General features: G+C 71.9%; 99 protein-coding genes and 2 tRNA genes (1 of these 101 running past the window's edge). 64 read left to right on the top strand and 37 right to left on the bottom strand.

Annotation, left to right across the window (positions count from 1 at the left end; translation table 11 throughout):
- Both ACZ67M_RS13140 and ACZ67M_RS13135 read right to left on the bottom strand, forming a co-directional pair.
- Positions 1-135, bottom strand: partial view of a hypothetical protein gene (locus tag ACZ67M_RS13140; RefSeq protein ID WP_392099444.1) — the 5' portion only. It extends 702 nt beyond the left edge of the window; only the first 135 of its 837 coding nucleotides appear in the window; the start codon lies at positions 133-135; its stop codon lies beyond the left edge, outside the window.
- A gap of 27 nt (positions 136-162) precedes the next feature.
- The gene (locus tag ACZ67M_RS13135; protein ID WP_307014955.1) at positions 163-453 is read right to left on the bottom strand and encodes a hypothetical protein; all 291 of its coding nucleotides are present in this window, start codon (positions 451-453) and stop codon (positions 163-165) included.
- 306 nt (positions 454-759) lie between these two features.
- Between ACZ67M_RS13135 and ACZ67M_RS13130 the strand changes: the two genes are divergently transcribed.
- The 12 genes from ACZ67M_RS13130 (at position 760) to ACZ67M_RS13075 (ending at position 17,967) form a co-directional block, all read left to right on the top strand.
- Positions 760-2,979 (top strand): ABC transporter family substrate-binding protein, encoded by a 2,220-nt coding sequence (locus ACZ67M_RS13130; RefSeq protein WP_469850879.1) that lies wholly within the window; start codon positions 760-762, stop codon positions 2,977-2,979.
- A gap of 143 nt (positions 2,980-3,122) precedes the next feature.
- Positions 3,123-5,030: a translational GTPase TypA gene (gene typA, locus ACZ67M_RS13125; RefSeq protein WP_359882438.1), complete on the top strand. Its 1,908-nt coding sequence runs from the start codon at positions 3,123-3,125 to the stop codon at positions 5,028-5,030.
- Positions 5,031-5,892: 862 nt separating this feature from the next.
- Complete coding sequence (locus ACZ67M_RS13120; RefSeq protein ID WP_122616055.1) at positions 5,893-6,924, top strand: ABC transporter permease; 1,032 nt, start codon at positions 5,893-5,895, stop codon at positions 6,922-6,924.
- Positions 6,925-7,035: 111 nt separating this feature from the next.
- Positions 7,036-8,835 (top strand): ABC transporter substrate-binding protein, encoded by a 1,800-nt coding sequence (locus tag ACZ67M_RS13115; RefSeq protein WP_361352106.1) that lies wholly within the window; start codon positions 7,036-7,038, stop codon positions 8,833-8,835.
- A 111-nt stretch (positions 8,836-8,946) separates the two neighbouring features.
- The gene (locus tag ACZ67M_RS13110) at positions 8,947-9,924 is read left to right on the top strand and encodes an ABC transporter permease (protein WP_392010433.1); all 978 of its coding nucleotides are present in this window, start codon (positions 8,947-8,949) and stop codon (positions 9,922-9,924) included.
- Positions 9,925-9,934: 10 nt separating this feature from the next.
- On the top strand, positions 9,935-10,996 hold the full coding sequence (locus ACZ67M_RS13105; protein WP_361352100.1) for an ABC transporter ATP-binding protein: 1,062 nt from the start codon (positions 9,935-9,937) through the stop codon (positions 10,994-10,996).
- A 27-nt stretch (positions 10,997-11,023) separates the two neighbouring features.
- A complete protein-coding gene (locus ACZ67M_RS13100) occupies positions 11,024-12,169 on the top strand; it encodes an ABC transporter ATP-binding protein (protein WP_385800892.1) in 1,146 nt (381 codons plus the stop codon).
- 210 nt (positions 12,170-12,379) lie between these two features.
- A complete protein-coding gene (locus ACZ67M_RS13095) occupies positions 12,380-14,011 on the top strand; it encodes a peptide ABC transporter substrate-binding protein (protein WP_392010439.1) in 1,632 nt (543 codons plus the stop codon).
- Between the two features lie 9 nt (positions 14,012-14,020).
- The gene (locus tag ACZ67M_RS13090) at positions 14,021-14,944 is read left to right on the top strand and encodes an ABC transporter permease (RefSeq protein WP_114531421.1); all 924 of its coding nucleotides are present in this window, start codon (positions 14,021-14,023) and stop codon (positions 14,942-14,944) included.
- On the top strand, positions 14,937-15,917 hold the full coding sequence (locus ACZ67M_RS13085) for an ABC transporter permease (protein ID WP_361352094.1): 981 nt from the start codon (positions 14,937-14,939) through the stop codon (positions 15,915-15,917). Before ACZ67M_RS13090 ends, ACZ67M_RS13085 begins: the two co-directional genes overlap by 8 nt.
- A 9-nt stretch (positions 15,918-15,926) precedes the next feature.
- Positions 15,927-16,910, top strand: a complete 984-nt coding sequence (locus ACZ67M_RS13080) for an ABC transporter ATP-binding protein (RefSeq protein WP_122616062.1) — start codon at positions 15,927-15,929, stop codon at positions 16,908-16,910.
- Positions 16,903-17,967 carry an ABC transporter ATP-binding protein gene (locus tag ACZ67M_RS13075; protein WP_361352088.1) on the top strand — a complete coding sequence of 355 codons (1,065 nt, stop codon included), beginning with the start codon at positions 16,903-16,905 and terminating at the stop codon, positions 17,965-17,967. Before ACZ67M_RS13080 ends, ACZ67M_RS13075 begins: the two co-directional genes overlap by 8 nt.
- 130 nt (positions 17,968-18,097) lie before the next feature.
- Here the strand turns inward: ACZ67M_RS13075 and ACZ67M_RS13070 are convergent, their stop codons facing one another.
- Positions 18,098-20,221: a S9 family peptidase gene (locus ACZ67M_RS13070; RefSeq protein WP_469850875.1), complete on the bottom strand. Its 2,124-nt coding sequence runs from the start codon at positions 20,219-20,221 to the stop codon at positions 18,098-18,100.
- Between the two features lie 195 nt (positions 20,222-20,416).
- Between ACZ67M_RS13070 and ACZ67M_RS13065 the strand changes: the two genes are divergently transcribed.
- Entirely contained in the window at positions 20,417-20,611 is a 195-nt protein-coding gene (locus ACZ67M_RS13065; RefSeq protein ID WP_029393692.1) for a hypothetical protein, read from the top strand.
- On the opposite strand, the gene ACZ67M_RS13060 is transcribed toward ACZ67M_RS13065, so the two are convergent.
- Positions 20,601-20,795 carry a DUF397 domain-containing protein gene (locus tag ACZ67M_RS13060; RefSeq protein ID WP_469850874.1) on the bottom strand — a complete coding sequence of 65 codons (195 nt, stop codon included), beginning with the start codon at positions 20,793-20,795 and terminating at the stop codon, positions 20,601-20,603. The two genes, ACZ67M_RS13065 and ACZ67M_RS13060, sit on opposite strands and share 11 nt — an antisense overlap.
- A complete protein-coding gene (locus tag ACZ67M_RS13055) occupies positions 20,792-21,655 on the bottom strand; it encodes a helix-turn-helix domain-containing protein (RefSeq protein WP_352152905.1) in 864 nt (287 codons plus the stop codon). Before ACZ67M_RS13055 ends, ACZ67M_RS13060 begins: the two co-directional genes overlap by 4 nt.
- A 131-nt stretch (positions 21,656-21,786) precedes the next feature.
- Between ACZ67M_RS13055 and mshB the strand changes: the two genes are divergently transcribed.
- The 3 genes from mshB to ACZ67M_RS13040 all read left to right on the top strand — a co-directional run bounded on the left by mshB (position 21,787) and on the right by ACZ67M_RS13040 (position 25,518).
- Entirely contained in the window at positions 21,787-22,680 is an 894-nt protein-coding gene (gene mshB, locus ACZ67M_RS13050) for an N-acetyl-1-D-myo-inositol-2-amino-2-deoxy-alpha-D-glucopyranoside deacetylase (protein WP_469850872.1), read from the top strand.
- On the top strand, positions 22,677-23,099 hold the full coding sequence (locus ACZ67M_RS13045) for a DUF6113 family protein (protein WP_469850870.1): 423 nt from the start codon (positions 22,677-22,679) through the stop codon (positions 23,097-23,099). Before mshB ends, ACZ67M_RS13045 begins: the two co-directional genes overlap by 4 nt.
- A 157-nt stretch (positions 23,100-23,256) precedes the next feature.
- Positions 23,257-25,518 carry a hypothetical protein gene (locus ACZ67M_RS13040; RefSeq protein WP_469850869.1) on the top strand — a complete coding sequence of 754 codons (2,262 nt, stop codon included), beginning with the start codon at positions 23,257-23,259 and terminating at the stop codon, positions 25,516-25,518.
- Positions 25,519-25,643: 125 nt separating this feature from the next.
- On the opposite strand, the gene ACZ67M_RS13035 is transcribed toward ACZ67M_RS13040, so the two are convergent.
- Positions 25,644-26,444, bottom strand: coding sequence for a transglutaminase-like domain-containing protein (locus ACZ67M_RS13035; RefSeq protein ID WP_469851337.1), 801 nt, complete (start codon positions 26,442-26,444; stop codon positions 25,644-25,646).
- 50 nt (positions 26,445-26,494) lie between these two features.
- The gene (locus ACZ67M_RS13030; protein WP_469850867.1) at positions 26,495-27,505 is read right to left on the bottom strand and encodes a GNAT family N-acetyltransferase; all 1,011 of its coding nucleotides are present in this window, start codon (positions 27,503-27,505) and stop codon (positions 26,495-26,497) included.
- 140 nt (positions 27,506-27,645) lie between these two features.
- Between ACZ67M_RS13030 and fdxA the strand changes: the two genes are divergently transcribed.
- The gene (fdxA, locus tag ACZ67M_RS13025) at positions 27,646-27,966 is read left to right on the top strand and encodes a ferredoxin (protein ID WP_003973842.1); all 321 of its coding nucleotides are present in this window, start codon (positions 27,646-27,648) and stop codon (positions 27,964-27,966) included.
- 111 nt (positions 27,967-28,077) lie between these two features.
- On the top strand, positions 28,078-29,175 hold the full coding sequence (locus ACZ67M_RS13020; protein WP_453437676.1) for a bifunctional succinyldiaminopimelate transaminase/glutamate-prephenate aminotransferase: 1,098 nt from the start codon (positions 28,078-28,080) through the stop codon (positions 29,173-29,175).
- A gap of 214 nt (positions 29,176-29,389) precedes the next feature.
- On the opposite strand, the gene ACZ67M_RS13015 is transcribed toward ACZ67M_RS13020, so the two are convergent.
- Both ACZ67M_RS13015 and ACZ67M_RS13010 read right to left on the bottom strand, forming a co-directional pair.
- Positions 29,390-29,821, bottom strand: coding sequence for an ATP-binding protein (locus tag ACZ67M_RS13015; RefSeq protein WP_122616071.1), 432 nt, complete (start codon positions 29,819-29,821; stop codon positions 29,390-29,392).
- Between the two features lie 323 nt (positions 29,822-30,144).
- A complete protein-coding gene (locus ACZ67M_RS13010; RefSeq protein WP_469850866.1) occupies positions 30,145-31,125 on the bottom strand; it encodes a VldE C-terminal domain-containing protein in 981 nt (326 codons plus the stop codon).
- Positions 31,126-31,209: 84 nt separating this feature from the next.
- Here ACZ67M_RS13010 and dapE point away from each other — a divergent pair, with 84 nt between their 5' ends.
- Entirely contained in the window at positions 31,210-32,289 is a 1,080-nt protein-coding gene (gene dapE / locus ACZ67M_RS13005) for a succinyl-diaminopimelate desuccinylase (protein ID WP_469850864.1), read from the top strand.
- 118 nt (positions 32,290-32,407) lie between these two features.
- Positions 32,408-33,166: an LOG family protein gene (locus ACZ67M_RS13000; RefSeq protein WP_161331088.1), complete on the top strand. Its 759-nt coding sequence runs from the start codon at positions 32,408-32,410 to the stop codon at positions 33,164-33,166.
- A gap of 51 nt (positions 33,167-33,217) precedes the next feature.
- Here the strand turns inward: ACZ67M_RS13000 and folP are convergent, their stop codons facing one another.
- Complete coding sequence (gene folP, locus ACZ67M_RS12995) at positions 33,218-34,078, bottom strand: dihydropteroate synthase (RefSeq protein ID WP_361353589.1); 861 nt, start codon at positions 34,076-34,078, stop codon at positions 33,218-33,220.
- Positions 34,079-34,207: 129 nt separating this feature from the next.
- Between folP and ACZ67M_RS12990 the strand changes: the two genes are divergently transcribed.
- Entirely contained in the window at positions 34,208-34,561 is a 354-nt protein-coding gene (locus ACZ67M_RS12990; RefSeq protein ID WP_185832674.1) for a DivIVA domain-containing protein, read from the top strand.
- Positions 34,558-35,145 carry a DNA-3-methyladenine glycosylase I gene (locus tag ACZ67M_RS12985; protein ID WP_392010466.1) on the top strand — a complete coding sequence of 196 codons (588 nt, stop codon included), beginning with the start codon at positions 34,558-34,560 and terminating at the stop codon, positions 35,143-35,145. Before ACZ67M_RS12990 ends, ACZ67M_RS12985 begins: the two co-directional genes overlap by 4 nt.
- Positions 35,146-35,239: 94 nt before the next feature.
- On the opposite strand, the gene chcB is transcribed toward ACZ67M_RS12985, so the two are convergent.
- Entirely contained in the window at positions 35,240-36,043 is an 804-nt protein-coding gene (chcB, locus tag ACZ67M_RS12980) for a 2-cyclohexenylcarbonyl CoA isomerase (protein WP_385800919.1), read from the bottom strand.
- A 349-nt stretch (positions 36,044-36,392) separates the two neighbouring features.
- Between chcB and ACZ67M_RS12975 the strand changes: the two genes are divergently transcribed.
- The gene (locus tag ACZ67M_RS12975; RefSeq protein WP_003966491.1) at positions 36,393-36,560 is read left to right on the top strand and encodes a DUF3117 domain-containing protein; all 168 of its coding nucleotides are present in this window, start codon (positions 36,393-36,395) and stop codon (positions 36,558-36,560) included.
- A gap of 91 nt (positions 36,561-36,651) precedes the next feature.
- On the opposite strand, the gene ACZ67M_RS12970 is transcribed toward ACZ67M_RS12975, so the two are convergent.
- Entirely contained in the window at positions 36,652-37,350 is a 699-nt protein-coding gene (locus tag ACZ67M_RS12970; RefSeq protein ID WP_161331096.1) for a class I SAM-dependent methyltransferase, read from the bottom strand.
- 287 nt (positions 37,351-37,637) lie between these two features.
- Between ACZ67M_RS12970 and sigE the strand changes: the two genes are divergently transcribed.
- From sigE to ACZ67M_RS12945, 5 genes are all read left to right on the top strand, one after another.
- The gene (gene sigE, locus ACZ67M_RS12965) at positions 37,638-38,309 is read left to right on the top strand and encodes an RNA polymerase sigma factor SigE (protein WP_122616079.1); all 672 of its coding nucleotides are present in this window, start codon (positions 37,638-37,640) and stop codon (positions 38,307-38,309) included.
- Entirely contained in the window at positions 38,306-39,313 is a 1,008-nt protein-coding gene (locus tag ACZ67M_RS12960; protein ID WP_392099470.1) for an anti-sigma factor family protein, read from the top strand. The genes sigE and ACZ67M_RS12960 overlap by 4 nt, the downstream gene beginning before the upstream one ends.
- A gap of 94 nt (positions 39,314-39,407) precedes the next feature.
- Entirely contained in the window at positions 39,408-41,297 is a 1,890-nt protein-coding gene (locus ACZ67M_RS12955; protein WP_469850862.1) for a S1C family serine protease, read from the top strand.
- 121 nt (positions 41,298-41,418) lie between these two features.
- On the top strand, positions 41,419-41,883 hold the full coding sequence (locus tag ACZ67M_RS12950) for a sec-independent translocase (RefSeq protein WP_392010478.1): 465 nt from the start codon (positions 41,419-41,421) through the stop codon (positions 41,881-41,883).
- A gap of 217 nt (positions 41,884-42,100) precedes the next feature.
- Positions 42,101-42,772 carry a hypothetical protein gene (locus ACZ67M_RS12945; RefSeq protein ID WP_163015780.1) on the top strand — a complete coding sequence of 224 codons (672 nt, stop codon included), beginning with the start codon at positions 42,101-42,103 and terminating at the stop codon, positions 42,770-42,772.
- Between the two features lie 61 nt (positions 42,773-42,833).
- On the opposite strand, the gene ACZ67M_RS12940 is transcribed toward ACZ67M_RS12945, so the two are convergent.
- Genes ACZ67M_RS12940 through ACZ67M_RS12930 form a run of 3 tightly spaced genes read right to left on the bottom strand, consistent with a single transcriptional unit; the run spans position 42,834 to position 45,899 of the window.
- Positions 42,834-43,967 (bottom strand): Mrp/NBP35 family ATP-binding protein, encoded by a 1,134-nt coding sequence (locus ACZ67M_RS12940; protein WP_161331887.1) that lies wholly within the window; start codon positions 43,965-43,967, stop codon positions 42,834-42,836.
- A 44-nt stretch (positions 43,968-44,011) separates the two neighbouring features.
- Positions 44,012-44,608 (bottom strand): DUF1003 domain-containing protein, encoded by a 597-nt coding sequence (locus tag ACZ67M_RS12935; RefSeq protein ID WP_361352034.1) that lies wholly within the window; start codon positions 44,606-44,608, stop codon positions 44,012-44,014.
- The gene (locus ACZ67M_RS12930; RefSeq protein WP_361352031.1) at positions 44,592-45,899 is read right to left on the bottom strand and encodes a magnesium transporter MgtE N-terminal domain-containing protein; all 1,308 of its coding nucleotides are present in this window, start codon (positions 45,897-45,899) and stop codon (positions 44,592-44,594) included. Before ACZ67M_RS12930 ends, ACZ67M_RS12935 begins: the two co-directional genes overlap by 17 nt.
- A 273-nt stretch (positions 45,900-46,172) precedes the next feature.
- Here ACZ67M_RS12930 and ACZ67M_RS12925 point away from each other — a divergent pair, with 273 nt between their 5' ends.
- The gene (locus ACZ67M_RS12925; protein ID WP_361352028.1) at positions 46,173-46,913 is read left to right on the top strand and encodes a hypothetical protein; all 741 of its coding nucleotides are present in this window, start codon (positions 46,173-46,175) and stop codon (positions 46,911-46,913) included.
- Positions 46,914-47,084: 171 nt separating this feature from the next.
- Here the strand turns inward: ACZ67M_RS12925 and ACZ67M_RS12920 are convergent, their stop codons facing one another.
- Together ACZ67M_RS12920 and ACZ67M_RS12915 are read right to left on the bottom strand one after the other, a co-directional pair.
- A complete protein-coding gene (locus ACZ67M_RS12920; RefSeq protein WP_392099477.1) occupies positions 47,085-47,600 on the bottom strand; it encodes a hypothetical protein in 516 nt (171 codons plus the stop codon).
- A 33-nt stretch (positions 47,601-47,633) separates the two neighbouring features.
- Positions 47,634-48,749 (bottom strand): magnesium and cobalt transport protein CorA, encoded by a 1,116-nt coding sequence (locus tag ACZ67M_RS12915; protein ID WP_361352022.1) that lies wholly within the window; start codon positions 48,747-48,749, stop codon positions 47,634-47,636.
- Positions 48,750-49,271: 522 nt separating this feature from the next.
- Between ACZ67M_RS12915 and ACZ67M_RS12910 the strand changes: the two genes are divergently transcribed.
- Complete coding sequence (locus ACZ67M_RS12910; protein WP_122616090.1) at positions 49,272-49,868, top strand: suppressor of fused domain protein; 597 nt, start codon at positions 49,272-49,274, stop codon at positions 49,866-49,868.
- Between the two features lie 30 nt (positions 49,869-49,898).
- Here ACZ67M_RS12910 and ACZ67M_RS12905 read toward each other — a convergent pair whose 3' ends face one another.
- The gene (locus ACZ67M_RS12905) at positions 49,899-51,122 is read right to left on the bottom strand and encodes an MFS transporter (protein WP_392010488.1); all 1,224 of its coding nucleotides are present in this window, start codon (positions 51,120-51,122) and stop codon (positions 49,899-49,901) included.
- A gap of 171 nt (positions 51,123-51,293) precedes the next feature.
- On the opposite strand from ACZ67M_RS12905, the gene ACZ67M_RS12900 reads away from it, so the two are divergent.
- From ACZ67M_RS12900 to ACZ67M_RS12890, 3 genes are all read left to right on the top strand, one after another.
- The gene (locus tag ACZ67M_RS12900; protein WP_361352016.1) at positions 51,294-51,935 is read left to right on the top strand and encodes a DUF6758 family protein; all 642 of its coding nucleotides are present in this window, start codon (positions 51,294-51,296) and stop codon (positions 51,933-51,935) included.
- Positions 51,936-52,087: 152 nt separating this feature from the next.
- The gene (locus ACZ67M_RS12895) at positions 52,088-52,945 is read left to right on the top strand and encodes a PHP domain-containing protein (RefSeq protein WP_329472164.1); all 858 of its coding nucleotides are present in this window, start codon (positions 52,088-52,090) and stop codon (positions 52,943-52,945) included.
- A gap of 62 nt (positions 52,946-53,007) precedes the next feature.
- Positions 53,008-53,613 (top strand): MarC family protein, encoded by a 606-nt coding sequence (locus ACZ67M_RS12890; protein ID WP_122616094.1) that lies wholly within the window; start codon positions 53,008-53,010, stop codon positions 53,611-53,613.
- A gap of 85 nt (positions 53,614-53,698) precedes the next feature.
- Here the strand turns inward: ACZ67M_RS12890 and ACZ67M_RS12885 are convergent, their stop codons facing one another.
- Positions 53,699-53,851: a hypothetical protein gene (locus ACZ67M_RS12885; protein WP_087807363.1), complete on the bottom strand. Its 153-nt coding sequence runs from the start codon at positions 53,849-53,851 to the stop codon at positions 53,699-53,701.
- A 244-nt stretch (positions 53,852-54,095) separates the two neighbouring features.
- Between ACZ67M_RS12885 and ACZ67M_RS12880 the strand changes: the two genes are divergently transcribed.
- On the top strand, positions 54,096-54,989 hold the full coding sequence (locus ACZ67M_RS12880) for an NYN domain-containing protein (protein ID WP_361352010.1): 894 nt from the start codon (positions 54,096-54,098) through the stop codon (positions 54,987-54,989).
- Here ACZ67M_RS12880 and ACZ67M_RS12875 read toward each other — a convergent pair.
- A complete protein-coding gene (locus ACZ67M_RS12875) occupies positions 54,986-55,882 on the bottom strand; it encodes an alpha/beta fold hydrolase (RefSeq protein WP_361352007.1) in 897 nt (298 codons plus the stop codon). The genes ACZ67M_RS12880 and ACZ67M_RS12875 overlap by 4 nt on opposite strands.
- Positions 55,883-55,978: 96 nt before the next feature.
- Complete coding sequence (locus ACZ67M_RS12870) at positions 55,979-58,468, bottom strand: DEAD/DEAH box helicase (RefSeq protein ID WP_469850859.1); 2,490 nt, start codon at positions 58,466-58,468, stop codon at positions 55,979-55,981.
- A gap of 493 nt (positions 58,469-58,961) precedes the next feature.
- Between ACZ67M_RS12870 and ACZ67M_RS12865 the strand changes: the two genes are divergently transcribed.
- A complete protein-coding gene (locus tag ACZ67M_RS12865; protein ID WP_361352001.1) occupies positions 58,962-59,735 on the top strand; it encodes a ferritin-like domain-containing protein in 774 nt (257 codons plus the stop codon).
- Between the two features lie 40 nt (positions 59,736-59,775).
- Here ACZ67M_RS12865 and ACZ67M_RS12860 read toward each other — a convergent pair whose 3' ends face one another.
- From ACZ67M_RS12860 to ACZ67M_RS12845, 4 genes are all read right to left on the bottom strand, one after another.
- On the bottom strand, positions 59,776-60,045 hold the full coding sequence (locus ACZ67M_RS12860; protein WP_125492220.1) for a hypothetical protein: 270 nt from the start codon (positions 60,043-60,045) through the stop codon (positions 59,776-59,778).
- A gap of 209 nt (positions 60,046-60,254) precedes the next feature.
- Entirely contained in the window at positions 60,255-60,482 is a 228-nt protein-coding gene (locus tag ACZ67M_RS12855) for a DUF3107 domain-containing protein (RefSeq protein WP_361351997.1), read from the bottom strand.
- Between the two features lie 157 nt (positions 60,483-60,639).
- Positions 60,640-61,281: a TetR/AcrR family transcriptional regulator gene (locus tag ACZ67M_RS12850; protein ID WP_064731956.1), complete on the bottom strand. Its 642-nt coding sequence runs from the start codon at positions 61,279-61,281 to the stop codon at positions 60,640-60,642.
- 177 nt (positions 61,282-61,458) lie between these two features.
- Complete coding sequence (locus tag ACZ67M_RS12845; RefSeq protein WP_361351994.1) at positions 61,459-61,680, bottom strand: hypothetical protein; 222 nt, start codon at positions 61,678-61,680, stop codon at positions 61,459-61,461.
- A gap of 213 nt (positions 61,681-61,893) precedes the next feature.
- On the opposite strand from ACZ67M_RS12845, the gene ACZ67M_RS12840 reads away from it, so the two are divergent.
- The 7 genes from ACZ67M_RS12840 (at position 61,894) to moeZ (ending at position 70,838) form a co-directional block, all read left to right on the top strand.
- Positions 61,894-62,928 (top strand): alpha/beta fold hydrolase, encoded by a 1,035-nt coding sequence (locus ACZ67M_RS12840; RefSeq protein WP_361351991.1) that lies wholly within the window; start codon positions 61,894-61,896, stop codon positions 62,926-62,928.
- Positions 62,929-62,936: 8 nt separating this feature from the next.
- Positions 62,937-64,499 (top strand): DUF3152 domain-containing protein, encoded by a 1,563-nt coding sequence (locus tag ACZ67M_RS12835; protein WP_469850857.1) that lies wholly within the window; start codon positions 62,937-62,939, stop codon positions 64,497-64,499.
- A gap of 211 nt (positions 64,500-64,710) precedes the next feature.
- Positions 64,711-66,429: a DUF3492 domain-containing protein gene (locus tag ACZ67M_RS12830; RefSeq protein ID WP_361351986.1), complete on the top strand. Its 1,719-nt coding sequence runs from the start codon at positions 64,711-64,713 to the stop codon at positions 66,427-66,429.
- Positions 66,426-67,700, top strand: coding sequence for a hypothetical protein (locus ACZ67M_RS12825; protein WP_469850856.1), 1,275 nt, complete (start codon positions 66,426-66,428; stop codon positions 67,698-67,700). Before ACZ67M_RS12830 ends, ACZ67M_RS12825 begins: the two co-directional genes overlap by 4 nt.
- Positions 67,701-67,800: 100 nt before the next feature.
- Positions 67,801-68,859 carry an NAD-dependent epimerase/dehydratase family protein gene (locus tag ACZ67M_RS12820; protein WP_122616105.1) on the top strand — a complete coding sequence of 353 codons (1,059 nt, stop codon included), beginning with the start codon at positions 67,801-67,803 and terminating at the stop codon, positions 68,857-68,859.
- Positions 68,847-69,596 (top strand): spherulation-specific family 4 protein, encoded by a 750-nt coding sequence (locus ACZ67M_RS12815; RefSeq protein ID WP_469850854.1) that lies wholly within the window; start codon positions 68,847-68,849, stop codon positions 69,594-69,596. Before ACZ67M_RS12820 ends, ACZ67M_RS12815 begins: the two co-directional genes overlap by 13 nt.
- A gap of 63 nt (positions 69,597-69,659) precedes the next feature.
- The gene (gene moeZ, locus ACZ67M_RS12810) at positions 69,660-70,838 is read left to right on the top strand and encodes an adenylyltransferase/sulfurtransferase MoeZ (protein ID WP_161331531.1); all 1,179 of its coding nucleotides are present in this window, start codon (positions 69,660-69,662) and stop codon (positions 70,836-70,838) included.
- Between the two features lie 101 nt (positions 70,839-70,939).
- Here the strand turns inward: moeZ and ACZ67M_RS12805 are convergent, their stop codons facing one another.
- The 3 genes from ACZ67M_RS12805 to ACZ67M_RS12795 form a co-directional block, all read right to left on the bottom strand.
- The gene (locus ACZ67M_RS12805) at positions 70,940-72,481 is read right to left on the bottom strand and encodes an alpha/beta hydrolase (RefSeq protein ID WP_469850852.1); all 1,542 of its coding nucleotides are present in this window, start codon (positions 72,479-72,481) and stop codon (positions 70,940-70,942) included.
- 140 nt (positions 72,482-72,621) lie between these two features.
- Complete coding sequence (locus ACZ67M_RS12800) at positions 72,622-74,172, bottom strand: alpha/beta hydrolase (protein ID WP_392010516.1); 1,551 nt, start codon at positions 74,170-74,172, stop codon at positions 72,622-72,624.
- 101 nt (positions 74,173-74,273) lie between these two features.
- A complete protein-coding gene (locus ACZ67M_RS12795) occupies positions 74,274-77,078 on the bottom strand; it encodes a lysylphosphatidylglycerol synthase transmembrane domain-containing protein (protein ID WP_469850850.1) in 2,805 nt (934 codons plus the stop codon).
- Between the two features lie 185 nt (positions 77,079-77,263).
- On the opposite strand from ACZ67M_RS12795, the gene ACZ67M_RS12790 reads away from it, so the two are divergent.
- The 5 genes from ACZ67M_RS12790 (at position 77,264) to nudC (ending at position 87,383) form a co-directional block, all read left to right on the top strand.
- Complete coding sequence (locus ACZ67M_RS12790) at positions 77,264-77,650, top strand: MGMT family protein (RefSeq protein WP_275942212.1); 387 nt, start codon at positions 77,264-77,266, stop codon at positions 77,648-77,650.
- A 275-nt stretch (positions 77,651-77,925) separates the two neighbouring features.
- Positions 77,926-81,312 carry an ATP-dependent helicase gene (locus ACZ67M_RS12785; protein ID WP_469850848.1) on the top strand — a complete coding sequence of 1,129 codons (3,387 nt, stop codon included), beginning with the start codon at positions 77,926-77,928 and terminating at the stop codon, positions 81,310-81,312.
- 137 nt (positions 81,313-81,449) lie between these two features.
- A complete protein-coding gene (locus ACZ67M_RS12780; RefSeq protein WP_469850846.1) occupies positions 81,450-84,941 on the top strand; it encodes a UvrD-helicase domain-containing protein in 3,492 nt (1,163 codons plus the stop codon).
- 10 nt (positions 84,942-84,951) lie between these two features.
- Positions 84,952-86,364 carry a dipeptidase gene (locus ACZ67M_RS12775; RefSeq protein ID WP_361351962.1) on the top strand — a complete coding sequence of 471 codons (1,413 nt, stop codon included), beginning with the start codon at positions 84,952-84,954 and terminating at the stop codon, positions 86,362-86,364.
- 74 nt (positions 86,365-86,438) lie between these two features.
- Positions 86,439-87,383, top strand: coding sequence for an NAD(+) diphosphatase (gene nudC / locus ACZ67M_RS12770; RefSeq protein ID WP_361351959.1), 945 nt, complete (start codon positions 86,439-86,441; stop codon positions 87,381-87,383).
- A 114-nt stretch (positions 87,384-87,497) separates the two neighbouring features.
- Here the strand turns inward: nudC and ACZ67M_RS12765 are convergent, their stop codons facing one another.
- Positions 87,498-87,755, bottom strand: a complete 258-nt coding sequence (locus tag ACZ67M_RS12765; RefSeq protein ID WP_361351956.1) for a mycoredoxin — start codon at positions 87,753-87,755, stop codon at positions 87,498-87,500.
- A 187-nt stretch (positions 87,756-87,942) separates the two neighbouring features.
- Here ACZ67M_RS12765 and ACZ67M_RS12760 point away from each other — a divergent pair, with 187 nt between their 5' ends.
- The 4 genes from ACZ67M_RS12760 to ACZ67M_RS12745 all read left to right on the top strand — a co-directional run bounded on the left by ACZ67M_RS12760 (position 87,943) and on the right by ACZ67M_RS12745 (position 91,503).
- Positions 87,943-90,144 (top strand): ATP-dependent DNA helicase UvrD2, encoded by a 2,202-nt coding sequence (locus ACZ67M_RS12760; RefSeq protein WP_469850844.1) that lies wholly within the window; start codon positions 87,943-87,945, stop codon positions 90,142-90,144.
- 164 nt (positions 90,145-90,308) lie between these two features.
- A complete protein-coding gene (locus ACZ67M_RS12755) occupies positions 90,309-90,641 on the top strand; it encodes a hypothetical protein (protein ID WP_361351950.1) in 333 nt (110 codons plus the stop codon).
- A 173-nt stretch (positions 90,642-90,814) separates the two neighbouring features.
- On the top strand, positions 90,815-91,183 hold the full coding sequence (locus ACZ67M_RS12750) for a WhiB family transcriptional regulator (RefSeq protein ID WP_003973786.1): 369 nt from the start codon (positions 90,815-90,817) through the stop codon (positions 91,181-91,183).
- On the top strand, positions 91,180-91,503 hold the full coding sequence (locus ACZ67M_RS12745; protein ID WP_122616116.1) for a hypothetical protein: 324 nt from the start codon (positions 91,180-91,182) through the stop codon (positions 91,501-91,503). Before ACZ67M_RS12750 ends, ACZ67M_RS12745 begins: the two co-directional genes overlap by 4 nt.
- 108 nt (positions 91,504-91,611) lie before the next feature.
- Here ACZ67M_RS12745 and ACZ67M_RS12740 read toward each other — a convergent pair whose 3' ends face one another.
- Positions 91,612-93,027, bottom strand: coding sequence for an ABC1 kinase family protein (locus tag ACZ67M_RS12740; protein ID WP_469850841.1), 1,416 nt, complete (start codon positions 93,025-93,027; stop codon positions 91,612-91,614).
- Positions 93,020-94,234 carry a TOMM precursor leader peptide-binding protein gene (locus ACZ67M_RS12735; RefSeq protein ID WP_469850839.1) on the bottom strand — a complete coding sequence of 405 codons (1,215 nt, stop codon included), beginning with the start codon at positions 94,232-94,234 and terminating at the stop codon, positions 93,020-93,022. The genes ACZ67M_RS12740 and ACZ67M_RS12735 overlap by 8 nt, the downstream gene beginning before the upstream one ends.
- A 256-nt stretch (positions 94,235-94,490) precedes the next feature.
- Here ACZ67M_RS12735 and ACZ67M_RS12730 point away from each other — a divergent pair, with 256 nt between their 5' ends.
- The 4 genes from ACZ67M_RS12730 to ACZ67M_RS12715 all read left to right on the top strand — a co-directional run bounded on the left by ACZ67M_RS12730 (position 94,491) and on the right by ACZ67M_RS12715 (position 98,399).
- Complete coding sequence (locus ACZ67M_RS12730) at positions 94,491-95,087, top strand: M48 metallopeptidase family protein (protein WP_385798054.1); 597 nt, start codon at positions 94,491-94,493, stop codon at positions 95,085-95,087.
- 137 nt (positions 95,088-95,224) lie between these two features.
- Positions 95,225-96,934 carry a TerD family protein gene (locus tag ACZ67M_RS12725; RefSeq protein WP_469850838.1) on the top strand — a complete coding sequence of 570 codons (1,710 nt, stop codon included), beginning with the start codon at positions 95,225-95,227 and terminating at the stop codon, positions 96,932-96,934.
- Between the two features lie 13 nt (positions 96,935-96,947).
- Complete coding sequence (locus ACZ67M_RS12720; protein ID WP_114529063.1) at positions 96,948-97,628, top strand: AIM24 family protein; 681 nt, start codon at positions 96,948-96,950, stop codon at positions 97,626-97,628.
- A 15-nt stretch (positions 97,629-97,643) separates the two neighbouring features.
- Positions 97,644-98,399 carry an AIM24 family protein gene (locus tag ACZ67M_RS12715; protein ID WP_392010536.1) on the top strand — a complete coding sequence of 252 codons (756 nt, stop codon included), beginning with the start codon at positions 97,644-97,646 and terminating at the stop codon, positions 98,397-98,399.
- Positions 98,400-98,498: 99 nt separating this feature from the next.
- On the opposite strand, the gene ACZ67M_RS12710 is transcribed toward ACZ67M_RS12715, so the two are convergent.
- Positions 98,499-99,014, bottom strand: a complete 516-nt coding sequence (locus ACZ67M_RS12710; protein WP_385798060.1) for an NUDIX hydrolase — start codon at positions 99,012-99,014, stop codon at positions 98,499-98,501.
- Positions 99,011-100,480: a zinc-dependent metalloprotease gene (locus tag ACZ67M_RS12705; RefSeq protein ID WP_469850835.1), complete on the bottom strand. Its 1,470-nt coding sequence runs from the start codon at positions 100,478-100,480 to the stop codon at positions 99,011-99,013. Before ACZ67M_RS12705 ends, ACZ67M_RS12710 begins: the two co-directional genes overlap by 4 nt.
- A 192-nt stretch (positions 100,481-100,672) precedes the next feature.
- Here ACZ67M_RS12705 and ACZ67M_RS12700 point away from each other — a divergent pair, with 192 nt between their 5' ends.
- From ACZ67M_RS12700 to ACZ67M_RS12685, 4 genes are all read left to right on the top strand, one after another.
- A complete protein-coding gene (locus ACZ67M_RS12700; protein WP_307015027.1) occupies positions 100,673-101,794 on the top strand; it encodes an SDR family oxidoreductase in 1,122 nt (373 codons plus the stop codon).
- Positions 101,795-101,934: 140 nt separating this feature from the next.
- Positions 101,935-102,393, top strand: coding sequence for a molybdenum cofactor biosynthesis protein MoaE (locus ACZ67M_RS12695; protein WP_361351925.1), 459 nt, complete (start codon positions 101,935-101,937; stop codon positions 102,391-102,393).
- 150 nt (positions 102,394-102,543) lie between these two features.
- Positions 102,544-102,708 carry a hypothetical protein gene (locus tag ACZ67M_RS12690; protein ID WP_007444545.1) on the top strand — a complete coding sequence of 55 codons (165 nt, stop codon included), beginning with the start codon at positions 102,544-102,546 and terminating at the stop codon, positions 102,706-102,708.
- Between the two features lie 51 nt (positions 102,709-102,759).
- Positions 102,760-103,854 carry a YlbL family protein gene (locus ACZ67M_RS12685; protein WP_361351922.1) on the top strand — a complete coding sequence of 365 codons (1,095 nt, stop codon included), beginning with the start codon at positions 102,760-102,762 and terminating at the stop codon, positions 103,852-103,854.
- 21 nt (positions 103,855-103,875) lie between these two features.
- On the opposite strand, the gene ACZ67M_RS12680 is transcribed toward ACZ67M_RS12685, so the two are convergent.
- Complete coding sequence (locus ACZ67M_RS12680; RefSeq protein WP_361351919.1) at positions 103,876-104,418, bottom strand: PPA1309 family protein; 543 nt, start codon at positions 104,416-104,418, stop codon at positions 103,876-103,878.
- 164 nt (positions 104,419-104,582) lie between these two features.
- Here ACZ67M_RS12680 and ACZ67M_RS12675 point away from each other — a divergent pair, with 164 nt between their 5' ends.
- From ACZ67M_RS12675 to ACZ67M_RS12660, 4 genes are all read left to right on the top strand, one after another.
- A complete protein-coding gene (locus ACZ67M_RS12675; protein WP_361353585.1) occupies positions 104,583-107,552 on the top strand; it encodes a UPF0182 family membrane protein in 2,970 nt (989 codons plus the stop codon).
- Positions 107,553-107,636: 84 nt separating this feature from the next.
- A tRNA-Met gene (locus ACZ67M_RS12670) sits at positions 107,637-107,710 on the top strand.
- Between the two features lie 240 nt (positions 107,711-107,950).
- Complete coding sequence (locus ACZ67M_RS12665; protein WP_392234748.1) at positions 107,951-109,762, top strand: tetratricopeptide repeat protein; 1,812 nt, start codon at positions 107,951-107,953, stop codon at positions 109,760-109,762.
- Positions 109,763-109,839: 77 nt separating this feature from the next.
- Positions 109,840-109,913: transfer RNA gene (locus ACZ67M_RS12660), tRNA-Met, on the top strand.
- 137 nt (positions 109,914-110,050) lie between these two features.
- On the opposite strand, the gene ACZ67M_RS12655 is transcribed toward ACZ67M_RS12660, so the two are convergent.
- Entirely contained in the window at positions 110,051-110,467 is a 417-nt protein-coding gene (locus ACZ67M_RS12655) for a Fur family transcriptional regulator (RefSeq protein ID WP_125491922.1), read from the bottom strand.
- Positions 110,468-110,610: 143 nt separating this feature from the next.
- On the opposite strand from ACZ67M_RS12655, the gene ACZ67M_RS12650 reads away from it, so the two are divergent.
- Entirely contained in the window at positions 110,611-112,062 is a 1,452-nt protein-coding gene (locus ACZ67M_RS12650) for a catalase (protein WP_361351913.1), read from the top strand.
- Between the two features lie 105 nt (positions 112,063-112,167).
- Here ACZ67M_RS12650 and ACZ67M_RS12645 read toward each other — a convergent pair whose 3' ends face one another.
- Together ACZ67M_RS12645 and hisN are read right to left on the bottom strand one after the other, a co-directional pair.
- The gene (locus ACZ67M_RS12645; protein ID WP_361351910.1) at positions 112,168-112,575 is read right to left on the bottom strand and encodes a CBS domain-containing protein; all 408 of its coding nucleotides are present in this window, start codon (positions 112,573-112,575) and stop codon (positions 112,168-112,170) included.
- 133 nt (positions 112,576-112,708) lie between these two features.
- Entirely contained in the window at positions 112,709-113,509 is an 801-nt protein-coding gene (hisN, locus tag ACZ67M_RS12640) for a histidinol-phosphatase (protein WP_361351907.1), read from the bottom strand.
- Positions 113,510-113,556: the final 47 nt, after the last annotated feature.

Here is a 113,556-nt window from a genome sequence, read left to right as displayed (position 1 = left end):
GGCGGTGGCGGCCGGGGCCAGCCACCAGCGGTCGGTGCGCAGGTGCGGGGCGCGGATGTCGGCGCGCGTCGGCGTGTGGACGCCGCCGCTCCGGGGACGGGGGTCGGTGTCTGGAGGTTCGGTACCAGTGGCCACTGGGCGACTCCGGTCGTCGGGGCGGGTTCAGGGGGCGTGGCGGTCGCGGGCGCCCAGTCCCTCGTCGTCCGTGTCCGTCCACAGCGAGAGGTCGTACGGGTCGTCGGAGATGGTGACGAGGTCGGGCCGCTTCGGCGCGCCCGGCGATGCGGCGGCCTCCCGCAGCAGCGCGACGCTCTCGCGCAGGTGCTCGGCGTCGGTGCGGACCCGGCGCATCTCCAGGCCCCCGCTGCCGACCTGCTGTTCCAGGCGGCCCACCGAGCGGGACAGGTCGTCGAGGGTGTGCTGGATCCTTGTCAGTTCCTCGTGCACGGACATGACGTGACCTCACTTCCTTCGGCCCGGGCCAGAGGCCGGCCGTGGACGGCGACGTTCATGCGCCTGCGAGTGTTGCGCGTCACACCCGCCGGTGGGAAGGGATGTGCACCGATTGACCGAGGCGCGTGGACGCACTCCTGGGTCCGTTGCTCCACCCGGGTGACCTTACCCGCCGTCGCCGCCGTGTCGCCCTCTGTTGCCGAATCCTTTCCCCTTCAGTGGCCACAGACCGGCTGAATACAAATGATCAACTCCAAATACCGCTGGAGCGATCACCACGCCCGCGGCCTTCCGGAGGTAGCAGAGATGTCCCACGTCGGCGTCGGACCGCGCGCAGTGATGCGCTCGGTCGCCTTCCTCACCGCGGGCGCGCTCGCGGTCCCCGCGCTGGCCGCCTGCACCTCCGGGGAACCGAAGGGCAAGCCGCTCGCCGGGCAGGACACCGCTGCGGCGGCCCGCGCCCGGATCGCCGACGGCGCCACCCTGCGCTGGGCCGCGGACTCCGTGCCGGAGACCCTGAACGCCTTCCAGGCCGACGCCGACGCGACCACGACCCGCGTCGCGCAGGCCGTGCTGCCCTCGATGTACCGGATGGACGAGACCGGCCGCCCGGTCCGCAACCCCGACTATCTGGAGTCGGCCGAGGTCGTCGACACCGAGCCCAAACAGGTCGTCGTGTACAAGCTGAACCAGCAGGCGGTCTGGAGCGACGGCCGGGAGATCGGCGCCGCCGACTTCGCCGCCCAGTGGCGCGCCCTGTCCGGCAGGGACAGCGCGTACTGGACCGCCCGCAACGCCGGCTACGACCGCATCGAGAAGATCGAGCGCGGCGGCGACGACCTGGAGGTCAAGGTCACCTTCAGCCGCCCCTACGCCGACTGGAAGTCCCTGTTCACGCCGCTGTACCCGAAGGACGTCATGGGCACCCCCGACGCCTTCAACGACGGCGCGCGCCGCGAGCTGAAGACCACCGCCGGACCCTTCGCGGTCAAGAAGGTCGACACCAAGGAGGACGAGGTCGTCCTCACCGGCAACCCGCGCTGGTGGGGCGAGCCGGCCAAGCTGGAGCAGATCGTCCTGCGCGCCGTCCCCCGCGACAAGCGGGTCTCCCAGCTCGCGGCGGGCAAGCTCGACCTCGCGGAGATCGACCCGGAAACGGCCGAGGAGGTCGCCGTGGCCGCCGGCCCCCGCGACGCCGGCACCGGGACCCCGCTGATGGGCCCGCAGGGCAGCCCCTCCGCGAGCCGGCAGGGCAGGTCCGCCGCGCAGGCGCTGCGCTCCTGGGCGATCGCCAAGGGCTCCGACGAGGACGACGCCGAGGAGGAGACCCTCGCCCGCGAGGAGCGGGAGGAGGCGCTGGCCAAGCGGGAACGCAGGCAGCGGGCGCTGAGCGGCTTCGAGGTGCGCAAGTCCCTGGAGCCCGCCTACACCCAGCTCGCCCTCAACGGTGCCGACGGTCCCCTCGCCGACGAGCGGGTCCGCCGCGCCGTGGCCCGCGCCCTGGACCGGGGGAAGCTGGCCAAGGCGGTCCTGAAGCCGCTGGGACTGCCGGCCGAGCCGGTCGGCAGCCACGTCGCGCTGGCCGGGCAGCCCGCCTACGCCGACGGCAGCGGCGCGCTCGGCGAGCAGAACGCCAAGGAGGCCAGGGCCCTGCTCGCGGACGCGGGATGGGTGCCCGGCGGCCCGGTGAAGAAGCGCAAGGAGGGCGAGAAGGCGGCCGGCGCCGAGGGCGACAAGGACGGCGAGGGCAAGAAGACCGAGGACGCCGACGACGACGGGACGTACATCGTCGGCGAGGACGAGAAGAACGAGGGCGGCGCCAAGAACGAGGACGCCGGCACCGACCAGGAGAGCGGCGAGAAGCACAGCAGCGGCAAGAACACCGCGCAGGGCGGGGCCCCCGGCGCCTACGCCCCCAAGGGCACCGCCGCCCCGGCCGCCGCCGAGGCCCCCGTCGCCAAGGACGGCAAGGCGCTCACCCTGCGCTTCGTGCTCCCCTCCGGCCCCGGCTCCGACGCGCTGCGCACCGTCGCCGACCGCGTCTCGGACATGCTGGAGAAGATCGGCGTCGGCACCGACATCACCAAGGTGCCGGACGAGAGCTACTTCAAGGACCACATCGCCTCCGGCGAGTACGACCTGGCGCTCTACTCCTGGCCCGCCTCCGCCTACCCCGCCACCGACGCCCGCCCCATCTACGCCAAGCCCGTCCCGGCCGCCGACGGCTCCCTGAACGTCGCGCAGAACTACACCCGGGTCGGCACCGACCAGGTCGACCAGCTCTTCGACCGGGCCATGGGCACGCTGGACGAGGGGGAGGCGCGGGACCTGCTGCGCAAGGCCGACTCGCGGATCTGGGCGGCGGCCGGCTCCATCCCGCTCTACCAGCGCCCCCAGCTGGTCGCGGCCCGCAAGAACCTCGCCAACGCGGGCGCCTTCGGCTTCGAGACGCCGGTCTACCAGGACATGGGCTTCCTGAAGAAGGGCGCGAGCGGCTCCCGGCCCTCGGCCACGCCCTCGTCCTGAGGCGGCCCCCACCCCCTCCGGCAAGCCCCAGCCCCCGGAGCCCCGTACCATTGGGTGAGGCCGTGGCATGTACCGCCCGGCAGGCCCGCGTGACACGGACGTACGCGAGGGCCGTCCTCACACCCTCCGGGAGTACGCCTCATATGGCCACGCGCCACGACATCCGCAACGTCGCCATCGTCGCCCACGTCGACCACGGCAAGACCACCATCGTCGACGGCATGCTGAAGCAGGCCGGTGCCTTCGCCGCCCACCAGCTCGAGGGCGTCGACGACCGCATGATGGACTCGAACGACCTGGAGCGTGAGAAGGGCATCACGATCCTCGCCAAGAACACCGCGGTGAAGTACCACCCGAAGGACGGCGGGGACCCGATCACGATCAACATCATCGACACCCCCGGCCACGCCGACTTCGGCGGCGAGGTCGAGCGCGGTCTGTCGATGGTCGACGGCGTCGTCCTCCTCGTGGACGCCTCCGAGGGCCCGCTCCCGCAGACCCGCTTCGTGCTGCGCAAGGCGCTCAGCCAGCGGCTGCCGATCATCCTCTGCATCAACAAGACGGACCGCCCGGACGCCCGGATCGACGAGGTCGTCAACGAGACCTACGACCTCTTCCTGGACCTGGACGCGGACGAGGAGCAGATCGAGTTCCCGATCGTCTACGCGTGCGGCCGGGACGGCGTCGCCTCCCTGACCAAGCCCGAGGACGGCACGGTCCCGTCGGACTCCACCAGCCTGGAGCCCTTCTTCTCGACGATCCTGGACTACATCCCGGCCCCGGTCTACGACGAGGCCGCCCCGCTCCAGGCGCACGTCACCAACCTGGACGCGGACAACTTCCTCGGCCGCATCGCCCTGCTGCGCGTGCACCAGGGCGAGCTGAAGAAGGGGCAGACCGTCGCCTGGATGAAGCGCGACGGCTCCGTGTCCAACGTGCGGATCTCCGAGCTGATGATGACGGAGGCCCTCACCCGCAAGCCCGCCGAGAAGGCCGGCCCGGGCGACATCTGCGCGGTCGCCGGTATCCCCGACATCATGATCGGCGAGACCCTGGCCGACCAGGAGAACCCGGTCCCGCTGCCGCTGATCACGGTGGACGAGCCCGCGATCTCCATGGTCATCGGCACCAACACCTCCCCGCTGGTCGGCCGCGGCGCCACCGGCAAGGGCGCGGACAACAAGGCGGCCGTCAAGGACCGCAAGGTCACCGCCCGCCAGGTCAAGGACCGCCTGGACCGCGAGCTGATCGGCAACGTCTCGCTCCGCGTCCTGGACACCGAGCGCCCGGACGCCTGGGAGGTGCAGGGCCGCGGTGAGCTGGCGCTGGCCATCCTGGTCGAGCAGATGCGCCGCGAGGGCTTCGAGCTGACCATCGGCAAGCCGCAGGTCGTCACCAAGGAGGTCGACGGCAAGACGCACGAGCCCGTCGAGCGCATGACGATCGACGTGCCCGAGGAGCACATGGGCGCGGTCACGCAGCTCATGGGCGTGCGCAAGGGCCGTATGGACAACATGTCCAACCACGGTTCGGGCTGGGTCCGCATGGAGTTCGTGGTGCCCTCCCGCGGTCTGATCGGATTCCGGACGGAGTTCCTCACCCAGACCCGCGGCACGGGTATCGCCCACTCCATCCACGAGGGCCACGAGCCCTGGTTCGGCGCCCTGACGACCCGCAACAACGGCTCCCTGGTCGCCGACCGCTCCGGTGCCGTCACCGCGTTCGCGATGACCAACCTCCAGGAGCGCGGTGTGCTCTTCACCGACCCCGGCACCGAGGTGTACGAGGGCATGATCGTCGGCGAGAACTCCCGCGCCGACGACATGGACGTCAACATCACCAAGGAGAAGAAGCTCACCAACATGCGGTCGTCCTCGGCCGACTCGTTCGAGGCGATCGTCCCGCCGCGCAAGCTCTCCCTGGAGCAGTCCCTGGAGTTCTGCCGCGACGACGAGTGCGTCGAGGTGACCCCGGAGGCCGTCCGCATCCGCAAGGTGAACCTGGACGCCCGCGAGCGCGCCCGCGCCGCGAGCCGCGCCAAGCACGGCTGACCCTCCCGCAGCGAACGGCACCGGACACCACGGCTGACGTGGTGTCCGGTGCCGTTTCGCATGGCTGACGGGAACAGGTAGGGAAAACCCTCGATTTTGCCGCGGACCGGCGCCGGGCGGGCCCGCCGGCACTAACCTGCGCGGGAGCACCCGGGGCATCGCGCTCGAGGACGAGGTCCGAGTCCGACGCGAGACAGAGCTGGCTGTCAGCTTGCACCTCCCGAGGGTCACGCGCAATCAATTTCCGTCGCGCGGACGTCCGTTATACGGACAGTGACTCCCGCTAGATGTGTAACAAGTCCGTTTCGCAGCGATCTCGCACCAAACCCTTTGTCCGGATTTTGAAAGATCTGGCCCCTATCTGTGATCGAACCGAGACCTCGAACCTGTGGTTCGTTAGCCGGAGGATGGCAGATAGTTAGGCGCGTAGAGCTCGGATAAACGGGTCGTGCGCTGACGGGGCGCGGACTCGCGAGCGCGAGGCGCCACTCGGTCTCCGGCCACCCATGAATGGCCGGGATGTGTCGTGTGGTCCTCTTTGCGGTGAACCAGCGGATTCATGAGGAGGAACCCATGCGAGGTGCCACAAGCGCCATATGGGTCGCATCGTTCCCGATGGCAGGTGTAGGCCCCGCGGGTGCGTTCAGTGCCGCAACGGTTGACGCGGCGGCGGCGCGACGTCGCGAACTTCCTTGACGACGCGTTCCGTCGGTCGGTGACCCGACCGCGAGCCAGGGTTCTCCAGGGGCGCCGCCCCTCCGTCGTTGTTCCCCTCGCGCGCTGCGACACACGTACGCCGTGCGAAGGCCGTCGGACCCCCCGTGCAGTCCCGACGACCTCCAACCTGTGAAACGGACGAATCATGACGAGTCCAATCGAGATCGAGGGTGCTCAGGCCTCTCCCGTCCTGGACAAGGAGAGCGCACCCGAGGGTGACGCCCCCAAGCCCAAGGAGCCGGAGGGCCGCAGCCCCGGGCAGTTGATGTGGGCGCGCTTCAAGCGCGACCGCACGGGTGTGGTCTCGGCCTTCGTCGTCCTGTTCTTCTTCGTGGTCGCGGCGGCGGCGCCGCTGATCTCGATGGTGTACGGCAAGGACCCGTACACGCTGTACGGGCAGGAGAACCCCGACCTGCTGGACATGTTCACCATGCCCGCCGCGCCGTTCGGCGGCATCGACGGCGAGTTCTGGTTCGGCATCGAACCGGGCCTGGGCCGCGACGTGTTCACCCAGCTGCTGTACGGGATCCGGACCTCGCTCGCCACCGCGCTGGCCGCGACCCTCATCATGACCATCCTCGGCGTGCTGATCGGTCTGGCCGGCGGCTACTTCGGCGGGAAGATGGACTACTGGCTCGGCCGGATCACCGACTTCTTCATGGCCCTGCCCAGCCAGCTGTTCTTCGTGGCGGCGATGCCCGTCATCACCACGGTGTTCGTCGCCCCGGACAAGGAGACGCCCACCTACGTGCGGGCCTGCGCGATCATCATCGTGCTGTCCTTCCTGGGCTGGATGAGCCTGTCCCGCATCGTCCGCGGTGCCACGATGACCCTGCGCGACCGGGAGTTCATCGAGGCGGCGCGCATCTCCGGGGCCTCGCCCTGGCGCATCCTTCGCAAGGAGCTGCTGCCCAACATCGTCACCCCGACGCTGGTGCAGGCGACGCTCACGCTGCCGAGCACCATCCTCAGCATCGCCTTCCTGTCCTTCGTGGGCGTCGGGTACGTGGAGCCCACGCCGGACTGGGGACGGATGTTCGCCATCGGCGCCAACATCGTCGAGCAGGACCCCTACTACATGCTCTTCCCCGGTATCGCCATGGTGATCTTCGTCGTGGCCTTCAACCTCCTCGGTGACTCGGTACGGGACGCGTTCGACCCCAAGACCAACCGCTGAGCCCAGGGGAAATCCCCCCACATCCTCGCCCGGCCGGTTCGGTGCCGCTCAGCACGGCCCCGGCCACGCACCAGCAGTGCTCACTACTCACAGGCAGGTGGATTCGTCCCTATGAGCATCTTCCGTAACCGCACCGCATCGGCCGCCATAGTCGCGGTCGCCGCCGGCGCCCTGACTCTCACCGCCTGCGGTGGTGGCAGCGACAGCTCCTCCAAGGACAACAGCAAGCAGAAGGAGGACGCCAAGTCGCAGTCGAAGCCGGTGCAGATCGGAGACGCCGCGGCGTCCACCGGTCCGGCTCCCGACGTCCAGGGCGCCAAGCCGGGCGGTACCGCGACCGTGTACCAGGAGGCGGACTTCTCCCACCTGGACCCGGGCCAGATCTACGTCTCGGACGGCAAGCTGCTCAGCCGCCTGATCTTCCGCGGCCTGACCCAGTACGACGAGGACGAGAACGGCAACCTGACCGTCGTGGGCGACCTCGCCACCGACGCGGGCAAGTCCTCCGAGGGCGGCAAGACCTGGACGTACACCCTCAAGGACAACCTGAAGGACGCGAACGGGAACCCGATCAACGCCGCGGACATCCGCAACACGGTCGAGCGCCTGTACTCGAACTACATCACCGACGGCCCGACCTACCTCCAGCAGTGGCTGTCCGGTGACGGCACCACCTACCGCGACGCCTACGCGGGCCCGGACAAGGGCAAGCACCTGCCCGACTCCGTCCTGGAGACGCCGGACGACAAGACGATCGTCTTCCACTTCAAGGAGGCGCGTCCCGACGTCCCGCAGATGCTGACCATGCCCGGTTACAGCGTCGTGCCCGAGGAGACGGACACCAAGGCGAAGTACGACAACGCCCCCGTCGCCGTCGGCCCGTACAAGATCGCCGACTTCAAGCCGGGCAAGTCGATGAAGCTGGTCAAGAACACCCAGTGGGACCCCAAGTCCGACTCGGTGCGCCACCAGTACGTCGACGGGTTCAACATCGAGATGAACCACGACGACGAGGACCAGACCAAGACCCTCCTCGCCGACCAGGGCGAGGCCAAGAACGCGATGATGTTCACGGGCCAGGTCGCCACCACCCAGCTCCAGAAGGTCGTCGGCGACAAGCAGGCGATGCAGAACCGCACCATCCAGGGCTACGCCCCGTACGTGTGGCAGCTGAACTTCAACCTGGACCGCATCAAGGACAAGAAGCTCCGTGACGCGATCACCCTGGCGCTGCCCTCCAGCGCGGTCTTCAAGGCCGACGGTGGCGCGTACGGCGGTGAGGTCGCCAACTCCCTGATGTCGCCGACCACCCCGGGCTACGACGGCAACTACGACCCGTTCAACCGCTCCAAGAAGCCGAACGGTGACATCGAGGCCGCCAAGAAGCTGATCAAGGAAGGCGGCTTCGAGGGCAAGAGCCTCGTCTACGCCTACGGCAACACGCCGGTCCGCCAGCAGCAGGCCGTCCTGATCGCCGACGCCCTGGAGAAGATCGGTCTGGACATCCAGAAGAAGGAGATCGACTCCGCCACCTGGTACGAGCAGGTCGGCAAGGTCAAGAACGGCTACGACCTCTACATGACCGGCTGGGGCCAGGACTGGCCGTCCGCCTCCACGGTCATCCCGCCGGTGTACGACGGCACGCAGATCCAGGACGGTGCGTCGAACTACTCGCACATCAACGACGACCACGTGAACTCCGAGATCAAGCGCATCCAGAAGATCACCGACCCGGCGGAGGCCACGAAGGGCTGGGCCGAGCTGAACGAGTACATCTCCAAGGAAGTCAACCCGGCCGCCCCGATCTACTACACCAAGGTCTTCCAGATCTTCGGTTCGAACATCGGCGGCATCCGCTACAGCTCGGACTCGAGCTACGTGGACGTGACGCGGGTCTTCCTCAAGAAGTAGTCCGTTCGGTCGGGTGACCGGTGGGGGCGCGCGGCGGAGCGCCCCCACCGGACCCGGATTCCCCCAGACCTCCCCATCCGACTGCCGCAGTCCTGAGAGCAGCTGTCTGCCATGCTTCAATTCCTCATTCGCCGGTCCTTCGGCGCGGTGCTGATCCTGGTACTGATCAGTGCCTTCACCTTCTTCATGTTCTTCGCGATCCCGCAGGACCCGGCCCTGCTGGCGTGTGGCAAGAACTGCACTCCGGACGCGCTGGAGATCATCCACAAGAACCTGGGCCTCGACCAGCCGGTCACCGTCCAGTACTGGAACTTCCTGATCGGCATCTTCGCCGGCCGCGACTTCGCGGTCGGACATTGCAGTGCCCCGTGCTTCGGTGTCTCCTTCGCCAACAACCAGGACGTCTGGGACACGATCATGGACCGCTTCCCGCTGACCGTCTCGCTGACGGCCGGCAGCCTGGTGGTCTTCCTCATCCTCGGTCTCGGCGCGGGCATGCTGGCCGCCCGGAAGCGCGGCACCTGGGTCGACAAGGTCTTCAGCTCCGGGTCGCTCGTCATCAGCTCCCTCCAGATCTACTTCCTCGGCCCGCTCGTGCTGCTCGCGTTCGTCTACAGCACCGGCTGGCTGGACAAGCCGAAGTACGTACCGATCTCGGAGGACGCCGCCGGCTGGTTCGCGGGCCTGCTCATCCCATGGCTCGTCATGGCGACGATCTTCACCGCCAACTACACCCGTATGAGCCGCTCGTCGATGATCGAGCAGTTGCAGGAAGAACACGTGAAGGCGGCCCGCGCCAAGGGCATGTCGGGCAACTACACCTTCTTCCGCTACGCCTGGCGCGGTTCCCTCGTGCCGATCGTCACCATCCTCGGCATCGACCTGTCCGCCCTCATGGGCGGCGGCATGGTGACCGAGCTGACCTTCGGCCTGGCCGGCATCGGCCGGCTCGCGCTCGACTCGGTCGTCAACAAGGACCTGCCGATGCTGATGGGCGTCATGCTCGTCAGCGCCGCGCTCATCATCGTCTTCAACCTGATCGTGGACGCCCTGTACGCCGTCATCGACCCGCGCGTGCGCCTGTCCTAGGAGAACCACCGTGACCACTCAGACCAAGCCCGAAGAGGCCCCGGCCGCCGCCGCGGGGGACGCGTTTCTCTCGGTGCGCGACCTCAAGGTCCACTTCTCCACCGAGGGCGGCGTCGTCAAGGCGGTGGACGGACTCTCCTTCGACCTGGAGCGCGGCAAGACCCTCGGCATCGTGGGCGAGTCCGGCTCCGGCAAGTCGGTGACCAACCTGGCCGTCCTCGGCCTGCACGACCGCCGCAAGACCGCCGTCGACGGCTCGATCACCCTGGACGGCCAGGAGCTGACCGACGCCAGTGAGAAGCAGCTGGAGAAGCTGCGCGGCAAGAAGATGGCGATGATCTTCCAGGACGCGCTCACCGCCCTGTCGCCGTACTACACGATCGGCCGGCAGATCGCCGAGCCGTTCATGAAGCACAACGGCGCCTCCAAGCGGGACGCCCGGGTGCGCGCCATCGACCTGCTCCAGAAGGTCGGCATCCCGAACCCGGAGAAGCGGGTCGACGACTACCCGCACCAGTTCTCCGGCGGTATGCGGCAGCGCGCCATGATCGCCATGGCGCTCGCCTGCAACCCGGACCTGCTGATCGCCGACGAGCCGACCACGGCCCTCGACGTGACGGTGCAGGCGCAGATCCTCGACCTGCTCAAGGACCTCCAGCAGGAGTTCGGCTCCGCGATCATCATGATCACCCACGACCTCGGCGTGGTCGGCAACATGGCCGACGACATCCTGGTCATGTACGCGGGCCGGGCCGTCGAGCGCGGTTCGGTGCGCGAGGTGCTCAAGACGCCGCAGCACCCCTACACCTGGGGTCTGCTGGGCTCGATGCCGAGTCTCTCCTCGGACATCGACGAGCCGCTGATGCCGATCCCGGGTTCGCCGCCCTCGCTGCTGAACCCGCCCTCGGGATGTGCCTTCCACCCCCGGTGCGGCTTCACCGACCTGGTCTCCGGCAGCCGGTGCTCGGGTGAGCGACCGTTGCTCCCCGACGGCCGTGCCGCCGCCTGTCACCTGACGGGAGACCAGCGGCAGCAGGTGTTCATCGAGAAGATTCAGCCCCGGCTGGGCTGAGCGGAAACCGGCGACTGGGGCATCACCATGAGCGACAACACCAAGACCACCACGGCGGTGGCCGACTCGTTCCCGCAGCAGCGGGACGGCGACACCGCGCCGCTTCTCCGGGTCAGCGGCCTGAAGAAACACTTCCCCATCAAGGGCGGCTTCCCGGTCAAACGCACCGTCGGCCACGTCAAGGCCGTCGACGGCGTCGACTTCGAGGTCTACCCGGGCGAGAGCCTCGGCCTGGTCGGCGAGTCCGGCTGCGGCAAGTCGACCACCGGCCGGCTGCTGACCCGTCTCCTCGAGCCCACGCAGGGCACGATCGAGTACAAGGGCCAGGACATCACCCGCGCCAACCGGCGGCAGCTGGCGCCGATCCGGTCCGAGATCCAGATGATCTTCCAGGACCCGTACGCGTCGCTGAACCCCCGGCAGACCGTGGGCACGATCATCTCCGGCCCGATGGAGATCAACGGGATCAACCCGCCCGGCGGCCGGGAGAAGCGCGTCCGCGAGCTCCTGGAGATCGTCGGTCTCAACCCGGAGCACTACAACCGCTTCCCGCACGAGTTCTCCGGCGGTCAGCGCCAGCGCATCGGCGTCGCGCGCGCCGTCGCCCTCCAGCCGAAGCTCATCGTCGCCGACGAGCCGGTCTCGGCCCTCGACGTGTCGATCCAGGCCCAGGTGGTCAACCTGCTGCAGGAAGTGCAGCGGGAGATGGGCATCGCGTTCGTGTTCATCGCCCACGACCTGGCGATCGTGCGGCACTTCTCGCAGCGCGTCGCGGTGATGTACCTCGGCAAGGTCGTGGAGGTCGCGGACCGCGACTCGCTCTACAACCGGCCCCGCCACCCGTACACGCACGCCCTGCTCTCGGCCGTGCCGGAGGTGGACATCGACGCGGACAAGCGCGAGCGCATCCGCCTCCAGGGCGACGTCCCCTCGCCGATCGCCCCGCCGTCCGGCTGCCGCTTCCGCACCCGGTGCTGGAAGGCGCAGGACAAGTGCGCCACCGAGGAGCCGCCGCTGGTGCAGCTCTCCGGCAACCGCGCGGGCCACCTGACGGCCTGCCACTTCCCGGAGGAGCCGACGACCGAGGCCAGGGACGTGGACATCGTCATGGACCCGGGTCTGAAGGCGCTGGAGGGCGACGCCGACGGCGGGACGACGCTCAGCAAGAGCTGAACCGGGTACCTCCGATACGAAGGGCGGGGACGGGAGCACACTTCCGTCCCCGCCCTTCGTCGCGCCCGCCCACCGCCGAAACCCGTCCGGCACCCGTCCGGCGGACGTCCGCAACCCGTACGGACCGTACGGGTGTGCGCCGTGCCACCAGCCCCCCGAAGCTGACCGGGAACGCACCAGCGGACGAGTCAGGGCACGAGGAGGCACTCCATGCGCGGAGCGACGCACGCCAAATGGGCCGCATGCGCGGCGGCGGTAGCCCTCGCGGCGACGGCCTGCGGCGGCGGGGGCGGGGACAGCGGTGGGGACAGCGGCGCCGTGCTCAGCTCCTCGTGGGGCGACCCCCAGAACCCGCTGGAGCCGGCCAACACCAACGAGGTGCAGGGCGGCAAGGTCCTCGACATGATCTTCCGGAACCTGAAGAAGTACGACCCGAAGACCGGCGAGGCGAAGGACATGCTCGCCGAGAAGATCGAGACCTCCGACTCGCAGACCTACGACATCACCGTCAAGGACGGCTGGACCTTCAGCAACGGCGAGAAGGTCACCGCCCAGTCCTTCGTCGACGCCTGGAACTACGGCGCGAGCCTGAAGAACAACCAGCGCAACGCCTACTTCTTCGCCTACATCGACGGCTACGACAAGGTGCACCCCGAGGACGGCGGCGACCAGAGCGCCGACACGCTCTCCGGGCTGAAGGTGACCGGGGAGCGCACCTTCACCGTCAAGCTCAACCAGAAGTTCTCCAGCTTCCCCGACACCCTCGGCTACAACGCCTTCGCGCCGCTGCCGAAGGCGTTCTTCGACGACCACGACGCCTGGCTCCAGAAGCCCGTCGGCAACGGCCCCTACCAGGTCGACAACTACACCCGCGGCAACCAGATGTCGCTGCGCACCTGGGACCAGTACCCCGGCGACGACAAGGCCCAGAACGGCGGCGTCGACCTGAAGGTGTACACCGACAACAACACGGCCTACACCGACCTGATCGCCGGTAACCTCGACCTCGTCGACGACGTCCCGGCCGCCCAGCTCAAGAACGTGAAGAACGACCTCGGCGACCGGTACATCAACACCCCGGCCGGCATCATCCAGACCCTCGCCTTCCCGTTCTACGACGACGACTGGAACAAGTCCGGGTCCGAGAAGGTCCGCAAGGGCCTGTCCATGGCGATCGACCGCAAGCAGATCACCGACACGATCTTCCAGCAGACCCGCACCCCGGCCACCGACTGGACCTCACCGGTCCTCGGCGAGGACGGCGGATACAAGGCCGGCCTCTGCGGCGACGGCTGCGACTACAACCCCGAAGAGGCGAAGAAGCTGGTCAAGGACGGCGGCGGCCTCCCCGGCGGCCAGGTCAAGATCACCTACAACGCCGACACCGGCTCCCACAAGCAGTGGGTCGACGCCGTCTGCAACTCCATCAACAACGCCCTGGACAACGACCGCGCCTGCGTCGGCAACCCGGTCGGCACCTTCGCCGACTTCCGCAGCCAGATCACCGACCGGAAGATGAGCGGCCCCTTCCGCGCCGGCTGGCAGATGGACTACCCGCTCATCCAGAACTTCCTCCAGCCGCTCTACTACACCAACGCCTCCTCCAACGACGGCAAGTGGTCCAACCAGGAGTTCGACGGCCTGGTCGACAAGGCCAACGGCCAGACGGACGAGGCCGAGGCCGTCAAGACCTTCCAGCAGGCCGAGGAGGTCGTCCGCGACAACATGGCCGCCATCCCGCTCTGGTACCAGAACGGCAGCGCCGGCTACTCGGACCGCCTCTCCGACGTGGAACTCAACCCGTTCAGCGTTCCCGTGTACAACGAGATCAAGGTGAGCTGAGGGGGCGCCATGGGACGCTACGTCGTCCGGCGGCTGCTCCAGATGATCCCGGTCTTCATCGGGGCCACGCTGCTGATCTTCCTGATGGTCAACGTGATGGGCGACCCCATCGCGGGACTCTGCGGCGACCGGGAGTGCGACCCGGCCACCGCGGCCCAGCTGCGGAAGGAGTTCGGCCTCGACAAGCCCGTCTGGCAGCAGTACCTGACCTACATGGGCAACGTCTTCACCGGCGACTTCGGCACCGCCTTCAACGGCCAGCCGGTCACCGAGCTGATGGGGACGGCGTTCCCGGTCACCATCCGGCTCACGATCATCGCGATCCTCTTCGAGATCGTCGTCGGCATCGTCCTCGGCGTCGTCACCGGCCTGCGCCGCGGCCGCCCCGTCGACACCGGGGTGCTGCTGCTCACCCTGGTCGTCATCTCCGTGCCCACCTTCGTCACCGGCCTGCTGCTCCAGCTCCTCCTCGGCGTGAAGTGGGGCTGGATCGACCCGGCCGTCTCCTCGGAGGCGCCCTTCGACGAGCTGATCGTCCCCGGCCTGGTCCTCGCCTCGGTGTCCCTGGCCTACGTCACCCGCCTGACCCGCACCTCCATCGCGGAGAACCGGCGCTCCGACTACGTCCGCACCGCCATCGCCAAGGGCCTGCCGCGCCACCGGGTCATCACCCGGCACCTGCTGCGCAACTCCCTCATCCCCGTCGTCACCTTCATCGGCACCGACATCGGCGCCCTGATGGGCGGCGCCATCGTCACCGAGCGGATCTTCAACATCCACGGCGTCGGCTACCAGCTCTACCAGGGCATCCTGCGCCAGAACACGCAGACCGTGGTCGGCTTCGTCACCGTCCTGGTCCTCGTCTTCCTCGTCGCCAACCTCGTCGTCGACCTCCTGTACGCCGTACTCGACCCGAGGATCCGCTATGCCTGAACAGGAGCCCTACGAGCCCGAGCGCGCCATCGCGGGCACCGGCATGGGCGGCACCATGGACCTGGGCGCGAGCGAGGCCGTGACCCTGGAGAAGGCGCCGGGCCCCGACGGCGGCAGCCCGCAGGACAAGCCCCGCAGCCTCTGGTCCGACGCCTGGCACGACCTGCGCCGCAACCCCGTCTTCATCATCTCCGCGCTGGTGATCCTCTTCCTGGTCGTCATCTCCATCTGGCCGTCCCTGATCGCCTCCGGCAGCCCCCTCAAGTGCGACCTGGCCAAGGCACAGGAGGGCTCCCAGTCCGGCCACCCCTTCGGTTTCAACGGCCAGGGCTGCGACGTCTACACCCGCACCGTCTACGGCGCCCGCACGTCGGTGGCGGTCGGCGTCCTCGCCACCCTCGGGGTCGCCGTCCTCGGCAGCGTGCTCGGCGGGCTCGCCGGGTTCTTCGGCGGGGGAGGGGACGCGGTGCTGTCCCGGATCACCGACATCTTCTTCGCGATCCCGGTGGTCCTCGGCGGTCTGGTGCTGCTCTCCGTGATCACCAGCAACACGGTCTGGCCCGTCATCGGCTTCATCGTGCTGCTCGGCTGGCCGCAGATCTCCCGCATCGCCCGCGGCTCCGTCATCACCGCCAAGCAGAACGACTACGTGCAGGCGGCCCGCGCCCTCGGCGCCTCCAACTCCCGGCTGCTGCTGCGGCACATCGCGCCCAACGCCGTCGCCCCCGTCATCGTCGTGGCGACCATCGCGCTCGGCACCTACATCTCCCTGGAGGCGACCCTGTCCTTCCTCGGCGTCGGCCTGAAGCCGCCCAGCGTCTCCTGGGGCATCGACATCTCCGCCGCCGCCCCCTACGTCCGCAACGCCCCGCACGCCCTGCTGTGGCCGTCGGGCGCGCTGGCCATCACCGTCCTCGCGTTCATCATGCTCGGCGACGCGGTGCGCGACGCCCTCGACCCGAAGCTGAGGTGAGCCGGCGCCATGCTGCTCGAAGTGCGCGACCTGCACGTGGAGTTCCACACCCGGGACGGCGTCGCCAGAGCCGTCAACGGCGTCAGCTACGGCGTCGACGCGGGCGAGACCCTGGCCGTCCTCGGCGAGTCCGGCTCCGGCAAGTCCGTCACCGCCCAGACGATCATGGGCATCCTCGACATCCCGCCGGGCCGGATCACCTCCGGCGAGATCCTCTTCGAGGGCCGGGACCTGCTGAAGCTGAAGGAGGAGGAGCGCAGGAAGGTCCGCGGCGCCGAGATGGCGATGATCTTCCAGGACGCGCTGTCCTCGCTGAACCCCGTCCTGACCGTCGGCGACCAGCTCGGCGAGATGTTCACCGTGCACCGGGGCATGTCCCGCAAGGACGCCCGGGCCAAGGCCGTCGAGCTGATGGACCGGGTCCGCATCCCGGCCGCGAAGGAGCGGGTGCGGCAGTACCCGCACCAGTTCTCCGGCGGCATGCGCCAGCGGATCATGATCGCCATGGCGATGGCCCTGGAGCCCAAGCTGATCATCGCCGACGAACCGACCACCGCCCTCGACGTCACCGTCCAGGCCCAGGTCATGGACCTGCTCGCGGAACTCCAGCGCGAGCTGCACATGGGCCTCATCCTCATCACCCACGACCTGGGCGTGGTCGCCGACGTCGCCGACAAGATCGCCGTCATGTACGCGGGCCGCATCGTCGAGACCGCCCCGGTCCACGACATCTACAAGAACCCCGCCCACCCCTACACCCGCGGCCTGCTGGAGTCGATCCCGCGCCTGGACCAGAAGGGCCAGGAGCTGTACGCCATCAAGGGCCTGCCGCCCAACCTCACCCGCATCCCGCCCGGCTGCGCCTTCCACCCGCGCTGCCCGATGGCCCAGGACGTCTGCCGCACCGACGTACCGCCGCTGTACGACGTCACCGAGTCCGACGCGGAGCGGGGCAGCGCCTGCCACTTCTGGAGGGAGTGCCTGCATGGCTGAGCCGATCCTTCAGGTCACCGGCCTCGTCAAGCACTACCCGCTGACGACCGGCATCCTCTTCAAGAAGCAGGTCGGCGCGGTGAAGGCGGTCGACGGCGTCGACTTCCACCTCGACCGCGGCGAGACCCTCGGCATCGTCGGCGAGTCCGGCTGCGGCAAGTCCACGGTCGCCAAGATGCTGGTCAACCTGGAGAAGCCGACCGCCGGCGAGATCCGCTACAAGGGCGAGGACATCACCAAGCTGTCCGGCAAGGCCCTCAAGGCGGTCCGCCGGAACATCCAGATGGTCTTCCAGGACCCCTACACCTCCCTCAACCCCCGCATGACGGTCGGCGACATCATCGGGGAGGCCTACGACATCCACCCCGAGGTGGCGCCGAAGGGCGACCGGCGGGCCCGGGTCCAGCACCTCCTGGACGTGGTCGGCCTCAACCCGGAGTACATCAACCGCTACCCCCACCAGTTCTCCGGCGGCCAGCGCCAGCGCATCGGCATCGCGCGCGGCCTCGCCCTGCGCCCGGAGATCATCGTCGCCGACGAACCCGTCTCGGCCCTCGACGTCTCCGTCCAGGCCCAGGTGATCAACCTGATGGGCCGCCTCCAGGACGAGTTCGACCTGTCCTACATCTTCATCGCGCACGACCTGTCGATCGTCCGGCACATCTCCGACCGGGTCGGGGTGATGTACCTCGGCCGCATCGTGGAGACCGGCCGGGACGCCGAGATCTACGACCACCCGACCCACCCCTACACCCAGGCCCTGCTCTCCGCCGTCCCCGTCCCCGACCCGGACGCCCGCGAACACCGCGAACGCATCATCCTGGCCGGCGACGTCCCGTCCCCGACGAACATCCCCTCCGGCTGCCGCTTCCGCACCCGCTGCTGGAAGGCGCAGGAGCGCTGCGCGCTGGAGGTACCGGCCCTCGCCGTACCCGCCGAGTTCCGCTCGGTCTCCGGACCCGCGGCCCACGACTCGGCGTGCCACTTCGCGGAGGAGAAGCAGGTGGTGCCGCCCGAGACGGACGACGACGCCGGGCACGGCAGCGGGCCGGGGTGACATGGCGCTCCCCGGCCCGCTTACGGCACCCGCACGGCCGTACGCTGAACAGCCTCGCGCGTCCGTATATCGGAGCCGCTTCGGCGAAGTTGCCTGTGTGTTAAGCCGGTTGGCGTACGGGTGACGGGTCCTACGACGGTGCGGGCAGCGACCGCTTGAGGAAGTCGACCTGGAGCCGCAGCAGGTTCTCGGCGACCGATTCCTGCGGGGTCATGTGCGTGACGCCGGACAGCGGCAGCACCTCGTGCGGGCGGCCGGCTGCCAGCAGGGCCGAGGACAGGCGCAGGGAGTGCGCGACCACCACGTTGTCGTCCGCGAGCCCGTGGATGACCATCATCGGGCGGTGCGGCTCGGCGGCGTCCACCAGCCCGGCGTCGTCGATCACCGAGTTGCGCCGGTAGACGTCCGGCTGCTCGCCGGGGTCGCCGAGGTACCGCTCCTGGTAGTGGGTGTCGTAGAGCCGCAGGTCGGTGACCGGCGCCCCGACCACCGCCGCGTGGAAGACGTCCGGCCGGCGCAGGGCCGCCAGCGCCGCGAGGTAGCCGCCGAAGGACCAGCCGCGCACGGCGACCCGGTTCAGGTCCAGCGGGAAGTCGGCGGCGAGCGCCTGGAGCGCGTCGACCTGGTCCTGGAGCACGACCGCGGCCACGTCGTCCTTGATGGACTTCTCCCAGGCGGGGGAGTGCCCCGGCGTGCCCCGCCCGTCGGCGACGATCACCGCGAACCCCTGGTCGGCGAACCACTGCGAGGTGAGGTGGGCGTTGTGCGCCGCGACCACCCGCTGGCCGTGCGGGCCACCGTACGGGTCCAGGAGCACCGGGAGGAGGGTGTCACCGTGGTAGTCCGTTGGCATAAGCACGGCGCACGGGACAGCGCGTGCGCCCCCTCGGGTGAGTGTCACGCGCGGGGACAAACCGGGGTCTTCGGCGTACGAGGCGACGGTGGCCGCTGTCTTGCCGTCCCGCAGAACCCGCACCCGGGCACCCGGGTGGTCGAGCGTCGCGGTGACGAGAACGGACACGTCCCCGGAGTGCACCGCGGAGTGCACGCCGGGCTCCTGCGAGACGCGCTCCACGCCGAGTTCGTTCACCCGGTAGACGTGCACCTCGCCCGTCTCCGGGTCGGCCGCCTCGGCGCCCGCCGACGCCGAGACCAGCACGTCGTCGTCCCCGACGTCCAGCACCGCCCGCAGGTGCAACTGCCCGCCGGTCAGCAGCCGTTCACCGACCGCAAGCACGCGCGCACCGCCCTCGTCGGCGATCCGCACCAACTGCCCGGACGGGCTCCAGCAGGGCACGCCGGGGAAGAGTTCCAGCCAAATTGGATCTTCGTCGGCGTGCACCATCCGGGTCGTCCCGGACACCGTGTCCACGGCCAGGAACAACTGGCTGCGCTGGTCGCGCGCCTGTACGAGAAGGAGCGGCGCACCCGACGCTGACCAGTGCACTCGCGCCAGATACGGGTACCGCGCCCGGTCCCACAGAACCTCCGTGCGCCCCCCGTCGAGGCCGAGGACGAACAGTCGTACGTCCGCGTTGGCGGTGCCGGCCGCCGGGTACGGCACGTGTTGTGGATCACGCTCGGGGCGGGCCGGGTCGGAGATCCACCAGCGCTGCACGGGCGTGTCGTCCACCCGTGCCACCAGCAGCCGGTCCGAGTCCGGGCTCCACCAGAAGCCCCGGCTGCGGCCCATCTCCTCGGCGGCGATGAACTCGGCGAGCCCGTACGTGACGCCCTCGCCGTCCGCCTCGGCCAGGGCCCTGTCGCCGTCGCCGTCGGCGCCCACGACCCGCAGGCCGCCCCGCGCGGCATAGGCGATGTGCCGTCCGTCGGGGGAGGGGCGGGGGTCGATCACCGGTCCGGGCGTGGACAGTTCGCGGGCGGTGCCGGCCCGCAGCTGGGCCGCGAAGAGCCGCCCGGAGAGGGCGAAGGAGGCCAGCTCGACGGCCGAGTCGGTGGCGTAGCCGACGATGCCCGCACCTCCCTCGCGGCTGCGCTCGCGCCGTGCCCGTTCCTCGGGCGACAGGGCCTCCTCGGCACCGCCGAGCAGGGCCCGCGGGTCGGCGGCGACGCGCTCCGTGCCCCCGTCGACGTCGAGAACCCACAGGGAGTTGGCCCGGTCCGTGCCGGTGCCGGAGCGCAGGAAGGCGACCCGTGAACCGTCGGGCGCCACGGTGAACGAACGCGGCGCGCCGAGCGTGAACCGCTGGGTGCGGGCGTGCCGTTTGGGGAAGGAGTCGGACTCGGTCGTCATGCCTCGACCATATTGGCCATGCGCCCCCTTGTGCGGCCGTGCGCCGAGAGATGCGCGCGCACGGATAGTTATGATCACTAGCGCATAGTGGGTATCAACCAGGTGCCCGCAGCGTGGATTTATCTGCGTGCACTGTCCCAAGCTCCGACTGCGACCGACCCCCCATGTCCCTGGGCCCATTGGAGGTGAGCCGCCGTGGCACTCTCGATTTCGGCGGTTGTGCTGCTGGCGATCATCGTCTTCCTGCTGGTCAAGAAGTCCGGTCTGAAGGCGGGGCACGCGGTGGTGTGCATGCTGCTCGGCTTCTACCTGGCTTCCTCGACCGTCGCGCCCACGATCAGTGAGCTGACGACGAACATCGCGGGGATGATCGGGAGCATCAACTTCTGACGGCGGCCACGAAGTCGGTCCAGGCCCCTGGCGTCAGCGCGAGCCGGGGGCCGGCGTCCGGGCGGTTCTTGGAGTCGCGGACGTGGACGGCGCGGGGTTCGAGGGCGACCTCCACGCAGGAGTCGCCCTCGCTGCTGCTGCTGTAGCTGCTCTTGAACCACGCGAGATCGTTCTTGCGGGTCATGTCTCCCCCAGCAGTCGTTCGATGAACGCGGCCGACTCACGCGGCGTGAAGGCCTGCGCCCGGATGATCCCATACCGGAGTTCCAGGATACGTAGCTGCCTGGGGTCCGAGACCGGACGGCCGAAGGCGACCACGGGGGAACGTCCGACCATCGAGCCGTCCTGGAACTTGAGTACCTCGATGCCGCCCGCCAGGCCTGCGTGCTCCTCGCGGTCCATCGGCATGACCTGCAACTCGACGCTCCTCGACTGCCCGATCTCCAGCAGGTGCTCAAGCTGGCCGCGCAGGTTCGCCCTGCCGCCCAGTGGACGCCTCAGCGTCCACTCCTCAAGGACGAAGCTCAGCTCGGGCGCCGGATCCCGGTCGAAGACCGCCTTCCGGGCGACGCGCGCGGCGATGAACCGCTCCACCTCGTCCGCCGAGTACGCGGGGCGGCGCATCAGCAGCAGCCCTCGTGCGTACTCGGGAGTCTGCAACAACCCATGCACGTTCAACGGGTCGTACAGCTGAAGCTCCACCGCCCGCGCCTCCATCTGCGCGAGATCCCGTACCTTCTTCGGATACCGGACCCTCCGTACGTCCTCCTTCATCGCCGAGATGAGTCCGCCCGCGTCCAGCACGCGGTCCGCCGTGTCCAGGTAGTCGAGCCGGGGGATCCGCTTCCCGCCCTCGACCTTGTAGACCAGGTCCTCCCCGTACCCGACCGCCACCGCGAAGTCGGCGGCCCGCATGCCCGCCGCCTCGCGCCGCAGCTTCAGCTGCCGGCCCACCGTCGCGATCACGGCGAGTGCCCAGTCGTCGTTGGGGTCCACCTCCCACCCCGGCTCGTCCACCTGTTCCGTCTCGACGTCCACCGACATGTCGCGCCCCTCCCTACTCCCGTGCCGTACCGCCACGCCTTACCCGGGGCAACGCACGGACAGCCCGGACGGCACTGGACAAGCCCTGGACAGTTACGAGAACGGGGGCGCGGCCTCATAGGGTGGCCCCCATGAAGGCACTCCCCGCTCGGCGTCTGCTGCTGGTGCACGCGCACCCGGACGACGAGTCGATCAACAACGGCGTCACCATGGCCAGGTACGCCGCCGAAGGCGCCCACGTGACGCTGGTGACCTGCACCCTCGGTGAGCGGGGGGAGGTCATCCCGCCCGAGCTGGCGCACCTGTCCGGTGCCGCCCTGGGCGGACACCGCAGGGGTGAGCTGGCGGACGCGATGCGCGCCCTCGGCGTGGAGGACTTCCGGCTGCTCGGCGGGCCGGGCCGGTTCGCGGATTCCGGGATGATGGGCCTGCCCGACAACGACGACCCCGGCTGCCTGTGGCGGGCGGACCTCGACGAGGCCGCCGCGCTCCTCGTCGAGGTGATCCGCGAGGTACGTCCCCAGGTGCTCGTCACCTACGACCCCGACGGCGGCTACGGCCACCCCGACCACATCCAGGCCCACCGCATCGCCATGCGGGCGGTGGAACTGGCGGCCGAGGCGGGCTGCCCGGTGGAGAAGGTGTACTGGAACCGCGTCCCGCGCTCCCGCGTCGAGGACGACTTCGCACGCCTCCGTGCCGACCTGCCGGGCACGCCGTTCGACAGGGCGGCCGGCGTCGAGGACGTACCGGGCGTCGTCGACGACGGGAAGATCACCACCGAGATCCGCGGCGAGGGCACCGCGTACGCCGCCGCCAAGGCCGCCGCGATGAGCGCCCACGCCACGCAGATCACGGTCGCCGGACCGTACTTCATCCTCTCCAACGACCTGGCCCAGCCGGTCCTCACCACCGAGTACTACGAACTCGTGCGGGGCGAGCGGGCCGGTGAGGGGCGGGAGAGCGACCTCTTCGCCGGGATCGGGACCGGAACGGGGACCCACGAGACAGAGGAGGCGTCGTGAGCGGACGCACCCCGCCGACCACCTTGGCGCTGGCCGAGCCCCTGCGCCCGCCCTCGCTCGGCCGCGCCGCCCTCTACGCGGGGCTCTTCGTACTCGGCGCCGTCATCGGCGCCGCCGGGGCGCTGCTCCAGCCGGCCTGGTTCCCCGGAGGGCTGCTGCTGGCCCTGGCCGCCGAGGCCGGGCTGTGTCTCGGGGCGGGCCGTGCCGTGGGACGCCGGGGCGGCGCCGTCGCGCCGGCCGCCGGCTGGGCGCTCGCCGTGGTGCTGCTCACCACCAGCCGCCCCGAGGGCGACTTCGTGTTCGCCGCGGGGATCGGCTCCTATCTCTTCCTGCTCGGCGGCATCGCGGTTGCTGTGATGTGCGCCACCCTCGCGCCGGTGAGGCAACCGGACGGCGACGCCGCCCGACTTCGCAAGTGACGTACTACTTCGCCATAGCGTGCTCGTGCGAGTCCCGTGTGGGTTTCCCCGGCGGTCACGGGATACGCGTGAGAAGTGGCCAGTATGGTGGTGCGCGCCGCCGAGCCGCCCGCTCCGAAGGGGTGACGGGCGGCGGAGCCAACCGGGAGAACCTGCCTTGAGTCGTGAAACTGACAGTTCGTCCTCCGGGCCCCACGGGCGCGGCGGAGCCGCGTACCCGTCGGGCACCCCGCCCTACGGGACACCCACGGCTTCCGACGCCGGTGCGGACGCGGGCCGTTCGGCCGCGCGACCGGAGGAGCGCAAGACCGAGACGACGCTGACGACCCGTATCCGGATCAACATCCCCGGGTCGCGGCCCATCCCGCCCGTCGTCGTGCGCAAGCCCGTCACGGACGCCGAGGGCGGCGCGGGCGACGCGGAGACGACGGCCGAACAGCCCGCGCCCAGCGCGGCCGCGCCCACGAGCGCGCCCGAGGCTCCCGCCGAGCCCGCAGGGTCCGCCGAGGAGAAGCCGACCAGCGACTGGTTCGCGCCCCGCAAGTCCGGTCCCGGCAAGGGTACTCAGGGCGGCGGATCCACCAACGGCGCCGGTCTGCCCGGCGGTTCCGGCCCGGCCCCCGGTGCCCCGGCCGGCACACCCGGCGCGGCCCCGTCCGGTGCCGGTGCGTCCGGTGCCGGTGCGCGTCCGGGGGGCGGCAGCGGCCGTCCCGGTGGCGTCGTCGGCTCCATGAACGTGCCCGGCGGCTCCCGGCCCGGCTCCACGAACGGCGCCGGTCTCCCCGGGGCGACCGGCGGTCCCGTGGCGCCCGGCCACGGCGGAGGCACCGGTTCCTTCGACGTGACCGAGGCGCTGGCGGCCGGACCGCTCGGCGGCAACGGCGCCCGCCCCGGCACCGGCCCCGGCGGCGAGCCGCGCCGCGACGACCTGCCGTACTTCTCCGGCGACGGACCGGGCACCCAGGGCGGCGGCCCGAACGGGCAGTCCCCCTACGGAGGCGGCCCGGGTGGCCCCGCGGGTCCGACCGGCGGCCCGGTCACCGGGGAGGGCCGGCTCTCGCCGCCCCCGGTGGGCGACCTCGGCGACCTCGGCGACTTCGGCGCCCCCGGGGCGGCCGCGGGGACCGGAGCGCCCCCGGCACAGCGCGGTCCCGCGCCGGCCGGTGTGCGGGGCCCGGGAGGTCCCGCCGCCCCAGGTCCCGCCGCCCCCGGCAGGACGCAGGGCCCCGGCGGCGGGCTCAGCGACGACACCGCGATCCTCACCCCGCAGAAGCCGGCCCCCGAGCCGGGCACGCCGGGCTACGGCAACCCGGACAACATCTCCGGCAACACCGTCACCAGCGGCATCCCCGTCGTACCGAGCGAGCGCACCGCGCCGTTCCAGGGCCCCGGCGGCGACGGACCCCTGCCGCACACGCCCCCCAAGCTGCCCGAACCGGTCTCCACGCCCCCGGCCGGCTCCGCCAAGCCCGCCAAGAAGAAGGGGCGCGGCAAGCTGCCGCTGCTCGTCGGCGGCGTGGTCGTGGTCGCCGGTGTCACCTACGGCGCCGGCCTGCTGATGAACCGCTCCGACGTGCCCAAGGGCACCACCGTGCTCGGCGTCGACATCGGCGGCGGCACCCGCGACGACGCCGTCGAGAAGCTGGACGACACCCTCGCCGCCCGCGCGGGCAAGCCGCTGAAGCTAACGGTGGGCGGCGAGACCGTCTCCCTCAAGCCGGACCAGGCCGGGCTCCAGCTCGACTCGCAGGCCACCGCCAGCTCGGCGGCGAAGAGCGACTACAACCCGGTCTCCGTCATCGGCTCGCTCTTCGGCCAGAAGCGGGTCGTCGAGCCGGTCATGCCGGTCGACGAGGAGAAGCTGCACGCCGCCCTGGAGGACGCGGCGGGCGGCGCCGGGTCCGTGACCGAGGGCACGATCAAGTTCGAGTCCGGCAGGGCCGTGCCGGTCTACGGCAAGGCGGGCAACGGCATCGACGTCGCCAAGTCGACCGAGTCCGTGCAGGCGGCGTACCGCGCCCAGGTGGAGACCGGCACCGCGGCCGCGGTGAGCGTGCCGACGACCACCCAGCAGCCGACGGTCTCCAAGGCCGAGGTCGACCGGATGCTGAAGGAGTTCGCCGAGCCGGCCATGTCGGGCATAGTGACGGTCCGGGCGAGCGGCGCCGAGGTCAAGTTCAGCCCCGAGAAGTCGCTCTGGAAGTTCCTCGGTGTCACGGCCGTCGGCGGCAAGCTGGTCGACAAGCCCGACCTGAACGCCCTCAAGGGCCTCTACGGCCAGACGTTCGACGGCGTGCTCATCACCCGCGCCAACGGCAAGAAGACGGCCGTCACGCCCGAGGACGTCTACGGCGCCCTGCGCCAGGCCCTGAAGAGCAAGACCGACCGGGTGGCCGTCATCGAGACCAACCCGAGCTGACGCACCACTCCACGAGGGGGGCGCGGGGCGCCCCGAAAGGGGCGCGGGGAACTGCGCGACCAGCCACGTCGCACGCGGCAGTCGCACGACAACGGACGCTCCACGGCGCGTAGGCGAAACGAACCTCAGTTCAGCATCGCCCGCGCCGCCCGCGCCTCCCCCCGAACCTCTTCCGCGACCTCCTCGTCCACCGCCCCCACGACCTCGGCGTACGCCTCCAACTCCCCGGCCCCCGCCGAGAACTCCCCCCGCCCCACCAACAACCGCGCCCGCTCGTACCGCAACCGCGCCGCATGCGCCGGCAGCAGCAGCGCCAGCTCGACCGCCCACAGCCCGACCGCGGACTCCTCGGGCCGGCCCGCCGCCCACGCCCGGATGTTGTTCAGCACCCGCGCCACCACCTCCAACGGCGCCGCGGGCTCCACCATCGACGGCCGCAGCCCCGCCCCCGTCGCCCCGGCGACCAGCGCCTCCGCGTCCCCGCCGCCGAGCACCCGGCCGCCGTCGAACGGGTCGGCGAGCACCCGTTCCTCCTCCGGCCCGAACCCGACCACGAAGTGCCCCGGCAAGGCGACCCCGTACACCGGCGCCCCCGCCCGCCGGGCGACCTCCAGCCACACCACCGACAGCATGATCGGCAACCCGCGCCGCCGCCGCAGCACCTCGTGCAGCAGGGACGACTCCAGCCGCTGGTAGTCCGCGGCGACCCCGTGGAACCCGTACCGCTCGCCGAGCAGATCCCGCAGCGCCACCGCCCAGGCCCGCGGCGAACCCGGCCGGAAGGGCAGCTCCCCGGCCAGCCGGTCCAGCTCCACCTGCGCGGCGTCGAGCCCCGCCTCGTCCAGCGCCCCGTCCGCCTCCGCGCCCAGCAGCAGGAGCAGCGTGGCCAGGTCGGGCCGCTCGGACCGCGCCTCCTCGGCGAACATCCGCCGCACCTCGGCGGAGCGCTCCGGCGAGGGCGGCCGCACGTGCCCCGTCACGGCGTCGCCGTCCCGGCGTCCGCGGGCTCCCGGTAGTGGTGGTAGGCGTGATGCGCCGAGAAGCCCATCCCGGCGTACAGCGCCCGCGCCCCCGCGTTCTCCGTCTCCACCTGGAGCCACGCCGCCGACGCGCCCTCGTCCAGCGCTCGCTTGGCCAGCGCGGCCATCACGGCGGTCGCGAGCCCCCGGCGCCGCTGCGCGGGGTCGACCTCGACGGCCGCGAAGGAGGCCCACCGTCCGTCCACCACACAGCGCCCGATGGCGGCCGGGGCGTCCGCGCCGGGCACCGTGGCGAACCACACCGACGGGCCGCCGCCCAGCACCCGCAGGGCCACCTCGCTGACGCCCTTGCGCTGGTAGCGGGCCAGCCACGCCTCGTCCGCGTCCCGGGACAGGACCACGCCGGCGCCCTCGGTCAGGTCGGCCACCGGCGCCAGGGCGCCGGTCCACACCTCGGCCGACACCTCACGCACCCAGCCCCTGCGCTCCAGCTCCGCGCACAGCCGCTCCTGGGTGCCCTCCGCACCGGTGGCGGTCTGCACGAACGCGGGCAGCCCGCGCGCGCCGTACCAGCGTCGTACGGCGCTCAGCGCGTCGTCGAGCGGCAGCCCCGGATCGCCGAGCGGGAGCACGGAGTTGGCCCGCCGCGTGAACCCGGCCGCCGCCCGCAGCTGCCACTCGCCGAGCCACTCGCTCTCGACGGGCGGCCAGGCCCGCGCCGCGATCCGCGCCAGCTCCTCGTACGACGCGGCGGGACCGCGCCGGCGCGCTGGCGCGGGCGGCACGACCTTCCCGGCGACGAGCGCGGACTCGGCGATACGCACGGTCTCGCCACTCTTTCGTGTGATCAGCAGCACACCGTCGGTCCAGGATGTGAGAACGCCGACCGTGTCGGTGAACTTCTCAAGCGAGCCACCCGCTTCGCTCAAGCGGCGGACGGAGACTCGTTTGCCCACGTCAGCAGTGGTGATACGGACCTCAAGACGCCCGGCGGCAGAGATTTCCACGGGTCTGTCCACCCCTCCTGTTCGGATCATGCCCAAGAACGGAGATACTAGGGGCGGGCATCGACGACGCCGCGCTCCCGCGCGCCAGGCGGCGGAGCCTGAAGAGGCCCGCCAGCGCCCTATCGAGGAGGAACGACAGCGTGACCTACGTCATCGCGCAGCCTTGTGTCGACGTGAAGGACAAGGCGTGCATCGAGGAGTGCCCGGTCGACTGCATCTACGAGGGCCAGCGGTCCTTGTACATCCACCCGGACGAATGCGTCGACTGTGGTGCCTGTGAGCCGGTCTGCCCGGTCGAGGCGATCTTCTACGAAGACGACACTCCGGAGGAGTGGAAGGACTACTACAAGGCGAACGTCGAGTTCTTCGACGAGCTCGGTTCGCCGGGCGGCGCCAGCAAGCTGGGTCTGATCGAGCGCGATCACCCCTTCGTCGCCGCGCTGCCGCCGCAGAACCAGTAAGAGCGGCCCGCACCAGCGCCGCCTCGGTCCCGTACGGCCTGATCGTCCCGATCGGCGCGGTACGGGACCGAGGCGTTTGCCGCAGGACGAAGACGAAAGAGAGCCAGCATCGTGTCCGCAGTCTCCGACCGGCTTCCCACCTTCCCCTGGGACAAGCTGGAGCCGTACAAGAAGACGGCCGCGGCCCACCCCGACGGCATCGTCGACCTCTCCGTCGGCACGCCGGTCGACCCGGTCCCCGAGCTGATCCAGAAGGCCCTGATCGACGCGGCGGACTCTCCGGGCTACCCGACCGTCTGGGGCACCCCGGCGCTGCGCGACGCGATCACCGGCTGGGTGGAGCGCCGCCTGGGCGCCCGCGACGTCACCCACCGCCACGTGCTCCCCATCGTCGGCTCCAAGGAACTCGTCGCCTGGCTCCCGACCCAGCTGGGCCTCGGCCCCGGCGACCGGGTGGCCTTCCCCCGCCTGGCCTACCCGACCTACGAGGTCGGCGCGCGCCTGGCCCGCGCGGAGTACGAGGCGTACGACGACCCGACCGACCTGGACCCGGCGGGGCTCAGGCTGCTGTGGCTCAACTCGCCGTCGAACCCGACCGGCAGGGTCCTGCCGAAGGCGGAGCTGACCCGGATCGTGGCCTGGGCCCGCGAGCACGGCGTCCTCGTGGTCTCCGACGAGTGCTACCTGGAGCTGGGCTGGGAGGCCGACCCGGTCTCCGTCCTGCACCCGGACGTCAACGGCGGTTCGTACGACGGCCTGGTGGCCGTGCACTCGCTCTCCAAGCGCTCCAACCTCGCCGGCTACCGCGCGGCCTTCCTGGCCGGCGACCCGGCCGTCCTGGGCCCGCTGCTGGAGATCCGCAAGCACGGCGGCATGATGACGTCGGCGCCGACGCAGGCGGCCGTGGTGGCGGCCCTCGGTGACGACGAGCACGTGCGCGTCCAGCGCGAGCGGTACGCGGCCCGCCGCACGGCGCTGCGCGAGGCGCTGCTCGGCCACGGCTTCCGCATCGAGCACAGCGAGGCCAGCCTCTACCTCTGGGCCACCCGCGACGAGTCCTGCTGGGACACGGTCGCCCACCTGGCCGAACGCGGCATCCTGGTGGCCCCCGGCGACTTCTACGGCCCCGCGGGCGACCACTTCGTCCGGGTGGCCCTGACGGCCACGGACGAACGCGTCCAGGCAGCGACAGCCCGCCTGAAGGCCTGAGGACACCCAACTTGACGGCCTGGCGGCCCGGCTGTGGGCAGTCGTTCCGCAGGGCGATGGGGGTACCTCCCATGCCCTTTAGGCAATGGGGGAGGGTGGGCACAGCCACCAGCGCCGGGTCACGGCCAACACACGCCCACCGCACGGACGTAGGCAAGCAAACGCCGGGGCCCAGGGAGAACAACCCTGGGCCCCGGCGCCGTACAGCCCGGCGCTAGCCGATCGGCAGACCCTGCACCGGCAGCCCACCCTTGCCCAGCGCGCTCGTCGGCAGCCCGCCCTTCGTGGCGGTCTGCGCCGTGTCACCGACGATGTCCCCGGTGAGACCCGCCACCTGCCCGGCGGCGCTCTGCGCGGCCGGGGTGGCCTTCTTGACGACCGAGCCACCGGTCTTGCCGGCCTTGGGCACGGCCTTCTTGACGGCCTTGCCGCCGGTGTCGCCCGCGGTCGCGGTCAGGCTCTGGGCGGCGGAGTCCACGGTGTTGCCGACGTTCGCGCCGTCCAGGGCGGTCAGTCCCCCGAGGTTGGGGGTGGCGGGCAGTTCGGGAGCCGCGCTGGCGGAGCCGGCCGCACCGACCCCGGCGGCCGCTCCCGCAGCGACGAGCAGCGCGGCACGGGCGATCCGGCGGGTCAGGGGGAGGGACATGATGCTCCTTCGACGGAAGTCAACTGGTGAGGTACCGAACCGATCCCGGCGGGTGATCCATCGGGCTCGGACGCAGTGACTACCGCTCGAAGGCGTCGAAGGTTGCGGCGGCGCAGTGTAAAGAGTTGGCAATGTGTCGCATTATCGGGTGCACAGAAAAACGGGCAAAAAGGCTCCGGTCGGAAAGTCTGCCGAATCCTTACAGCCCTTGATTTTCCCGAGCTGCGGAGGACTCGGGGGTGACCACGCGAAAAGGCGTGCTCCGCGTCGACCCGGGGCCCGCGCGCACAACCCGCGAGAGTGACGGATCGTACGGGTGACCGCTACCGCATGGACGTGATCCGCACCGGGCCCGCCGCCCGCTCCGCGCCCTGGGCGCCGCGGGTGCCCGACGGGGCCCACTTGCTGTCGGTGTTGCCCGCGGTCCACTCCCGGCCCGCGTACGAGACCCGCTCCACGTGCAGTGAGGAGGCGTTGGCCACCGCCCAGTGCGCCAACTGCCAGCCGCGCTGCCGCGGGTCCTCACCGGCGTCCGCGGCGCCGTCGGCGGCCACGGGCAGCGTCACGGTCCGCTCGTCGGCGCCGTCACCGGTGCCGGAGGCCGCGGCCGGTTCCGCCGAGACGCCGCCCGCCGTCGCGCCGGCCGGCTGGAACACCGCGCGCCCGAAGTCCCGCACCAGCGCCGCGCGTACCGCGTCCGGCCCCTTCTCCCGCGTCGCGCCGGGGCGGCCGTCGCAGGTCAGGGTCGCCGCGGACCGTCCGGTCAGGGCGGCCGCGAGCAGCGTGGCGTCCGGCTCGTGCTTGGCGTACGCGTCCGGGAAGGCGCTGCGCTGCACGCGCTGGGCGGCGTCGGTCAGTTCGAGGTCCTGGTACCCGGGGATCTCGACCAGGTGGTCGTAGAACAGGCCCGCCGAGTACGCCGGGTCCATGATCTTCTCCGGCGTGCCCCAGCCCTGCGAGGGGCGCTGCTGGAACAGGCCGAGCGAGTCCCGGTCGCCGTGGTCGAGGTTGCGCAGCGTGGACTCCTGAAGCGCGGTCGCCAGCGCTATCGTCACCGCCCGCTCCGGCAGCCTGCGCGCGGTGCCCACGGCGGTGATCGTCGCCGCGTTCACCGCCTGCTCCGGGGTGAACTCGTACGTCGTCCCCTCGCTCCCGCCGGAGACCACCTTGCAGCCGGGAGCGCCCGCGCCCCCGGTGACGTACTGCACCGCCAGATACCCGGCGACGGCGAACAGGGCCATGGCGGCCGCGCCGGTACGGACGAGACGGCCACGGCGCTTGGGCGACGGGGAGGGCTGAAGCACGCGTACAAGGTACTGGAGGGTAGGGTCCGGTGTACGCCGGGTACGCACAGTGCCCGAAAGGGCAGGGGCGTTAGGGTCGGAGCCATGGCCGACACCCCGCTTGACCTCACCCTGGACGCCGCCGAGCTTACCGCGCGGCTCGTCGACTTCCCCTCCGAGAGCGGCACCGAGAAGCCGCTGGCGGACGCGGTCGAGAGCGCCCTGCGCAGCCTGCCGCACCTGACGGTCGAGCGGTACGGCAACAACGTCGTCGCGCGGACCGACCTGGGCCGCGCGGAGCGCGTGATCCTGGCCGGCCACATCGACACCGTCCCCATCGCGGACAACGTGCCGTCCCGGCTGGACGAGGACGGCGTCCTGTGGGGCTGCGGCACCTGCGACATGAAGGCGGGCGTCGCGGTGCAGCTGCGCATCGCGGCCACCGTCCCGGCCCCCAACCGCGACCTGACCTTCGTCTTCTACGACAACGAAGAGGTCGCCGCCGACCTGAACGGCCTGAAGCACGTCGCCGAGGCGCACCCCGAGTGGCTGGAGGGCGACTTCGCGGTGCTCCTCGAACCGTCCGACGGGCAGGTGGAGGGCGGCTGCCAGGGCACCCTGCGGGTGCTGCTCAGGACGTCGGGGGAGCGGGCGCACTCGGCACGGAGCTGGATGGGCTCCAACGCGATCCACGCGGCCGCCCCGATCCTCGCCCGCCTGGCCGCGTACGAGCCCCGCTACCCGGTGATCGACGGCCTGGAGTACCGCGAGGGACTGAACGCGGTCGGCATCACGGGCGGGGTCGCCGGCAACGTCATCCCCGACGAGTGCGTGGTCACGGTCAACTTCCGCTACGCCCCCGACCGCAGCCCCGAGGACGCCCTCGCGCACGTGCGCGAGGTCTTCGCGGACTGCGGGGTGGCCGAGTTCGTGGTCGACGACCACAGCGGCGCGGCCCTGCCCGGCCTCTCCCACCCGGCCGCGGCCGCCTTCATCAAGGCGGTGGGCGGCACCCCGCAGCCCAAGTACGGCTGGACCGACGTGTCCCGCTTCTCGGCGCTCGGCGTACCGGCGGTGAACTACGGCCCGGGCAACCCCCATCTGGCGCACAAGCGGGACGAGCGGGTCGAGGTCGCGAAGGTCCTCGCGGGCGAGGAGCGCCTGCGGTCCTGGCTGACGGCTTGATCCACGCGCGCCGGAAACGGGTTTACCCCGGTGCGTGGCGGACATGCTGATGTCCCTCGTACGTAACCCGCGTAGATCTACGCTGAGGTGGAAGAACCTGCAACTGGAGGGAGCGCGCATGGCTACCGGCAACCCCGAGGGCAAGAAGCGGCCACCGGAGGAGCAGCGCCTGGGCCCTGTCCTCCGGCGGCGGACCCAGGTCCAGAAGAGCACCACGGACCAGCGCCTGCTGGACGAGCGCGCGCCGACGGACTGGGTGCACACCGACCCCTGGCGGGTCCTTCGCATCCAGTCGGAGTTCATCGAGGGCTTCGGCACGCTCGCCGAACTGCCCCCCGCCATCAGCGTCTTCGGCTCCGCCCGCACGCCGGTCGACTCGCCGGAGTACGACGCCGGTGTCCGGCTGGGCCGCGGCCTGGTCGAGGCGGGCTTCGCGGTCATCACCGGCGGCGGGCCCGGCGCCATGGAGGCGGCCAACAAGGGCGCCCTGGAGGCCGAGGGCACCTCGGTCGGCCTCGGCATCGAGCTGCCCTTCGAGCAGGGGCTCAACCCCTACGTCGACATCGGCCTGAACTTCCGCTACTTCTTCGTCCGCAAGATGATGTTCGTGAAGTACGCGCAGGGCTTCGTGGTCCTGCCCGGCGGTCTCGGCACCCTCGACGAACTCTTCGAGGCCCTCACGCTGGTGCAGACCCAGAAGGTCACCCGCTTCCCCATCGTCCTCTTCGGCTCCGAGTACTGGGGCGGCCTGATCGACTGGCTCCGCGGCACCCTGGTGGCCCAGGGCAAGGCCGCCGAGAAGGACCTCCTGCTCTTCCACGTCACGGACGACGTGGACGAGGCGGTAGCCCTCGTCTCCAAGGAGGCGGGCCGCTAGGGCCCCCTGGCTTCCGGCAGGGCGGGGGCTCCGGCTCCCGCCCCTACGCCTTCACGCCAGACCTCGCCGCGCCACCGCCGGCTCCCGGTGTCCCGCGATCGTCGCCACCATGTCCAGGACCTGCCGGGTCTCCTCCACCTCGTGCACCCGGTACACCCGCGCGCCCAGCCACGCCGAGACCGCCGTGGTCGCCAGCGTCCCGAGCACGCGCTCCTTCACCGGCCGGTCCAGGGTCTCCCCGACGAAGTCCTTGTTCGACAGGGACACCAGCACCGGCCACCCCGTGTCCACCATCTCCCCGAGCCGCCGCGTCGCCTCCAGACTGTGCCGGGTGTTCTTCCCGAAGTCGTGCCCGGGATCGATCAGCACCGACTCCCGCGGCACCCCCAGCGCCACCGCCCGCTCGGCCAGCCCCAGCGTCACCCGCAGGATGTCGGCCACCACGTCGTCGTACGTCACCCGGTGCGGCCGCGTCCGCGGCTCCGCGCCCCCGGCGTGCGTGCACACCAGCCCCACCCCGTACCGCGCGGCGACCTCCGCCAGCTTCGGGTCGACCCCGCCCCACGCGTCGTTCAGCAGGTCCGCCCCCGCCTCGCACACGGCCGCGCCGACCTCGTGCCGCCAGGTGTCCACGCTGATCACGACGTCCGGGAACCGCCGCCGCACCTCCGCGACGAACCCCACCGTCCGCCGCGCCTCCTCCTCGGCCGACACCTCGTCGCCGGGCCCGGCCTTCACCCCGCCGATGTCGATGATCGCGGCCCCCTCGGCCACCGCCCGCTCCACGCGCGCGAGGGCGGGCTCGTCGAGGAAGGTGGCGCCCTGGTCGTAGAAGGAGTCCGGGGTCCGGTTCACGATCGCCATGATCACCGGCTCGTGCGCCGCGAATTCACGCCTGCCCAGCCTGAGCATCCCCTGTGACATCTCCTCGTCCATACCGTTCTCTCGTCCCAGTGCCGTTGGCTGTCAGACTCGCATGGCACGATCGGACCCGACACAACCGACCCAACCGATCCGACCGTGGGGGCCTCAGCGATGGTCATGTTCCTGTTCCTCGTCATCGCGCTGGTCGTCGTGGTGGCCGGAGTGACGCTGGCCGTGGTGAGCGGCGGCGACAGCGGGCCGCTGCCCGACGCCGAGCCCGAACGGCTCCGGGACTCCCTGCCCCCCGACCGCCCGGTGGGCCGCCCGGACGTGGAACGGCTCCGCTTCCCCCTAGTCCTCCGCGGCTACCGCATGACGGACGTCGACGACGCCCTCGCCCGCCTCGGCGCCGAGCTGGCCGAGCGCGACTCCCGCATCGCCGACCTGGAGTCCGCCCTGGCCGGTGCCCGGGCCGCCGCCGCCCACCAGCACGTGGTGATGGACAAGCCGGCCCCGGAGGAGCAGCAGTGAGCACCGGCGAGGCGGTGGCCGGCCCGGACGGCGCGCTGCGCTGCCCCTGGGCCCTGTCCACCGCGGACTACGTGACGTACCACGACGAGGAATGGGGCAGGGCGGTCCACGGGGACGACGCCCTGTTCGAGCGGCTCAGCCTGGAAGCCTTCCAGTCCGGCCTGTCCTGGATCACCATCCTGCGCCGCCGCACCGGCTTCCGCGCGGCCTTCGCCGGCTTCGCGATCGCCGACGTGGCCGCCTTCACCGACGAGGACCGCGAGCGGCTCCTCGCCGACGAGGGCATCATCCGCAACCGCGCCAAGATCGACGCGACCCTCGCCAACGCGCGCGTGCTCGCCGACTGGGCACCGGGCGAGCTGGACGAGCTGATCTGGTCCCACGCCCCCGACCCGGCGGCCCGCCCCGCCCCGAAGACCCTCGCCGACGTCCCCGCCATCACCCCGGAGTCCACGGCACTGTCCAAGGCCCTGAAGAAGCGGGGCCTGCGCTTCGTGGGCCCCACGACGGCTTACGCCCTGATGCAGGCATGCGGCCTGGTAGACGACCACCTATCGACATGCGTGGCAAGAACCGCCCCGTAAGGGGCGCGGGGCAGTATCGATGTGCGGCTCCGCCGCGTGGGCGCGACCAGCCACAGCGAACCCGCACCCCGCGACGGCGCTCACACCCCTGATCTCACCGCCCCAAATACTTTGGCTTCCGCTTCTCGACGAACGCCCGCACCGCGATCGCGTGGTCCTCGGAGGAACCCGCCCGCGACTGCAGCTCGTCCTCCTTCTCCAGCGTCTCGGCGAGCGAGTGCGTCAGCCCGTACGCCATCGCCTCCTTCAGCGCCGCGTACGCCACCGTCGGCCCCTCGGCCAGCGCCCGCGCCGTCCGTTCGGCCTCGGCGCGCAGCTCGGCGGCGGGCACGACCCGGGTGGCGATGCCCAGCTCGTACGCCTCCTGGGCGGGGATGCTGCGCGGGAAGAGCAGCAGGTCGGCGGCGCGCCCGGGGCCGACGACACGCGGCAGCGTCCAGGAGATGCCCGAGTCCGCGGTGAGCGCGACCCCGGCGAAGGACGTGTTGAAGGCGGCGGTGTCCGCGACGATCCGGTAGTCCGCCGCCAGCGCGAAGCCGAGGCCCGCCCCGGCCGCCACGCCGTTCACGGCGGCGACCACCGGCTTCTCGGCGTCCGCGAGCGCCCGCACGATCGGGTTGTAGTGCTCGCGGACCGTGCTCATGGTCTCGCCCGAGCCCGTCTCCCGGTCGGCGGCCAGCAGCCCGATGTGCTCCTTGAGGTCCTGGCCGACGCAGAACGCCCGGTCCCCGGCGGCCGTCAGCAGCACGGCCCGTACCCCGCCGTCCGCCGCCGCGGAGCGCACCGCGTCCCGGAGCGCGACCTTGGTCTCGATGTTCAGCGCGTTCATCGCCTCGGGGCGGTTCAGCGTGATCGTCGCGAGCCCGTCGCTCACCTCGTAGAGCACGGTGTCGGCCATGGAATTCCCCTCCGCTTCGTCGCGTGTGTCGGGCAACAGCATGACGGAGATCGCCACCGACGCGGGGCTGCGGGGATGTGACCTGCGTCAAAGAATTCCGGTCCGTATCCATTCGGTGGAAGTGGGCGAGGGCGCGCAGTATCGCAGTCACATCCCCGAATTGAGTGGTTTTGCTCGCGCGCGTTGCCCAAGCGATGCCGACCGATGTTGGTCATCGGGTCCTGGGATGCGGGATAATGGCCGGGAAGCAATGTGTTCGATGCCGGTGTCGCGCGTCCGGGCCGGACTGCGCGTGCCCTCACGGGCCGTCGGCGGTGACGGTGAGCTGGTATCAGGAAGGGGAACGAGCATGGCGGCCATGAAGCCGCGGACGGGCGATGGCCCGCTCGAGGTGACCAAGGAGGGGCGGGGCATCGTCATGCGCGTTCCGCTCGAAGGCGGCGGGCGGCTCGTCGTCGAGCTGACCCCCGATGAGGCCGACGCGCTCGGCGACGCCCTCAAGAAGGTCGTCGGCTGACGCGCGAGCGACCATACCCGTTCAGTCGCCCCGGTGCCGCACGTGGTGCCGGGGCGCCTGTTTGTCCCAGGTGTTGCCGCAGGTGTTCCGGTCAGCGCTTCACGGCGCAGAGCAGCCCGTCGCCGACCGGCAGCAGCGACGGCACCAGCTCCTGGCTCTCGCGCACCGCGCGCAGGACCTCCCGCAGTCGCAGCACCTCGGTGGGCTGCGGTCCGGAGTCGATCGTCCGGCCCGCGCCGAAGACGCCCTCGAACGCGACGAGGCCGCCGGGGCGCAGCAGGCGCAACGATTCAGCGAGATAGTCCAGGTACTCCAGGCGGTCGCCGTCGCAGAAGACGAGGTCGTAGCCGGAGTCCGCGAGCCGGGGCAGCACGTCCAGGGCGCGCCCGGGGATGAACCGGGCCCGGTTGCTGGCGAAGCCCGCCGCGCGGAAGGCCTGGCGGGCGAACTGCTGGTGCTCCGGCTCCGGGTCGACCGTGGTCAGTACGCCGTCCGGTCGCATTCCGTGCAGCAGATGGATCCCGGAGACGCCGCAGCCGGTGCCGATCTCCGCGACCGCCTTCGCGTCCACGGCGGCGGCGAGCAGCCCCAGGGCCGAACCCGTGCCCGGGGTCACCGAGCGCAGACCCGCCTCGCGGGCCCGGTCACGTGCCCACAGCAGCGCGTCGTCCTCGGCGACATAGGCGTCGGAGAACGCCCAGCTCGTCTGCCGGTTGCCGGTAATGACCCTCTCCTGTCCCCGTTGTTGCCTCGGCGTGACTGTATCCGTTGGCGTCGGGAACCCGCAGATGGGACCGGTCGTTTAAAGGGGAGAGCAAAGAGGCGGACGAGCGGTCGGGGCCGGGACGGGGGCGGCGAATGGGCCAGGGCGTCGAGCAACTGGTGACGCAGCCGTACGAGCCGTGCCAGCACAGATCAAATTCTCGTAAAACCGCTTATCCGGAGCTAACGGGCGAGGTGGCTATGGTAGGGGCTCCACTGGACACCACCAGAGCCGACAGGGGAGGTGCGGCCGCACCCGCGGATCGGGGCGGAGTGCTGCGGCGCTTCCTCGGATCGGCAGGCAGGCCGAAATCCGTGAACGACACCGCTGCTGACCACAGCCACGCCGCCGGTCCCGCCACGGGACCCGCGCAGACCGCGACCTTCACCAGCGACGCGGACGGGCAGGCGTGGACTCCGCCCACCTGGGAGGAGATCGTCAGCACCCACAGCGGCCGGGTCTACCGCCTCGCCTATCGCCTCACCGGCAACCAGCACGACGCCGAGGACCTGACCCAGGAGGTCTTCGTCCGCGTCTTCAGGTCCCTGTCGACGTACACGCCGGGCACCTTCGAGGGCTGGCTGCACCGCATCACGACCAACCTCTTCCTGGACATGGTGCGCCGCAAGCAGCGCATCCGCTTCGACGCGCTCGGTGACGACGCGGCCGAGCGGCTGCCCAGCAAGGAGCCCACCCCGCAGCAGATCTTCCACGACGCCCACTTCGACGCGGACGTCCAGCAGGCGCTGGACACCCTCGCGCCCGAGTTCCGTGCCGCCGTCGTCCTGTGCGACATCGAGGGGCTGTCGTACGAGGAGATCGCCGCGACCCTCGGCGTCAAGCTCGGCACCGTCCGCTCGCGGATCCACCGCGGCCGCTCCCAGCTCCGCAAGGCGCTCGCCCACCGTTCACCCAAGTCGCGCGCCGAGCGTCGTTCCTTCGCGGCCGGCGTTCCCGCACTGGGAGGAGGGGGCACGAGCGCGTGAGTGGGTCACGGCCTGAATCCGAGGGACACCTCGCAGAGCAGCATCTGGGAGACCGACTCTCCGCCCTGGTGGACGGAGAGCTCGGTCATGACGCGCGTGAGCGCGTACTGGCGCACGTGGCGACCTGCCCGAAGTGCAAGACGGAGGTCGACGCGCAGCGCCGGTTGAAGAACGTCTTCGCGGAAGCCGCCCCGCCGGCCCCCTCCGAGAGCTTCCTGGCCCGCCTCCAGGGGCTGCCCGCGGGGGGTGACGGGGACGGCGGCCTGCCGCCGTTCGGCGGCGGGTTCGCCGACGACCTGACGGGGCTGCCCGGAAGGCTCGGCGGCCCCGGCGCCCTCGGCCCGAAGCGGGGCGAGCGCTTCGAGTTCGACTACGCGCCGCTGCGGCCGCACGCCTCCGTCCTGCCACCGTCCGCACCCGGACGGGGCTTCCGCATCCACGACGTGAGCCGCCAGGAGTCCGAGCGGTCGGCCTCGCGCGGACTGCGGTTCGCCTTCGCCGCCGCCGGCGCGGTCTCGCTGGCCGCCATCGCCCTGGGCGGCGTCACCATCGGCACGCCGGACCTCACCACCGACGCCCGCGGCTCGGGGAACGGCAGCAATGTGACGCCGACCCGGACCCAGGGCGCGGGAGCGGCCGCCACGTCCGAGAGCCAGCGCCGCCGCACGGCCGGTCCGCTGCTGGGGCAGGCCCAGGGGCAGCGGTCGCTCGGCGACGCCCCCGTCGCACCCACCACCGCCTCCGCGCCGCTGGTGCCGGGGCTGCCCGCGGCCGACGCCCGCCGGCAGGCCGTGCACGCGCTGACCGCCCCGGTGACGGCCGGTGCCGCCGCGATGTCCCCGTTGATACGTCCGCTGGAGGCGGTGCCGCCGCTCTCGCTCGCGTCCTGGTCGACGGCGCCCGAGGTCCGGCCGCCCGGCCTGTTCGCCGCCCCCGCCCCCGACCCGGCCGTGTCTCCGGCGCCGACGGCGTCGTCGGCCTCCTCGCACCGTCCGGTCCGCTGACGGGCTCTGCGCGCCGGGCCCGGAACCTGATTGAATCCGGGGTGGCGCCAGAGCCCTTGGAGCCGACGATCTGCGGCCGGCTGCGGGGGAGAACATGAACGAGGCGAAGCCCACGAAGGCGAAGTGGTGGACTCGTCCCCGCTCGTCCGAGGACGCGACGGACGGCGACTTCGAGCTGGAACGGCCTCGCGGTACGGGTCCGGAGCGCGCCGACGGCGGCGACTTCGAGCTCGAACGCCCGTCGCCGCCCCGCGCGGCCGACGAGGGGGACTACGAGCTGGACCGCCCGGCGCCCGGCGGCGAGGCCCCCCTGCCCACGCCGTCCGCCGAGCGCCCGAAGCCCCTCCACGACCCCGACCCGTACAGCACCCCGCCGTACGGCGAACCGGGCCCCTGGGCACCCGCCCCACCCGTCCAGCACCCGGCCACGACCCCGGCCCACGGCACGGCAGCGCTCCCTGCCTCCGCCGCCCCGCCCGGCGCGACCCCCGACCCGGCGCTCGCGGACGCCCCGCCCCCGTCCCCGCCGAGCGGGCACCCGACGCCGCCCGTGCCCCATGGCACGACGCCGCCGCCCGCACCCGGCCTCCCCACACCCCCGCCCGGCGCGACCCCCGACCCGGCGCCGACCGACGCCCCGCCTCCGGTCCCTCCGGCCCGGCAGTCCGCGGAGGCGCATGACGCGGCGCCCCTCGGCGTCCCCGCGTCCGCCCCGGCAGGCGAGCCTGGGGGCGCGGCCGGCCACGCTCCCGAGCCGACGGCGGTGCAGGGCGCCGAGCCTCCGCTAGACCCCTGGGGCCGCTACGACCCCTGGGCCGCGTCGCCCGCCCCCGAGCCCCTCCAGCACAGCGGCAGGCCCCCGGGCGCGCCGGACGAGCGGCGCAGGGGGATCAGGAAGGCGCTGATCGGCGGAGCGCTGCTCATCGCGCTGATCTCCGGCACCGCGGGCGGCGCCATCGGCGTCTACCTGGAGCGCAACGGCGGCGTGGGCACCGTAGAGCTGCCGCAGGCCGGTGCCGAGTCCGCCGAGCGGGCGCCCGGCAGCGTCGCGGCGCTGGCCGGCCGCGCCCTGCCCAGCGTGGTGACCCTGCACGTCAGCGGCAGCGACGCCGCGGGCACCGGCACCGGCTTCGTCCTCGACGACCGCGGCCACATCCTCACCAACAACCACGTCGTGGACCCCGCCGGAGACGGCGGGGAGATAACGGTGACCTTCAACAGCGGCGACACCGCCGAGGCCACCGTCGTCGGCCGCGACAGCGGATACGACCTCGCCGTGGTGCGGGTGAAGGGCGTCAGCGGCCTCACCCCCATGCCCCTCGGCAACTCCGACAACGTCCGGGTCGGCGACCCCGTCGTGGCCATCGGCGCCCCCTTCGACCTCGCGGGCACGGTCACCTCCGGCATCATCAGCGCCAAGGAGCGCCCCATCACCGCCGGCGGCGAGAAGGGCGACGCCAGCGACGTGTCGTACGTCGACGCCCTCCAGACCGACGCACCCATCAACCCGGGCAACTCCGGCGGACCCCTCCTGGACTCCCAGGGCCGGGCCATCGGCATCAACTCCGCCATCCGCTCCGCGGGCGGCGGCAGCGCCGAGTCGGACGGCGGCCAGTCCGGTTCCATAGGGCTCGGCTTCGCCATCCCCATCAACCAGGGCAAGCGCGTCGCCGAGGAACTGATCAACACCGGCAGGGCCAGCCACCCGGTCATCGGCATCACCCTCGACATGGACTACACGGGTGACGGCGCCCGGGTCGGCGCCGACGGATCCGCGGTCACCAAGGGCGGCGCGGGCGCCAAGGCCGGCATCAAGCCGGGTGACGTGATCACCGCGGTGGACGGACAACGCGTCCACTCCGGCGAGGAACTGATCGTCAAGACCCGCGCCCACCGCCCCGGCGACCGCCTCGAACTCACCGTTGAACGCGGCGGCAAGGAAACAAAGGTCTCCCTGGTCCTCGGCTCCTCCGACGGCGACTGAGCGGAAGGCAAACAATTCGGAAAGCGCGCGCATACACGCACTCGGGACTCACGGGACGGTACCGGTCACGCGGGGTCGGCGGGTACCGTGGTGGCGGCCCGGACATCCCAAGGAGCTTCAGGTGTTCAATGACATAGGACCACTCGAGCTGGTCGCGCTCGTTGTTCTCGCCGTGCTCGTCTTCGGTCCGGACAAGCTCCCCAAGGTCATCCAGGACGTGACGCGCACCATCCGGAAGATCCGGGAGTTCTCGGACAGCGCCAAGCAGGACATCCGCCAGGAGCTGGGCCCCGAGTTCAAGGACTTCGAGTTCGAGGACCTCAACCCCAAGACGTTCATCCGCAAGCAGATGGAGAACGACGAGCTGGGGCTCAAGGAACTCCGCAACGGCTTCGACCTGAAGAAGGAGATGGCCGAGGTCACCGACGCGGTGCACGGCCGCGACACGGAGTCCTCGTCGTCCGGGTCCGCGTCCTCGTCCTCGTCCGGTTCGGGCGGCGGCCGCGTCGACATGTCGAAGAAGCCCGAGAGGCCCGAGAAGCCCGCCGCCGAGGACCGCCCGCCCTTCGACGCCGACGCCACCTGACCCCACCCGCCGCCGCGCCGCGGGTGACGCGTCTCATACTCCGGACGGGGCGTACCGGGCCCGAAGACGACCTCCGGGCGGCCCACGCGCCGGGCGCTTTCCCGGCTGCCGCCAGTGGTGTGGCTATGCTTCCCGAGTTGTTGTGCGGACCGGACGAGTGCGCCCGAAGGGGGGCGGGCCGTTCCGGTCCGACGAGAGCGAGGAGGCGTCCGGGTACATGGAGACGACGAGTCAGGCGGTCGCGCAGGCGCCGGCCGCGGAGGGCGGACCACAGTCCCCCTCCGGCCGGCAGACGATCGACGGCTACCTGAGCGCGCCCTTCCCGTGGTACGGCCTCGACGAGGCGTTCACGGGACCGCGCCGGCTGATGCAGATCGGTACGGCGGCCGACGGCAGCGTGGAGCACGGCTCGATCGGGCACGGCGACGAACCGTCGGTCCGCAACGAGCACGTCGCGGGCGAGGAGCAGGACGCCAAGGAGAAGTTCGCGGTCGTCGTGACCGTGGCGGCCAACCCGGACCGGCGCAGCGCCGACGGCACGGGCCTGCTGGAGGCGACCTCGGTCTCCTCGGCGGCCTGGCTCGCCGGTGTGGGCCTGCTGTCCTTCACCTGGCCCGGCCAGATGGACCACTCGCTGCGCGACGACTGGCTGGAGCAGCAGACGGAGACGGCCTGGGTCCTCGCGGACGACCTCGACGGTGAGGACTGGACGACCCTGTCCCTCCCCGTGGACGGCGTGCCGACGCCCTTCCACTACCGGGAGTCCGAGTTCGGCTGGGTCCTCGCGGGCTCCACCGAGCAGGGCGTGCACCTCGGCGCCTACGGCCGGGGCATGAGCGCGTACGGCCTGGCCTTCTCCGTGGTCAAGGACATCGCCGCCTACGCCTAGAGGGCGCACGACGAGGGGCGCCGTCCAGCCGGACAGCGCCCCGGTCACCTCGCGGGCAGGGTCAGAACTTGTTCTTCGGCGTGATCCCCAGCGACAGGCCCGACAGGCCGCGCTGACGGCCGCCCAGCTTGCCCGCGATCGAGCGCAGGGCCGCGCCCGCCGGGGAGTCCGGGTCGGACAGCACGACGGGCCTGCCCTCGTCGCCGCCCTCGCGGAGCCGGACGTCGATCGGGATGGCGCCGAGCACCGGCACGGAGGCGCCGGTGGTGCGGGTGAGGCCGTCGGCGACCGACTGGCCGCCGCCCGTGCCGAACACGTCGACCATCTCGCCGCAGTGCGGGCAGGGCAGGCCGGACATGTTCTCGACCACGCCGACGATCTTCTGGTGGGTCTGCACGGCGATGGCCCCGGCGCGCTCCGCCACCTCGGCGGCGGCCTGCTGAGGGGTCGTCACGACCAGGATCTCGGCGTTCGGCACCAGCTGGGCCACGGAGATCGCGATGTCGCCGGTGCCGGGCGGCAGGTCGAGCAGCAGGACGTCCAGGTCGCCCCAGTACACGTCGGCCAGGAACTGCTGGAGCGCGCGGTGCAGCATCGGGCCGCGCCAGACGACCGGCGCGTTGCCCGGGGTGAACATGCCGATGGAGATGACCTTCACGCCGTTCGCCGACGGCGGCATGATCATGTTCTCGACCTGGGTGGGCCGGCCGTCGGCGCCCAGCATGCGCGGCACGGAGTGGCCGTAGATGTCGGCGTCGACCACGCCGACCTTGAGGCCGTCCGCGGCCATCGCCGCCGCCAGGTTCACCGTCACCGACGACTTGCCGACGCCCCCCTTGCCGGAGGCGACCGCGTAGACCCGGGTGAGGCTGCCGGGCTTGGCGAAGGGGACCTCGCGCTCGGTCTGGCCGCCGCGCAGGGCGCTCGCCAGCTCCTTGCGCTGTTCGTCGCTCATCACGTCCAGCTCGACGTCGACGCGCGTGACGCCCTCGACCCGCGCGACCGCGTCGGTCACCCGCTGGGTGATGGTGTCCCGCATGGGGCAGCCGGAGACGGTCAGGTACACGGCGACCGCGACCGCTCCGTCCGCGCCGATCTCCACCGACTTGACCATCCCCAGCTCGGTGATGGGCCGGTTGATCTCGGGGTCGTTCACCGTCGCCAGTGCTTCGCGCACCGCGTCTTCCGTAGCCATAGTGACGATGGTACGGCGCCGCACACGGGGCACGGAAAGCCCCGTCAGCGGTCGTGTACGTCACGCCCCGGCGGGCGATCCGCCGGGAATACCCCGCGGTCGGGGTGGTGGCCGTTCTGCCGCTCCTCCAGGTCCCGGAGGACGTCCTGAAGCTCGGAGCGGATCCAGTCCCTGGTGGCGACCTCGCCCAGGCCGATGCGGAGCGCCGCGATCTCCCGGGTCAGGTACTCGGTGTCGGCGATCGACCGCTCGTTCTGCTTGCGGTCCTGTTCGAGATTGACCCGGTCCCGGTCGTCCTGCCGGTTCTGCGCGAGCAGGATGAGAGGGGCCGCGTAGGAAGCCTGTAGCGAGAGCATCAGCGTCAGGAAGATGAACGGGTACTCGTCGAAGCGCAGCCCGCTCGGCGCGGACACGTTCCACACCACCCACAGGATGATGACGACGGTCATCCAGACGATGAACCGCCCGGTGCCGAGGAACCGCGCCACCCGCTCCGAGAGCCGGCCGAAGGACTCCGGGTCCCACTCGGGCAGGACGCGGCGGCGAGGCGCGCGGGGCTGGTCCAGGCGGGCCCGGGAACGGGAGGCCGTGGCTCCCGACGCGGCCCGCTCCCGGGTCGTGGTCTCACGATCGGGCGCCATCGGCCCTCCCCTCCTTCGCGGCCCCGGCCGGCTCGTCGAGGTGGTACTCGGTCTCCCGCCAGTCCTCGGGCAGCATGTGATCCAGTACGTCGTCCACGGTGACCGCGCCGAGCAGCGAGCCGGAGTCGTCCACGACCGGCGCCGCGACCATGTCGTACGCGGCGAAGAACCCGGCGACGACGGGCAGCGCGGCGTCCGGCTCCAGGGGCCGAAGATCGTCGTCGAGGATCGACCCGACCAGGGTGTACGGGGGATCGCGCAGCAGGCGCTGGAAGTGGACGGTGCCCAGGTACTTGCCGGTCGGCGTCTCCTCCGGCGGCCGGCACACGTAGACCTGGGCGGCGTGCGCCGGCGACAGGTCGGGGTTGCGGATCCGGGCCAGGGCGTCGGCGACGGTCGCGTCGGGCCGCAGCACGATCGGCTCGGTGGTCATCAGACCGCCCGCCGTGTGCTCCTCGTACGCCATCAGGCGCCGCATGTCGGCCGCGTCGTCCGGCTGCATCAGGCTCAGCAGCCGTTCCTTGTCCGCCTCGGGCAGCTCGCCGAGCAGGTCGGCGGCGTCGTCCGGGTCCATCGCCTCCAGCACGTCCGCGGCGCGCTCCTCCTTGAGCTTGCCGAGGATCTCGATCTGGTCGTCCTCCGGCAGCTCCTCCAGCACGTCGGCCAGGCGGTCGTCGTCTAGGGCGGCGGCGACCTCCGCGCGGCGCTTGGCGGAGAGGTGGTGCAGGACGTTGGCGAGGTCGGCGGGGCGCAGCTGCTCGAAGGTGGCGAGGAGGTTCTCGGCGCCCTGCCCGTGCTCCTCCACGGAGAAGCCGGTGACGCCGGACCACTCGACGGTGAGGGTCTCGCCCTTGGCCCGCCGGAAGGCGCCGCCCTTCCTGCCCTTGCGCACGAAGACCTTGTCGATCTCCCAGTCCCGGCGGGCCGGCAGCTGCTGCACCGACAGGTCGAGCACGGTCACCTCCTCGCCCGTCTCGGTGAGCGAGACCCGCCGGTCGAGCAGCTCGCCGAAGACGAGGCGCTCGGTGGGCCGCTGCTCGAAGCGCCGGACGTTGACCACGCCGGTCGTGATGACCTGGCCGGACTCGATGCCGGTGACCCGGGTCATGGGCAGGAAGATGCGGCGGCGGGTGGTGAGTTCGACGACCAGCCCGAGCACCCGCGGGGGTTTGCGGCCGACCCGGAGCATGACGACCAGGTCGCGCACCCGGCCCACCTGGTCGCCGGCCGGGTCGAAGACGGCGATGCCAGAGAGATGGGAGACGAAGATCCGGGGGGCGCCCGCTGCCATGGCCGCGGCTCCTTTTCGTAAGCGTGCCTCAGAGTGCGTGGCTCGGAGTGCGTGACGGCTGATTCGTTCTATGTCTCTTTTCCGAATTGCCCGCTCGGACGGGCTTCAGGCTAGCCCGTCCCGATCGGCCGCGCCCTGGCGGCCGGTCCGGACGGACTGGCTCCGTTCGCCTTCCGGGGCCCCGGTACGCTGCGGTACGCCGCCCGGGCGGTCAGCCCGCCACCGGCGTCCGTCCGCGTCGTGTCAGCCCCTGTCAGAAAGGCAGTTCCACCTGTGTCTGTGACTCCCCGGCGCCGTGTCCGCAGGGCCGCTCTCAAGGGCGTGGTGTGTGCCCTGGCCGCGGTGACGGGCCTGGGGCTGACGGGATGCGGCGGCGAGGACCCGGACGCGGGGACCAACGGCCTCGGGAAGCTTCCGGCCGACACGATCCAGACCAAGTCCCGCGCGGTCGCCCAGTCCGCAGAGGCGGTACGCCTGCACGGCACCGTGGCCGCCGGCGGGAGCACGTACCGCCTCGACATGCGGCTGAAGGCCGACGGAGGCACCGGCTCGGTCGCCGCCGAGGGGACGACGTTCGGGCTGCTGCGCGTCGGGGAGCAGCTCTTCCTCAAGGCCGACGCCGGGTTCTGGAGCCACGACGGCGGTGACGCCAAGGCCGCCGAGAAACTGGCCGGCAAGTACGTGAAGGTGCCGCAGGGCGACCCCGTGTACAAGAAGTTCAGCGGCTTCACGGACAAGGACGTCCTCCTCGGTGGTCTGCTGACGCTGCACGGCGAGGTCAAGACCGACGGCCGGCACGAGCAGGCCGGGATCCGCACCATCCGGATCACCGGCGACGACGGCGCCGGCGGCTCGCTCGACGTCTCCCTGGAGGGCGCGCCGTACCCGCTGCGGCTGGTGCGGGCGAGCAGCGCGGGCACGCTGAGCTTCTCGGACTGGAACAAGGACTTCGCACTCGAGGAGCCCCCGAAGGACGACACCCTGGACTACGGCAAGCAGCTCCCGTCGTCCTAGGGCCTGTCTGACAATTCCCGTCGTCGCCCGGAGGGCGGCCTCGCGGCGTCAGGTGCGTGCTCTCGGCGTGCCGGGCGTAGAGCCTCGTACTGGATGTACTTGGCTCTGCGCCCGGTGCGGCGAGAGTGCGTGCATGGCGTCGCGGGGCAGACGAAAATTGTCAGACAGGCCCTAGGGCCGGCGGCGGCGCCGCTTCAGCAGCAGGCGGGGGAGTCCGGCCGGTGCCGGGTTCCGGGTCGTCGCCGACGTCGGCAGGGGCGGCTCGGACAGCGCGTCGTCGGGCAGCGGGGCCGTGGTCCCGGTCGGTTCCAGCCGGAGCACCCGGCACTCGCGGGCCCAGCGGTCGGTCATCGCCTCGCCGTCGGGGGCGTTGAGGCGCTTTCCCTTGAGGTCGGCGACCGCCGCCTGCCACGCCTCGGAGCCGGAGGGCAGCTCCACGACCCGGGCGGCCCAGGTGACCAGCCGGCCGCCCTTGTCCTTGCTGCGCACCGTCACCTCGGCCGCGGCCCCGTCCGCCAGCCCCGGCAGCGGCTGCTCGCCGGGCCCGTCGCCGACGACGCAGGCCGCGCCCTCGTGCCAGACGTGCCACAGCGCCCGGGCGGGCACCCCGGGGCCCTTGGCCCAGATGAGGCCGGACTTCTTCGTGGCCTCCTCGACGAGGGCCTGGTCGAGCAGCTCGCGTGTCATGCGGTCAGCCTATCCAGCGCCCGTCCGCCCCGGTCAGAGCCAGCCGTTGCGCTTGAGCGTGCGGTGGATGCCCAGGCAGAGGACGACGGTGACGGACAGGACCAGCGGATACCCGAACTTCCAGTGGGTCTCCGGCATGTAGTCGAAGTTCATCCCGTACACCCCGCACACCATCGTCGGTACGGCGATGATCGCCGCCCACGAGGTGATCTTGCGCATGTCCTCGTTCTGCGCGACGGACGCCTGGGCGAGGTTGGCCTGGAGGATCGAGTTCAGCAGCTCGTCGAAGCCCACGACTTGTTCCTGCACCCGGGCCACGTGGTCGGCGACGTCCCGGAAGTACTTCTGGATCTCGGGGTCGATCAGCCGCATCGGCCGCTCGCTCAGCAGCAGCATGGGGCGCAGCAGCGGCGCCACCGCCCGCTTGAACTCCAGCACCTCGCGCTTGAGTTGGTAGATCCGGCCGGCGTCCGTGCCGCGCGGGCTGCCCTTGCGGCCCGGCGAGAACACCTCCGTCTCGACCTCGTCGATGTCGTCCTGCACCGCGTCGGCGACCGCGATGTAGCCGTCCACGACGTGGTCGGCGATGGCGTGCAGCACCGCCGAGGGGCCCTTGAGCAGCAGCTCGGGGTCCTCCTGGAGCCGGTGCCGCAGCGCGCGCAGCGAGCCCTTGCCGCCGTGCCGGACGGTGATGAAGAAGTCCCGTCCGGTGAAGCACATGACCTCGCCGGTCTCGACGACCTCGCTGCTGGCGGTCAGCTCGTCGTGGTCGACGTAGTGGATGGTCTTGAAGACCGTGAACAGGGAGTCGTCGTAGCGCTCCAGCTTGGGCCGCTGGTGGGCCTGGACGGCGTCCTCCACGGCCAGCGGGTGCAGCCCGAACTCCCGGGCGATACCGGCGAACTCGTCCTCGGTGGGCTCGTGCAGGCCGATCCACACGAAGCCGCCGTCGCGGCGCACCTGGCGCATCGCCGTGTGCGGGGTCAGCGGCGTCTCCGTCTCGACGCGGGCGCCGTCACGGTAGACGGCGCAGTCCACGACGGCGGACGGGTTGCCCGGGTCGCGGGTGGCGTCGTAGGCGCCGTTGTCCTTGCGCAGAGAGACGCGGGACGGGCGGACCGCGGCGCGCAGGTCACGGATCATCGACATGGCAGGCTCCTTCGCGACGGGCAGCGAACGGGGCCGGAGACGGGTGGAACCGCCCGGAATGGGGACGTCCTGGCTACGCGTGCTCGGCGCGTCCACAAAGCGGGGGGCACCGCACCGTCGCGGTGGCCGGCTTCGCTGCTGATTCAGCTGCTGACACGGATCGACGCGAGGGGCGTCGATGGATCGGATCAGGCACTACGAGACGAAGTGCTCTTCCGCGTGAAGGGCGCGGACGGAAAGCGGCAGCGGCAGGAACCGGAACAGCTGCGTCAGTGGCCGGAAGAGCGGGTGGTACTGCACGGTCGACTTCGGTCCATGCCGCCCACCTCCTCCGGCCGGTCCCTCGTGAGGGACGATCCATACCCCTTGTTTGGAGGGGTTCCCCGTAGGGGAGTCTTCATAGCGTCGGGTGCTTGATCGCGATGCGCTGAGCGCTGCCCCGAACCGCTGGCCCAGAGTACCAGTCACCCAAGGTGTCAAGGCGCCGCTTTGCCGGTTCACGACGAGTTCTATGCTCGCCGCATGGCTGATGTTCTTCCTCTGGTGGAGGCCCGGTTGCGCAGCGCGCTGGGCGAACCGGACGCACGCGCGGCGGTCACCTTCCTCGGCACCGACCGCATCGAGGTGCTGCGCTTCCCCGCCGCGGGCCAGGAGGGCGACATCGTCCGCTACGCCACCCTCGGCATGTCGGCGCAACCCATGGCGGACCCCACGGCCCCGCTCGCCGACCCGGTCAAGGGGCCCCGCGCCGAGCTGGTGCTCTCCGTCCGGGCCGGCCTCGCCGACACCGGCAAGGTGCTGCGGCCGCTCGCCGTGCTGGCGGCCTCCCCGCAGGTCGAGGGCGTGATCGTGGCGCCGGGCGCCTCGCTGGACGTGGGGGAGGCGCTGTGGCCCGGGGCGCCGTTCACCTCGGTCCTGGTCGCCGAGCCGGGCGGCCTGGTCGAGGACCTGGAGCTGGACGCCCCGCTGGACCCCGTACGGTTCCTGCCGCTGCTGCCGATGACGCCGAACGAGGCGGCCTGGAAGCGCGTGCACGGCGCGCAGGCCCTCCAGGAGCGCTGGCTGACGCACGGGACGGACCTGCGTGATCCGTCCCGCAGGTCCGTCCCACTGGAGTGACGGAACTCACCAAGTGAGCCTCCGCGCTCCTCAGTTGGCGAAGACGGTGACGCTGTCCTCGGTGGCGTGCCCGGTCTCCAGCTCCTCGGCCTCGTGGGTGAGCGCCCGGCGCCGTACGAGGACCACGACCGCGCCCAGCACGGCGGTGACGGCCGCCACCACGAACGGGATGTGGATGTCCGTCCACTCCTCGATCTTCGGCGCGAAGTAGGGCGCGGCCGCCGCCGCGAACCAGCGCACGAAGTTGTAGCCGGCGCTCGCCACGGGCCGCGGCGCGTCCGACACCCCGAGGGCCAGTTCGGTGTAGACGGTGTTGTTCACGCCGATGAACGCGCCGGACAGGATCGTGCAGACGATCGCGGTGGTGTGATTGCCGTAGCCGAGGACCAGGACGTCGGCCGCGAGCAGCACCAGCGAGCCGCCCAGCACCTTCAGCGAGCCGAACCGCTTCTGCATGCGCGGCGCCACGAGGACCGAGAAGACGGCGAGCAGCACACCCCAGGCGAAGAACACCGCGCCGGACTTGTACGGGGTCATGTTCAGCACGAACGGGGTGAAGGCCAGCACCGTGAAGAACGTGTAGTTGTAGAAGAAGGCCGAGACCGCGGCGGAGGCGAGGCCGCCGTGACCGAGCGCCCTGATCGGGTCGAGCAGTGACGTCTTGCGGGCCGGCTTCGGCTGTTCCTTGAGGAACACGGTGATGCACAGGAAGCCGATCGCCATCAGGAAGGCCGTGCCGAAGAACGGGTAGCGCCAGCTGGCGTCGCCGAGCAGGGCGCCGAGCAGCGGGCCGCACGCCATGCCGAGGCCGAGCGCGGACTCGTAGAGCAGGATCGCCGCCGCGCTGCCCCCGGCCGCGGCGCCGACGATGACGGCGAGCGCGGTCGAGACGAACAGCGCGTTGCCCAGGCCCCAGCCGGCCCGGTAGCCGACGAGCTGGCCGACCGTGTCGGAGGTGCCCGCCAGGCCCGCGAAGACCACGACGAAGGCCAGCCCGAGCAGCAGGGTCTTGCGTCCGCCGATGCGGCTGGAGACGAAGCCGGTGACCAGCATCGCGAGCGCGGTGATGAGGAAGTACGAGGTGAACAGCAGGGAGACCTGGCCGGCGCTCGCGTCCAGGCCCTTCGCGATGGACGGCAGGATCGGGTCGACGAGCCCGATGCCCATGAAGGCCACGACGGACGCGCCGGCCGTCGCCCACACCGCCTTGGGCTGTCGCAGGATGCCGCCCGCACCCGCGTCGAAGGGGTCCATGCCAGTGCTCCAATGCCGACGAGATGGTTGGTGTTTACACATACTAAGTTAGCTCTGCTAATTAATGCAACGTACACCTAATCTCGCGGGTGTGGACCCGGGGCGCGGGCTTCCCTCCGGATGGGTGATCGTCCTTGACGTGGGGGAGTGAGGGTAGGACCGTGGGGCTGTATGAGGGGCGAACCCAGTTGCCCGAAGTGTGGTGGCCGGGTCAGGGCTCCCGGTCTCTTCGCCGATTCCTGGCAGTGCGACCTGCACGGCACCGTGCATCCGCTCCAGCCCGTGCTCCCGCCCAGCGTCGAGGCGCTCGGTGTCGTGGTGCACCGCACCCAGGTGCCGGTCTGGATGCCCTGGCCGCTGCCGGTCGGCTGGCTGTTCACCGGGGTGGCCTGTGCGGGCGACGACCGCACCGGTGGCCGCGCGACCGCGGTGGCCTGTTCCGGACCGGGACCGCTCGGCGGCATCGGAGAGCTGATCCTGATCGCCGAGGAACTCGGTGTCGGTCTGGGCGCGCGCTACGCCGGCCTGGACGCCCCCGACCCGGGGCCGTACATGAACGTGGAGAAGCCGCCCCAGGCCAAGGTCCTGGCCGCCGGCCGCCCGACCCCCCTCTGGCACGTCTCGGGCGGCCCCGTCGACCGCGCGGTCTTCGCCGGGGAGGCCCTGGGCATGTGGCTGTGGGCCGTCGTGTGGCCCGAGAAGTCGGGGCTGCTGATGTACGAGGAACTGGTGCTGACCGACCTGCGGGACGCGGGCGCCGAGATCGACCTGGTGCCGTGCGGCGCCCTGTCGCCTCGGCTGATCCAGCCCTAGCCGCCTTGGTGCGGGTGCGCTGTAGGGGGCGCAGGGCCGCTGCGGGTGTGACAGGGCGGGGTGCGGCACCGGTTATCCTTGAGCGTCCCCTTCTTGTCTTTTCTTGTCCTTGAGTCTCCCCTTCCGTCCCGTCACCGTTTGGAGTCAGCGTCGTGCGCATCGATCTGCACACCCACTCCACCGCGTCCGACGGCACGGACACCCCGGCCCAGCTGGTGCGCAAGGCCGCCACGGCCGGTCTCGACGTCGTCGCGCTGACCGACCACGACACCACCCGCGGCCACGCCGAGGCCCTCGCCGCGCTGCCCGAGGGGCTGACCCTGGTCACCGGGGCCGAGCTCTCCTGCCGGCTCGACGGCGTCAGCATGCACATGCTGGCCTACCTCTTCGACCCCGAGGAGCCCGCCCTGCTCGCCGAGCGCGAGCTGGTCCGCGACGACCGCGTGCCGCGGGCGCGTGGCATGGTCGAGAAGCTCAACGGCCTGGGCGTGCCCGTCACCTGGGAACAGGTCGCCCGCATCGCCGGCGACGGCTCGGTCGGGCGGCCGCACGTGGCCACCGCGCTGGTGGAACTCGGCGTGGTGCCGACGGTGGGCGACGCGTTCACGGCGGACTGGCTGGCCGACGGCGGCCGGGCCTTCGTCGAGAAGCACGAGACCGACCCCTTCGAGGCGCTCCGGCTGATCAAGGGCGCCGGCGGGGTCGCCGTCTTCGCCCACCCGGCCGCCGTCAAGCGCGGCCGCACCGTGCCGGAGACCGCGATCGCCGACCTGGCCGCCGCCGGGCTCGACGGCATCGAGGTCGACCACATGGACCACGACGCGGACACCCGGGCACGGCTGCGCGGGGTCGCGAAGGAGCTGGGGCTCCTGACGACCGGCTCCAGCGACTACCACGGCAGCCGGAAGACCTGCGTGCTCGGCCAGTACACGACCGACCCCGAGGTGTACGGGGAGATCACACGTCGGGCGTTCGGGGCGTTCCCGGTGCCGGGGGCCGGCGGGGCCTGAGCCCCACCTCCCGCGCGACCCGTCCCTCTCCCGTCCTCTCTCGCAAGGCCAGTAGCTCACCCATGTTCGACCTCGCCGTCTTCGGCTCCCTCTTCCTGACCCTTTTCGTCATCATGGATCCCCCGGGGATCACCCCGATCTTCCTCGCGCTGACCTCCGGACGCCCCGCCAAGGTGCAGCGGCGGATGGCCCTCCAGGCGGTCTGCGTCGCCGGTGGTGTGATCACCGTGTTCGGCCTGCTCGGGCACCAGATCCTGGACTACCTGCACGTGTCCGTGCCCGCCCTGATGATCGCGGGCGGGCTGCTGCTCCTGCTGATCGCCCTTGACCTGCTCACCGGCAAGACGGACGAGCCGAAGCAGACCAAGGACGTCAACGTGGCGCTGGTGCCGCTGGGCATGCCGCTGCTCGCCGGTCCCGGGGCGATCGTGTCGGTCATCCTCGCCGTGCAGAAGGCGGACGGGGTGACCGGCCAGGTCTCGGTGTGGGCGGCGATCCTCGCCATCCACGTGGTGCTGTGGCTGGTGATGCGGTACTCGCTGCTGATCATCCGCGTCATCAAGGACGGCGGTGTGGTCCTGGTGACCCGGCTCGCGGGCATGATGCTCTCCGCGATCGCGGTCCAGCAGATCATCAACGGTGTCACGCAGGTGATCCAGGGCGCCTGAGCGCGGTCCCGCACCCGCACCCGGCACGCACGGGGCCCCCGTACGGCGTTCCGTACGGGGGCCCCGGGTGTGTGAAGGGTCCGCGCTACAAGGCCGAGGGTTCGGCGGGGCGGATCCACAGGCGCTGTCCGATGGCGGCGGCCTGCTGGACGATCCGGTTTACGGAGGCGGCGTCCACGACAGTCGTGTCGACGGGGGTCCCGTCGACGTCGTCGAGTCGCATGACTTCAAAGCGCATGGCCTCTCCCTTGATCTGGTCATCCTCCTGAGGAGAACTACTGGTGTGGCTCCTGGGTCGTCGGTGCCCGGGCTTCCACAGGAGTCAACGGGATGCCCGATGCAAACATTCCCTACGCTAAGGAAATTTTTCGAACGACTAATTACTGACAGGTAAGCGGCTTGTTGCAGTGCGACCAGTGTCCGTTACAAGACTGACCGGGACCAGTTGTGTTCGTAGCGTGACCGCCGGGACAATGGAGGCGATGAACGCCGACCTCGCGTCCTTGAACGCTCGTATCGACCGCACCAACGAGCTGCTACTGCGCATGCTCGCCGAGGTGGCGAAGACACCCTCGACCCACGCGATCTTCGTCGACGCCGGATACCTGTACGCGGCGGCGGGGCGGCTGGTGACCGGGACCGAGGACCGCCGGGCCTTCGACCTGGACGCCGAGGGACTGATCGAGGCGCTCATCGACAAGGCGCGCACCATCTTCGCGGACAGCCGCCTGCTCCGGGTCTACTGGTACGACGGCGCCCGCCGCCGCATCCACACCGCCGAGCAGCAGTCCATCGCCGAACTGCCCGACGTCAAGGTGCGCCTGGGCAACCTCAACGCCAACAACCAGCAGAAGGGCGTCGACTCACTCATCCGCTCCGACCTGGAGTCCCTCGCCCGGTACCGCGCCATCAGCGACGCGGCGCTGCTCGGCGGCGACGAGGACCTGGTCTCCGCGGTCGAGGCGGCGCAGGGGTACGGCGCCCGCGTCCACCTGTGGGGCATCGAGGCGCCCGACGGCCGCAACCAGGCCGACCCGCTGCTCTGGGAGGTCGACAGCCAGCGCACCTTCGACCTGGAGTTCTTCAAGCCGTACGTCTCCCGGCGCGCGGCCCAGGCCTTTGACGCGGCGGGCACCCGGCCGGCCCGCGAGGACGTCCGCTTCGTGGGCGCGCAGATCGCGGCGAAGTGGCTGGCCGCCCGCGGCCGGGACGCCCTGCTGGAGCTTCTCCCCGGCCACCCCTACCTTCCCGGCTCGGTCGACCAGGACCTGCTGGTGGAGGCCGAGGGCCTGCTCCAGTACTCGCTGCGCGGCCAGGCCGACCTGAGACGGGCCCTGCGGGACGGCTTCTGGGAGCACCTGCGGGCGCAGTACTAGGGTCCGGCCTCCGCGGAGCGCCGGGGGAGGCCGTCCCAGAAGTCGGCGAGCGCGCGGGCGGTCGGCAGGGGCTGGTCGGTGTTGGGGGAGTGCTCGGCGCCGGCGATCACGGTCCGGCGCGCGTCCAGGCGTACGGCCATCTCGTCCAGGAGAGGGACGGGCCAGGTGTCGTCGTAGGCGCCGGACAGCACGTGGTACGGCAGCGCCAGCGCGGCCAGTTCCGCGACCCGGTCCGGCTCCGTGCACAACTGCCGGCCCGTCGCGCGCAGTTGGGCGGGCCTGGTGCCCAGCCAGCGCTCACGCAGCCGCACCGGGTCCTCCGGGCCGTGGGCGGGGGCCGGGGCACCGACCTCCTCGGGCGGCCCCATGGCCTGCATCACCTGCCAGACCTCGGCCATCGTCATGGTGTCGAGCGCGTCCCGCAGCAGCTTCACGCGCAGCCGCTGGGACTCGGAGATCCGCGCCGGGCCGGAGGAGACCAGCGTGAGGGAGACGAAGGGGGCGTGGTCGAGCAGGACGGCGGCCCGCGCGATCTGGCCGCCGAGGGAGTGCCCGACGAGATGGACGCGCGTCCCGAGGGCGGCGACCTGCGCGAGCACGTCCCGGGCCAGCTCGGGGCGCGCGTAGCCGGCTTCGTCGTCCTCGGGGCCGTCCGACTCGTACTGCCCCCGCCCGTCGACGGCGACCGTACGGTACCCGCGCGCCCCCAGCGGTGCGTGCAGCAGCGTGAAGTCCTCCTTGCTGCCGGTGAACCCGGGCAGCATCAGGACCGTTCCCCGCGCCGCCACCCCGTCGGCCACGGGGGAGTCGACGACGGCGAACTCACCGCGCGCGGTGGACATCCGGTACGCGCGGGCGCCCGGCGGTGGACTGAAGGCGGCGTTCCTGCTCACGGGCAGAGGTTATCGGTCGGCGGCGCGCGGGAACGCCGTCGGCCCGGCCCCGCCTGGGTGGCGGGACCGGGCCGACGTCCGGTGACGCGGTGCGGATCAGCTCTCGCCGGACTCCGCGGGCTGCGCGGCGGCCGCGGCCGCCTTGCGGGTGCGGCGCGCCTTAGGCTTCGCCTCGTCCGGCGCCTCGGCGGCCTGTGCCGGGATACCGGCGGCGGCCTCGGCCGGCTCCGCGGCCTGGGTGGCCTTGCGGGTGCGGCGGCGGGGCTTGGCCTCGGTGCCTTCGGCGGTGTCGGCGACGGCCTCGGCCTTGGCGGCGGCGGTCTTCCGGGTGCGCCGGGGCTTGGCCTCGACCGCTTCCTCGGCGGCCACCACGGGCTCGGCGGTGGCGGCCTTGCGGGTGCGGCGGCGCGGCTTGGTCTCCGTGCCTTCGGCGGTGTCGGCGACGGCCTCGGCCTTGGCGGCGGCGGTCTTGCGGGTGCGCCGGGGCTTGGCCTCGACCGCTTCCGCCTCCGGCGCCGTCTGCGCCGGGATACCGGCGGTGGTCTCGCCGGCCTCGGCCGGCTCCGCGGCCTGGGTGGCCTTGCGGGTGCGGCGGCGGGGCTTGGCCTCGGTGCCTTCGGCGGTGTCGGCGACGGCCTCGGCCTTGGCGGCGGCGGTCTTCCGGGTGCGCCGGGGCTTGGCCTCGGCGGTCTCCGGGGCCTGGGTGGCCTCGGTCGCCTCGACGGGCTCGGCGGTGGCGGCCTTGCGGGTGCGGCGGCGCGGCTTGGTCTCCGTGCCCTCGGCGGTGTCCGCGACGGCCTCCGCCTTGGTGGCGACCGCTTCCGCCTTGGTGACGGCCTCCGCCTTCGGGGCGGCCGTCTTGCGGGTGCGGCGCGGCTTGGTCTCCACGGGGGCCTCGACGAGCGGGGCCTCGACGACCGCCGTGGCGGTGGCCGCGGGCTCGGTCGCGGGCGTGGCCTCCAGCGGAGCGGCCGGCGCCTCGGCCGACTTGCGGGTGCGGCGGCGACGCGGCTTGGCCGGGGTCTCCACGACCTCCGCGGCCTGAGCCACGTCGGTGACCTCGGAGACCGCGACCGCGCTCTCCTCGGCGGCCTGCGCGACCGGGGCGTCGGCCGTGGCGGCCTGCGCCGGACGCCGCGACGGCTCACCGCCACGCGTACGCCGGCGGCGGCGCAGCGTGCGGGGCGCACCGGCCTCGTCCGTGCCCGTGGCGCCGTCGGCACCGCCGGTCACGGCCTCGGTCGCGGCGCCCGCGGAGGTGTCCGCGTCCACCGGGGCCCCGCCGCGCATCCGGCGGCGGCGACGCGGCGTCTCACGGGAGGAACGCTCGCGCTCGGCGGGGCGGGACTCGTCCCGGCCGCCACGGCCACCGCGGGTACGGCCACCGCGGCCGCCCGGCTCGCCCAGGTCCTCCAGCACCTCGGCGTCGAGCCCGGCGCGGGTGCGCTCCGAGCGCGGCAGCACACCCTTGGTGCCCTCGGGGATACCGAGGTCGGTGTACAGGTGCGGGGAGGTGGAGTAGGTCTCCGGCGGGTCGTTGAAGCCCAGGTCCAGCGCCTTGTTGATCAGCTGCCAGCGGGGGATGTCGTCCCAGTCGACCAGCGTGATCGCCGTACCCTTGGCGCCCGCGCGGCCGGTGCGGCCGATGCGGTGCAGGTACGTCTTCTCCTCTTCCGGCGACTGGTAGTTGATGACGTGCGTCACGCCCTCGACGTCGATGCCGCGGGCGGCCACGTCGGTGCAGACGAGCACGTCCACCTTGCCGTTGCGGAAGGCGCGCAGGGCCTGCTCGCGGGCGCCCTGGCCGAGGTCGCCGTGGACCGCGCCGGAGGCGAAACCGCGCTGCTTGAGCTGGTCGGCCAGGTCGGCGGCGGTGCGCTTGGTGCGGCAGAAGACCATGGCCAGTCCCCGGCCGTCGGCCTGCAGTATGCGCGCCACCATCTCGGGCTTGTCCATGTTGTGCGCGCGGTAGATGAACTGCTTCGTGTTCGCGACCGTCGCGCCCGCGTCGTCCGGCGAGGTGGCGCGGATGTGCGTGGGCTGCGACATGTAGCGGCGGGCGAGTCCGATGACCGCGCCCGGCATGGTCGCCGAGAACAGCATGGTCTGGCGCCGCGTCGGCAGCATGTTGATGATCTTCTCGACGTCGGGCAGGAAGCCCAGGTCGAGCATCTCGTCGGCCTCGTCGAGGACCAGGCACTTGACGTGCTTCAGGCTGAGCTTCTTCTGGCCCGCGAGGTCCAGCAGGCGACCCGGGGTGCCGACGATCACGTCGACGCCCTTCTTCAGGGCCTCGACCTGCGGCTCGTAGGCGCGGCCGCCGTAGATCGCGGTGACGCGCACGTTGCGGACCTTGCCGGCGGTCAGGAGGTCGTTGGTGACCTGCTGGCACAGCTCGCGCGTCGGGACGACGACGAGGGCCTGCGGGGCGTCGGTCAGGGCCTCGGGCGCGGCGCGGCCCGCCTCGATGTCCGCGGGGACGGTGACGCGCTCGAGGAGCGGAAGGCCGAAGCCCAGCGTCTTGCCGGTGCCGGTCTTGGCCTGGCCGATGACGTCCGTGCCCGAGAGGGCCACGGGGAGCGTCATCTCCTGGATGGGGAAGGGGTTGATGATGCCGACGGCTTCGAGGGCTTCGGCGGTCTCGGGGAGGATCCCGAGGGATCGGAACGTCGTAGTCAGGGTGCTGCCTCTTCTGTGTACGTGGTGCGAGGCGAGCGCGCGGGTCTTGACGGATCGTGTCGGGGACGTCGGCTGCCCGTACGGGTGAGCCGTAGGACACGGGACCTCTGTCGACGCTCCAGCGCTCGTACCACTGAGGGTCCCCCTCCGGATTCCGTACGCAGTGCGGCGTACGGCAAGGAGGGCTGTCGGGTCGGAGCCGATCGGGCCACCGACCGGGCATCCTCATGCGTGCGGCCCGACGACGATGTCACGTACCCGTACGTCACATACTCGGCAGGCGCATTACCACCATACCTCGGATTCGCGCACATGCGATGGCCGAATTGGTCACGTAGTCGTCGTCACACTGACTGACCAGGGCCTTACCGTCGTCGAAGAGCGGGCTATTGTGCGCTGCATGACGAGCTCTGACAAGCCTGGCACCGCCGCAGACGCCCCCGCCGAAACCACCGGAGCAGCCGAAGCCACCGGCCCCACCGGAGTGGCCGCCCGGGACTGGGCGTCGGCCGCGGCCGACCCGCAGTACCGCGCCGCCGTCGTGGACCTGCTCGGCGCGCTCGCGTACGGCGAGCTGGCGGCGTTCGAGCGGCTGGCGGAGGACGCCAAGCTGGCGCCCACGCTGGCGGACAAGGCGGAGCTGGCGAAGATGGCGTCGGCGGAGTTCCACCACTTCGAGCGGCTGCGCAACCGGCTCGCGGAGATCGGCGAGGAGCCGACCGCGGCGATGGAGCCGTTCGTGGCCGCCTACGACGGCTTCCACAAGCAGACGGACCCCTCGGACTGGCTGGAGGGCCTCGTCAAGGCCTATGTCGGCGACTCCATCGCCAGTGACTTCTACCGCGAGGTCGCGGCCCGCCTCGACGCGGACACCCGTGAGCTGGTGCTGGCCGTGCTCGACGACACCGGGCACGCCGGTTTCGCCGTGGAGAAGGTCCGTGCGGCGATCGACGCCGACCCGCGCGTGGGCGGGCGGCTCGCGCTGTGGGCGCGGCGGCTGATGGGCGAGGCCCTCTCGCAGTCCCAGCGGGTGGTGGCCGACCGGGACGCGCTGTCGACCATGCTCGTGGGCGGTGTCGCGGACGGCTTCGACCTGGCCGAGGTCGGCCGGATGTTCTCCCGGATCACCGAGGCGCACACCAAGCGGATGGCGGCGCTGGGCCTGGCGGCCTGACCGCTGCCGGCCCGAGCACGTCCCGGACCTCGGCGGCCGGTCAGGCGGTCGCCGAGCTGCGGCGGAGCCTTCCCGCGGGGCGCAGCAGCAGTGACAGCGAGGCCGCGGAGAGCGCGGCCGAGCCGAGGAGCACCAGCAGCAGGCCGCCGGCGCCCAGCGCGGTGTGCGTGACGAACGCCCCGAAGAGCGCTCCGGCGATACCCGTCGGCAGGACCAGGATCCGGTCGGGGAGGCGGTGCGGCAGGCGATGGACGGCCGCCCATGCCAGGGCGAGTCCGAGGATCGCGGCGCTGAGCGCTTCCAAGAGCATGTCGGGGTCCCTCCCACATGGCCGGCCTGCCCGAACGGTCACAGCCGTCTTACCCCTGACCTGCGGAATACAACCCTCCCCCTGTGGGTGAACTGTGCTCCACCCGTGAGCGCGAGGACTGCGTCGACTCCGCGGAAACGGGAGGGGCCCGGCGGTGACACGCACCGCCGGGCCCCTCCCGCGACTTCGTCCGTCGTCCCGCTTTCGGGCTACAGCGCGCCGAAGCCCACCTTGCGCGGGGACGGCTCGCCGATCTCGACGTAGGCGAGCCGGTCGGCCGGCACCAGGACCTTGCGGCCGTGTTCGTCCACGAGGCTCAGCAGCTGCGACTTGCCGGCCAGTGCCTCGGCCACCAGACTCTCGACTTCCTCGGCACTCTGACCGCTCTCCAGAACGATCTCGCGGGGCGCGTGCTGCACGCCGATCTTGACCTCCACGGCTATGTCCCTCCGACGGTCAGTGAAGTGCGCGATCTTCCGCGCCGTACCCAGCACACATTAGCCCGGTGAGGGGACGTACACGGTGCGTCGGAGAACGCCAGGAGCGAACAGCGGGCGGGAACAGACCCGCCGCGCGCCCCTCGTACCGCGACCCTCAGTGCTGATCGGTGCCGTGCAGCGGGAAGCCGGCGATGCCCCGCCAGGCCAGCGAGGTCAGCAGCTGCACCGCCTGGTCGCGCGGCACGCTGCGGTCGCTGTGCAGCCAGGAGCGGGCCACCACCTGGGCGAGGCCGCCGAGACCGGAGGCCAGCAGCATCGACTCGGCTCGCGAGAGGCCGGTGTCCTCGGCGATCACGTCGCAGATCGCCTCGGCGCACTCGTTCGTGACCTTGTCGACGCGCTCGCGCACGGCGGGCTCGTTGGTCAGGTCCGACTCGAAGACCAGGCGGAAGGCGCCGCCGTCGTCCTCGACGTACGCGAAGTACGCGTCCATCGTCGCCCGGACGCGCTGCTTGTTGTCGGTCGTCGAGGCGAGCGCGCTCCGCACGGACTGGATCAGCGCCTCGCAGTGCTGGTCCAGCAGGGCGAGGTACAGGTCGAGCTTGCCCGGGAAGTGCTGGTAGAGCACGGGCTTGCTGACGCCGGCCCGCTCGGCGATGTCGTCCATCGCGGCCGCGTGGTAGCCCTGCGCCACGAACACTTCCTGTGCGGCGCCCAGCAGCTGGTTGCGTCGGGCTCGGCGGGGAAGGCGTGTGCCCCGCGGGCGTACCGCCTCTGTCTGCTCGATGGCTGTCACGCCGCCTCCCATAGTCGTCCTCGTGCGGTGTGCGCCGCGTCGTCATCGTACTTTTCGGTAACCGTGGTGTGTGTGCTGCGAGCGCAGAATTTCACGGACCGGACGGTGCCGAAAGCCGCACAACAGGTTTCAAAAGATGCCAGTCCGGGCAGGGATGCGCCTTCCTTCCGTCGACACTCAGCGGTAGTCGTCCTCGTCGCTGGAGACGACACGGGCCTGTTCGGCCAGGTCGGCCTCGTTGGCGCGGTCGGTGTCGGCGCCGGTGAGCGGTTCGTCGTGCTCCGGCGCGAGGTCCGCCTGCTGCTCGGCCGCGTCGGCGTCGGGTGCCTCGACATCGATTTCCCCGGGGCTCGGTGTCTCGGTGTCGAAGGTCTCGGGATCGGTCGGGTCGACGGTCATGATGGGCTCCCTTCGTACGAACGTCCCCGCGGATGCGGGGGACCACATGCGGGTGCCCACTCCACGAGCCTAGGAGACACCCGATCCGGACGCCATGCGTCGCGCACGTCCGGTCCCGGCCGCCCGTCCCGCCCGCCGGTCCGGTCCCGGCTCGCCCTCGCCTGTGACTGCCGACACACGGGTCGCGGCGTGATCGTCTCGTAACATTGCCGCATGCCTTCGACCGAGCCGTACTCCGAGCCGCCCACCGCGCCGCCCGCGAACGTGCTGCCGAAGGTCGGATCCGTCAAGGTCGCCGACGGCGAGCGGCTCCGGTCGGTCCACCTGCCCGGCATGACCCTGACGGTGCGCTCCAGGCGACCGCTCCGCGACGGCCTGCCGCCCGCCCTGTACGTCCACGGCCTCGGCGGCTCCTCCCAGAACTGGTCGGCGCTGATGCCGCTGCTGGACGGCGTCGTCGAGAGCGAGGCGATCGACCTGCCCGGCTTCGGCGACTCCCCGCCGCCGGACGACGGCGACTACTCGATCACCGGCCACGCCCGCGCGGTCGTCCGGCACCTCGACGCGTCCGGGCGCGGCCCGGTGCACCTCTTCGGCAACTCCCTCGGCGGCGCCGTCGTCACGCGGGTCGCCGCGGCCCGGCCCGACCTGGTGCGCACCCTGACCCTGATCTCGCCCGCGCTGCCCGAGATCCGCGTGCAGCGCAGTGCCGTGCCCACGGGGCTGCTGGCCCTGCCGGGGGTGGTGACGCTCTTCTCGCGCCTCACCCGGGAGTGGACCGCGGAGCAGCGGGTCCGCGGGGTGACGGCGCTCTGCTACGGGGATCCGGGGCAGGTGTCGCCGGAGGGCTTCCGCAACGCCGTCGAGGAGATGGAGCGGCGGCTGCGGCTGCCGTACTTCTGGGACGCGATGGCGCGCTCCGCCCGCGGGATCGTGAACGCGTACACGGTGGGTGGCCAGTACGGTCTGTGGCGACAGGCCGAACGGGTTCTCGCACCGACCCTGCTGGTCTACGGTGGACGCGACCAACTCGTCGGCTACCGCATGGCCCGGCGGGCCGTCCGCGCCTTCCGTGACTCCCGGCTGCTGACCCTGCCGGACGCGGGTCACGTGGCGATGATGGAATACCCGGAGACCGTGGCCACGGCCTTCCGCGAGCTACTCGCGGACACCGAGCGGCCGGCGGTCGGCGAGCGGACCGACGGGATCGTCGATGACGAACCCGCCAACCAGAGCACAGGAGGCTGAGGCGCGACGTGGGACGCCACAGCCGCCGTGGACCCGCCCCGAAGGCCGACGCCGCGGACACCGCCAAGGCGCGGGGTGGGCCCCTCGGTCCCCAGAGCGGGCCCCAGGGGCGCCCGGGTCCGGGGCGGGGTATCGATCCGCGGTTCCCGGACGGTACGCCCGCGCACGGCTACCCGACGCTTCCGGGCGGCGGCGGACCGGCGCGCGGTATCCCGGGTGCGCAGGGCGCCCCGGGGGGCACGCCCGCGTACGGGGGCCCGCGGTTCGCCGAGGGCACTCCGGCGCATGGGGTGCCCAGGTTCTCCGACGGCACGCCCGCCCACGGGATGCCGAGGTTCCCCGACGGCACGCCCGCGCACGGCGTCCCGAGGTTCTCCGACGGCACCCCGGCGCAGGGTGTGCCGCGCGTCCGGGGCGGTCACCCCGAGCAGCGTGAAGCGGGCGGCGGCTGGGGCGAGGTGAACGGCCGGGCGCCGGCTCCCGACCGGTTCACCGAGCAGGGTCCGTCCCTCCCGCGGCAGCGGCAGGCGCCTCGGGGCGGGCCGCGCCAGGACTACCTGGACGCCTTCACCGAGGACGACGACGTCTTCGCCGCCCGTCCTGCGCGCCGTACGCCCGCCCCCGCGCCGTCCGCCGACCCGTACGCCTCCGTCACCGACTGGAGCGCGGACGGCGGCGGCCGCTTCGGCGCGGACGCGGGACCGGGCGTGGACGGCGGCGGCGACGACGCCCCGCCCACCGGCGAGCCCGCGCCCGCCAAGGGCGGCAGGGGCAGGACCTTCACCGGCATCGCGGCGGCCGCCGTCACCACCGTGCTCGCGGTGGTCGTGGCCGGCCAGGTCGCCGACGGGGCGGACGGAGACGGCGGCACGCGGTCGCAGTCGGCCGCAGGCCAGGCCCGCGACGCCCGCGACCCCGCGTCCCGCGACGACGAACGGCCGACACCCGCCGCGCCCGAGGCCGCCGCACCCCTGACGTACGAGCAGAAGCTCGGCAAGAGGTACCCGCTCAGCCCGGGGCTCAAGGCGTCGGGGAAGTTCGACGCGGTCCCCGGCATCGCCAAGGCGCCCGGCAAGGGGCAGAAATACACCTACCGTGTGGACGTCGAACAGGGGCTCGGCCTCGACGGCGCCCTCTTCGCGGAGGCCGTGCAGAAGACCCTCAACGACGAGCGGAGCTGGGCCCACGAAGGCGCCCGCACCTTCGAGCGCATCCACTCGGGACAACCCGACTTCGTGATCACGCTGGCCAGCCCCGGCACCACCGCCGACTGGTGCGCCAAGTCCGGCCTGGACACGACCGAGGACAACGTCTCCTGCGACTCCGCCGCCACCGAACGCGTGATGATCAACGCCTACCGGTGGGCGCAGGGAGCGGAGCCCTACGGTGACGCGATGCTCGCCTACCGCCAGATGCTGATCAACCACGAGGTCGGCCACCGCCTCGGTTTCAACCACGTCACCTGCGACAAGGACGGCGAACTCGCCCCGGTCATGCAGCAGCAGACCAAGTTCGTCGACCACGACGGGATCGACTGCCGCCCCAACGCCTGGGCCTTCCCGAAGGGCTGACCGGGCTTGGCCGAAGTGTCACGCGCGGTGACCCCTTGATCTCTTAGCGCGACGGAACGCGCCCCGCACGGGAAAGTTACGACCGTTCACCCCTTCTGGTGGCGCGACGGACAACCGTCCATCGCGCCACCGCCTTGTCCGCATACGTTCGTCCCGCTGCGAGCCGCCGGGCCAACGGCGGCTCCCCAGACGGGAGATCGGGGGTGCGCGCGTGCGCATCGGACTGCTTACGGAGGGTGGCTATCCGTATGTGAGCGGTGAGGCCGGACTCTGGTGCGACCGGCTCGTGCGCGGGCTGGATCGGCACGAGTTCGACGTCTACGCGCTCAGCCGCAGCGAGCACCAGGAGGCCGAGGGGTGGGTGCCGCTGCCGCCGCAGGTCAGCCGGGTGCGCACCGCCTCGCTGTGGGAGGCCGAGGACGACGGGATCGTGCTCGGACGGCGGGCGCGCCGGCGCTTCGCCGACTGCTACGGCGAGTTCGCCACGGCCCTGTGCACGGCCGCACCCGGAGATCCGTCCGCGGTCTCCGAGGAGGCGTCGGCCCTGGAGGCGGACCGTTTCGCCAGCGCGCTGTACGGCCTCGCCGAACTCGCCCGCGACGGGGGCGGACTGCCCGCCGCGCTCCGGTCGGACATCGCCGTGCGCGCCCTGGAACGCGCCTGTCGCGCGCCCGGCGCCCACCGCTCCGCACGCGAGGCGCGCGTCCCCGATCTGCTCGCCGTCGCCGCGCGCCTCGAACGCGCCCTGCGCCCCCTGTCGCTCGACTGGTACGAGGACGACGGCCTCGGCGCCGTGGACCTGTGCCACGCGGCCTCCGGCGGCCCGGCCGCCCTGCCCGGTCTGCTCGCCCGCCATTTCCACGACGTGCCGCTGCTGGTGACCGAGTACGGGGTCCGGCTGCGTTCGCACTACCTCACCGAACCCGACGCCCCGCCGTCCACACGGACCCTGCTCGCCGCGTTCCACGGGCGGCTGGCCGCCGAGACCTACCGGCGCGCGGCCGTGATCACGCCCGGCAACACGCACGCCCGCCGCTGGCAGGAACGCTGCGGTGCCGACCGCGCCAAGCTCCGCACGGTCCACCCGGGCATGGACGCCGCGCCCTTCGCCGAGGTGGGGGAGTCGCCGGAGTGCGCCGATCCGCAGACCCTCGTCTGGGTCGGCCGCGTGGAGCCGGCGAAGGACCTGGTCTCGCTGCTGCACGCCTTCGCGGAGATCCGCAGGGCCGAGCCCGGGGCGCGCCTGCGGATCGTCGGCACGCCGTCCGGTCCCGAGGGCGCGGCCTATCTCGCCCACTGCAAGGGCCTGGCCGCACAGCTCTTTCCCGACGAGGCCGACGGTCCGCACGCCGTCGGCCGCAACCCGGTCTCCTTCGAGGAGACCGGCGGACCGGAACTGCCGTCCCGCGCCGACGCGTACGCCTCCGCCGCCCTGGTGGTGCTCTCCAGCGTCGTCGAGGGGTTCCCGGCCGGGCTGGTCGAGGCCATGTTCTGCGGTCGCGCGACCGTGTCCACGGACGTCGGCGCGGTGGTGGAGGCCATCGGTGGCACCGGACTCGTCGTGCCCCCGCGCAATCCGCGGGCGCTCGCCGAGGCGTGCGTCGCCCTGCTGCGCGACCCCGAGCGCCGCGAGCGCCTCGGAGCCGCCGCGCGCGCCCGCGCACTGGAGCTGTTCACCGTCGAGCAGAACGTCGCGGCATTTCACGGCATTTACCTGGAGATCCTCTCGCGCACACCGGTACGGCGCGTCCTCCTCGACGACATGGGCGCACCCCTGCCGTTCGGCGTACCGGCCGAGGCCCACGTCCCGGGCCGGTGGGCCGACCCCGCGGCCCGGATCGCCGTCCGCGGCGGCCCCGGCTGGGCGACGGACACACCCGTCGCGGCCACCACCCCCGTCTCCACCGCGCCCGAGGGAGCGTCCCGATGAGCGGCCTCGGCGAACTGGACCGGCCCGAGACGCCCAGCAGTCCGGGGGCCTGGGACGAACGCTCACGCCGCTCCCTGACGGACGTCGGCGGCGACGAGGGCGGGACGGACGAGAGCGGGAGCCGTGCCGCGGGCGCCTCGGAGTCCTCGCGAGACCGGCAGTCGCCCACCCGCGCCCGCCGGTCCAACGCGGACCCCGTGAAGGCCCTGATGCACCGCCACCGCGACCTGTGCGAACGCGCCGTGGACCCCCTGGAGATCGCGGCCGGCCTGGAGGCGCACGGCGTCACCGACCGGACCGCCGCGCGCTTCCGGCACCGGGACGTCTTCTCCCTCGCGGAGGAGATGTACGCCCGCGTCCCGCGCGACGACGACCCCGCGCCGCGCCCCACCGACCCGCCGCCCCCGCGTGTCCGCGCCGCCTGGCTCGTGCTCGCCCTGCTGCCCGGCGTCCTGTGCGCCGCCGCCGTAGCCGGGCTGCGCCTCACCGACGGCCGGCCACGCCTGATCGCGGCCGCCGTCGGCGCGCTCGCCGTGACGCTGGCGCTGCGCGCGGCACTGCGCCGAGGGCCGCTGAGCGCCGCCACCCGCACCACCGGTACCTGGACCTGCTGGCTGGTCGGCTACGCCCTCCTCGGCGACGGACTCCTGCGCACCGCGCTCGCCGGCGGCCCCGACGCCCTGCCGGACGGCACGGCCGACGGGGAGTGGCCCCTCACCGTCGCCCCCGTCGTGGCACTCGCGCTGTCCTGCGCGCCCGCCGCGGTCTGCGCCCACCTCTTCGCCGCGCGCGCCCGGCGCAAACTGACGTCCAGCCGCGGTCTCGCCGACTTCTCCGCCTCCGTACGCCCCCTCCTGCTCGGCACGTTCGCCCTGTACGCGGGCGTTCTCACGGCCCTGCTCACGCTGACCGGCGCGGTCCTGGACGAGCCCGCGGCCCACCCCCAGGCCCTCACCCTGGGCGCCCTGCTGCTGCTCGCCCGGCTGCTCACCGTGCACGGGCACGCCCACTCCGCCACGCTCGTCCTCACCGCCACGGCCGCCGCCGAGGGAGCCGCCCTGGCCACGCTCTTCGCCGGCCGTCTCCCCGGCTGTGACTTCCTGGCCGTCCCCGTGGAGGCCCTCGTGGCCGTCTGCGGCCCGGCCGGTGTACCGACGGCGGCCTGCGGCCTCGGCGCGCTGACCCTCCTGGTGCACGCGTCCCGTCGCCTGACCAGGGCGTCCGCCCACGCCCACGCCCATGCCGGCGCAGCGACGGAGCGGCCGGGATGAGCGCGCCCCGGGCAGCCCTGCACACGTCCGCAAACACCCCCTGAAGGAGCCCCCAGATGACCACCTCCCGACCCGACGCCTCGGCACCGGGAGCCGCCCGATGAGAGTCCTGCTGATCGGAGCCAACGGCTACATCGGACGCTTCGTCGCCGACCGCCTTCTCGCCGACCCGGCCGTCCAGCTCACCGCTCTCGGCCGCGGCGACGACGCCGACGTCCGCTTCGACCTCGCCACCGGCAGCCCCGGCGCCCTCACCCGCTTCCTGGACGCGGTCCACCCCGGCGTCGTCGTCAACTGCGCGGGCGCCACCCGCGGCGGCGCCCGCGAACTCACCCGGCACAACACCGTCGCCGTCGCCACCGTCTGCGAGGCCCTGCGCCGCAGCGGGTGCGGCGCCCGGCTGGTGCAGGTCGGATGCAGCGCGGAGTACGGGCCCAGCCAGCCCGGCTCCTCCACCGCCGAGGACGCCGTGCCCCGCCCCGGCGGCCCCTACGGCGTGAGCAAACTCGCCGCGACCGAGCTGGTCCTCGGCTCCGGCCTGGACGCCGTCGTCCTCCGCGTCTTCTCACCCGCGGGCCCCGGCACCCCCGCCGGCTCCCCGCTGGGCCGCCTCGCCGAGGCCATGCGCCGCGCGATGCAGTCCGGCGACGGTGAGCTGCGGCTCGGCGGCCTCGGAGCCCAGCGCGACTTCATCGACGTCCGCGACGTCGCCCGCGCCGTGCACGCCGCCTCGCTCTCCGCCGCCCAGGGCGTCATCAACATCGGCTCCGGCCGCGCCGTCCGCCTGCGCGACGCCGCCGCCACCCTCGCCCGGGTGGCCGGCTACGGCGGCGCCCTGCACGAACTCGACGGTCCCCCCGGCGCGCTGCGGCCCACCATCGGCCATCCCCGCACCGAATCCGTCGGGCACCGCGTCGACGCCCTGGGCCACCACCGCGCCGACGGCCTCGGCCACCACCGTCCGGAACCCCTCGGGCACCGCGGTGACCGAGCCGACACCGAGCACGCCGCGCCGGTCGCCTACCCCTACCCGGACGGCTGCGGCAGCTGGCAGCAGGCCGATGTGCGCACCGCGCGCGACCGGCTCGGCTGGCGGCCCCGGATCGGCCTCGAAGAGTCTCTCGCGGACATCTGGATGGAGGCGGCATGTCGTATCTGACCAGGACGCGGACGGGCACCGCGAGCACCGGCATACGCACCGGCCTCGGCGTCCCCGGGCTGGCCCACCCCCTCGTCGCCCCCGATGAGTGGGCCGGCCTCACCTGCCCCGGCACACCCCTGCACTGGGTCGTCCTCAACATCGCCGACGGCCCCGGCGCCCACCCCGACCCCCGCTGCCTGGAGGCCGCCGGGCGCCTGCGCAACGCGGGCGTCCGCGTCCTCGGCCACGTCGACGCCGCGTACGGGGCACGAAGCCTCGGCGATCAGATCTCCGAGGCCCACCGGTATCTCGACTGGTACCAGGTCGACGGCTTCCTCCTCGACCGCTGCCCCTCCGAACGGGCCGCCCTCCCCGAGATCCGCCGCACCGTCGGCACCCTCCGCGTGATCCGTGACGGCGCTCACATCGTCCTCGGTCACGGCACCCACCCCTACCCGGGCTACGCCGAGAACGCCGACCAACTCGTCACCTTCTCCGGCACCTGGGCCGACTACCGCTGGTCGCAGGCGGCCGAGTGGAGCGCCGACTATCCGCCCGAGCGCTTCTGCCACTTCGTCCACGGCGTCCCGCGCGGGCACTTGGAGGAGGCGCTGCGCATCGCCCGCTGGCAGGGCGCCGCGACGATCTACTTCACCGACCGCACGGACCTGGGCGGCCGGGTGGACCCCTGGGAGACGATGCCCGGCTACTGGGACGAAATCGTCTCGCGGGTCGGGACGGGTGTCTCGGAATGAAAAAGGCCATGGCAGTGTTACTGGCAGAGCAACCGTAATCACTGACCGACCAACGGAGTCCCCGTGTCGCTGCCACCCCTGGTCGAGCCGGCCGCCGAGCTCACCGTAGACGAGGTCCGCAGGTACTCCCGCCACCTGATCATCCCCGACGTGGGGATGGACGGGCAGAAGCGGCTGAAGAACGCCAAGGTGCTCGCCGTGGGCGCGGGCGGCCTCGGTTCGCCGACCCTGATGTACCTCGCGGCAGCCGGTGTCGGCACCCTCGGCATCGTCGAGTTCGACGAGGTCGACGAGTCCAACCTGCAGCGGCAGGTCATCCACAGCCAGGCCGACATCGGCCGCTCGAAGGCCGAGTCCGCCCGCGACACCATCAAGGGCATCAACCCGTACGTGGACGTGATCCTTCACGAGGAGCGGCTCGAGGCCGACAACGTGATGGACATCTTCCGCGAGTACGACCTGATCGTCGACGGTACGGACAACTTCGCGACCCGCTACCTCGTCAACGACGCCTGTGTGCTGCTGAACAAGCCCTACGTCTGGGGCTCGATCTACCGCTTCGACGGCCAGGCGTCCGTCTTCTGGTCCGAGCACGGTCCGTGCTACCGCTGCCTCTACCCGGAGCCCCCGCCCCCCGGCATGGTCCCCTCCTGCGCCGAGGGCGGCGTCCTGGGCGTGCTGTGCGCGTCCATCGGCTCCATCCAGACCAACGAGGCCATCAAGCTCCTCGCGGGCATCGGCGAGCCGCTGGTCGGCCGTCTGATGATCTACGACGCCCTGGAGATGCAGTACCGCCAGGTCAAGGTCCGCAAGGACCCCGACTGCGCGGTCTGCGGCGAGAACCCGACCGTCACCGAACTCATCGACTACGAGGCCTTCTGCGGCGTCGTGTCCGAGGAGGCGCAGGCGGCGGCCGCCGACTCCACGATCACTCCCAAGCAGCTCAAGGAGTGGATGGACGACGGCGAGAACATCGAGCTGATCGACGTCCGCGAGCCGAACGAGTTCGAGATCGTCTCCATCCCGGGCGCCAGGCTGATCCCGAAGAACGAGTTCCTCATGGGCTCCGCCCTGGAGAGCCTGCCGCAGGACAAGAAGATCGTCTTGAACTGCAAGACGGGTGTCCGCAGTGCGGAAGTCCTGGCGGTCCTGAAGTCCGCCGGCTTCTCGGACGCCGTGCACGTCGGCGGCGGCGTGATCGGCTGGGTCAACCAGATCGAGCCGGCGAAGCCGGTCTACTGACCGAAGCCGGTCCACCGACCGTTGCCGGTCCACCGACCGATGCTCGGCCCGCGGACGGCGGGGGTTTCGCGCACCACGGGTGCCCGAAGCCCCCGCCGCCGTCATGAGCAGACCTTGCCGTCCTCGGGCACCGTCCCCTTCAGCAGGTAGGCGTCCACCGCGGAGTCGACACAGTCGCTCCCGCTCCCGTACGCCCCGTGCCCCTCGCCCTTCCAGGTGAGCATCACGCCGACGTCCTTGCCCAGCTCGTCCGCCATCCTGCGGGCACCCTCGTAGGGCGTGGCCGGGTCGCCGGTGTTGCCGACCACCAGGATCGGGGCCGCGCCGGCCGCGCTCACCTCCGGGGTGTCGTGCTGTCCGGGAACGGGCCAGTCGTGACACCAGCCGGCCGTGTCCCAGCCCAGGAACGCTCCGAAGACCGGCGAGACCTTCTCGAACCTCGGCAGCAGCGCCTTCGTCTCCTCCATGGTCGGCCGCTGCTTGTCGTCCAGGCACGATATGACCCGTTGGGAGTGGGTCGTCGTGCCGTAGCGCCCCGAGTCGTCCCGTTCGTTGTAGCCGTCGGCGAGGGCGAGCAACTCGGAGCCGTCGCCCTCCTCGGCCGCCGCCAGCGCGCTGGTCAGCGACGGCCAACCGGTCTTGCTGTAGAGCGGCAGCACGATGCCGGTGAACGCCAGCGTCTGCGTCAGCTTCCGTCCCGGCGACGACGTCGGCAGGGGCTCCGCGTCCAGCCGCTCCAGCAGGGCGGTGATCTTCCGCGATCCCTGCCGGGGTTCCTGCCCGGTCGACTTCAGGTAGTCGTCGAGCGCCCGCTGGAAGCCCCTGGCCTGGTTCTCGGCGTGGCCCATCGTGTCGGCGCCCGGGTCCACGACGGCGTCGAGGATCATGCCGCCCACCCGCTTCGGGAACAGGTGGGCGTACACCCCGCCCAGCTCGGTGCCGTACGAGATGCCGAAGTAGTGCATCCTCTCGTCGCCCAGGACATGGCGCATCAGGTCCATGTCGCGGGCCGTGTCCGTGGTCGAGACGTGCGCCATCAGCTTGCCGGCGGCCTTCTGGCAGCCCTTGCCGAAGTCGGCCGCGTCCTTCAGATACGCCTGTTCCTCGGTCGCGGTGTCCGGCGTGGAGTCCACCGTCTCGGCCGCATCGATCGCCTCGTCGCCGCGGCAGCGGACACCCTCGCTGGCGGCCACCCCGCGTGGGTCCCAGCTCACCAGGTCGTACCGCTCGTGCAGTGAGGAGACGCTCTCGCCGTAGGACGGCATCATGGAGACGCCGGAGCCGCCCGGGCCGCCGAAGTTGAACAGCAGGGAGCCGACGCGCTGTTCGCCCTTGGCCTTGGCCCGGATCAGCGCGAGGTCGATGGTCTCGCCGTCCGGGTCGGACCAGTCCAGCGGCGCCTTGAGGCTGGCGCACCGCCAGTCGCCGCCCGGTGCGGGGGAGTCGGCGGTGCCTTCGCAGCGGCCCCAGTCCAGCGACTGGGATGCCAGCGCCTCGGGCACCCCGGACGGTGCCGCCATCGAGGGCCCCGCGCTGCTCCTGCCCCCCTCGCCCCCGTCCTCGTCGGACGAGCCGCCGGTGCAGCCCGCCGTCAGCAGTGCGGCGGCGGCCGTCAGAGCCGTCCACCGTACGAGACGCGCCATGTCCTCTCCCCCCACGCAAGCCGTCCGCGCCGTGCGGCGGATGGCGGTCATGCCATGGTAGGCGGATCACGCAGCGCCCGCCGAAGCCTGTGGATAACGCTTTGACCTGGTGTTTTACTCGGATTGAGGCGAGGTCGTGGTCAGGGGCAGACGGTGCCGGCCGCGGGTACCTTCCCGTCCAGCAGGTAGCCGTCCACCGCGTTCCGCACGCACTTGTCCTTGCTGTCGTAGGCACCGTGGCCCTGGCCCTTGTAGGTCAGTTCCACACCGACGCCCTTGCCCAGCGCCTCGGCCATCCTCCCGGCTCCCTCGTACGGCGTCGCCGGGTCACCGGTGTTGCCGATCACCAGGATCGGCGGCGCACCCGGAGCGCTGACGTCCGGATGGTCGGCGGCGCCGGCCACCGCCCAGTCGGTGCAGCTGAGCATGGACCAGGCGAGGAAGTCGCCGAACAGCGGTGACGCCTTCCGGAATTCGGGCAGCTTGCCCTCCACGTACGCGGAGTCGTACCGGGGCTTGTCGTCGGCGCAGTTGATCGCGACGTTGGCGGCGGTGATGTTGCTGTACTGGCCGTTCTCGTTGCGCCCGTTCAACGAGTCCGACAGCACCATGAGGACCCGGCCGTCACCGTCGTAGGCCTGCTCCAGGCCCTCGGTGAGGTACTCCCAGAAGTCCTTCGAGTACAGCGCCTGTGCGATGCCGCCGGTCGCCGCGGTCTCGGTCAGTTCGCGGGGGAAGATGCCGGGGATCGGTTTGCGGTCCAGGTCCTTCAGCAGACGGGCGATACGGGACTTGACGTCGTCGGCGGTGTCCCCGATCGGGCAGTCCTCGACCTTGGACACGCAGTCCTCGGCGAAGTTGTCGAGCGCGAGCTGGAAGCCCTCGGCCTGTCCGAGCGAGCCCTGCTCCGGGGTCTGCGTGGGGTCGACGACCGCGTCGAAGACGGCCCGGCCCACCCGTTTCGGGAACAGGTGGGCGTAGACGCCGCCGAGTTCGGTGCCGTAGGAGATGCCGAAGTAGTACAGCTTGTCGTCGCCGAGGACCTGGCGCATCAGGTCCATGTCGCGGGCCGCGTCGGTGGTGGGGACGTGCGGGATGACCTTCTTCGAGTTCTTCTCGCAGGCCGCGTTGAACTTCTCCGTGTTGTCCACCAGCTCGGTGCGCTCGGCCGCGTCGTCGGGGGTGGCGTCCTGCTGGAAGTAGGTGTCGAGCTGCTTGTCGTCCAGGCACTCCACCGGGGCGCTGCGGCCGACGCCGCGCGGGTCGAAGCTGACCAGGTCGTAGCGCGTGCGCAGCTTCGCGTAGTCCTGCCCGAAGGCGGGCAGTGTGGTCACGCCCGATCCGCCGGGGCCGCCGAAGTTGAAGACCAGCGAGCCGATCCGCCGGTCGGCCGCACCGCTCGACTCGGCCCGGATCAGCGCGAGGTCGATCGTGTCGCCCTCGGGGTCGTCGTAGTCGAGGGGCGCCTTCATGGTGGCGCACTGCCACTCGTCGCCGTCCGGCAGCGGGGAGGGGGCGGCGCCACCGCCCTCGGCCTCGGACGGCGCCGGGCACTCCTTCCAGCTGAGCTTCTGCTGCGAGAGGTTCTCGTCGTCCTCTTGCGAACCGCCGCCGCACCCTGCCATCAGGGCGGACAGCGTGACGGCGGTGGCGGTCAGGGCGGCGGCGCGCAGCCGGGAGGGATTCGGCATGCGTCCATCGTGCGGTCGCGCCGGGCGGTGCGCTCGGGGCAGGGGCCGTACGAGGGACGGGCGGGTTGCCGCGCGGTTCGGGGAGCGGTTCGCCGCCTGGGTCAGAGCGCCTCTTTCCGCGTCAGGTGGTTGAACATCAGCCAGCCCGGCAGGACCGGCAGCCACAGGGTCAGCAGCCGGTAGAGCAGCACCGCGGGGGCGGCGACCTCCTTCGGGAGGCCGACGGCGATCAGGCCGACCGTCAGCGTCGCCTCGACCGCGCCCACGCCGCCGGGCGTCGGCGCGGCGGACCCCAGGGCGTTGCCCGCGAGGAAGACGACCGCGACGCTCGCCAGGCTGATCGACGTCGAGTCGTCGCCGAAGGCCCGGATCGAGGCGTCCAGGCACATCACGAAGCAGGCGGTGAGCAGCAGCATGCCGCCGATGCCGGTGATCAGCTTCTGCGGCCTTTGCAGCACGTCCAGCATGCGCGGTACGACCCCGGCGAAGAGCGACCGCACGCGCGTGACGACGAATTTGCGCAGGAAGGGCACCGAGGTCACCACGAGCACGAGCACCGCCACGGTCAGCAGACCCGCGATGACCGTCCGGGACGGGGACAGCGACGGCGTCTTCTCCGTGCCGGTCAGATAGCCGAAGGCCATCAGCATCAGGATGTGGCAGCCGAGCCCGAACAACTGGGAGGCCCCGACACTCGCCACCGCGAGCCCCGGGCGCACGCCCGCGCGCTGGAGGAAGCGGGTGTTCAGTGCCACGCCGCCGACCGCCGCCGGGGCGACGATCTTCACGAAGGAGCCGGCGACCTGCGCGGCCACGGTCCGCAGGAACGGCACCCGCTCGGGCACGAAGCCCAGCAGGGCCATCGCCGCCGCGATGTAACTCGCCGCCGAGAACAGCACGGCCGCGGCCACCCAGCCCCACTGGGCGTTCGAGATCAGCGGGCCGAACTCGATGTGGGTGAGCTGGGTCAGCAGGAAGTAGGCGCCGATCGCCCCGGCGATGAAGCTGATCAGCGTGCGCGGACGCACCCGTTCCAGCCGGGCGGGCTCGACCGGGGCCTGCGGCCTGATGCGCAGCACGGCGTGCCGGATCAGGGTGAGCAGGTCCTCCTCGCGAGCCTCCTCCAGCGCCTCTTCCACGGCCCGCTTCTCGGCCCGCTGTTCCGCACGCGCGGCCTTCTTGTCTGACTTGTCCGTCTTCTCGGCCTTGCCGGCGTCTTCGGTCTTGGTGAGCTGGACGCTCTTCTCGGGCGTGTCGCCCGCGTCCTCCCCGGCGGCCGCCTCGGCACGGGCCAGCTTGGCCTGCCGCGACGACTCCAGGACCGCCTCGCGCTCACGCTCGGCGCGTTCCCGCGCGAGTCTGCGCAGCGTCGCGCGTGTGGAGCGGCTGAGCGCGATGGGCTGGAGCATCGGCAGGCAGTCCGCCACGGCGTCGGGGCCGAGCACGTCCACCGCCGAGGCGACCGCGCGTTCGGCGCCCACCCGCAGGCCGAGCGTCACCAGGAGCTGCGAGATGTCCATGCGCAGCAGCAGGTCTCCGGCGGCGATCTCGCCGATGCGCAGGTCGGTGAGGATCACCGCGCCGGAACGATCCACCAGGATCGCGTCGCCCACCAGCCTGCGGTGTGCGATGCGCCGCGACTGCAACGCCTGGACCTGTTCCCACGTGCCTTGCAGCAGCTCGTCGGTGATCTCCTCGTCCGGCAGGGAGTCGAGGGTGCGTCCGCCGGTGTGCTCGTAGACGAGCATGACCGCGTCGGGGCCCAGCTCGGACGTCGCGATCAGCTTGGGGGCGTTGGCGCCGGCGCCGATCGCCGCGTAGGCGAGCAGCGCCTCCTGCTCCAGGGCCTGCCGCAGGGAGGGGAGGCTGCTGCGGGTGGCGAAGCCGCGCAGCGTCAGGTTGCGCCATGCGCGGTAGAAGAAGCCCTGCGCCTGCTGCTCCCGGTCCACCACCGTCACGTCGAGCGGATGCCCGTCCTCCAGCGTGACGAAGTAGCGGCGGCCGCGGTCGCCGGTCTCCACGCTGTCCGCCGGTGCCTCCTCGCGGGCGGCGGTCACCGGGCGGAAGCCGACGTGCCGCAGGCCCGCCATCAGCGTCCGGCCGGTGGGCCGGACATTGGGGGAGCCGACCGCGTACAGCGTGCCGTAGGCCACGGTCCAGCCGATGAGGACGGTCAGGATGATCGAGAACGGCGTGGTGTACCCGGTGACGAGCATCGAGAACGCGTCGAGGAGCAGCACGATCCACAGCACCGCCCGCCAGCGGGGTCTGCGGGACATGCCGACCGCGGTCATGTACGCGATGACCGGGGCCAGATAACCGTGCACGGGGTCGGTCAGCGCGTGGATGTCGCCCGGGGACGGCTGGGTGAGCGCCTCCTGGATGGACCCCGGAGCGGCCTTGGCGACCCACAGGTCCGTGGCCAGGGTCACCCCGTGCGCGAGGACCGCCGCCAGTACGCCGTCGGCGATCCGCAGCCCGTCCCGTTTGATCAGCCGTTCGATCGCGAAGGCGACCGGCACCAGGAGGATCGCGATGCTGGACGCCAGCCCCGCGATCTTGATGAGCAGGTCGGGGGCCTGGCCGGTCCCCTTGTTGATGTCCTGTTCGAGGCCGGAGGTGGTGCCGTGCGCGAAGGCGGCCACGGCGAGGAGTACGGCGACGGCGAGTACGCCCACCAGCAGCCGCATGAGGTCGGAGGGGCGGTGCACGCGCGCGGGGAGGAGCGGTTCGTCGCCCTCCACTTCGTCGATGTGCGCCACGTCGTCGGGGTCGGCGGCCGTGGCCGACCTGCCCGCCGCCGCACGCCGGGCGGACTTCCCGCCGCTGCCGTCCGCGGTGTCCGGGCGCGACGAAGCGTCAGAGGTGCCCTCGGCGTCCTCGGGGTGCACACCCTGCTGCTTCATCGCCTCTTCTTGCTCTCGTATCACTGGTCACCGCCCGCACGATGGTGGCATGCCGCGTCGGCCTCGGCAGGCATCAGGGTGCCCGTGCGGGCGGCACAGTCTGCCCGAAGCGCCGCGTCCGGGCGAGGGAATCGCACCCTCGGGAGCGCGTCGCGTTGTCGCAGGGGTGCGGCAGGATGGGGCGGATGAGCGAGCAGAGCCTTCCGGACGGCGCCCGCGCGGAGCACGCGGACGCGCTGCCCGAGTACGCCGAGCGTGTCCTCGACGTGACCGAACTGATCCCGCCGGGCCGCGTCATGACGTACGGGGACGTCGCCGAGTACCTGGAGGAGGGGGGACCCCGTCAAGTCGGCCGCGTGATGTCCCTCTACGGGGGAGGCGTCCCCTGGTGGCGTGTCGTCCGCGCGGACGGGGCGCTGCTCGCCGGGCACGAGCTGGAGGCCCTCGACCGCTACCGGGACGAGGGCACGCCCCTGAAGGAGGCGAGCAGGGCCGCGGAGGGCCATCTGCCGCGCCTCGACCTGAAGCGGGCGCGGTGGGACGGCGGCGGACGTGCGCAGGGTCACACCTGACAGCTTCCGCCATGAGAGCGGTCGGCGTGTGACCTGTGATCCGGATGAGGGAAACGGGGCACACCGGGCATGTCTGTGGCATGACGTACGTTCGTGGGGCGGGGGACACGCGCGTCGCGAGTGACCCGGGGGAAGAGAGGGAAGAAGAGGAAGCTCTGCTTCCACCTCGTCCGTCGGCGTAGCGTCGGCCGCACGCGTCCCCCTCATCCCGCGGTCACCGCCGTGCGCGCGACGCGGACGGCCCACCAGCACACCCACCAGGACCGGCGAACCACGTGAGCTCCTCTTCCTCCACCGGACACCCGTCGCACCCCCAGGTGCGACGGGGGAGCCGCGGCGCTTACCGGCTGGTGCGTACCCCTCCGGCGCGAACCGACCCCCCTCGTCTGGACGCCGCACAGCGTGCCGTGGTTGACCACGCCGCCGGGCCGCTGCTCGTCCTCGCGGGTCCGGGCACCGGCAAGACCACCACGCTCGTCGAGTCCGTGGCGGACCGGATCGCCAAGGGCGGCGACCCCGAGCGCATCCTGGTGCTGACCTTCAGCCGCAAGGCCGCCGTCGAACTGCGCGACCGCATGGCCTTGCGCATGGGCGCCGCCCGCGCCCCGCGGGCGACCACCTTTCACTCCTTCGGTTACGCCCTGGTCCGCGCCCACCAGGACAGCGACCTGTTCGTGGAGCCCCTGCGCCTGCTGTCCGGCCCGGAGCAGGACGTCACGGTGCGCGAGCTGCTCGCCGGGCAGGTCGACCTGGAGCGGCTCGGACTGGCCCACGTGCGCTGGCCCGACGAGCTGCGCGCCTGCCTGACCACCCGCGGCTTCGCCGACGAGGTCCGCGCGGTGCTCGCCCGCAGCCGGGAACTCGGTCTCGGCCCGGAGGCGCTCGGAGACTTCGCGCGGCGCATCGGCCGCCCCGACTGGCGGGCCGCCGCCGTCTTCCTCGCCGAGTACCTCGACGTGCTCGACCTCCACGGCGTGCTCGACTACGCGGAACTCGTCCACCGCGCGGTGCTCCTCGCCCGCCGCCCCGAGGTCGCCGCACACCTCGCGGGTCAGTACGACGCGGTCTACGTCGACGAGTACCAGGACACCGACCCGGCCCAGGTGCGGCTGCTTCACGCCCTGGCCGGCGGCGGGCGCACCCTCGTCGCCTTCGGCGACCCCGACCAGTCGATCTACGCCTTCCGGGGCGCGGACGTGAACGGCATCCTGGACTTCCCGGGCGCCTTCCCGCGCGCGGACGGCCGCCCGGCGCCGGTCGAGGTGCTGCGGACCTCGCGGCGCTCCGGTGCGGCCCTGCTGGCCGGTACCCGTCTGCTGACCCAGCGGATGCCGTTGACCCGCCTGCCCGCCGCCAAGGTCCGAGCCCACCGGGAGCTGGCCCCGGTGCGGGACGGGGGGCGCGTCGAGGTGTACACGTACCCGACATCCGGCACCGAACTGGACAACGTCGCCGACATCCTGCGCCGGGCCCACCTGGAGGACGGCGTCCCCTGGGGCGACATGGCCGTCCTGGTGCGCGCCGGCTCACGCACCATCCCCACGATGCGCCGGGCCCTCACCGCGGCCGGGGTCCCGCTGGACATCGACGGCGACGACCTTCCCCTGCGCCACGAGCCCGCGGTGGCACCCTTGCTGACGGCGCTGCGGGCGGCGGCGGTGGCGGAGGCGGGCATGGGTGCGGCGCAGCCCCGGCACGCGGTCGGTGCCGAAGCCGGTGCCGTGGCGGACGGCGCCCATGAGACGGAGACAGGACCGGGCGCCGAGGCTGCGGCCCCCTGCTGGCTGCCCACCGAGACCGCCCTCACCCTTCTCACCTCCCCCCTCGCCGCCATGGACGCGGCCGACCTGCGCCGCCTGGGCCGCGCCCTGCGCGACGAGGAGCGGGCCGCCGGCAACGCGCTGCCCGCGCCTTCGGACGAACTGCTCGCGCGTGCGCTGGCCGAGCCCGAGCGGCTGGCGGTCCACGACCCCGCCTACGCGCGCGGGGCGCAGCGTCTCGGCGCGTTGCTCCGCCAGGCCCGCGCGCGCCTGGCGGACGGCGGCAGCGCCGAGGAGGCTCTGTGGGACCTGTGGGACGGCACCCCGTGGCCGACCCGTCTGGAACGCTCCGCCCGGCGCGGCGGCGCCGCCGGACGCAATGCCGACCGCGATCTCGACGCCGTGTGCGCGCTGTTCGCGACGGCCGCACGCGCGGAGGAGCGCACCGGTGGCCGGGGCGCCCTGAACTTCCTGGAGGAGATCGACGCCGAGGACATCGCCGCCGACACCCTCACGCGGCGTGCCGTACGCCCCGACGCCGTCCGCCTGATGACCGCGCACCGCTCGAAGGGGCTGGAGTGGCGGCTGGTCGTCGTCGCGGGCGTCCAGGAGGGGCTCTGGCCGGACCTGCGGCGCCGCGGCTCCCTGCTGGAGGCCGACCGGATCGGCCGCGACGGTCTCGCCGAACCGCTGACACCCGGAGCGCTGCTCGCGGAGGAACGGCGCCTGTTCTACGTGGCCGCCACGCGCGCGCGTGAACGCCTCGTCGTGACGGCGGTGAAGGCACCGGCCGACGACGGCGACCAGCCTTCCCGGTTCCTGTCCGAACTCGGCGTCGAACCCACCGACGTCACGGGCCGCCCGCGCCGCCCCCTCGCCGTCGCGGCGCTGGTCGCCGAGCTGAGGGCCACCACCGTCGACCCCCGCGTCTCCGACCCCCTCAGGGAGGCCGCCGCCCGCCGCCTGGCCCGGCTGGCCGCCCTCGCCGACGAGGACGGCCGCCCGCTGGTGCCGTCCGCCCACCCGTACCGCTGGTGGGGCATGTGGGACCCGACCGAGAGCAAGGTGCCGTTGCGCGACCGGGACCACCCCGTCACGCTCTCCGGCAGCGCCCTGGACCAGTTGGCCAACACGTGCGCCCTGCAGTGGTTCCTGGGCCGCGAGGTCAAGGCGGACGCGCCCGCCACGGCCGCCCAGGGCTTCGGCAACGTCGTGCACGTCCTGGCCGACGAGGTGGCCTCCGGGCGCACCCCGGCCGACCTCGCCGTCCTCATGGAACGCCTCGACTCCGTGTGGAACGCGCTCGCCTTCGACGCGCCGTGGAAGTCCGCGCAGGAGAAGGCCAACGCGCGCGTGGCGCTCGAACGCTTCCTGAAGTGGCACGTCATGGACCGCGCCGGACGTACGCCGGTGGCCAGCGAGCACGACTTCGACGTGACCCTGGAGGCGGGCGAGTACGAGGTGCGCATCCGCGGCCAGATGGACCGTGTCGAGAGGGACGGCGACGGCCGCGCCTACGTCGTCGACTTCAAGACCGGCAAGCAGGCGCCCACCGCGGCCGAGGTGGCCCACCACCCGCAGCTCGCCGTCTACCAGCTCGCGGTCCGCGAGGGCGCCGTCGACGAGGCATTCGACGGCGTACGCCCCGAACCGGGCGGAGCCGAACTCGTCCAGCTCCGTCAGGGCGCGGCCGGGCGGGACGGCGGCGAGACCCTGCCCAAGGTGCAGGCGCAGGAGTCGCCGGAGGGAGCGGCGGGCGAGTGGGTCGGCGACCTGCTGGCCACGGCCGCCGGCAAGGTCCTCGACGAACGCTTCACCCCGACCGCCGGCCAGCACTGCACGCACTGCGCCTTCCGCGCGTCGTGCAGCGCGCGGCCCGAGGGACGGCACGTCGTGGAGTAGACGGGGCGGGCGCGGGCGCCGCTGAGCCCCGCCGCGACCGGTGTGACGAGCCGCACCACAGGTGCTGACCAGCGCTTCCGCCGGCTCCTCGGGCCGTCCGGCACCGGCTGTCGGTGGCCGCCGCTAGCCTCTCTGACGTGCCTGCCCATCTCACCGATCCCGATCAGCTCAAGGAGCTCCTCGGGATCCCCTTCACCCCGGAGCAGACGGCCTGCATCGTCGCGCCGCCCGCCCCGCAGGTGATCGTGGCCGGAGCCGGGTCGGGGAAGACCACGGTCATGGCGGCGCGCGTGGTGTGGCTGGTCGGCACCGGCCAGGTCGCCCCGGAGCAGGTCCTCGGCCTCACCTTCACCAACAAGGCGGCCGGTGAACTCGCCGAGCGGGTCCGCAAGGCCCTGATCCGCGCGGGCGTCACCGACCCGGACGTGATCGACCCGGACCACCCGCCGGGCGAGCCCGTGATCTCGACGTACCACGCCTTCGGGGGCCGCCTCCTGACCGACCACGGCCTGCGGCTCGGACTGGAGCCGACCTCCCGGCTCCTGGCCGACGCCACCCGCTACCAGCTCGCCGCGCGGGTGCTGCGTGAGGCCCCCGGCCCCTACCCGGCCCTCACCCGTTCCTTCCCCGACCTGGTCGGCGACCTCCTCGACCTCGACTCCGAACTCGCCGAGCACCTCGTACGCCCCGAGGAACTGCTCACCTGGGACACCGGACTCCTGGACTCCCTCGAAGGGGTCCGGCTCAGCAACGCCGAGCTGCGCAACGTCCCCGAGGCCGCGGCCGCGCGGCGCGAACTGGCCGGCCTGGTGATCCGCTACCGCGCCGCCAAACGCGAACGGGACCTGTTGGACTTCGGCGACCAGATCGCCCTCTCCGCGCGGCTCGCCGGGCTCCCGGAGGTGGGCCGCGTCCTGCGCGACGAGTTCCGGGTCGTACTGCTCGACGAGTACCAGGACACCTCGGTGGCCCAGCGCGTCCTCCTGGCGGGCCTGTTCGGCGGCGGCACCGGCCACCCGGTCACCGCCGTCGGCGACCCCTGCCAGGCGATCTACGGCTGGCGCGGCGCCTCCGTGGCCAACCTCGACGACTTCCCCGCCCACTTCGAGGACGCCGACGGCCGCCCCGCCGCCCGGCACGCGCTCAGCGAGAACCGCCGCAGCGGCGGCAGACTCCTCGACCTGGCCAACGGCCTCGCCGAGCCCCTGCGCGCCATGCACGCGGGCGTGGAGGCCCTGCGCCCCGCACCCGGCGCCGAACGGGACGGCATCGTCCGCTGCGCCCTGCTGCGCACCCACGCCGAGGAGATCGACTGGATCGCCGACTCCGTCGCCCACCTCGTGCGCACCGGGCAGGCGCCCGGGGAGATCGCCGTCCTGTGCCGTACCGCGACCGACTTCGCCGAGATCCAGGGCGCGCTGGTGGCCCGGGACGTCCCCGTCGAGGTCGTGGGCCTCTCCGGACTGCTGCACCTGCCCGAGGTGGCCGACCTGGTCGCCGTCTGCGAAGTACTCCAGGACCCGGGAGCCAACGCCTCCCTGGTACGGCTGCTCACCGGCCCCCGCTGGCGCGTCGGCCCGCGAGACCTCGCCCTCCTCGGCCGCCGCGCACGGCGTCTGGTGAGCCACGCGCGCGTCGACGGCGACGACGACCCCGACCGGAGGCTCGCCGAGGCCGTCGAAGGAGTCGACCCCTCCGAGGTGATATCGCTCGCCGACGCGCTCGACACCTTCCTGGAGACGCCGCTGGACGGCACCGGGGACGACGACGGGCTGCCCTTCTCACCGGACGCGCGCGTGCGGTTCGCCCGGCTCGCCACCGAGCTGCGGGAACTGCGCCGGGCCCTGTCCGACCCCCTCATGGACGTGCTGCACCGCGTCCTCGCCGTCACCGGCCTGGAGGTCGAGCTGTCGGCGTCCCCGCACGCCCTGGCCGCCCGCCGCCGAGAGACCCTGTCGAACTTCCTGGACGTCGCCGCCTCCTTCGCCGCGGGCGACGGCGAGGCCACCCTGCTCGCCTTCCTCGGTTTCCTGCGCACCGCCGCCCAGTACGAGAAGGGCCTCGACAACGCCCTGCCCGGCGGCGAGAACACCGTCAAGGTGCTCACCGCCCACCGGTCCAAGGGCCTGGAGTGGGACGTGGTCGCCGTACCCGGCCTGGTCACGGGCACCTTCCCCAGCGGCCGGGGCCGCGAGAAGTGGACCGCACAGGGCAAGGTGCTCCCGCACGGGCTGCGCGGCGACTCCGACACCCTGCCCGACGTCGAGTCCTGGGACTCCCGCGGCCTGAAGGCCTTCCACGAGGCCATGAAGGAGCATCAGCACACCGAGGAACTCCGCCTCGGCTACGTCACCTTCACCCGCCCCCGCTCCCTGCTGCTCGGCTCCGGCCACTGGTGGGGACCCAGCCAGAAGAAGCCCCGGGGGCCGTCCGGCTTCCTCACGGCCCTGTACGAGCACTGCGCGGCCGGGCACGGCGAGATCGAGGCCTGGGCGGACGAACCCGCCGAGGACGAGGAGAACCCGGCCCTGCACCGGGCCAACGCCGACCAGGTCTGGCCGCTGCCCCTGGACGACGAGGCCCTCGCCCGGCGCCGGGCCGCCGCCGAGACCGTCCTCGCCCACCTGGACCGCCTCGCCACCCAGGAGGACACCGCCCCGCACGACCCGGACACCTACGCCGACCCCGACTGGCCGCCGCCCCCCGAGGACGAAGAGCCACCCCTGGAGGAAGCGGATCCCGCCGGGGCCGAGGACCCGGCCGACGACTGGGACTCCTGGACCACGGACCGCCCCACCGTCCCGCACCAGGCGACCGCTCCGGGCCAGCCCGTCGGGGCCGACCTGCCCCGACCCGCATCCGGCGGGCACGGCCCCGCGCAGGACGCCCCAGCCCGCCTCACCCCCGAGGAGTCCCGCACCGTCGCCTCCTGGGACCGCGACCTCGACGCCCTCACCGGCGAACTGCTGCGCGCCCGCGAGAGCGTCACTGAGGTACCGCTCCCGGCGTCGCTGACCGCCTCCCAGCTGCTGGACCTTGCTGCCGACCCGGACGGCTTCGCACAGGAGCTGGCCCGCCCCATGCCCCGCCCGCCACGGCCCGCCGCCCGCCGCGGCACCCGTTTCCACGCCTGGGTCGAGGCACGCTTCGAACCGCTGACGCTCCCCCTGCTGGAACCCGGGGAACTGCCCGGCGACGACGCCGAGATCGCCGACGAGCAGGACCTGGAGTTCCTCAAGGAGGCCTTCGAGCGGACCGAGTACGCCCGCCGCACCCCCCACCGCGTCGAGGCGCCGTTCCAGCTCACGCTCGCCGGCCGGGTCGTGCGCGGCCGTATCGACGCCGTCTACAAGGAGGGCGACGGCACCACGGCGACGTACGAGATCGTCGACTGGAAGACGAGCCGATCCCGCACCGCGGACCCGCTCCAGCTCGCGCTCTACCGCCTCGCCTGGGCCGAGCAGCAGCGCGTACCGCTGGAGTCGGTGACGGCCGCCTTCCTCTACGTACGCACCGGGGAGGTCGTCCGGCCCGACCGGCTGCCGGACCGCGCCGCGCTGGAGAACCTGCTGCTGGCCGAACCGGTCGGTGACGAACCGCACGATCGGGGTGTCCGTGCGGGCCGATAGGCTCGTGAGTATGAGCCACCCCGTTGACAATGCTGTCAGCGCTGTCCGTACGTACATCGAGCAGCACCGTGCCGCCTTCCTCGACGACCTCGTCGACTGGCTGCGCATCCCGTCGGTGTCCGCGCAGCCCGACCACGCGACCGATGTGCGCCGCAGCGCCGACTGGCTCGCCGCCAAGCTGAAGGAGACCGGCTTCGGGACCGCCGAGGTCTGGCCCACCCCCGGCGCTCCCGCCGTCTTCGCCGAGTGGCTCTCCGAAGACCCCCAGGCACCGACGATCCTCGTCTACGGCCACCACGACGTGCAGCCCGCCGCCCGCGAGGACGGCTGGAGCAGCGACCCCTTCGAACCGGTCGTCCGCGAGAACCGCCTCCACGCGCGCGGGGCGGCGGACGACAAGGGGCAGGTGTTCTTCCACACACTCGGTGTCCGTGCCCACCTGGCCGCCACCGGCCGCACCACCCCCGCGGTCAACCTCAAGCTGCTCGTCGAGGGCGAGGAGGAGTCCGGCTCCCCGCACTTCCGCGCCCTGGTGGAGGAGCACGCCGACCGGCTCGCCGCCGACGCGGTGATCGTCTCCGACACCGGTATGTGGTCCGAGGACACCCCCACGGTGTGCACCGGCATGCGTGGCCTCGCGGAATGCGAGATCCGGCTGCACGGCCCCGACCAGGACATCCACTCGGGCTCCTTCGGCGGCGCGGTCCCCAACCCCGCCACCGCGATCGCCCGCCTGGTGGCGGCCCTGCACGACGAGCACGCGCGCGTGACGATCCCCGGCTTCTACGACGGCGTGATCGAACTCACCGACGAGGAACGCGGCCTCTTCGCCGAGCTGCCCTTCGACGAGCGGCGGTGGCTGGAGACGGCCAGGTCGTACGCCGCCCACGGCGAGGCCGGCCACACCACGCTGGAGCGGGTCTGGGCCCGCCCCACCGCCGAGGTCAACGGCATCGGCGGCGGCTACCAGGGCCCGGGCAGCAAGACGATCATCCCGTCGTCCGCCATGGTGAAGCTCTCCTTCCGGCTGGTCGCGGGCCAGGAACCGGAGCACGTCGAGAAGGCCGTCCGCGCGTGGGTCGCCGAACAGGTCCCCGCCGGGATCCGCTGCGAGATCGACTTCGCCCCGGCCACCCGCCCGTGCCTGACGCCGCTCGACCACCCGGCGCTGCGGTCGGTGGCCCGCGCGATGGGCCTGGCCTTCGGGAAACCGGTCCGCTACACGCGGGAGGGCGGCTCCGGACCCGCCGCCGACCTCCAGGAGGTGCTCGGCACCCCGGTGCTGTTCCTCGGCATCTCCGTCCCGTCCGACGGCTGGCACGCACCCGACGAGAAGGTGGAGCTGGACCTGCTGCTGAAGGGCGTGGAGACCGCCGCCCACCTGTGGAGCGACCTGGGGGAGCACTGGCGCCACGCACCCTGAGCGCCCCGCCGCACTACGACCCGCCGAACCCGCCTGCCGAACCGAACCGCTCACCGGGGGAGTTGGAAGCACCCGTGACCACCTGGACCGACCGCACCGCCGACCGTCCCATCTCGCTCACCGCGCCGAGCGGCATCGACCGCGCCGCCCACCACCGCCTCGACGAGGCCTGGCTCGCGGCGGCGTGGAGCCACCCCTCGACGCGCTGCTTCGTGGTCTCCGGCGGCCAGGCACTCATCGACGAGACGCCCGACGGGCGCACCGAGCTCGTCATGACCCCCTCCTTCGAGGCCCCGCTCACCGAGGCGCACCGCTACTTCCTGGGCACCGACGAGGACGGGGTCAGCTACTTCGCCCTCCAGAAGGACTCGCTGCCCGGCCGCATGGACCAGTCGGCGCGCCCGGCGGGCCTGCGGGAGGCGGGCCTGCTCCTGGCCCCCCGTGACGCGGGCCTGATGGTCCACGCGGTCGCCCTGGAGAACTGGCAGCGCCTGCACCGGTTCTGCTCCCGGTGCGGCGAGCGCACGGTCATCGCCGCGGCCGGCCACATCCGCCGCTGCCCCGCCTGCGGCGCCGAGCACTACCCGCGCACCGACCCCGCCGTGATCATGGCCGTCACGGACGACGACGACCGCATACTGCTCGGCCGCCAGGTCCACTGGCCCGAGGGCCGTTTCTCCACGCTCGCCGGCTTCGTGGAGCCCGGCGAGTCCATCGAGCAGTCGGTGCGCCGCGAGGTCCAGGAGGAGGTCGGGGTCACCGTCGGCCCCGTCGAGTACGTCGCCAGCCAGCCCTGGCCCTTCCCGTCCAGCCTGATGCTCGGCTTCATGGCCCACGCCACGTCGACCGAGATCGAGGTCGACGGCGACGAGATCCACGAGGCGCGCTGGTTCTCCCGCGACGAACTGGGCGCAGCCTTCGAGTCGGGCGAGGTGCTCCCGCCCTACGGGATCTCGATCGCGGCCCGCCTCATCGAGCTCTGGTACGGCAGGCCACTGCCGACGCGCGCGGCGTTCTGAGGGCGGTCGGCGGGGACGTGATGCCGCGCACCCTCGGGGGCGCCGGCCTGGCGCATGAAGCGCCGCAGCCCCCGACCGGCACGAGGCCGGGTCGGGGGCTGCGTCTCGCGGAGGTCAGGCGCCCAGCGCCTGCTTCACCTGGGCGAGGCTCGGGTTCGTCATGACGACCTCGGTGCCACCGTTGGTGGGGATCACCTGAACCGTGGGGACCGTCTGGTTTCCGCCATTGGCCTTCTCCACGAAGGCCGCGGAGTCCGGGTCGTGCTCGATGTTGATCTCGGTGTACGCGATGCCCTCGCGGTCCAGCTGGCTCTTCAGCCGGCGGCAGTAGCCGCACCACGTGGTGCTGTACATCGTCACAGTGCCCGGCATGTCTCTCGCGCTCCTTCGGCGACTCGGGGATCCGGCGGCTCGGGGATGAGGTCGCAGGAGGTGAACGTCCGCGACGGCGCCACCATTCCCGCCCCGTGAGGCCGCCACATCCGCATTGGTACGACTATCGGAGCGTGCCTGTGGACAACCGGCTCACCCGTCCCGCGAGACCTGGCAGCATGGCGGTGTGACAGCAGCAACGCACTCCACCCTCTTCCCGCAGGTACCGGACTCGGCCGACGCGGTGCTCGAAGGGCTCGACCCCGAGCAGCGCGAGGTGGCGACCGCCCTGCGCGGACCGGTGTGCGTGCTGGCGGGCGCCGGCACGGGCAAGACCCGGGCGATCACCCACCGCATCGCGTACGGGGTGCGCGCCGGGATCCTCCAGCCCACCAGCGTGCTCGCCGTCACCTTCACCAACCGCGCCGCGGGGGAGATGCGGGGCCGGCTGCGCCAGCTCGGCGCCTCCGGCGTCCAGGCCCGCACGTTCCACTCGGCGGCGCTGCGCCAGCTCCAGTACTTCTGGCCGAAAGCGATCGGCGGCTCCCTGCCCAGGCTCGTCGACCGCAAGATCCAGCTCGTCGCCGACGCGGCCGCCGCCTGCCGCATCCGCCTCGACCGGGGTGAGCTGCGCGACACCACCGCGGAGATCGAGTGGTCCAAGGTCACCCAGACCGTCCCCGCCGACTACGCCGCCGCGGCAGCCAAGGCCGGTCGCGAGACACCCCGCGACCCGGCGGAGATCGCCCAGCTCTACGCCGCCTACGAGGACCTCAAGCGCGGTCGCGGAGTCATCGACTTCGAGGACGTGCTGCTGCTGACGGTGGCCGTCCTGCAAGACCGCCACGACGTCGCCGACCAGGTCCGCGCCCAGTACCAGCACTTCGTGGTGGACGAGTACCAGGACGTCAGCCCGCTCCAGCAGCGTCTGCTGGAGCTGTGGCTCGGCGACCGCGACGACCTGTGCGTGGTCGGCGACGCCAGCCAGACGATCTATTCGTTCACGGGAGCAACGCCCGACCACTTGCTCGACTTCCGCGTCCGGCACCCCGGTGCCACCGTCGTCAAACTGGTCCGCGACTACCGCTCCACCCCCCAGGTGGTCCACCTCGCCAACGGACTGCTGGCCCAGGCCCGGGGCCGGGCCGCCGACCACCGGTTGGAACTGGTCTCCCAGCGACCGGTCGGCCCCGAGCCCGCCTACACCGAGTACCCGGACGAGCCGGCCGAGGCAGAGGGCGCGGCCCGCCGCATCCGCGAGCTCGTCGACGCGGGCGTTCCCGCCGCCGAGATCGCGGTCCTGTTCCGGACCAACTCCCAGTCGGAGACCTACGAACAGGCTCTCGCCGACGCCGGTGTCCCGTACCAGTTGCGGGGCGCGGAGCGCTTCTTCGACCGCCCTGAAGTGCGCAAGGCCCACAGCGCCCTGCGGGCGGCGGCGCGCTTCGGCGGCAACGACTCCCTCCTGGACGACGTCGTCGACCTGCCCTCGCAGGTGCGCGCGGTGCTGTCGGGGGAGGGCTGGACCTCGGAGCCCCCGGCCGGGTCGGGCGCGGTCCGGGAACGCTGGGAGTCGCTGGCCGCCCTGGTCGGGCTCGCCCAGGACTTCGCCGCCGCGCGAACGGGCGTCACGCTGAGCGACCTGGTCGTGGAACTCGACGAGCGGGCGGGCGCCCAGCACGCCCCCACGGTGCAGGGCGTCACCCTCGCCTCCCTGCACTCGGCCAAGGGCCTGGAGTGGGACGTCGTCTTCCTGGTGGGCGTCGCCGAGGGAATGATGCCGATCACCTACGCAAAGACCGACGAGCAGATCGAGGAGGAGCGCCGCCTGCTCTACGTCGGTGTCACCCGCGCGCGTGAACGCCTGCACCTGTCCTGGGCGCTCGCCCGCTCGCCCGGCGGCAGGCCGAGCCGTCGGCCCAGCCGCTTCCTCAAGGGCCTGCGGCCCGGCTCCGGCACGGCGGGTGGTCAGGCCGCGGCGGGCGGCCCCGGAGGAGTCGAACGCGGACGCGGAGGCGGCGGCGTCGCGGCACCCGTCCCGAGACGGACACCGCGGACGCCGGCCCGCTGCCGTGTCTGCGGGCGCACGCTCACCGACGCCGGCGAGATGAAACTGATGCGCTGCGAGGACTGCCCGTCCGACATGGACGAGGGCGTCTACGAGCGGCTGCGCGAGTGGCGGGCGGTCCAGGCGGGGCGCAGCGGGCAGCCCGCGTTCTGCGTCTTCACCGACAAGACACTGATGGCGATCGCCGAGTCCGTCCCCGAGGACGAGCGGGAACTGGCCCGGATCCCGGGCGTGGGAGCGCGCAAGCTCAACCGCTACGGAGCCGACGTCCTGGCCATCTGCGCAGGTCAAGAGGGAGTGGGGCTGGACGAGGACGACTGATACAAACTCGTCGAGAAAATAGTTTGCGCATGCCCCGGGAATCCCCATAGGTTCTTGGTCACGGGAACAGCGGCCTTCCCGAAGGCCCTGACTCCGTGTTGTACTTGCATATACACGGACTGGTTCATCCCAGTCCCCCGAGACGCCGAGAGGAGGCGAGTCCAGTGATCAGCATCAACACCAGCAGCAACGTCGGCTTCACCGCCAAAATGACCGATCGCTCGGCCGTCTCCCTGTGCATCCTCGGCGCCCCGAACTCGGGCACCGGTCTGTCCGGCATCCGTGCCGTGCGTCCGGCCGCCTCCTCCGTTGCTCCCGCGGGCCTTCCCGTCCGTGAGCGCAATGAGCGACCGACCAAGGCACTGGAAGCAGCTGTAACGGCACAGGCGCAGGCCTATGCCTTTACCGCGACCGGTGCCGGATTCCGGAAGCAGACGACGCAGCACCACCTGATGTGGGCCTTCCGTGGGCCAGAACCCTGGAGTGATCCAGCCTGATCGTCGATCAGGCCGGCGCCTTCAGGGCCGCGGAACCCCACCCGGGATCCGCGGCCCTTCTGTTTGTCCCCGAACGGACGACAGCACGAAGGAGCCTCGGGACAAGAAAAGAACCCGGTACCAAGCCGCCAACCGGCCAACCGGCCGGAACGACCAGACGAGGAAGACCACCCGTGCAACTCGAAGCGCACGCCCCGTCCGTACCGCCTTCCGACACGATCCCCAAGCCCTGTTCCACGGAGGACTCCACCTTGACCCCGCTCACCGCGCTCACCGCGCTCGACGACGCCATCGAGAACCTCGGCGTGCCCGTCCCCTGCCGTTCCTACGACCCGGAGGTCTTCTTCGCCGAGTCGCCGGCGGACGTCGAGTACGCCAAGTCCCTCTGCCGCACCTGCCCGTTGATCGAGGCCTGCCTCGCCGGTGCCAAGGAGCGGCGTGAGCCCTGGGGCGTCTGGGGCGGCGAGCTGTTCGTCCAGGGTGTCGTCGTCGCCCGGAAGCGGCCCCGTGGTCGCCCGCGCAAGAACCCGGTTTCGGCATGAACATCACCGGAACGATCGATCGCCCCCTCACGTACGACCCCCAGAAGCAGGCCCCGATGAAGCCGTCCCCCCACGACACCGCAGGCTCCGCGCCTGAAGACTTCACCACCACCGGCGCGAAGGACTCGCGTCAGAACAGGACCCGCGAAATGCAACTCATCCCAGAAGCCCTGGCCCGTGCGCATATGCACGACCGCCTGGTCGAGGCGGAGCAGGAGCGCCGGGCGATGCGCCTGGCCACCGCTCGCCGCATGCAGCGCCGGGCGGAGCGCGCCTCGATGCGTGCCCGGCGTGCGCTCGCCATGGCGGTCATGCAGTAACCGACACACCTGAAGCGGTGGTCTCCCGGCCCGGGAGACGAAGCTCTGCCCGTGGGGGCCGGTCCGTCCGAACGGACCGGCCCCCACGGTCCGTTCGGTGCGGGCGGATCAGGCCTCCGCCGCCTTCTCCTCGTCCTCGTACTCCTCGTACGCGTCCTCGGCGGTCACGGCTTCCTCTTCTTCCGTCTCCTCTTCCGGGACGAAGCCCACCAGCCAGTCCGCCAGCTCGTCACGCAGCCGGACCGTCGCTCCCAGCTGGCACAGCACCCCGATCGTGCTCAAGGTCACTCGGTGGATCAGAAGGTAGGACGGCGGCAGATTCAGCTGCTTGGCCAGCTGGTACGCGGGCGAGCGGGGGTCGCCGATGCGGGCCGCCTGACTCCGCATCCAGCCACGGGTGAAGGTGAACTCGTCGACCCGGGCCGGCTCGATGATCGGCAGGAGGTAGTCCAGGACGGCCTCGGGGTCCAGCTCTATCGACTCCCTGACGAACCCCTCCGCACAGAGCATCTCGTAGACGGCGTCAGCCTCGCCGTCCAGCGTCATCCGCAGGGCATCCCCGATGGGCTCGGGCAGACCTCCCGGGAGCCGGTCGACGGTGCCGAAGTCCAGGACGCCCAAACGCCAGTCGTCCTCACCGTCCGGGCCACCGGGCAGCAGGCGGAAGTTGCCCGGGTGCGGGTCGGCGTGCAGGAGCCCGGTGCGCGCCGGGCCGGAGAAGAGGAAGTGGGCCAGCAACTGGCCGGCGCGGTCGCGCTGCTCCTGCGTGCCGTCCGAGATGATCTCCGACATCGGGATGCCGTCGATCCACTCGGTGATCAGTACCTGGTCGCACTGGTGGACGACGTCCGGCACCAGGATGTCCGGGTCGTCCGCGAACTCCTGGGCGTGGATCCGCTGGGCCTGCGCCTCCAGGTCGTAGTCCAGCTCCTCCGAGACCCGGTCCTTCAGCTCCGTGATCAGCGGCTTGACGTCCATGCCGGGGACCAGCGGGCCGAGCAGCCGGGCGAAACGGCTGAGCTGGTTGAGGTCCGACAGCAGCGCCTCGCCCGCGCCCGGGTACTGCACCTTGACCGCCACCTCGCGGCCGTCGTGCCACACCCCCCGGTGCACCTGGCCGATCGAGGCGGCCGCGGAGGGCTTGTCCTCGAACTCCAGGAAAAGATCCTGCCAGCTCTCCCCGAGGCGCTCCGCGAGCACGGCGTGCACGGTGCGCGTCGGCATGGGCGGTGCCGCCTCCTGGAGTTTGGTCAGCGCCGCCCGATAGGGCCCGGCGACCTCCTCGGGCAGCGCCGACTCGAAGACGGACAGCGCCTGCCCGAACTTCATCGCCCCGCCCTTCAGCTCGCCCAGCACCTTGAACAACTGCTCCGCGGTGCGCTGCTGCAACTGCTGGCCGACGAGCTCCGCCGACTCGCCCACGATCCGCTTGCCGAGCCCCCAGGTCGCCCGCCCGGCGAAGCCGAGCGGGAGCGCGGCGAGCTTGGCGGTCCGGGTGACCGCCTTGCGGGGAAGATCAGACATGAGCCCTCCAAGTCGCAGCCGGCCGTGCGGGTGCCGCCTCACGGCGTGCTCCTGCTGTCGGCCCTTGCCCCGCCATTGTCGCGCGCCACTCCCCGTCCTCGGCGATGTGTTCCTCCTTACCCTTCCCCGCCGCTCCGCACGGGCACTCGGGGTGGGCCCGGACCGGACGGGACTGCCAGCGCAGACCGGGCAGCGAGACCTCCCAGCGGACGCCGGTGCTCGACGGGCTCCCGCCGTCCAGGAAGGCGAGCGTGTGGGCCGCCGCGAGTCCGGCGACGGTCGCCGCGAGGGTGAGGTCGCACGGCCGTACCTCCGGCCGGCGGCCGGAACGCCACTGGGCCACCAGGCGGGGCCAGGCCGGATCCCGGTCGGTGCGCTCCGCGTGCAGACAGCCCGCGCACCCGGTCTCGCCGGGCAGGACCAGGGGGCCGACGACACCCGTCCCCTCCACGACCCCGGCATACAGGTGGGGTGTGCCGGAAGCCATGAGGGATTCGGCCGCGACTGGATCCGGCGTGTGCACCGCGACGTCGTCGCGTGGGGTGACGATCACCAGGGAGAAGCCCGCGGTGCCGGCCTCGGACTGCGTCGCCGGGCCGCGTCGAGGCGGCCGGTCGGGGGCGGCCCGGCGCACCACCCGACGGGCGGCCTCGTCCCGCCGGTCGCCGACGGAGTCGGCGGGCAGCCCGCCCGGGGCGACGTCCCACGGCTCGACCCGTCCGCCGTCGCGGACGTCGACATCGCCGATCCCCGCCCCCGAGAGCAGGCCGGCGAGCACCGCGCCCACCCGTCCCGCACCTCTCACGCTCACCCGCAGGGCACGGCGGGCCGCCAGGTGCCTGATCGCGTCCCCCGGTTCGGAGGTGGTCAGGGACAGGGAGGCCAGGTCGGGGCGGAGCCGGTCGAGGGCCTCCTTCCTCTCCCGCAGGGCGTCGGCGGCCGGCCCGCCGCCCGTGGCGTCGTCCAGCAGCCCGGCCCGCGCCAGTCGCTCCACCACCCGGTCGACATGCCCCTCCGGCAGGTCCATGCGGTGCCCCTCCTCGCGCAGGAGCTTCGCTCCGCGGGTGCCGTTGAGCAGTTCGAGGAAGCTGCCCGTCGCCGTGTCCACCGGGGCGAGCGTCAGCGCGTGCGCCGGTGTCATTCCGAACTGCACGGTGTTCAGATCGCGCCAGCCGCGCCGGAGCGCGGGCTTCACCATCGGATGCATTCGGATCCCCCGTGATCTTCGAATGTGCGGGCATGCGGTCGGTCGTGAATCCGCCGACGAGTGCCAGCATGCCCGGCCGTGAGAAGAGGCGGCGAAAGTTGTCCACAGGCGGTGGGTATTCGTCGTACAAGTCCGACGGCCATCTCGACGTACAACTCGGCCGTCCATCGCAGTCCTCTTGAAGGAGGGGCGGCGGATCGGCACCGAACCGTCCCGGAGCCGGGACTTCCCCGTGTGCAGCGGGTAACGTCGTGGCGTGTCCGCCGACCCACTGCACCGTGCCGGGGCGCCCCAGCGCACGCCCACGAATCCGCCGCCGAACGGCTCGGGGACGAGCGCGATCGAGGTCCGCAGGAGCACCCGGCGCCGCCGGACGGTCTCCGCGTACCGCGAAGGCGATCGCACCGTCGTGCTGATCCCCGCCCGGATGTCCGAGGCGGAGGAGCAACGCTGGGTGAGCGTGATGCTGGACAAGCTGGCCGCCCAGGAGGCCAAGCGGGTCCTCGGCGACACCGAGCTGGCCGAGCGCGCGCAGCGGCTGTCGGACCAGTACTTCCAGGGGCGGGCCCGGCCCACCTCGGTCCGCTGGGTCACCAACCAGAACACCCGTTGGGGCTCCTGCACCCCCTCCGAGGGAAGCATCCGGTTGTCACACCGCCTCCAGGGCATGCCCGAGTACGTCGTCGACTACGTCCTGCTCCACGAACTGGCGCACCTGCTCGTCCCCGGCCACGGGCCCCGGTTCTGGCGGCTGCTGGAGGCGTATCCGCGCACCGAGCGGGCGCGGGGCTACCTGGAGGGGGTGGTCGCCGCGGAGCGGCTGCCGCACGTGCCCGGCGCCCGCAACGAGTAGCCAGACCCCCGGCGGGGGCCTCCGACACGGCGGCGCACGGGTTTCGTACCGGGTCTGTACCGACTTCCTCCGGTGTCGGCCTTTGCCGTTAGCCTGTCGCGACGCACTCGCATTCGGATGGGGGACGGTCGACACGCATGGCCAGGGAATTTCAACGCGGCCACAAGGCCAGGATCAGTGACCTCACCGCGGGCACGGATCTGTACGTAGGCGTGCAGATCTCCGGCCCCGGACTGAGCTTCGACATCAGCTGCTTCGGCCTCGACGCCGAGGAGCGGTTGTCGGACGACCGGTACTTCGTGTTCTTCAACCAACCGAAGACCCCCGAGGAGTCCATCCAGCTCCTGGGTGCGCAGGCGGGTGACACGGAGTCCTTCCGGGTCACCCTCGACAGGATCCCGCAGGGCGTCCAGAAGCTGTCCTTCACGGCGACGATCGACGGCGCGGGACAGATGTCGCAGGTGGGGCCCGGTTACATCCGCATCGTCGCGGGCGGCGAGGAGGTGGCCCGGTACCCGTTCAACGGCTCCGAGTTCTCCACCGAGCGCGCGGTGATGCTGGGCGACTTCTATCTGAAGGACGTGTGGCGCTTCGCTGCCGTCGGCCAGGGCTTCGACGGCGGGCTGGACGCGCTGCTGCGCAACTTCGGCGGCGAGGTGGCCGAGGAGGAGGCACCCGAGCCGCAGGCACAGCAGCCGCAGACCGGCGCCGCCCCCGGCTTCGCCCCGCCCGCCCAGGCCTCGGCCCCGCCGGCCTTCGGCGCACCCGCCGCACCCGCGCCGGCGCCCGCGCCCGCGCAGCCCGCGCCGCAGGGCTTCGCCCCTCCGCCCGCCGCCACCCCGCCGCAGGCTCCCGCCCCGGACGTGCACGCCGCGCAGACCATCGTCGCGCCCATGCACACGCCGCCCGGCGGCGCCCCGGTACCGCCACCGGCCCCGGCGCCCGCCCCGCACGGCCAGGTCCCCGGCCAGTCGGCACCCCTGCCCCCCGGCTACGGCCAGCCCCAGGCACCTCAAGCCCCCCAGGCCCCGCCCCCGCCCCCCGGCTACGGACAACCGACCGCGCCGCCCGGTTACGGCCAGCCGCCCCCGCCCCCCGGCTACGGCCAGCCCACCCCGCCTCCGGGCTACGGCCAGCAGGCCCCCCACGGCGCACCCCAGGGAGTGCCCTCGGGTGCGCCGCAGGGTGCCGGCGTCACCGCGGCGCTCCAGCAGTTCCGCGAGACGGCGACCGGGCAGCGCTGGACCCAGCAGAACAAGAAGCTGGTCCGCGTCGACCTCGGCGCCGAGGGCCAGCCGGTGCTGGCGCGCCAGGGCAGCATGGTGCTCTACCAGGGCAAGGTCGACTTCAGCTACAAGGGCGCCGGGTTCGCCGGGCGGGTCGTGGGCAACGCGACCGGCCAGGAGATGCAGCTCATGCGCTGCACCGGCAAGGGACAGGTGTTCCTCGCGGACAACTCCGCGATGCTGCACCCCATCGAGCTCCAGGGCAACGCCGTGTGCGTCTCGGCGGAGAACGTCCTGGCCTTCGACGAGAGCCTCCAGTACGAGGTCCGCCGCATCGAGGGGCACGGCATCCCCGGTGGCGCGCTGTTCACCATGCAGTTCCAGGGCACCGGCACGGTCGTCGTCAAGACGCGTGGTGTGCCCGTCGTGCTGCCGGTCACGCCCACGACGTTCGCCGACTGCAACGCGGTGGTCGCGTGGTCCGCCGCCGCCCAGGTGGTCGTCTCCAGCCAGGTGCGGATGCGCCGCAACTCCTACGCGGGCGACACCGGCGAGAGCGTCAACCTCCAGTTCCGGGCGGCGCCCGGCAGCTTCGTCGTCGTCCAGCCGTACGAGATCTGAGGGAGAGCCCGAGATGAACCAGCCGCTCGCGGGCTACGCCCCCGCACCCGTCACCGCTCGCATGGAGAACCACGGCAACCACATGCTGAAGGTCGCCATGCAGACCGGAAACGACCTCCTCGCGCGCGTGGGCTCGATGGTCGCCTACGAGGGCTTCGTACAGTACGAGCCCAATCCCCCGGCCGTCCGCCAGATCGCCAAGGACTGGATGACCGGCGAGGGCGCGCCCCTCATGAAGTGCTCCGGCGACGGACTGCTCTACCTCGCCGACTACGGCGCCAACGTCGTCGTGATCAACCTCAACGGCGACGGGATCTCCGTCAACGCCACCAACCTCCTCGCCTTCGACGCCCACCTGACGTGGGGCGTGGAGCGGGTCAAGGGCCTGGCGAAGTTCGCCGGGCAGGGCCTGTGGAACACCAAGATCTCCGGGCAGGGCTGGGTCGCGCTCACCTCACGGGGCAAGCCGATCGTGGTCGACTGCGGCGGCGGCGAGGACGAGACGTACGTCGACCCGGACGCCCTGGTCGCCTGGTCCCCGAACCTCAAGGTGAAGGGCAAGCGCAGCTTCAAGGCGCAGTCGCTGATCGGCCGCGGCAGCGGCGAGGCCTTCCAGATGGCCTTCTCCGGTCAGGGCATCGTCGTCGTCCAGCCCAGCGAGGACAGCACCGACCGCCTCCGGGCCCGGGGCTGAGGGGGAGCCACCATCATGCAGAGCCCGATTTTCGCCTACAACGACCAGCAGACCCAGGAAGCCTGGAGCCTGCAGAACAAGCACATGCTCCGTGTCGCCCTTCAGGGCCACGACGACGTGCTCGCCCGCAAGGGAACGATGGTCGCCTACCAGGGTCTCGTCGAGTTCGACGCCGAGTACCAGAGCAACAACCAGTCACGCGCGCGTGCGCACACCGGTGAGGGCCTGGACCTGATGCGCTGCCACGGGCAGGGCACGGTGTTCTTCGCCAACCTCGCCCAGTGCGTCCACGTGGTCGACGTCGACCAGGACGGTCTGACCGTCGACAGCAGCTACGTGCTGGCCATGGACTCGTCCCTGCACCACGAGGTCATCGCCGTGGACAGCCTCTACGGCATCTCCGGCTCGGGGAAGTACCAGCTCAACATCACGGGCCGCGGCAAGGTCGCCCTGATGACCTCGGGCGTGCCCCTGTTCATGCAGGTGACGCCGGACAAGTACGTCAACTGCGACGCCGACGCGATCGTCGCCTGGTCCACCGGCCTGCGGGTGCAGATGCAGGCCCAGACACACTCCTCGGGGGTGTGGCGGCGCCGCGGCAACACCGGAGAGGGCTGGGAGCTGAGCTTCATGGGCAGCGGTTTCGCGCTCGTCCAGCCCAGTGAGCTGCTGCCGCCGCAGAACGCCCAGGTCGGCTCCGGCCTCGCCGCCCAGTACGGCATGGGCCAGCAGGGCGCGCGCGGGCAGAACCAGGGCAACGTCTGGAGCTGAGCGCGCGGTGCGTGCGGTAAGGGGTGGTCGCCCGGCGGTCACCCCTTACGGCTGAGGTGACCACGGCCGTGGCGGCCGCCCCCGTACGTCCCGCACGGCTCAGATCCGCGCGAGCGTCGCGTCCAGCAGACGGACCACCGAGTCGTCGGCGACGTCCGCGACCTCCGCGTACGGGAACCAGCGCAGGTCGAGGGACTCGTCGCTGATCGCCTCCACGGCCCCGGCCGGGGCCACCGCCGCGTACTGGACGTCGAGGTGCCAGGCGCAGGGCGTGTGGTGCCGGTCCAGCCGCACCGGGCCGCCGGGGGCCAGGGCCAGGCCGTCGATGCCCGACTCCTCGGTGGCCTCGCGCAGGGCCGCCCGCGCCAGCGTCGCGTCGACGGGTTCGCAGTGGCCGCCCATCTGGAGCCACATCCGCAGCTTCTTGTGCAGGGTCAGCAGAACCCGCCCGCGCGAGGGGTCGATCACCAGCGCGCTCGCCGTGATGTGCCCGTCCCCGCAGGCCTTCCACACGCCGTCCGGGTGGGCGGCCAGATGGTCCAGGTAGACCTGACGCAGTTCGTCCTGGCCCTGGTGGTCCTTCAGGACCAGGACCGCGTCGTCATGGAGGCTCACTCGGTGCCGTCGCCCTTGCCCTCGGCCTTCCCGTCGCCCTCGTCCCGGCCCTTCTCGTCCTGGCCCGGCGCGTCCTTCTTCAGGTCGGTCTTGCCGGCCGCCTCGCCGAGCATCTTGTCCAGCTCGGAGAAGTCGAGCTGCTCGCGGTGGACGAAGCCGTCCGGGTCGTTGAGGTCGTCGGCGGTCGGCAGCATGTCCGGGTGGGCCCACAGGCCGTCCCGGCCGTCGACGCCGTGCGCGTCCGTGAGGGAGGCCCACAGGCGGGACGCGTCCCGCAGCCGGCGCGGGCGCAGCTCCAGACCGATCAGCGTGGCGAAGGTCTGCTCCGCCGGGCCGCCCGAGGCGCGACGGCGGCGCAGCGTCTCGCGCAGCGCGTCGGCCGAGGACAGCCTGGGCTTCGCGGCGGCGTGCACCACCGCGTCCACCCAGCCCTCGACGAGCGCCAGGGCCGTCTCCAGCCGGGCCAGGGCCGCCTTCTGCTCCGGCGTGTCCTCCGGCTGGAACATGCCCTGCTGGAGCGCCTCCTGCAGCTGCTCGGGGTTCTGCGGGTCGAACTGGCCGACCACGTCCTCCAGCTTGGCGGTGTCGACCTTGATGCCACGGGCGTACCCGTCGACGGCGCCGAACAGGTGCGAGCGCAGCCACGGCACGTGGGCGAAGAGGCGCTGGTGGGCGGCCTCGCGCAGGGCGAGGTACAGCCGCACCTCCTCCTGGGGCACGCCGAGGTCCTGTCCGAAGGCCTCGATGTTGGCCGGCAGCAGCGCGGCCTTGCCGGCCGGGCCGAGGGGCAGGCCCACGTCGGTCGAGCCGACGACCTCGCCGGCGAGCACGCCGACGGCCTGACCGATCTGCGTGCCGAACATGGCGCCGCCCATGGACCGCATCATGCCGATCAGCGGGCCGGCCATGGCCTGCATCTCCTCGGGCAGCACGTCGCCCATGGCGTTGCCGACGCGCTCGGCGACCGGGTCGACCAGCTCGCGCCAGGCCGGCAGGGTCGCCTCGACCCACTCCGCACGGCTCCAGGCCACGGCGGTGCCCGAGCCGGACGGCAGGGCCGTCGCGTCGTCCAGCCACAGGTCGGCCAGGCGTACGGCCTCCTGGACGGCATTGCGCTCGGCGGGACCGACGCTGGCGTCCTTGCGGCCGTCCGGCGTGCCCTGGGAGACCGTCTGGCGGGCGATCTGCTTGGCCATGTCCCAGTTCACCGGGCCGCCCTCGTAGGAGAGCATCTGGCCCAGCTGCTGGAAGGCGGCGCCCAGGTCGTTGGGGTTCATGGAACCGAACATGGCAGCGAACGGGTTGTCCGCACCGGGGCCACCCAGGCCACCGGCTCCGGGCATCCCGAATCCGAACGGGTTGGCCGGTCCCTGACCACCGCCGCTCTGCTGGTCCTTCTTCTTGCCCTCGTCGCCGTCGTCCGGCTCCTCCGGCGGAAGGCCGAATCCGAATGGGGTGTCACTCACGGGGTTCCTCGGCTGGTAGGGCCGCCGGTTCTTTCCGGCGGCACGGCTGCCCGACTTCACCACCCAGCGTAGACACCCGGGGCGGTTCGGGCCTCGGTGCTTCGCCGACTGACGGCCTGCGGCAGGATGGATGCCACCTGGTACGCACGCGTCGCTCGCGCTCGTACTGAAGACAACCGCTGGAGACGCCCGGTGAGTTCCCCAGATCCGCAGGTTCGCGCAGCGCGAAACCAGTCAACCAGTTCCCCCCGCCCCGGCGCGCGCGGACCCGTGGTCGCGGTCACCGGTGCCGCGTCCGGGGTCGGGGCGCTGCTCACCGCGCGGCTGGCCGCGTCCGACGAGGTCAGACAGGTCGTGGCCATCGACGAACGACGCGGCGAGTGCGAGGCGGCGCGGTGGCAGATCCTGGACGTGCGGGACCCCGCCATCGCGGAGAAACTCCGTGGTGCGGACGTCGTGGTGCACCTGGCGCTCGACCTCGACCTGGAGACCGACGCGGCCGCCCGGACGGCTTACAACGTCCGGGGGACGCAGACCGTCCTGACCGCCGCCGCGGCGGCCGGCGTGCACCGGGTCGTGCTCTGCACCTCGGCGATGGTCTACGGCGCCCTCCCCGACAACGAGCTGCCGCTGTCGGAGGACGCCGAGCTGCGCGCCACGGCCGAGGCCACGGGCGTCGGGGACCTGCTGGAGATCGAACGGCTGGCCCGGCGCGCCCCGCGGGCGCACCCCGGACTCAACGTGACCGTCGTCCGGCCCGCGGTACTGGTCGGAGGCATGGACACCGCGCTGACCAGGTATTTCGAGTCGCCCCGGCTCCTTGTGGTGGCCGGTTCGCGGCCGGCCTGGCAGTTCTGCCACGTCGACGACCTGTGCAGCGCCCTGGAGTACGCCGTCCTGGAGAAGGCCGACGGCGAGCTGGCCGTGGGGTGCGACGGCTGGCTGGAGCAGGAGGAGGTCGAGGAGCTGAGCGGCATCCGGCGCATGGAGCTGCCGTCCGCGGTCGCCCTCGGCGCGGCGGCCAGGCTGCACCGGATCGGACTGACGCCCTCCCCGGCCGGTGACCTGGCGTACACGATGTACCCCTGGGTGGTGAGCGGCAGCCGGCTGCACGACGCCGGATGGCGGCCGAAGTACACCAACGAGGAGGTGCTCTCGGAGCTGCTGGACGAGGTCTCCGGACGGCACACCGTCGCGGGGCGGCGCCTCGGCCGCAAGGACGCGACGGCCGCCGGAGCCGCGGGCGCGACGGTGGCGCTGCTGGGCGCGGCGGCGGTGGTACGGCGGGCCCGCAAGGCGCGGCGCCGCATCTGACGTACCCGGCCCCCGCGCGGGCGGCCGCATCCGGCGCCCGCGGTGGACGCCACCCCTGTAGGACGCTCCAACGCGGTACGCGCGCGTGCCGGGCGATCACGCTATTCCGCGCCGTCCGCGGAGTGCGGCACGATGGTCGTATGGCAACCAAAGACCACCCCGGTGAGCTGGCCGCAGCGGACCCCGTCAAGCTGATCGGTGTCCGGGAGACGCCCCTGTCCGTGGACGAGGTCTTCCGGGCCGTCGGGGACGACGCGGCCGGCGGGACCGCGCTGTTCGTGGGGACCGTCCGCAACCACGACGGGGGCACCGACGTCGACCGGCTCGGGTACTCGTGCCACCCCAGCGCCGAGGCCGAGATGCGCCGGATCGCCGAGAAGGTCGTCGCCGAGTACCCCGTACGGGCGCTCGCGGCCGTCCACCGCGTGGGGGACCTGGAGGTCGGGGATCTCGCCGTGGTCGTCGCCGTGTCCTGCCCGCACCGGGGTGAGGCCTTCGACGCCTGCCGGAAGCTGATCGACGACCTGAAGCACGAGGTGCCGATCTGGAAGCACCAGACGTTCTCCGACGGCACCGAGGAGTGGGTGGGCGCCTGCTGAGGGGCGCCGCCGGCCCCCCTCCCGGCCCGGCCCTTACCCCCCTCATGGCTCCGGTTGCGTAACCCGCCCCCCGGCGTGAGCGTTGTCACTGCGGATGGTTAATCTGCTGATCAGTCAGTAGCGGACGTTCATGGGGCTGGGAGGTCGGGCATGGCAGCGCTTGCCTGGTTGCTGATTCCGCTTGTGGCCGCCGTCGGCGCCGGGCTGTGGGGCAGTTGGGCCAACCGCACCCGCAAGGCCCGCAGCGACGGTCCCGAACTGGACGGGTACGCCCGGTTCCGCGAGGCCATGGAGAAGCCCCGCACCGGTGCCTGACGGGGCCCGCCCTGACGGTGTTCCGACAGCCGCGTCCCGTACTGTCGTGCCATGCCACGCCGCACCGCGACGATGCTCGCCTCCACCCTGATGCTGATCGCGATCCTGTGCGCGGGTGTGTTCATCCCCGTGCCCTACTCGGAGATGTCACCCGGGCCGACGGTGAACACCCTCGGGGACCACGACGGCGAGCCGGTGCTGCAGATCTCCGGCCGCAAGACCTACGAGGCGAGCGGTCACCTGAACATGACCACCGTCCGGGTCACCAGCGCCGAGTACAAGATGAACCTCGTGGAGGCGGTCTACGGCTGGCTGGCGCACGACAACAGCGTGGTGCCCCACGACACGATCTACCCGGACGGCAAGACCGAGGAAGAGGCCACCCAGGAGAACGCCGAGGAGTTCAGCCAGTCCCAGGAGAGCGCGAAGGTCGCCGCCCTGGAGGCGCTCGACGTCCCGGTGAAGTCCTGGGTGGTCGTCTCCACGGTCGTCAAGGACTCCCCGTCGCAGGGCAGGCTGCACGCCGGTGACGTGATCATGGCCGTGGACGGTACGGAGGTCAAGAAGCCCACCGACGTCTCCGAGCTGGTGACCAAGCACAAGCCCGGGGAGGACGTCGTCTTCACGATCGTGCCCGCCGACGAGCAGGCCGACGCGGAGAAGGAGCGCCGGACGCCCACGAAGACGGAGAAGGTCAAGATCACCACCGAGACCTCCGACGACAAGGGTGAGAAGCGGGCCATCGTCGGGATCTCGGCCGGGACCGACCACACGTTCCCGTTCTCCATCGACATCAAGCTGGCCGACGTCGGCGGTCCGAGCGCCGGGCTGATGTTCGCCCTCGGCATCTACGACAAGCTCACGCCGGGCGACCTCACCGGCGGCAGCTTCGTCGCCGGCACCGGGACGATCGACGACACCGGCAAGGTCGGTCCCATCGGCGGCATCAGCATGAAGACCATCGGCGCGCGCGACAAGGGCGCCCAGTACTTCCTGACGCCCGCCGACAACTGCGCGACCGCCGCCGCGGACGTCCCCGACGGGCTCACCCTCGTGAAGGTGGACACCATCGACGACGCCCTCGGCGCGCTGAGCGACATCCGCTCCGGGAAGACCTCCGACCTGCCCGAGTGTGCGAAGGGATAGCCGTCGGGAGGGCGGGCGCGGCTACTCGGCGAAGGTCGCCGTCAGCGCCTGGGCCAGACCCGGCACCAGGTCGGAACCGGTGAGTACCTCGGTGGCCGTGTCTTTCTCGCGCAGCCGCAGGGCCGAGTCGCGGGCACCGTCGCGCAGCACCGCGACCGTCATGCGGACCTCCTGACGGTCCGGGTGCTCCGCCACCCACCGCGCCAGCCTCGCCTCGTTCAGGCCCTCCGGAACCTGGGCCTCGGCGGACGGCGGCAGCATCAGGCGTTCCACGGCGAGCGCGCAGCCGACCACCGCGTCGGGCCAGGCGATGGTGCCCAGGAACTCGTCGAGCGGCTGGTCCGTTGGAATCTCGTCCTGCTCGATCGGGGTCAGGCCGGAAGTGTCCGGTTCGTCCTGAAGGCCGAGCCGGTCCGCGAGTGAGGGCTGATCGGTCCTCAGCCGCGCGGTGTCGACAAGTGCAAAGAGGCGTGCGGGCTGGTCCCAGCCGAGCCCGGAGACGTACTCGTCGATCTCGAGTACGGCCCGGGTGAGGGGGCTCGCAGCCATGGGGGTATTGGACATGGTCACAATCCTGCCTCGTTACTGGCCCGAATCGGGAACCGAGTAAACGATGAGTAAGTTGCATAAGTGTGGGCCCGCGATCACGGGGGCGCACGGGGGGCCCGCGAACCCGAGGGCCTGACGGATCAACAGCGAACTTCGAGGTGCGCACCTTGGCTTTCCAGATGCCGGACCGCGGCGGAGGCCCCCCGTCGGGGCCGCGGATCAGAGTGGGCCGCCCGTCCCGGCGTGTCCGAACCCTGCTGCTGACACTTGGTGTCCTCGCCGTGCTCCTCATGGCGTTCACCATGTTCGCGGGGTTCTGGACGGACTGGCTCTGGTACCGGTCGGTCAACTACTCGTCGGTGTTCACGACGACCCTGTGGACCAAGATCGGGCTCTTCTTCGTCTTCGGCCTGCTGATGGCGCTCGCCGTCGGGTTCAACATCTGGTTGGCCCACCGCCTGCGCCCGCCGCTCAGCGCCATGTCGATGGAGCAGCAGAACCTCGACCGGTATCGGATGGGCATCGCCCCGTACAAGAAGTGGCTGCTGCTCGGCATCACCGCGCTGGTGGGCCTGATCGCCGGCGCCTCGGCGTCCGGCCAGTGGCGGACCTGGCTGATGTGGGTCAACGGCGTGCCCTTCGGGCAGAAGGACCCCCAGTTCAAGCTGGACGTCTCCTTCTACGCCTTCGACCTGCCCTGGTACCGGTTCCTGCTCGGCTTCGGCTTCGCGGCAGTGATCATCTCGGTGATCGCCGCCGCGCTCACGCACTACCTGTACGGCGGGCTCCGGGTCACCAGCCCGGGCGCGCGTGCCACGGCCGCCGCCACCGGCCACCTGTCGGTGCTCCTCGGTGTCTTCGTCGCCCTCAAGGCGGTCGCCTACTGGCTCGACCGGTACGGGCTCGCGGTGAAGTCCAGCGACTTCAAGGCGACCGACAACTGGACCGGTCTCAGGTACGTCGACGCCAACGCCTACCTGCCGGCCAAGACCATCCTGTTCTGCATCGCCGTCATCTGCGCGCTGCTGTTCTTCGCCACCCTGTGGCGGCGCACCTGGCAGCTGCCCGTCATCGGCTTCGGCCTGATGGTCCTCTCCGCCATCCTCATCGGCGGCCTGTACCCGGCGCTGGTCCAGAAGTTCCAGGTCCAGCCGAACGAGCAGGCCAAGGAAGCGCCGTACGTCGAGAAGAACCTGGCGGCCACGCGCGACGCCTACGGGATCGAGGGGACCGAGGTCTCCGAGTACGCGGGCAGGAGCGAGACGAAGGACAAGACCAAGCTCCGGGACGACGCGGACGGTGCCGCGTCCATCCGGATCATGGACCCGAACATCATCTCGCCGACCTTCCAGCAGCTCCAGCAGATGCGTAACTACTACGCGTTCCCGACCAACCTGGACGTCGACCGCTACGCCAAGGACGGCAAGGACCAGGACACGGTCATCGGTCTGCGCGAGCTGAACCTGGCCGGCATCCCGAAGAAGAACTGGATCAACAACCACTTCCGCTACACCCACGGCTACGGCGCGGTCGCGGCCAAGGGCACCCAGGTCGACTCCGAGGGCCGCCCGGTCTTCACCGAGTCCGACCTGCCCTCCGAGGGCGACCTCGGAAAGTACGAGCAGCGGATCTACTACGGCGAGAAGACCACCACCTACTCGATCGTCGGCGGTCCCCAGAAGGAGATCGACTACTCCGACGACACCGGGGAGAAGACCTTCAGCTACAAGGGGGACGGCGGGGTCGACCTGTCCAACCCGATCAACCGCGCGGCGTACGCCGCGGCGTTCAGCGAGCCGCAGATCCTGTACTCCGGTGCGATCGGCGAGGGTTCGAAGATCCTCTACAACCGCACGCCCAAGGAACGCGTCGAGGCGGTCGCCCCGTGGCTGACCATCGACGGCGACGCCTACCCGGCGGTGGTGGACGGCCGCATCCAGTGGATCGTCGACGCGTACACCACGACGAACGGCTATCCGTACGCCTCCCGTACGACGCTCGGCGACACCACGGCGGACTCGCTGACCGCGGCCAACGACCAGCGCGCGGTAGTGGCCCAGCAGAACCAGGTCAACTACATCCGCAACTCCGTGAAGGCGACCGTCGACGCGTACAGCGGTGACGTGAAGCTCTACCAGTGGGACACCAAGGATCCGGTCCTGAAGACCTGGATGAAGGCGTTCCCGGACACGGTGAAGGACAAGAGCGAGATCTCCGGCGAGCTGATGGCGCATCTGCGCTACCCGCAGGACCTGTTCAAGGTCCAGCGCGAGCTGCTCACGCGCTACCACGTGAAGGACGCCAACACGTTCCTCAGCGGCAGCGAGGTGTGGCAGGTCCCGGACGACCCGACCAACAAGTCGGGGGACGCGGTGCCGCCGTACTACCTGAGCATGAAGATGCCCGACCAGAAACAGCAGGCGTTCTCGCTGACGACGACGTTCACGCCCAACGGACGTGACAACCTGAGCGCGTTCATGTCGGTCGACGCCGAGGCGGGCACGAGCGACTACGGCAAGATCAGAATCCTGAAACTGCCGACCAGCACCACCGTCGACGGACCCAAACAGGTCCAGAGCCAGTTCAACTCCGAACAGGACATCGCCGAGTCCATCAGGCTGCTGAGAGGCGGCGACTCGGAGGTCGAGTACGGCAATCTGCTGACCGTCCCGCTCGACGGCGGATTGCTGTACGTCGAGCCGGTCTACGTCCGCGGTGGCGATCTCAAGTACCCCTTGCTGCGCAAGGTGCTGGTGAGCTACGGCGGCAACACGGCCTTCGAGAACACGCTCGACGAAGCGCTCAACAAGGTCTTCGGAGCGCAGGCGGCCGAACCGGAGCCACCGGAGGACACCGGCGAGGACCCCGGCCAGGACACGACGGAGCCGCCGCCGACGTCCACCAACCCGACGGTCCGGGAAGCGCTCGGTGACGCGCAGGAGGCCTTCGACGCCGGCCAGAAGGCGCTGGAGGAGAAGGACCTGGCCGCGTACGCCGAGGCGCAGAAGGACCTGGAGAAGGCGCTGCAACGCGCCGAGGACGCGCAGGCCGAGGCGGACCAGGGCGCCGGGGACAAGAACGGCGACGACAAGGCCAGTCCCAGCGCCTCCCCGAGCAAGGAGGCCGGCGGAGGCTCGGACACCGGCTGACACCCGGTGGCGGTGCCGCTGCCGGCCGGCGTTCGAGCTGGTCAAAGCCCATCCCGCGCCGTGCTAGGGTTGTGAACACAACGGCGCGGGGTGGAGCAGCTCGGTAGCTCGCTGGGCTCATAACCCAGAGGTCGCAGGTTCAAATCCTGTCCCCGCTACTGAAATCGTGGGCCATGCGCACACGACCTCGAAGGCCCGGATCCCACAAGGGATCCGGGCCTTTTCTGGTGTGCGAACGCATGTGCCGGTGGGCACGACGGCCGCGCCGCCAGGGGGAGTTGGGCCGTTCTGTGTTTGACTTGTCGTCCTGTGGGCATGTCGACAAAACGCTGAAGTGACCTCACTGGCTGCGGTATACCGGATGTACCAAGGCGGCGGGTGGTGCGACGATGAACGTTATGGGGGACATGGCAAATCTGTTCGGGACAGGGCGTTTTGCGCAGCCGTCCGGTCAGGAGGAGGCCACGGACGAGGCCCAGGAGGCCGCCGACGAGGCCGCGGAGGAAGTACGCCTGCGGCTGGCCGTCGACGGCGGTGACGTCGAGGCGATGAGCATGCTCGGCGCGATGCTGCTGCGCCGGGGCGACTTCGACGGAGCCGAGTCGCAGCTGCGGGCCGCCACGGCGGCCGGTGACCGGGCGGCCGCGAACAACCTCGGCGTTCTGCTGCACCAGCGCGGATACGCCGACGAGGCCGCGGGCTGGTGGCGGATCGCCGCGGTGGCCGGATCCGCGGCCGCCGCACACGCGCTGGGGCGGCACTTCCGCGAGCGCGGGGACGAGCCCGCCGCGGAGTACTGGCTGTGCCAGTCCGCCGAGCAGGGCCACGTCCTGGGCGCCTATGCCCTCGCCGACCTGCTGGAGCACCGCGGCGACGAAGCCGGGGCCGGGCGCTGGATGCGGGCCGCGGCCGAGCGCGGGCACCGGGAGGCGGCGTACCGGCTGGCGCGGACGCTGGACCGCGGCGCCGGGCCGGACCGCGACGGCGTGGACGCGGCCGCCGCCGGCGAGGAGGTCGAGCAGTGGTACCGGCAGGCCGCGGCGCGCGGTCACCGGCGGGCCGCGCTGCACCTCGGGACGATCCTGGAGAAGCGGGGCGAACTGAAGGAGGCCGGCCGCTGGTACCTCACCTCCGCCAAGGAGGGCGAGGCCCGTGCGGCCTGCGCGCTGGGCTTCCTGCTGCGGGACGCCGGGGACACCGAGAGCGCCGCCGTGTGGTGGCTGCGCGCCGCCCAGGACGGCGACGGCAACGCCGCCAACGCCCTGGGCGCGCTGCACGCCGAGCGCGGCGAGACCCAGACCGCCGAACGCTGGTACCGGGCCGCGATGGACGCCGGGGACGACAACGGGGCGTACAACCTCGGCCTGCTCTGCGCCGAGCAGGGCCGCACCGCGCAGGCCGAGCAGTGGTATCGCCGGGCCGCGTACGCCGGGCACCGGGAGGCGTCCAACGCGCTCGCCATCCTGCTGCTGCGCGGCGGGGACGAGACCGGCGCCGAGCCGTGGTTCTCCAAGGCGGCCGAGGCGGGCAGTGTGGACGCCGCCTTCAACCTCGGGATCCTGCACGCGGGTCGGGGCGCGGAGCGGACGGCGCTGCGCTGGTACGAGCGGGCCGCGGCCGCCGGGCACACGGAGGCGGCGCTACAGGTCGGCATGGCCCGTCTGCGTGCCGGGGACGAGCGCGAGGCGGAGCGGTTCCTTCGGTGCGCGGCGGGGGGCGGCAGCGCGGAGGCCGCGTACCGGCTGGCGACGGTGCTGGACGCGCGTCGGCCGCCCGCGCCCGCGCACGAGCTGGGCGAGCCGGCGCAGGAGAAGTCGGAGTGCGAGGAGTGGTACGAGCGGGCGGCCTCGCAGAGCCACCGCCGGGCCCAGGTGCGGGTCGGCATGCTCGCCGCCGCTCGGGGTGACGTGGTGGAGGCGGCGCGGTGGTACCGGGAGGCGGCCGAGGCCGGGTCCCGCAACGGCGCGTTCAACCTGGGCCTGCTGCTGGCCCGCGAGGGCAGCGAGCCCGAGGCCGTCGTGTGGTGGCGCCGCGCGGCCGACGCCGGTCACGGACGGGCCGCGCTGCGGCTGGCGCTCGTCTGTGCGCGACGGGGGGAGCTGGCGGAGGGGCAGCGCTGGGCGGACCGGGCGGTGTCGCTGGGCCCGGCGGAGGTGGGCGAGCGGGCGGCCCGGCTGCGGGACGCCCTGCGGCAGGAGCTGTCGGCCTGAAACCTGTCCGGGCGGGACGCCGGGGCGGAAGCGATTTGCTTCTCGTCGTGGGGGTGACGTAATGTTCCATTCATCGACGCGGGGTGGAGCAGCTCGGTAGCTCGCTGGGCTCATAACCCAGAGGTCGCAGGTTCAAATCCTGTCCCCGCTACTGAAGGCCGAGGGCCGGAATCCGAAAGGGTTCCGGCCCTCGGTGCGTTCACGGCGAGCACGGGGCGAAGCCCTGGCCGCGGTCATGACGAAGCCCCGGCACCGATGGTGCCGGGGCTTCGTGCGTGCTGGTGGGGCCTATGCCGCCGCGCAGTTCGGGCAGGTGCCGCGGTAGGTCACCTCGACGTCCGAGACGGTGAAGCCGAAGCGTTCCGAGTCGGGGAGGTCGGCCATCGGGTTGCCCGTCGGGTGGACGTCGCGGATCGCGCCGCACTGGGCGCAGACCAGGTGGTGGTGCGGCGTGTGCGCGTTCGGGTCGTAGCGCTTGGCGCGCTTGTCCGTCGCGACCTCCAACACCTCACCGAGCGAGACCAGCTCGCCCAGGGTGTTGTAGACCGTCGCCCGGGAGATCTCCGGGAGCCTGCCCACGGCCCTGGCGTGCACCTCGTCGGCCGTCAGATGGACGTGTTCGCCGTCGAGGACCTCGGCCACGACGCGCCGTTGCGCGGTCATGCGCCAGCCACGACCGCGCAGCCGTTCCAGTAGGTCACTCATACGACCAGCCTAGCAGCTAGGGGGACCAGGTCCCGAACAGGTGTGACTTTGGAGCCGTGCTTGACTTAGACATTGTCTATTGTAGGATCGAAAATGGCATTAGCCAAGGGACAGGTTTTGCAGGATTGGCGCAGGAGGCGTACGTGACTCAGGGACCGCTCACTACGGAAGCCGGTGCACCGGTGGCCGACAACCAGAACAGCGAGACCGCGGGCGTCGGCGGCCCCGTGCTCGTCCAGGACCAGCTCCTGCTGGAGAAGCTGGCCCACTTCAACCGGGAGCGCATCCCGGAGCGCGTCGTGCACGCCCGCGGCGCCGGCGCGTACGGCACCTTCACCGTCACTGCCGACGTCACCCCGTACACCCGCGCGAAGTTCCTCTCCGAGGTGGGCAAGGAGACGGAGACCTTCCTCCGCTTCTCCACCGTGGCCGGCAACCTGGGCGCGCCGGACGCCGTCCGGGACCCGCGCGGCTTCGCGCTGAAGTTCTACACCGAAGAGGGCAACTACGACCTCGTCGGCAACAACACCCCGGTGTTCTTCATCAAGGACGCCATCAAGTTCCCCGACTTCATCCACACCCAGAAGCGCGACCCGTACACGGGCAGCCAGGAGGCGGACAACGTCTGGGACTTCTGGGGTCTGTCGCCGGAGTCGACGCACCAGGTGACCTGGCTCTTCGGCGACCGCGGCATCCCCGCGTCGTACCGGCACATGGACGGCTTCGGCTCGCACACCTACCAGTGGAGCAACGAGGCCGGCGAAGCCTTCTGGGTGAAGTACCACTTCAAGACGGACCAGGGCATCAAGACCCTGACCCAGGCCGAGGCGGACAAGCTCGCCGGTGCGGACCCCGACTCGCACCAGCGCGACCTGCGTCAGGCGATCGAGCGGGGCGAGTTCCCGTCCTGGACCGTCGGCGTGCAGATCATGCCCGTCGCCGAGGCGGCGAAGTACCGCTTCAACCCGTTCGACCTGACCAAGGTGTGGCCGCACGCGGACTACCCGGTCATCGAGTTCGGCAAGCTGGAGCTGAACCGCAACCCGGAGAACGTCTTCGCCGAGGTCGAGCAGTCGATCTTCTCCCCGTCGCACTTCGTGCCCGGCATCGGCCCGTCCCCGGACAAGATGCTCCAGGGCCGCCTCTTCGCGTACGGCGACGCCCACCGCTACCGCGTCGGCATCAACGCCGACCACCTCCCGGTGAACCGCCCGCACGCCACCGAGGCGCGCACCCACTCCCGTGACGGCTTCCTGTACGACGGCCGCCACAAGGGTGCGAAGAACTACGAGCCGAACAGCTTCGGCGGCCCGTTCCAGACGGACCGCGCGCTGTGGCAGCCGGTCGCGGTCTCCGGTGTCACCGGCGAGACCGAGGCTCCGTCGCACGCCGAGGACAACGACTTCGTCCAGGCGGGCAACCTCTACCGGCTGATGACGGAGGAGGAGAAGGGGCGGCTGATCGACAACCTGGCCGGCGCCCTCTCCGGTGTCTCGCGCGACGACATCGTCGAGCGCGCGGTGAACAACTTCCGTCAGGCCGACGGTGACTTCGGCAAGCGGCTGGAGGCCGCGGTCCAGGCCCTGCGCGGCTGACGTCCAGTACTGGACCGCTTGTCGCGGCGGCGGGCCGGATCCCCGGGTACGGGGGTCCGGCCCGTTTCGTCGTTCGGCCCGTCGGGCCGTCAGCCCGTCAGGCCGTCAGGCCGTCACCGCCGGGGTGCCCCGCCGCGAACGCTCCGGCGCCCAGCAGCGGATGATGTCGCGCACCGAGACGATGCCGGCCGGCTCGCCGCCCTCGAGCACGATGAGGTGGCGGAAGCCGCCGTGCGCCATGGCCGCGGCCGCCTCCTCCACGGTCCAGGACGGTGCGGCGAAGACGACGTCGGTGGTGGTGTGGGCGTGGGCGCGCTCGGTGTCCGGGTCCTGGCCCCGGCCCACGGAGACCAGCACGTCGCGTTCGGTGAGGATGCCGATGCCGTCGGCGTCGGGGTCGTGCACCACGGCCGCGCCGACGCCCCGTGCGGACATCAGGGCGGCGGACTGACGGAGTGTGTGGGCGGGGCCGATGGTGAGGACTACCTTGCTCATGATTTCGCGGACGAGCATGGGGTGGAGCCACCTCCTGCCGGTGATCCATGAGTTAGTTCATGGATTCACAAGTTCACAAGTGGGGGGACTCTCAGGGTGGCAGGTAAAGCGGGGGTCAACAAGGGGGCGTGAAGGGGGAGTCGGCGGGCGCTCAGTAGCGCTGGTTCAGGTAGCCGAGGAGTTCGTCGTGCAGGTGGCCGTTCGACGCCGCCGCGTTGCCGCTGTGCGGGCCGTGGCGCCCGTCGAGGCCGGTGAAGGTGCCGCCGGCCTCCGTGACGATGATGGCGTTCGCGGCCATGTCCCAGAGGGACAGCTCGGGTTCGGCGCAGATGTCCACCGAGCCCTCGGCGACCATCATGTACGGCCAGAAGTCGCCGTACGCGCGCGTGCGCCACACCTCGCGGGTGAGGTCGAGGAAGCCGTCCAGCCGCCCCTGCTCCTCCCAGCCGCTGAGCGACGAGTACGCGAACGAGGCGTCCGAGAGCGTGGACACCTGGGAGACCTGGAGCCTGGAGGCGGAGGTCAGGCTGCGGCCGGTGAACGCGCCGTGGTCCTTGACCGCCCACCAACGGCGCCCGAGGGCCGGGGCGGATACCAGCCCGACCACGGGCTGGTATCCGCCCTCGCCTGCCTCCATGAGCGCGATCAGGGTGGCCCAGACGGGGACGCCCCGTACGTAGTTCTTGGTGCCGTCGATCGGGTCGATCACCCAGCGGCGGGTACCGGCGCCCGTGGTCCCGAACTCCTCGCCCTGCACCGAGTCGCGGGGGCGGGCGCGGGCGAGGTGGCCGCGGATGAGTTCCTCGGCGGCCTTGTCCGCCTCGCTCACCGGGGTCATGTCCGGCTTCGTCTCGACCTTGAGGTCGAGGGCCTTGAAGCGGTCCATCGTCGCCGCGTCGGCGGCGTCGGCGAGCACGTGGGCGAGGCGGAGGTCGTCGAGGTAGTCGGGCATGCGGCAACCGTATCGGCCCGGGACGGGCGGGAGCCACCAGGGGTTTG

Source organism: Streptomyces sp. NPDC107500 (genome assembly GCF_055582785.1).
The sequence above is the reverse complement of the archived record's forward strand: the minus strand, read 5'-3'. Positions and strand labels throughout refer to the sequence as shown.

What these genes read in the sequence shown, in the direction of transcription:
- ACZ67M_RS13135 (WP_307014955.1), bottom strand. Translation starts at nt 453, where the DNA reads ATGTCCGTGCACGAGGAACTGACAAGGATCCAGCACACCCTCGACGAC.
- ACZ67M_RS13130 (WP_469850879.1), top strand. Translation starts at nt 760, where the DNA reads ATGTCCCACGTCGGCGTCGGACCGCGCGCAGTGATGCGCTCGGTCGCC.
- typA (WP_359882438.1), top strand. Translation starts at nt 3,123, where the DNA reads ATGGCCACGCGCCACGACATCCGCAACGTCGCCATCGTCGCCCACGTC.
- ACZ67M_RS13120 (WP_122616055.1), top strand. Translation starts at nt 5,893, where the DNA reads ATGACGAGTCCAATCGAGATCGAGGGTGCTCAGGCCTCTCCCGTCCTG.
- ACZ67M_RS13115 (WP_361352106.1), top strand. Translation starts at nt 7,036, where the DNA reads ATGAGCATCTTCCGTAACCGCACCGCATCGGCCGCCATAGTCGCGGTC.
- ACZ67M_RS13110 (WP_392010433.1), top strand. Translation starts at nt 8,947, where the DNA reads ATGCTTCAATTCCTCATTCGCCGGTCCTTCGGCGCGGTGCTGATCCTG.
- ACZ67M_RS13100 (WP_385800892.1), top strand. Translation starts at nt 11,024, where the DNA reads ATGAGCGACAACACCAAGACCACCACGGCGGTGGCCGACTCGTTCCCG.
- ACZ67M_RS13095 (WP_392010439.1), top strand. Translation starts at nt 12,380, where the DNA reads ATGCGCGGAGCGACGCACGCCAAATGGGCCGCATGCGCGGCGGCGGTA.
- ACZ67M_RS13090 (WP_114531421.1), top strand. Translation starts at nt 14,021, where the DNA reads ATGGGACGCTACGTCGTCCGGCGGCTGCTCCAGATGATCCCGGTCTTC.
- ACZ67M_RS13085 (WP_361352094.1), top strand. Translation starts at nt 14,937, where the DNA reads ATGCCTGAACAGGAGCCCTACGAGCCCGAGCGCGCCATCGCGGGCACC.
- ACZ67M_RS13080 (WP_122616062.1), top strand. Translation starts at nt 15,927, where the DNA reads ATGCTGCTCGAAGTGCGCGACCTGCACGTGGAGTTCCACACCCGGGAC.
- ACZ67M_RS13075 (WP_361352088.1), top strand. Translation starts at nt 16,903, where the DNA reads ATGGCTGAGCCGATCCTTCAGGTCACCGGCCTCGTCAAGCACTACCCG.
- ACZ67M_RS13070 (WP_469850875.1), bottom strand. Translation starts at nt 20,221, where the DNA reads ATGACGACCGAGTCCGACTCCTTCCCCAAACGGCACGCCCGCACCCAG.
- ACZ67M_RS13060 (WP_469850874.1), bottom strand. Translation starts at nt 20,795, where the DNA reads ATGACCCGCAAGAACGATCTCGCGTGGTTCAAGAGCAGCTACAGCAGC.
- ACZ67M_RS13055 (WP_352152905.1), bottom strand. Translation starts at nt 21,655, where the DNA reads ATGTCGGTGGACGTCGAGACGGAACAGGTGGACGAGCCGGGGTGGGAG.
- mshB (WP_469850872.1), top strand. Translation starts at nt 21,787, where the DNA reads ATGAAGGCACTCCCCGCTCGGCGTCTGCTGCTGGTGCACGCGCACCCG.
- ACZ67M_RS13035 (WP_469851337.1), bottom strand. Translation starts at nt 26,444, where the DNA reads ATGTTCGCCGAGGAGGCGCGGTCCGAGCGGCCCGACCTGGCCACGCTG.
- ACZ67M_RS13015 (WP_122616071.1), bottom strand. Translation starts at nt 29,821, where the DNA reads ATGTCCCTCCCCCTGACCCGCCGGATCGCCCGTGCCGCGCTGCTCGTC.
- dapE (WP_469850864.1), top strand. Translation starts at nt 31,210, where the DNA reads ATGGCCGACACCCCGCTTGACCTCACCCTGGACGCCGCCGAGCTTACC.
- ACZ67M_RS13000 (WP_161331088.1), top strand. Translation starts at nt 32,408, where the DNA reads ATGGCTACCGGCAACCCCGAGGGCAAGAAGCGGCCACCGGAGGAGCAG.
- folP (WP_361353589.1), bottom strand. Translation starts at nt 34,078, where the DNA reads ATGCTCAGGCTGGGCAGGCGTGAATTCGCGGCGCACGAGCCGGTGATC.
- ACZ67M_RS12990 (WP_185832674.1), top strand. Translation starts at nt 34,208, where the DNA reads ATGTTCCTGTTCCTCGTCATCGCGCTGGTCGTCGTGGTGGCCGGAGTG.
- chcB (WP_385800919.1), bottom strand. Translation starts at nt 36,043, where the DNA reads ATGGCCGACACCGTGCTCTACGAGGTGAGCGACGGGCTCGCGACGATC.
- ACZ67M_RS12975 (WP_003966491.1), top strand. Translation starts at nt 36,393, where the DNA reads ATGGCGGCCATGAAGCCGCGGACGGGCGATGGCCCGCTCGAGGTGACC.
- ACZ67M_RS12955 (WP_469850862.1), top strand. Translation starts at nt 39,408, where the DNA reads ATGAACGAGGCGAAGCCCACGAAGGCGAAGTGGTGGACTCGTCCCCGC.
- ACZ67M_RS12945 (WP_163015780.1), top strand. Translation starts at nt 42,101, where the DNA reads ATGGAGACGACGAGTCAGGCGGTCGCGCAGGCGCCGGCCGCGGAGGGC.
- ACZ67M_RS12940 (WP_161331887.1), bottom strand. Translation starts at nt 43,967, where the DNA reads ATGGCTACGGAAGACGCGGTGCGCGAAGCACTGGCGACGGTGAACGAC.
- ACZ67M_RS12935 (WP_361352034.1), bottom strand. Translation starts at nt 44,608, where the DNA reads ATGGCGCCCGATCGTGAGACCACGACCCGGGAGCGGGCCGCGTCGGGA.
- ACZ67M_RS12930 (WP_361352031.1), bottom strand. Translation starts at nt 45,899, where the DNA reads ATGGCAGCGGGCGCCCCCCGGATCTTCGTCTCCCATCTCTCTGGCATC.
- ACZ67M_RS12920 (WP_392099477.1), bottom strand. Translation starts at nt 47,600, where the DNA reads ATGACACGCGAGCTGCTCGACCAGGCCCTCGTCGAGGAGGCCACGAAG.
- ACZ67M_RS12915 (WP_361352022.1), bottom strand. Translation starts at nt 48,749, where the DNA reads ATGTCGATGATCCGTGACCTGCGCGCCGCGGTCCGCCCGTCCCGCGTC.
- ACZ67M_RS12910 (WP_122616090.1), top strand. Translation starts at nt 49,272, where the DNA reads ATGGCTGATGTTCTTCCTCTGGTGGAGGCCCGGTTGCGCAGCGCGCTG.
- ACZ67M_RS12905 (WP_392010488.1), bottom strand. Translation starts at nt 51,122, where the DNA reads ATGGACCCCTTCGACGCGGGTGCGGGCGGCATCCTGCGACAGCCCAAG.
- ACZ67M_RS12900 (WP_361352016.1), top strand. Translation starts at nt 51,294, where the DNA reads ATGAGGGGCGAACCCAGTTGCCCGAAGTGTGGTGGCCGGGTCAGGGCT.
- ACZ67M_RS12890 (WP_122616094.1), top strand. Translation starts at nt 53,008, where the DNA reads ATGTTCGACCTCGCCGTCTTCGGCTCCCTCTTCCTGACCCTTTTCGTC.
- ACZ67M_RS12885 (WP_087807363.1), bottom strand. Translation starts at nt 53,851, where the DNA reads ATGCGCTTTGAAGTCATGCGACTCGACGACGTCGACGGGACCCCCGTC.
- ACZ67M_RS12880 (WP_361352010.1), top strand. Translation starts at nt 54,096, where the DNA reads ATGAACGCCGACCTCGCGTCCTTGAACGCTCGTATCGACCGCACCAAC.
- ACZ67M_RS12870 (WP_469850859.1), bottom strand. Translation starts at nt 58,468, where the DNA reads ATGACGCTCCCCGTGGCCCTCTCGGGCACGGACGTCATCGGCCAGGCC.
- ACZ67M_RS12865 (WP_361352001.1), top strand. Translation starts at nt 58,962, where the DNA reads ATGACGAGCTCTGACAAGCCTGGCACCGCCGCAGACGCCCCCGCCGAA.
- ACZ67M_RS12860 (WP_125492220.1), bottom strand. Translation starts at nt 60,045, where the DNA reads ATGCTCTTGGAAGCGCTCAGCGCCGCGATCCTCGGACTCGCCCTGGCA.
- ACZ67M_RS12845 (WP_361351994.1), bottom strand. Translation starts at nt 61,680, where the DNA reads ATGACCGTCGACCCGACCGATCCCGAGACCTTCGACACCGAGACACCG.
- ACZ67M_RS12840 (WP_361351991.1), top strand. Translation starts at nt 61,894, where the DNA reads ATGCCTTCGACCGAGCCGTACTCCGAGCCGCCCACCGCGCCGCCCGCG.
- ACZ67M_RS12825 (WP_469850856.1), top strand. Translation starts at nt 66,426, where the DNA reads ATGAGCGGCCTCGGCGAACTGGACCGGCCCGAGACGCCCAGCAGTCCG.
- ACZ67M_RS12820 (WP_122616105.1), top strand. Translation starts at nt 67,801, where the DNA reads ATGAGAGTCCTGCTGATCGGAGCCAACGGCTACATCGGACGCTTCGTC.
- ACZ67M_RS12815 (WP_469850854.1), top strand. Translation starts at nt 68,847, where the DNA reads ATGTCGTATCTGACCAGGACGCGGACGGGCACCGCGAGCACCGGCATA.
- ACZ67M_RS12805 (WP_469850852.1), bottom strand. Translation starts at nt 72,481, where the DNA reads ATGGCGCGTCTCGTACGGTGGACGGCTCTGACGGCCGCCGCCGCACTG.
- ACZ67M_RS12800 (WP_392010516.1), bottom strand. Translation starts at nt 74,172, where the DNA reads ATGCCGAATCCCTCCCGGCTGCGCGCCGCCGCCCTGACCGCCACCGCC.
- ACZ67M_RS12795 (WP_469850850.1), bottom strand. Translation starts at nt 77,078, where the DNA reads ATGAAGCAGCAGGGTGTGCACCCCGAGGACGCCGAGGGCACCTCTGAC.
- ACZ67M_RS12790 (WP_275942212.1), top strand. Translation starts at nt 77,264, where the DNA reads ATGAGCGAGCAGAGCCTTCCGGACGGCGCCCGCGCGGAGCACGCGGAC.
- ACZ67M_RS12775 (WP_361351962.1), top strand. Translation starts at nt 84,952, where the DNA reads ATGAGCCACCCCGTTGACAATGCTGTCAGCGCTGTCCGTACGTACATC.
- ACZ67M_RS12765 (WP_361351956.1), bottom strand. Translation starts at nt 87,755, where the DNA reads ATGCCGGGCACTGTGACGATGTACAGCACCACGTGGTGCGGCTACTGC.
- ACZ67M_RS12745 (WP_122616116.1), top strand. Translation starts at nt 91,180, where the DNA reads ATGAACATCACCGGAACGATCGATCGCCCCCTCACGTACGACCCCCAG.
- ACZ67M_RS12740 (WP_469850841.1), bottom strand. Translation starts at nt 93,027, where the DNA reads ATGTCTGATCTTCCCCGCAAGGCGGTCACCCGGACCGCCAAGCTCGCC.
- ACZ67M_RS12735 (WP_469850839.1), bottom strand. Translation starts at nt 94,234, where the DNA reads ATGCATCCGATGGTGAAGCCCGCGCTCCGGCGCGGCTGGCGCGATCTG.
- ACZ67M_RS12725 (WP_469850838.1), top strand. Translation starts at nt 95,225, where the DNA reads ATGGCCAGGGAATTTCAACGCGGCCACAAGGCCAGGATCAGTGACCTC.
- ACZ67M_RS12720 (WP_114529063.1), top strand. Translation starts at nt 96,948, where the DNA reads ATGAACCAGCCGCTCGCGGGCTACGCCCCCGCACCCGTCACCGCTCGC.
- ACZ67M_RS12715 (WP_392010536.1), top strand. Translation starts at nt 97,644, where the DNA reads ATGCAGAGCCCGATTTTCGCCTACAACGACCAGCAGACCCAGGAAGCC.
- ACZ67M_RS12695 (WP_361351925.1), top strand. Translation starts at nt 101,935, where the DNA reads ATGGCAACCAAAGACCACCCCGGTGAGCTGGCCGCAGCGGACCCCGTC.
- ACZ67M_RS12690 (WP_007444545.1), top strand. Translation starts at nt 102,544, where the DNA reads ATGGCAGCGCTTGCCTGGTTGCTGATTCCGCTTGTGGCCGCCGTCGGC.
- ACZ67M_RS12685 (WP_361351922.1), top strand. Translation starts at nt 102,760, where the DNA reads ATGCCACGCCGCACCGCGACGATGCTCGCCTCCACCCTGATGCTGATC.
- ACZ67M_RS12680 (WP_361351919.1), bottom strand. Translation starts at nt 104,418, where the DNA reads ATGTCCAATACCCCCATGGCTGCGAGCCCCCTCACCCGGGCCGTACTC.
- ACZ67M_RS12675 (WP_361353585.1), top strand. Translation starts at nt 104,583, where the DNA reads ATGCCGGACCGCGGCGGAGGCCCCCCGTCGGGGCCGCGGATCAGAGTG.
- ACZ67M_RS12665 (WP_392234748.1), top strand. Translation starts at nt 107,951, where the DNA reads ATGGGGGACATGGCAAATCTGTTCGGGACAGGGCGTTTTGCGCAGCCG.
- ACZ67M_RS12655 (WP_125491922.1), bottom strand. Translation starts at nt 110,467, where the DNA reads ATGAGTGACCTACTGGAACGGCTGCGCGGTCGTGGCTGGCGCATGACC.
- ACZ67M_RS12645 (WP_361351910.1), bottom strand. Translation starts at nt 112,575, where the DNA reads ATGCTCGTCCGCGAAATCATGAGCAAGGTAGTCCTCACCATCGGCCCC.
- hisN (WP_361351907.1), bottom strand. Translation starts at nt 113,509, where the DNA reads ATGCCCGACTACCTCGACGACCTCCGCCTCGCCCACGTGCTCGCCGAC.